Origin of the sequence: Pseudomonas sp. NPDC098740 (assembly GCF_044760065.1) — a bacterium.
Taxonomy (GTDB): domain Bacteria; phylum Pseudomonadota; class Gammaproteobacteria; order Pseudomonadales; family Pseudomonadaceae; genus Aquipseudomonas; species Aquipseudomonas rossensis.
Map to the genome: position 1 here is coordinate 55,873 of NZ_JBIWAM010000007.1, position 113,951 is coordinate 169,823.

100 protein-coding genes, 4 pseudogenes and 1 riboswitch (2 of these 105 only partly in view) are annotated in these 113,951 nt (G+C 59.9%); of the genes and pseudogenes, 46 read left to right on the forward strand and 58 right to left on the reverse strand.

What is annotated here, in order from left to right; genetic code table 11:
* The 8 genes from hemW to ACIQU2_RS10975 form a co-directional block, all read right to left on the reverse strand.
* Positions 1–524, reverse strand: the beginning of a protein-coding gene (gene hemW / locus ACIQU2_RS10940) for a radical SAM family heme chaperone HemW (RefSeq protein ID WP_403140456.1). The gene continues 682 nt to the left of window position 1, outside the view; the window shows 524 of its 1,206 coding nt (coding positions 1–524); its start codon is at positions 522–524; the stop codon falls past the left edge of the window.
* On the reverse strand, positions 521–1,117 hold the full coding sequence (gene rdgB, locus ACIQU2_RS10945; RefSeq protein WP_403140457.1) for an RdgB/HAM1 family non-canonical purine NTP pyrophosphatase: 597 nt from the start codon (positions 1,115–1,117) through the stop codon (positions 521–523). Before rdgB ends, hemW begins: the two co-directional genes overlap by 4 nt.
* Positions 1,114–1,548, reverse strand: coding sequence for a DUF4426 domain-containing protein (locus ACIQU2_RS10950; protein WP_403140460.1), 435 nt, complete (start codon positions 1,546–1,548; stop codon positions 1,114–1,116). Before ACIQU2_RS10950 ends, rdgB begins: the two co-directional genes overlap by 4 nt.
* A 26-nt stretch (positions 1,549–1,574) precedes the next feature.
* The gene (gene metW, locus ACIQU2_RS10955) at positions 1,575–2,195 is read right to left on the reverse strand and encodes a methionine biosynthesis protein MetW (protein ID WP_403140462.1); all 621 of its coding nucleotides are present in this window, start codon (positions 2,193–2,195) and stop codon (positions 1,575–1,577) included.
* A gap of 40 nt (positions 2,196–2,235) precedes the next feature.
* Positions 2,236–3,378 carry a homoserine O-acetyltransferase gene (locus ACIQU2_RS10960; RefSeq protein WP_403140464.1) on the reverse strand — a complete coding sequence of 381 codons (1,143 nt, stop codon included), beginning with the start codon at positions 3,376–3,378 and terminating at the stop codon, positions 2,236–2,238.
* Positions 3,379–3,572: 194 nt separating this feature from the next.
* Positions 3,573–4,163, reverse strand: a complete 591-nt coding sequence (locus tag ACIQU2_RS10965; protein ID WP_403140467.1) for a YggT family protein — start codon at positions 4,161–4,163, stop codon at positions 3,573–3,575.
* A gap of 10 nt (positions 4,164–4,173) precedes the next feature.
* Positions 4,174–4,992 (reverse strand): pyrroline-5-carboxylate reductase, encoded by an 819-nt coding sequence (gene proC / locus ACIQU2_RS10970; protein WP_403140468.1) that lies wholly within the window; start codon positions 4,990–4,992, stop codon positions 4,174–4,176.
* A 33-nt stretch (positions 4,993–5,025) separates the two neighbouring features.
* Positions 5,026–5,724, reverse strand: coding sequence for a YggS family pyridoxal phosphate-dependent enzyme (locus ACIQU2_RS10975; RefSeq protein ID WP_403140470.1), 699 nt, complete (start codon positions 5,722–5,724; stop codon positions 5,026–5,028).
* Positions 5,725–5,779: 55 nt separating this feature from the next.
* On the opposite strand from ACIQU2_RS10975, the gene ACIQU2_RS10980 reads away from it, so the two are divergent.
* Positions 5,780–6,814: a type IV pilus twitching motility protein PilT gene (locus ACIQU2_RS10980; RefSeq protein WP_347802095.1), complete on the forward strand. Its 1,035-nt coding sequence runs from the start codon at positions 5,780–5,782 to the stop codon at positions 6,812–6,814.
* A gap of 130 nt (positions 6,815–6,944) precedes the next feature.
* Here the strand turns inward: ACIQU2_RS10980 and ACIQU2_RS10985 are convergent, their stop codons facing one another.
* Positions 6,945–7,562, reverse strand: a complete 618-nt coding sequence (locus ACIQU2_RS10985) for a C40 family peptidase (RefSeq protein WP_403140471.1) — start codon at positions 7,560–7,562, stop codon at positions 6,945–6,947.
* A gap of 250 nt (positions 7,563–7,812) precedes the next feature.
* On the opposite strand from ACIQU2_RS10985, the gene ACIQU2_RS10990 reads away from it, so the two are divergent.
* Positions 7,813–8,244, forward strand: a complete 432-nt coding sequence (locus tag ACIQU2_RS10990) for an NINE protein (protein WP_403140473.1) — start codon at positions 7,813–7,815, stop codon at positions 8,242–8,244.
* 115 nt (positions 8,245–8,359) lie between these two features.
* Here ACIQU2_RS10990 and ACIQU2_RS10995 read toward each other — a convergent pair whose 3' ends face one another.
* The 7 genes from ACIQU2_RS10995 to gshB form a co-directional block, all read right to left on the reverse strand.
* A complete protein-coding gene (locus ACIQU2_RS10995) occupies positions 8,360–9,631 on the reverse strand; it encodes a dihydroorotase (RefSeq protein ID WP_403140475.1) in 1,272 nt (423 codons plus the stop codon).
* Positions 9,628–10,632, reverse strand: coding sequence for an aspartate carbamoyltransferase catalytic subunit (locus tag ACIQU2_RS11000; protein ID WP_007897943.1), 1,005 nt, complete (start codon positions 10,630–10,632; stop codon positions 9,628–9,630). The genes ACIQU2_RS10995 and ACIQU2_RS11000 overlap by 4 nt, the downstream gene beginning before the upstream one ends.
* 27 nt (positions 10,633–10,659) lie before the next feature.
* The gene (gene pyrR / locus ACIQU2_RS11005) at positions 10,660–11,163 is read right to left on the reverse strand and encodes a bifunctional pyr operon transcriptional regulator/uracil phosphoribosyltransferase PyrR (RefSeq protein WP_033060467.1); all 504 of its coding nucleotides are present in this window, start codon (positions 11,161–11,163) and stop codon (positions 10,660–10,662) included.
* Between the two features lie 84 nt (positions 11,164–11,247).
* Positions 11,248–11,685 (reverse strand): Holliday junction resolvase RuvX, encoded by a 438-nt coding sequence (ruvX, locus tag ACIQU2_RS11010; RefSeq protein ID WP_005792259.1) that lies wholly within the window; start codon positions 11,683–11,685, stop codon positions 11,248–11,250.
* Entirely contained in the window at positions 11,685–12,257 is a 573-nt protein-coding gene (locus ACIQU2_RS11015) for a YqgE/AlgH family protein (RefSeq protein WP_046045231.1), read from the reverse strand. The genes ruvX and ACIQU2_RS11015 overlap by 1 nt, the downstream gene beginning before the upstream one ends.
* A gap of 134 nt (positions 12,258–12,391) precedes the next feature.
* Complete coding sequence (locus tag ACIQU2_RS11020) at positions 12,392–13,291, reverse strand: TonB family protein (protein ID WP_403140478.1); 900 nt, start codon at positions 13,289–13,291, stop codon at positions 12,392–12,394.
* Between the two features lie 77 nt (positions 13,292–13,368).
* A complete protein-coding gene (gshB, locus tag ACIQU2_RS11025; protein WP_008152603.1) occupies positions 13,369–14,322 on the reverse strand; it encodes a glutathione synthase in 954 nt (317 codons plus the stop codon).
* Positions 14,323–14,555: 233 nt separating this feature from the next.
* On the opposite strand from gshB, the gene pilG reads away from it, so the two are divergent.
* From pilG to ACIQU2_RS11055, 6 genes are all read left to right on the forward strand, one after another.
* Positions 14,556–14,960 carry a twitching motility response regulator PilG gene (gene pilG, locus ACIQU2_RS11030; RefSeq protein ID WP_282382370.1) on the forward strand — a complete coding sequence of 135 codons (405 nt, stop codon included), beginning with the start codon at positions 14,556–14,558 and terminating at the stop codon, positions 14,958–14,960.
* 57 nt (positions 14,961–15,017) lie between these two features.
* Positions 15,018–15,383: a twitching motility response regulator PilH gene (gene pilH / locus ACIQU2_RS11035; RefSeq protein ID WP_008068134.1), complete on the forward strand. Its 366-nt coding sequence runs from the start codon at positions 15,018–15,020 to the stop codon at positions 15,381–15,383.
* A gap of 10 nt (positions 15,384–15,393) precedes the next feature.
* Positions 15,394–15,942 (forward strand): chemotaxis protein CheW, encoded by a 549-nt coding sequence (locus ACIQU2_RS11040; protein ID WP_403140481.1) that lies wholly within the window; start codon positions 15,394–15,396, stop codon positions 15,940–15,942.
* 129 nt (positions 15,943–16,071) lie between these two features.
* A complete protein-coding gene (locus ACIQU2_RS11045) occupies positions 16,072–18,129 on the forward strand; it encodes a methyl-accepting chemotaxis protein (RefSeq protein ID WP_403140483.1) in 2,058 nt (685 codons plus the stop codon).
* 53 nt (positions 18,130–18,182) lie between these two features.
* The gene (locus tag ACIQU2_RS11050) at positions 18,183–24,089 is read left to right on the forward strand and encodes an Hpt domain-containing protein (RefSeq protein ID WP_403140484.1); all 5,907 of its coding nucleotides are present in this window, start codon (positions 18,183–18,185) and stop codon (positions 24,087–24,089) included.
* Positions 24,082–24,537, forward strand: coding sequence for a chemotaxis protein CheW (locus tag ACIQU2_RS11055; RefSeq protein WP_403140487.1), 456 nt, complete (start codon positions 24,082–24,084; stop codon positions 24,535–24,537). The genes ACIQU2_RS11050 and ACIQU2_RS11055 overlap by 8 nt, the downstream gene beginning before the upstream one ends.
* A 114-nt stretch (positions 24,538–24,651) precedes the next feature.
* Here the strand turns inward: ACIQU2_RS11055 and ACIQU2_RS11060 are convergent, their stop codons facing one another.
* Positions 24,652–25,032, reverse strand: coding sequence for a DUF6124 family protein (locus ACIQU2_RS11060; protein ID WP_403140490.1), 381 nt, complete (start codon positions 25,030–25,032; stop codon positions 24,652–24,654).
* 741 nt (positions 25,033–25,773) lie between these two features.
* Between ACIQU2_RS11060 and ACIQU2_RS11065 the strand changes: the two are divergent.
* The 3 genes and pseudogenes from ACIQU2_RS11065 to ACIQU2_RS11075 all read left to right on the forward strand — a co-directional run.
* A pseudogene (locus ACIQU2_RS11065) lies at positions 25,774–25,992 on the forward strand (malonate decarboxylase subunit alpha); the annotation flags it as partial.
* 11 nt (positions 25,993–26,003) lie between these two features.
* Positions 26,004–26,081: pseudogene (locus tag ACIQU2_RS11070) on the forward strand (malonate decarboxylase acyl carrier protein); the annotation flags it as partial.
* A 95-nt stretch (positions 26,082–26,176) separates the two neighbouring features.
* Positions 26,177–26,794, forward strand: a complete 618-nt coding sequence (locus tag ACIQU2_RS11075) for a hemolysin III family protein (RefSeq protein ID WP_403140492.1) — start codon at positions 26,177–26,179, stop codon at positions 26,792–26,794.
* 5 nt (positions 26,795–26,799) lie between these two features.
* Here ACIQU2_RS11075 and ACIQU2_RS11080 read toward each other — a convergent pair whose 3' ends face one another.
* Complete coding sequence (locus ACIQU2_RS11080; protein WP_403140495.1) at positions 26,800–27,708, reverse strand: LysR family transcriptional regulator; 909 nt, start codon at positions 27,706–27,708, stop codon at positions 26,800–26,802.
* A 107-nt stretch (positions 27,709–27,815) separates the two neighbouring features.
* On the opposite strand from ACIQU2_RS11080, the gene ACIQU2_RS11085 reads away from it, so the two are divergent.
* The 3 genes from ACIQU2_RS11085 to ACIQU2_RS11095 are packed head-to-tail and all read left to right on the forward strand — an operon-like array spanning position 27,816 to position 30,356.
* Positions 27,816–29,057, forward strand: a complete 1,242-nt coding sequence (locus ACIQU2_RS11085; protein ID WP_403140497.1) for a D-amino acid dehydrogenase — start codon at positions 27,816–27,818, stop codon at positions 29,055–29,057.
* Positions 29,058–29,075: 18 nt separating this feature from the next.
* Entirely contained in the window at positions 29,076–29,426 is a 351-nt protein-coding gene (locus ACIQU2_RS11090) for a RidA family protein (protein WP_074871612.1), read from the forward strand.
* Positions 29,427–29,453: 27 nt separating this feature from the next.
* A complete protein-coding gene (locus ACIQU2_RS11095; protein WP_403140498.1) occupies positions 29,454–30,356 on the forward strand; it encodes a transporter substrate-binding domain-containing protein in 903 nt (300 codons plus the stop codon).
* 84 nt (positions 30,357–30,440) lie between these two features.
* On the opposite strand, the gene ACIQU2_RS11100 is transcribed toward ACIQU2_RS11095, so the two are convergent.
* Both ACIQU2_RS11100 and ACIQU2_RS11105 read right to left on the reverse strand, forming a co-directional pair.
* Positions 30,441–31,160 carry a 16S rRNA (uracil(1498)-N(3))-methyltransferase gene (locus ACIQU2_RS11100; RefSeq protein ID WP_347802082.1) on the reverse strand — a complete coding sequence of 240 codons (720 nt, stop codon included), beginning with the start codon at positions 31,158–31,160 and terminating at the stop codon, positions 30,441–30,443.
* Between the two features lie 178 nt (positions 31,161–31,338).
* A complete protein-coding gene (locus ACIQU2_RS11105; RefSeq protein ID WP_046045254.1) occupies positions 31,339–32,745 on the reverse strand; it encodes an adenosylmethionine--8-amino-7-oxononanoate transaminase in 1,407 nt (468 codons plus the stop codon).
* Between the two features lie 223 nt (positions 32,746–32,968).
* Between ACIQU2_RS11105 and ACIQU2_RS11110 the strand changes: the two genes are divergently transcribed.
* The 3 genes from ACIQU2_RS11110 (at position 32,969) to ACIQU2_RS11120 (ending at position 36,167) form a co-directional block, all read left to right on the forward strand.
* Positions 32,969–34,726 carry a flavin monoamine oxidase family protein gene (locus ACIQU2_RS11110; protein ID WP_403140503.1) on the forward strand — a complete coding sequence of 586 codons (1,758 nt, stop codon included), beginning with the start codon at positions 32,969–32,971 and terminating at the stop codon, positions 34,724–34,726.
* A gap of 263 nt (positions 34,727–34,989) precedes the next feature.
* Positions 34,990–35,541 (forward strand): cytochrome b, encoded by a 552-nt coding sequence (locus ACIQU2_RS11115; RefSeq protein ID WP_403140505.1) that lies wholly within the window; start codon positions 34,990–34,992, stop codon positions 35,539–35,541.
* A 32-nt stretch (positions 35,542–35,573) separates the two neighbouring features.
* Positions 35,574–36,167 carry a YceI family protein gene (locus tag ACIQU2_RS11120; RefSeq protein ID WP_133835621.1) on the forward strand — a complete coding sequence of 198 codons (594 nt, stop codon included), beginning with the start codon at positions 35,574–35,576 and terminating at the stop codon, positions 36,165–36,167.
* 252 nt (positions 36,168–36,419) lie between these two features.
* On the opposite strand, the gene ACIQU2_RS11125 is transcribed toward ACIQU2_RS11120, so the two are convergent.
* The 4 genes from ACIQU2_RS11125 to ahcY all read right to left on the reverse strand — a co-directional run bounded on the left by ACIQU2_RS11125 (position 36,420) and on the right by ahcY (position 41,878).
* Complete coding sequence (locus tag ACIQU2_RS11125) at positions 36,420–38,303, reverse strand: DEAD/DEAH box helicase (RefSeq protein ID WP_403140507.1); 1,884 nt, start codon at positions 38,301–38,303, stop codon at positions 36,420–36,422.
* A 223-nt stretch (positions 38,304–38,526) separates the two neighbouring features.
* The gene (locus ACIQU2_RS11130) at positions 38,527–39,342 is read right to left on the reverse strand and encodes a substrate-binding periplasmic protein (protein WP_403140510.1); all 816 of its coding nucleotides are present in this window, start codon (positions 39,340–39,342) and stop codon (positions 38,527–38,529) included.
* A 191-nt stretch (positions 39,343–39,533) separates the two neighbouring features.
* Positions 39,534–40,379: a methylenetetrahydrofolate reductase [NAD(P)H] gene (metF, locus tag ACIQU2_RS11135; protein WP_403140512.1), complete on the reverse strand. Its 846-nt coding sequence runs from the start codon at positions 40,377–40,379 to the stop codon at positions 39,534–39,536.
* Between the two features lie 89 nt (positions 40,380–40,468).
* Positions 40,469–41,878 (reverse strand): adenosylhomocysteinase, encoded by a 1,410-nt coding sequence (gene ahcY / locus ACIQU2_RS11140; RefSeq protein WP_077747242.1) that lies wholly within the window; start codon positions 41,876–41,878, stop codon positions 40,469–40,471.
* A gap of 23 nt (positions 41,879–41,901) precedes the next feature.
* Positions 41,902–42,004, reverse strand: a riboswitch (S-adenosyl-L-homocysteine riboswitch).
* Positions 42,005–42,202: 198 nt separating this feature from the next.
* Between ahcY and ACIQU2_RS11145 the strand changes: the two genes are divergently transcribed.
* Together ACIQU2_RS11145 and ACIQU2_RS11150 are read left to right on the forward strand one after the other, a co-directional pair.
* Entirely contained in the window at positions 42,203–42,607 is a 405-nt protein-coding gene (locus ACIQU2_RS11145; RefSeq protein ID WP_347802075.1) for a hotdog domain-containing protein, read from the forward strand.
* Positions 42,608–42,778: 171 nt separating this feature from the next.
* Complete coding sequence (locus tag ACIQU2_RS11150) at positions 42,779–43,666, forward strand: formate/nitrite transporter family protein (protein ID WP_347802074.1); 888 nt, start codon at positions 42,779–42,781, stop codon at positions 43,664–43,666.
* A 40-nt stretch (positions 43,667–43,706) separates the two neighbouring features.
* On the opposite strand, the gene ACIQU2_RS11155 is transcribed toward ACIQU2_RS11150, so the two are convergent.
* Positions 43,707–44,894 (reverse strand): MFS transporter, encoded by a 1,188-nt coding sequence (locus ACIQU2_RS11155; RefSeq protein WP_403140516.1) that lies wholly within the window; start codon positions 44,892–44,894, stop codon positions 43,707–43,709.
* 219 nt (positions 44,895–45,113) lie between these two features.
* Here ACIQU2_RS11155 and ACIQU2_RS11160 point away from each other — a divergent pair, with 219 nt between their 5' ends.
* Positions 45,114–45,947, forward strand: a complete 834-nt coding sequence (locus ACIQU2_RS11160; RefSeq protein ID WP_008152002.1) for an EamA family transporter — start codon at positions 45,114–45,116, stop codon at positions 45,945–45,947.
* Between the two features lie 40 nt (positions 45,948–45,987).
* Positions 45,988–46,371, forward strand: a complete 384-nt coding sequence (locus ACIQU2_RS11165; RefSeq protein WP_347802071.1) for an MAPEG family protein — start codon at positions 45,988–45,990, stop codon at positions 46,369–46,371.
* Between the two features lie 80 nt (positions 46,372–46,451).
* On the opposite strand, the gene ACIQU2_RS11170 is transcribed toward ACIQU2_RS11165, so the two are convergent.
* The gene (locus ACIQU2_RS11170; protein ID WP_150658408.1) at positions 46,452–47,624 is read right to left on the reverse strand and encodes a murein transglycosylase A; all 1,173 of its coding nucleotides are present in this window, start codon (positions 47,622–47,624) and stop codon (positions 46,452–46,454) included.
* Between the two features lie 128 nt (positions 47,625–47,752).
* Here ACIQU2_RS11170 and ACIQU2_RS11175 point away from each other — a divergent pair, with 128 nt between their 5' ends.
* Positions 47,753–48,202, forward strand: coding sequence for a cytochrome c (locus ACIQU2_RS11175; RefSeq protein WP_347802069.1), 450 nt, complete (start codon positions 47,753–47,755; stop codon positions 48,200–48,202).
* A 3-nt stretch (positions 48,203–48,205) separates the two neighbouring features.
* Here ACIQU2_RS11175 and ACIQU2_RS11180 read toward each other — a convergent pair whose 3' ends face one another.
* From ACIQU2_RS11180 to ACIQU2_RS11195, 4 genes and pseudogenes are all read right to left on the reverse strand, one after another.
* Positions 48,206–48,601, reverse strand: coding sequence for a DUF1090 domain-containing protein (locus ACIQU2_RS11180; RefSeq protein ID WP_403140519.1), 396 nt, complete (start codon positions 48,599–48,601; stop codon positions 48,206–48,208).
* A 99-nt stretch (positions 48,602–48,700) separates the two neighbouring features.
* Positions 48,701–50,374 carry an NAD-dependent DNA ligase LigB gene (gene ligB / locus ACIQU2_RS11185; RefSeq protein WP_403140521.1) on the reverse strand — a complete coding sequence of 558 codons (1,674 nt, stop codon included), beginning with the start codon at positions 50,372–50,374 and terminating at the stop codon, positions 48,701–48,703.
* A gap of 251 nt (positions 50,375–50,625) precedes the next feature.
* Positions 50,626–51,816 carry a methionine adenosyltransferase gene (gene metK, locus ACIQU2_RS11190; RefSeq protein WP_403140523.1) on the reverse strand — a complete coding sequence of 397 codons (1,191 nt, stop codon included), beginning with the start codon at positions 51,814–51,816 and terminating at the stop codon, positions 50,626–50,628.
* Between the two features lie 18 nt (positions 51,817–51,834).
* Positions 51,835–52,830: pseudogene (locus ACIQU2_RS11195) on the reverse strand (ArsR/SmtB family transcription factor).
* Positions 52,831–53,103: 273 nt separating this feature from the next.
* On the opposite strand from ACIQU2_RS11195, the gene tkt reads away from it, so the two are divergent.
* From tkt to fba, 6 genes and pseudogenes are all read left to right on the forward strand, one after another.
* The gene (gene tkt, locus ACIQU2_RS11200) at positions 53,104–55,101 is read left to right on the forward strand and encodes a transketolase (protein WP_403140525.1); all 1,998 of its coding nucleotides are present in this window, start codon (positions 53,104–53,106) and stop codon (positions 55,099–55,101) included.
* Positions 55,102–55,253: 152 nt separating this feature from the next.
* The gene (gene epd / locus ACIQU2_RS11205) at positions 55,254–56,321 is read left to right on the forward strand and encodes an erythrose-4-phosphate dehydrogenase (RefSeq protein ID WP_403140527.1); all 1,068 of its coding nucleotides are present in this window, start codon (positions 55,254–55,256) and stop codon (positions 56,319–56,321) included.
* Between the two features lie 12 nt (positions 56,322–56,333).
* A complete protein-coding gene (locus ACIQU2_RS11210) occupies positions 56,334–57,497 on the forward strand; it encodes a phosphoglycerate kinase (protein ID WP_403140528.1) in 1,164 nt (387 codons plus the stop codon).
* A 34-nt stretch (positions 57,498–57,531) separates the two neighbouring features.
* The gene (locus ACIQU2_RS11215; protein ID WP_046045274.1) at positions 57,532–57,753 is read left to right on the forward strand and encodes a hypothetical protein; all 222 of its coding nucleotides are present in this window, start codon (positions 57,532–57,534) and stop codon (positions 57,751–57,753) included.
* Between the two features lie 56 nt (positions 57,754–57,809).
* Positions 57,810–58,142 carry an MliC family protein gene (locus ACIQU2_RS11220; RefSeq protein ID WP_403140531.1) on the forward strand — a complete coding sequence of 111 codons (333 nt, stop codon included), beginning with the start codon at positions 57,810–57,812 and terminating at the stop codon, positions 58,140–58,142.
* A gap of 242 nt (positions 58,143–58,384) precedes the next feature.
* A pseudogene (fba, locus tag ACIQU2_RS11225) lies at positions 58,385–59,449 on the forward strand (class II fructose-bisphosphate aldolase).
* Between the two features lie 68 nt (positions 59,450–59,517).
* Here the strand turns inward: fba and ACIQU2_RS11230 are convergent.
* Both ACIQU2_RS11230 and ACIQU2_RS11235 read right to left on the reverse strand, forming a co-directional pair.
* Entirely contained in the window at positions 59,518–59,775 is a 258-nt protein-coding gene (locus ACIQU2_RS11230; protein WP_403140532.1) for a fructose-bisphosphate aldolase, read from the reverse strand.
* A gap of 574 nt (positions 59,776–60,349) precedes the next feature.
* Entirely contained in the window at positions 60,350–61,018 is a 669-nt protein-coding gene (locus ACIQU2_RS11235; protein WP_403140533.1) for a polysaccharide lyase family 7 protein, read from the reverse strand.
* A 323-nt stretch (positions 61,019–61,341) separates the two neighbouring features.
* Here ACIQU2_RS11235 and ACIQU2_RS11240 point away from each other — a divergent pair, with 323 nt between their 5' ends.
* The 3 genes from ACIQU2_RS11240 (at position 61,342) to ACIQU2_RS11250 (ending at position 64,407) form a co-directional block, all read left to right on the forward strand.
* The gene (locus ACIQU2_RS11240) at positions 61,342–63,465 is read left to right on the forward strand and encodes a putative bifunctional diguanylate cyclase/phosphodiesterase (RefSeq protein WP_403140536.1); all 2,124 of its coding nucleotides are present in this window, start codon (positions 61,342–61,344) and stop codon (positions 63,463–63,465) included.
* A gap of 45 nt (positions 63,466–63,510) precedes the next feature.
* Entirely contained in the window at positions 63,511–64,002 is a 492-nt protein-coding gene (locus tag ACIQU2_RS11245; RefSeq protein ID WP_347802120.1) for a M48 family metallopeptidase, read from the forward strand.
* Positions 64,003–64,116: 114 nt separating this feature from the next.
* Entirely contained in the window at positions 64,117–64,407 is a 291-nt protein-coding gene (locus ACIQU2_RS11250) for a helix-turn-helix domain-containing protein (protein WP_218440357.1), read from the forward strand.
* A gap of 96 nt (positions 64,408–64,503) precedes the next feature.
* On the opposite strand, the gene ACIQU2_RS11255 is transcribed toward ACIQU2_RS11250, so the two are convergent.
* The gene (locus tag ACIQU2_RS11255; protein WP_347802058.1) at positions 64,504–64,956 is read right to left on the reverse strand and encodes a GNAT family N-acetyltransferase; all 453 of its coding nucleotides are present in this window, start codon (positions 64,954–64,956) and stop codon (positions 64,504–64,506) included.
* Positions 64,957–65,213: 257 nt separating this feature from the next.
* Between ACIQU2_RS11255 and ACIQU2_RS11260 the strand changes: the two genes are divergently transcribed.
* Positions 65,214–65,951, forward strand: a complete 738-nt coding sequence (locus ACIQU2_RS11260) for a transporter substrate-binding domain-containing protein (protein ID WP_347802057.1) — start codon at positions 65,214–65,216, stop codon at positions 65,949–65,951.
* Positions 65,952–66,014: 63 nt separating this feature from the next.
* Here ACIQU2_RS11260 and yccS read toward each other — a convergent pair whose 3' ends face one another.
* The 9 genes from yccS to betI all read right to left on the reverse strand — a co-directional run bounded on the left by yccS (position 66,015) and on the right by betI (position 79,900).
* Positions 66,015–68,198 carry a YccS family putative transporter gene (gene yccS, locus ACIQU2_RS11265; protein WP_347802056.1) on the reverse strand — a complete coding sequence of 728 codons (2,184 nt, stop codon included), beginning with the start codon at positions 68,196–68,198 and terminating at the stop codon, positions 66,015–66,017.
* Positions 68,199–68,383: 185 nt separating this feature from the next.
* Positions 68,384–69,562, reverse strand: coding sequence for an NAD(P)/FAD-dependent oxidoreductase (locus ACIQU2_RS11270; RefSeq protein ID WP_403140540.1), 1,179 nt, complete (start codon positions 69,560–69,562; stop codon positions 68,384–68,386).
* Between the two features lie 136 nt (positions 69,563–69,698).
* Positions 69,699–71,084: an ATP-dependent RNA helicase DbpA gene (gene dbpA, locus ACIQU2_RS11275; RefSeq protein ID WP_403140542.1), complete on the reverse strand. Its 1,386-nt coding sequence runs from the start codon at positions 71,082–71,084 to the stop codon at positions 69,699–69,701.
* Between the two features lie 101 nt (positions 71,085–71,185).
* Complete coding sequence (mdtD, locus tag ACIQU2_RS11280) at positions 71,186–72,613, reverse strand: multidrug transporter subunit MdtD (RefSeq protein ID WP_403140545.1); 1,428 nt, start codon at positions 72,611–72,613, stop codon at positions 71,186–71,188.
* A 189-nt stretch (positions 72,614–72,802) separates the two neighbouring features.
* Complete coding sequence (locus ACIQU2_RS11285) at positions 72,803–74,140, reverse strand: TldD/PmbA family protein (RefSeq protein ID WP_403140546.1); 1,338 nt, start codon at positions 74,138–74,140, stop codon at positions 72,803–72,805.
* Entirely contained in the window at positions 74,140–75,582 is a 1,443-nt protein-coding gene (locus tag ACIQU2_RS11290) for a TldD/PmbA family protein (protein ID WP_403140548.1), read from the reverse strand. Before ACIQU2_RS11290 ends, ACIQU2_RS11285 begins: the two co-directional genes overlap by 1 nt.
* A 285-nt stretch (positions 75,583–75,867) precedes the next feature.
* Complete coding sequence (gene betA, locus ACIQU2_RS11295; protein WP_403140551.1) at positions 75,868–77,571, reverse strand: choline dehydrogenase; 1,704 nt, start codon at positions 77,569–77,571, stop codon at positions 75,868–75,870.
* Between the two features lie 155 nt (positions 77,572–77,726).
* Complete coding sequence (gene betB / locus ACIQU2_RS11300) at positions 77,727–79,199, reverse strand: betaine-aldehyde dehydrogenase (protein ID WP_403140553.1); 1,473 nt, start codon at positions 79,197–79,199, stop codon at positions 77,727–77,729.
* A 107-nt stretch (positions 79,200–79,306) separates the two neighbouring features.
* The gene (gene betI / locus ACIQU2_RS11305) at positions 79,307–79,900 is read right to left on the reverse strand and encodes a transcriptional regulator BetI (protein ID WP_403140556.1); all 594 of its coding nucleotides are present in this window, start codon (positions 79,898–79,900) and stop codon (positions 79,307–79,309) included.
* Between the two features lie 379 nt (positions 79,901–80,279).
* Here betI and ACIQU2_RS11310 point away from each other — a divergent pair, with 379 nt between their 5' ends.
* The gene (locus tag ACIQU2_RS11310) at positions 80,280–82,229 is read left to right on the forward strand and encodes a BCCT family transporter (protein ID WP_403140798.1); all 1,950 of its coding nucleotides are present in this window, start codon (positions 80,280–80,282) and stop codon (positions 82,227–82,229) included.
* A 129-nt stretch (positions 82,230–82,358) separates the two neighbouring features.
* On the opposite strand, the gene choV is transcribed toward ACIQU2_RS11310, so the two are convergent.
* The 3 genes from choV to ACIQU2_RS11325 all read right to left on the reverse strand — a co-directional run bounded on the left by choV (position 82,359) and on the right by ACIQU2_RS11325 (position 85,407).
* Complete coding sequence (gene choV, locus ACIQU2_RS11315; protein WP_283181978.1) at positions 82,359–83,537, reverse strand: choline ABC transporter ATP-binding protein; 1,179 nt, start codon at positions 83,535–83,537, stop codon at positions 82,359–82,361.
* Positions 83,534–84,379: a choline ABC transporter permease subunit gene (gene choW / locus ACIQU2_RS11320; protein WP_282380591.1), complete on the reverse strand. Its 846-nt coding sequence runs from the start codon at positions 84,377–84,379 to the stop codon at positions 83,534–83,536. The genes choV and choW overlap by 4 nt, the downstream gene beginning before the upstream one ends.
* Positions 84,380–84,456: 77 nt before the next feature.
* The gene (locus tag ACIQU2_RS11325; RefSeq protein WP_403140560.1) at positions 84,457–85,407 is read right to left on the reverse strand and encodes a choline ABC transporter substrate-binding protein; all 951 of its coding nucleotides are present in this window, start codon (positions 85,405–85,407) and stop codon (positions 84,457–84,459) included.
* Positions 85,408–85,843: 436 nt separating this feature from the next.
* Between ACIQU2_RS11325 and ACIQU2_RS11330 the strand changes: the two genes are divergently transcribed.
* Positions 85,844–87,220: an L-serine ammonia-lyase gene (locus ACIQU2_RS11330; RefSeq protein WP_347802048.1), complete on the forward strand. Its 1,377-nt coding sequence runs from the start codon at positions 85,844–85,846 to the stop codon at positions 87,218–87,220.
* A gap of 539 nt (positions 87,221–87,759) precedes the next feature.
* Positions 87,760–88,863 carry a GlxA family transcriptional regulator gene (locus ACIQU2_RS11335; protein ID WP_201198415.1) on the forward strand — a complete coding sequence of 368 codons (1,104 nt, stop codon included), beginning with the start codon at positions 87,760–87,762 and terminating at the stop codon, positions 88,861–88,863.
* A 118-nt stretch (positions 88,864–88,981) separates the two neighbouring features.
* Here the strand turns inward: ACIQU2_RS11335 and ACIQU2_RS11340 are convergent, their stop codons facing one another.
* The 6 genes from ACIQU2_RS11340 to ACIQU2_RS11365 form a co-directional block, all read right to left on the reverse strand.
* Positions 88,982–89,245 (reverse strand): hypothetical protein, encoded by a 264-nt coding sequence (locus ACIQU2_RS11340; RefSeq protein ID WP_347802047.1) that lies wholly within the window; start codon positions 89,243–89,245, stop codon positions 88,982–88,984.
* A gap of 398 nt (positions 89,246–89,643) precedes the next feature.
* On the reverse strand, positions 89,644–90,807 hold the full coding sequence (locus tag ACIQU2_RS11345) for a gamma-butyrobetaine dioxygenase (RefSeq protein ID WP_403140564.1): 1,164 nt from the start codon (positions 90,805–90,807) through the stop codon (positions 89,644–89,646).
* Positions 90,808–90,821: 14 nt separating this feature from the next.
* Positions 90,822–91,298: a thioesterase family protein gene (locus ACIQU2_RS11350; protein ID WP_403140567.1), complete on the reverse strand. Its 477-nt coding sequence runs from the start codon at positions 91,296–91,298 to the stop codon at positions 90,822–90,824.
* A gap of 161 nt (positions 91,299–91,459) precedes the next feature.
* Entirely contained in the window at positions 91,460–92,425 is a 966-nt protein-coding gene (locus tag ACIQU2_RS11355; protein ID WP_403140570.1) for an L-carnitine dehydrogenase, read from the reverse strand.
* Positions 92,426–92,452: 27 nt separating this feature from the next.
* Positions 92,453–93,340 carry a 3-keto-5-aminohexanoate cleavage protein gene (locus ACIQU2_RS11360; protein WP_046045300.1) on the reverse strand — a complete coding sequence of 296 codons (888 nt, stop codon included), beginning with the start codon at positions 93,338–93,340 and terminating at the stop codon, positions 92,453–92,455.
* A 74-nt stretch (positions 93,341–93,414) separates the two neighbouring features.
* Entirely contained in the window at positions 93,415–94,359 is a 945-nt protein-coding gene (locus tag ACIQU2_RS11365) for a choline ABC transporter substrate-binding protein (RefSeq protein WP_403140574.1), read from the reverse strand.
* A 208-nt stretch (positions 94,360–94,567) separates the two neighbouring features.
* On the opposite strand from ACIQU2_RS11365, the gene ACIQU2_RS11370 reads away from it, so the two are divergent.
* Positions 94,568–95,512, forward strand: coding sequence for a GlxA family transcriptional regulator (locus tag ACIQU2_RS11370; RefSeq protein ID WP_403140579.1), 945 nt, complete (start codon positions 94,568–94,570; stop codon positions 95,510–95,512).
* A 5-nt stretch (positions 95,513–95,517) separates the two neighbouring features.
* Here the strand turns inward: ACIQU2_RS11370 and ACIQU2_RS11375 are convergent, their stop codons facing one another.
* From ACIQU2_RS11375 to ACIQU2_RS11390, 4 genes are all read right to left on the reverse strand, one after another.
* A complete protein-coding gene (locus tag ACIQU2_RS11375; RefSeq protein ID WP_403140582.1) occupies positions 95,518–95,934 on the reverse strand; it encodes a DUF3010 family protein in 417 nt (138 codons plus the stop codon).
* Positions 95,935–95,966: 32 nt separating this feature from the next.
* Positions 95,967–96,290, reverse strand: coding sequence for a helix-turn-helix domain-containing protein (locus ACIQU2_RS11380; RefSeq protein WP_403140584.1), 324 nt, complete (start codon positions 96,288–96,290; stop codon positions 95,967–95,969).
* Positions 96,274–96,528, reverse strand: a complete 255-nt coding sequence (locus ACIQU2_RS11385) for a type II toxin-antitoxin system RelE/ParE family toxin (RefSeq protein WP_403140586.1) — start codon at positions 96,526–96,528, stop codon at positions 96,274–96,276. The genes ACIQU2_RS11380 and ACIQU2_RS11385 overlap by 17 nt, the downstream gene beginning before the upstream one ends.
* A 213-nt stretch (positions 96,529–96,741) precedes the next feature.
* Positions 96,742–97,143 (reverse strand): lysozyme inhibitor LprI family protein, encoded by a 402-nt coding sequence (locus ACIQU2_RS11390; RefSeq protein ID WP_347802040.1) that lies wholly within the window; start codon positions 97,141–97,143, stop codon positions 96,742–96,744.
* 235 nt (positions 97,144–97,378) lie between these two features.
* On the opposite strand from ACIQU2_RS11390, the gene ACIQU2_RS11395 reads away from it, so the two are divergent.
* The 7 genes from ACIQU2_RS11395 (at position 97,379) to ACIQU2_RS11425 (ending at position 105,947) form a co-directional block, all read left to right on the forward strand.
* Positions 97,379–98,356, forward strand: a complete 978-nt coding sequence (locus ACIQU2_RS11395) for a dipeptidase (protein ID WP_403140589.1) — start codon at positions 97,379–97,381, stop codon at positions 98,354–98,356.
* 163 nt (positions 98,357–98,519) lie between these two features.
* On the forward strand, positions 98,520–99,050 hold the full coding sequence (locus ACIQU2_RS11400) for a DUF5943 domain-containing protein (protein WP_008033249.1): 531 nt from the start codon (positions 98,520–98,522) through the stop codon (positions 99,048–99,050).
* Positions 99,051–99,065: 15 nt separating this feature from the next.
* A complete protein-coding gene (gene dgcA / locus ACIQU2_RS11405) occupies positions 99,066–101,126 on the forward strand; it encodes a dimethylglycine demethylation protein DgcA (RefSeq protein ID WP_347802039.1) in 2,061 nt (686 codons plus the stop codon).
* A gap of 141 nt (positions 101,127–101,267) precedes the next feature.
* Complete coding sequence (gene dgcB, locus ACIQU2_RS11410; RefSeq protein WP_347802038.1) at positions 101,268–103,217, forward strand: dimethylglycine demethylation protein DgcB; 1,950 nt, start codon at positions 101,268–101,270, stop codon at positions 103,215–103,217.
* Entirely contained in the window at positions 103,217–104,437 is a 1,221-nt protein-coding gene (locus ACIQU2_RS11415) for an electron transfer flavoprotein subunit alpha/FixB family protein (RefSeq protein WP_403140591.1), read from the forward strand. Before dgcB ends, ACIQU2_RS11415 begins: the two co-directional genes overlap by 1 nt.
* A gap of 15 nt (positions 104,438–104,452) precedes the next feature.
* Positions 104,453–105,223: an electron transfer flavoprotein subunit beta gene (locus ACIQU2_RS11420; protein WP_123368597.1), complete on the forward strand. Its 771-nt coding sequence runs from the start codon at positions 104,453–104,455 to the stop codon at positions 105,221–105,223.
* 157 nt (positions 105,224–105,380) lie between these two features.
* Complete coding sequence (locus ACIQU2_RS11425; RefSeq protein ID WP_403140595.1) at positions 105,381–105,947, forward strand: GNAT family N-acetyltransferase; 567 nt, start codon at positions 105,381–105,383, stop codon at positions 105,945–105,947.
* 810 nt (positions 105,948–106,757) lie between these two features.
* Here the strand turns inward: ACIQU2_RS11425 and gbcA are convergent.
* Positions 106,758–108,053, reverse strand: coding sequence for a glycine-betaine demethylase subunit GbcA (gene gbcA / locus ACIQU2_RS11430; RefSeq protein ID WP_347802035.1), 1,296 nt, complete (start codon positions 108,051–108,053; stop codon positions 106,758–106,760).
* 282 nt (positions 108,054–108,335) lie between these two features.
* Between gbcA and gbcB the strand changes: the two genes are divergently transcribed.
* On the forward strand, positions 108,336–109,436 hold the full coding sequence (gene gbcB, locus ACIQU2_RS11435) for a glycine-betaine demethylase subunit GbcB (protein WP_347802034.1): 1,101 nt from the start codon (positions 108,336–108,338) through the stop codon (positions 109,434–109,436).
* 127 nt (positions 109,437–109,563) lie between these two features.
* Here gbcB and ACIQU2_RS11440 read toward each other — a convergent pair whose 3' ends face one another.
* Both ACIQU2_RS11440 and ACIQU2_RS11445 read right to left on the reverse strand, forming a co-directional pair.
* A complete protein-coding gene (locus ACIQU2_RS11440; RefSeq protein WP_347802033.1) occupies positions 109,564–110,388 on the reverse strand; it encodes an NAD(P)-dependent oxidoreductase in 825 nt (274 codons plus the stop codon).
* 230 nt (positions 110,389–110,618) lie between these two features.
* Positions 110,619–111,659: a low specificity L-threonine aldolase gene (locus ACIQU2_RS11445; protein WP_347802032.1), complete on the reverse strand. Its 1,041-nt coding sequence runs from the start codon at positions 111,657–111,659 to the stop codon at positions 110,619–110,621.
* Positions 111,660–111,790: 131 nt separating this feature from the next.
* Between ACIQU2_RS11445 and ACIQU2_RS11450 the strand changes: the two genes are divergently transcribed.
* Together ACIQU2_RS11450 and glyA are read left to right on the forward strand one after the other, a co-directional pair.
* Positions 111,791–112,507, forward strand: coding sequence for a TraX family protein (locus ACIQU2_RS11450; protein WP_403140600.1), 717 nt, complete (start codon positions 111,791–111,793; stop codon positions 112,505–112,507).
* A gap of 283 nt (positions 112,508–112,790) precedes the next feature.
* Positions 112,791–113,951: the 5' portion of a serine hydroxymethyltransferase gene (gene glyA / locus ACIQU2_RS11455; protein ID WP_347802030.1), read on the forward strand. The gene runs 93 nt beyond the window's last position; only the first 1,161 of its 1,254 coding nucleotides appear in the window; the start codon lies at positions 112,791–112,793; its stop codon lies off the right edge, out of view.

Consider the following 113,951-nt stretch of genomic DNA (forward strand, 5'->3'; position numbering starts at 1 on the left):
CGGGCCATGCCGGCGGCACGTACCGCTTCGTCACCGTTGTGAATCCGCCCCAGCGCTTTGAGTTTCTCTTCCTGAAAGCTCTGGATGCCGATCGACAGGCGATTGATACCCAGCGCCCGATAGGCGACGAATTTCTCTTGCTCGAACGTTCCCGGATTGGCTTCCAGCGTGATTTCGATGTCGCTGGCAAACGGAATGCGCTGCTCGACGCCTTTGAGCAAGCGCCCCAAAGCCTCGGCGCTAAACAGGCTCGGCGTGCCGCCACCAAAGAAGATCGAACTCAGCTCACGACCATAGACCGCATGCAGGTCCTGATCGAGGTCGGCCAGCAGCGCGTCCACATACTCTTCTTCCGGCAGCACCGGGCTGGCGGTGTGGGAGTTGAAGTCGCAATAAGGGCATTTGCGCACACACCACGGGATGTGGATGTACAACGCCAGGGGCGGCAGCAGGGGGAGCGCGGCCCGAGGCGATTGGGCATCGCCGCCGAAGATCAGCGGCGACGCGGATGAGTCGTGGATCATTTCAGGCCCAGACGCTGGCGCAGCAGATCCATTGCACGGGCGCGGTGGCTGATGAGGTTCTTGTCGCTCGGGCTCAGTTGGGCGCTGGAGCAGTCGCGCTCCGGCACCCAGAACAGCGGATCGTAACCAAAACCGTGTTCGCCGCTGGCCGCTGGCAGGATTCGTCCGTGCCACAGGCCTTCGCAGATAATCGGCAACGGATCGTCGGCATGACGCACCAACGCCAGCACACAGACGAACTGCGCACCGCGCTCGGCTCGCGGCACGTCTTTCAAAGCATCAAGCAGTTTGGCGTTGTTCGCCGCATCGCCCTGACCGTCGGCGTAACGAGCCGAGTAGATTCCCGGCGCACCGCCAAGGAAATCCACCGCCAGCCCAGAATCATCGGCCAGTGCCGGCAGGCCGGAAATGCGCGCGGCATTGCGGGCCTTGAGGATGGCGTTTTCGACGAACGACAGGCCGGTTTCTTCAGGTTCGACGCTGCTGAACTCGCCGATCGAGCGCAGTTGCACCGATTCGCCGAGCATGGCCTGAAGTTCCTTGAGTTTGCCGGCGTTGTGGCTGGCCAGTACGAGTTGCGTGAAATTGATCATTGGCCAGGGAAAAGCTCTTGGTTGAAATTGATGGTGTTGGTTTTATCGCCGCTCTTCACGTTGATCTGGAAGGTACGGGTTTCCTGCTGATCGACCGGATATTGCGCGATGTAGTAGACAGCGCCCTGTTCGGTGATCTGTTTGAATTTCAACGAGACGCTTTGGCTGGTGAGGTCTTTGACCGTACCGTTGACTTCAGCCGTCAGAGGTTTGCCATCCTTGAGCACGGAGACATTGATCACACCCTGGTTCTTGCTTCGCGTCAGCCCGGCCGCTTTGGCGATGTCCGGTGTCAGGAAGGTGGAGTTGAAGGTGTTGTAATGCACCGTCACATCGCCAAATTTTTCCTGACGGTCACCTTTGATGACGTCGGCGGCCATGGCGGTGACGCTCAGGCAGGCAGTAAGTAAAAACAGCGCTAGACGACCCATGTTCGTTCTCCTCGAAGTGTCGCTGTTCAGACCGCGATCTTGTGGTCTTGCAGCCCAGGGCTGCTGACGCGGTAAATACCGATTTCACCTAATAGATTAGGCCATAGCTTACTGGCCCACCCGTGGCGGTGCTGTTGATCTACGGCCAGCCGATCAATGACCTTGGCTTCACGTTCGCGGCACAACGCTTCAAAGTCTTCGAAAGTGCAGAAGTGGATGTTCGGCGTGTTGTACCAGGTGTACGGCAGAAAATCGGACACCGGCATCCGACCCTTGCTCGCCAGGTACCAGCGGCAGCGCCAGTGACCGAAGTTGGGGAAGGTGATGATGCACTGGCGACCGACGCGCAGCATTTCGCCGAGGATCTTGTCCGGGTAGTGCACGGCTTGCAGTGCCTGGGTCATGACCACGACGTCGAAGCTGTTGCTGGCGAAGTTGCCCAAGCCCTTGTCCAAGTCCTGTTCAATGACGCTGATGCCCTTGGCCACGCACTCGGCGATGTTGTCCGGGTCATTTTCCAGGCCATAGCCGGTCACTTGCTTGTTATCGCGCAGCCAGGTCAGCAGCTCACCGTCGCCGCAGCCGAGGTCGAGTACGCGGCTACCGGCGGGGATCCATTCCTGGATGATTTCCAGATCAGCTCTCATGGCTTTCTCCCCAAGTGCTTTCTACCCAAGTGATAGGGGCTCATATAAGCGAAATCCGGTTCATGTAGTTGCGAAACGCCTGCAGGTAGCGCGGGATCGGAATCAGGAAGGCGTCGTGGCCTTGCGGAGCATCGATCTCGAGGTAGCAGACGTCTTTCTTGGCCGCCATCAGCGCGTCCACCAGTTCCCGCGAGCGGGCAGGGGAGAAGCGCCAGTCGGTGGTGAAGGACATCACGCAGAACTTGGCTTGGGCGTTGGCGAAGGTTTTCGCCAGGTCATCGTCGAAGTTCGCCGCCGGATCGAAGTAATCCAGCGCCTTGGTCATCAGCAGGTACGTGTTGGCGTCGAAGCGCCCGGAGAACTCTTCGCCTTGATAACGCAGGTAGCTTTCGACCTGGAATTCGACGCTGTGGAAGTCGTAGTTGAGCTTTTCGCTCTTCAGGCCACGACCGAATTTCTCACCCATCGAGTCGTCGGACAGGTACGTGATGTGCCCGACCATCCGCGCCAGCATCAAGCCACGCTTGGGAATCACGCCCGCTTCCTGGAACGAACCGCCGTGGAACTCGGGGTCGGTGAGGATTGCCTGGCGCGCCACTTCGTTGAAGGCAATGTTCTGTGCCGACAGCTTGGGGGCCGAGGCGATGGCCAGGCAGTGGCGAATGCGATCCGGGTAAGTGATGCTCCACTGCATCGCCTGCATGCCACCGAGACTGCCGCCAATCACGGCGGCCCACTGGCCGATGCCGATGCGGTCTGCCAGGCGCGCCTGGCTGTGAACCCAGTCTTCCACGGTCAACACAGGGAAGTCGGCGCCAAACGGCTTGCCGGTTTCCGGATTGACGCTGCTCGGGCCGGTGGAGCCATTGCAACCACCGAGGTTGTTCAGGCTGACCACGAAGAATTTGTTGGTATCAATCGGCTTGCCAGGCCCGATGCAGCTATCCCACCAACCGGGTTTGCGGTCGTCGGGGCTGTGGAAGCCGGCAGCGTGATGATGACCGGACAAGGCGTGGCAGATCAGCACGGCGTTGCTCGCCGCAGCGTTCAGCGTGCCGTAGGTTTCATAGATCAGGTCATAAGCTGGGAGCGAACGGCCGCAGGCCAAGGCCAGGGGTTCACTGAAGTGCGCCACTTGCGGCGTCACCAGACCAACAGAATCGGGGGGAAAGGCAGCTGGCATCGACCCTGCTCTCGTTGAAATGAGGCGTAAGTCTAAAGACCGCTGCCCCGAGCAGCAAGCAAAGGCCGGGCCTGATTTCATTCAGTTAGACCGAGGTGCGGCTATCGCGGGCAAGCCACGCTCCCACATTGGAATGCATACCCTGTGGGAGCGTGGCTTGCCCGCGAAGAACGATGACGCGGTGAGCCTGCCGGTCAGATCAGTAGACGCAGGATTTCCGGCATCATCGTCATGGCGGCGAGGTTGTTGATCACCAGCATGTCGATCAGCTTGAGCACCATGAACGCCAGGATCGGCGAAATATCCAGGCCGCCCAGGTTCGGTATGATCTTGCGGAACGGCGCCAGGGCTGGCTCGCAGATCTGGTTCACCAGCTCGGCGCCAGGGTTATGGCTGCCCGGTGCGACCCAGGACAGGATCACGCTGATGATCAGGGCAAAGAAGAAAATCTTCAGGAACAGCGCGGTCACGCCAATCAGCGACCAGATCAGCAATTGCAGGGGGTTACCGATGGTGCCGTAAGTCAGCAGCAGGGTCAGGGCCATCAGCGCCAGTTGCACGAGGATCGCCAGCACCAGCGAGGACATGTCCAGGCCGAACATGCTCGGGATGATCCGGCGCAATGGCTTGAGCAGCGGCTGGGTGGCTTTCACGGCGAACTGACAGAGCGGGTTGTAGAAGTTCGCGCGTACCAGTTGCAGCACGAAGCGCAGCAGTACGATCAGCAGGTACAGGCTGCCGAGGGTTTGCAGCACGTAGACCGCTGCAGTGTTCAATCCAATCATGTAAGGCTCCTTATTGACCCAATTGTTCGGCCATCTCGGCCGAGCGGTGCGCAGCGGCGCCGAGTGCTTTTTCTACCAGGGCTTCGAAGCCGCCGGCCTGGAACGACTTGATCGCCGCTTCCGTCGTGCCCGCAGGCGACGTTACGCGGCGACGCAGTTCCGCAGCGTCGACGTCACTGGCCACGGCCATGTGAGCGGCGCCCAAAGCGGTTTGCAGGGTCAGTTGTGCAGCGATGTCTGCTGGCAGACCGAGCTTCACGCCGGCGGCGGTCATGGCTTCGATCAGCAGGAAGAAGTACGCAGGGCCCGAGCCGGAAACGGCGGTGACCGCGTCTAGTTGCTGTTCTTCGCCCAGCCACAGCGCAATGCCGACGGCCGACAACAGCTCTTCAGCTTGTTGCCGTTGTTCGGCGGTGACTTCGCTGGTGGCGAACAAACCGCTCACGCCCTGACGCACCAGCGCCGGGGTATTGGGCATGCAGCGCACGATCGGCTGGGCGCCGAGCCAGTTGTTCATGCTGGCGCAGGTGATGCCGGCCGCAATCGAGACCACCAGTTGATTGGGCTTGAGGCTTGGGCGAAGCGCTTCGCAGACGGCCTTCATCGCTTGAGGTTTGACCGCCAGTACAACGACTTCGGCACCCTGGATGGCTTCGGCGTTGTCGGCGTACACGTCGATACCGTGTTCAGCGTTCACGCGAGCGCGGGTGTCAGCGCCCGGATCGCTGGCGCGGATCTGCGCGGCGTCCAGACCTTTGGCGCGCAGGCCGCCGATCAGGCTGGCGGCCATGTTGCCGGCACCGATAAAGGCAATACGAGTCTTGCTCATGTCAGGTCCTTATAAAGAGAGGAGTCAGCCACGTTATGGCTGGCCATGCATTTGTTGAGAGCCGCGAGCGCCAAACAGGGCTGTGCCGATGCGAACCCAGGTGGCGCCCATGGCGATGGCCGACTCGAGGTCGTGGCTCATGCCCATGGAAAGTGTGTCGAGCGGCAGGTTCAGGCTGGCTTGCAGAAGCTGCACGGCAGCAAAAGCGGCATCCTGGGCGGCGCGATCTTCAGTCGGCTCGGGGATCGCCATCAACCCGCGCAGCTTGATGCGGGGCAGTTTGCTGATGGCATTAGTCAGCGCCGGGAGGTCGGCCGGGGTGCAGCCGGATTTGCTGGCTTCACCACTGACGTTGACCTGGATGCAGATGTTCAGAGGCGGCAAATCGGCAGGACGTTGTTCGGACAGGCGTTGTGCGATTTTCAAACGATCCACGGAATGCACCCAGGCGAAGTGCTCGGCGATAGCGCGAGTCTTGTTCGATTGAATGGGGCCGATGAAGTGCCAGATCAAGGGCAGGTCGGCCAATTCGAGCTGTTTGCTCAGGGCTTCCTGCAGGTAATTCTCGCCAAAGTCGCGCAGCCCGGCGGCATACGCTTCGCGCAGGGCTTCGGCGGGCTTGGTCTTGCTCACAGCCAGCAGCTGGACGCTGTCTTCGTCGCGTTTTGCGGCGACGGCAGCGGCGTGGATGCGTGAACTAACCTGAGCGATGTTGTCTGCTATCGTGGACATCAAGAGGCGCCGGCGGCTGAAGGTTCGCGGCATTCTACTGGAATTGAGGAACGCTATGGATATCACTGAGCTGCTGGCTTTCAGCGCGAAACAGGGCGCGTCCGACTTGCATCTGTCTGCCGGCCTGCCACCGATGATTCGGGTCGACGGCGATGTGCGGCGTATCAACCTGCCGGCCCTGGACCACAAGCAGGTGCAGGCGCTGATCTACGACATCATGAACGACACTCAGCGGGTGGACTTTGAGAAGCACCTGGAGACCGACTTCTCCTTTGATGTGCCCGGGGTGGCGCGTTTTCGGGTTAACGCGTTCAACCACAATCGCGGTGCTGGCGCGGTGTTCAGGACCATTCCGTCCAAGGTCCTGAGCATGGACGATCTCGGTATGGGGGAAGTGTTTCGCAAGATTACCGAAGCGCCGCGGGGGCTGGTGCTGGTGACCGGTCCGACCGGTTCCGGCAAATCCACCACCCTGGCGGCGATGATCGATCACCTGAACACCCATCGTCATCACCACATCCTCACCATCGAAGACCCGATCGAGTTCGTCCACGAGTCGCGCAAATGCTTGATCAACCAGCGTGAAGTCCATCGCGATACACGCAGCTTCGCCACGGCTCTACGCTCGGCCCTGCGGGAGGACCCGGACGTGATTCTGGTGGGGGAGATGCGGGATCTCGAGACCATTCGCCTGGCGTTGACCGCTGCCGAAACCGGTCACCTGGTGTTTGGCACGCTGCACACGACATCAGCGGCGAAAACCATCGATCGGGTGGTGGACGTGTTTCCGGGGGACGAGAAGTCGATGGTTCGTTCGATGCTTTCCGAGTCGTTGCTGGCGGTGGTATCGCAGACGTTGGTCAAGAAGATCGGCGGCGGGCGGATCGCGGCCCACGAAATCATGCTCGGCACGTCAGCGATCCGTAACCTGATCCGCGAAGACAAGGTGGCGCAGATGTACTCGTCGATTCAGACCGGGGGAAACCTGGGGATGCAGACGCTGGATATGTGCTTGAAGGAGCTGGTGACCAAGGGCTTGATCAGCCGCGAGCATGCGCGGGAGAAGGCGCGGACGCCGGATGGTTTTTGAGGCTTAAAGCAAAAGATCGTCCGAACGCGGCCCGAACCTGCGGCAGCTCCTACAGGGAAATGCATAGTCCCGTGTAGGAGCTGCCGCAGGTTCGGGCCGCGTTCGGACGATCTTTTGATCTTGCTTCAAATCAGCGCTGAACAACCTGTAGGGTGTTCTTCTCTTTCGGCATAACCCGCTTGGCAACCACGTAGTGTTTTTGCCAGTAAGGTTTCTTCAGGGTGTCGATGCTCACCGACTTGCCACGACGCGGTGCGTGGATGAAGCGATCGTTGCCCAGGTAGATGGCAACGTGATTGACCCGACGACTCTTGATATTGAAGAAAATCAGGTCGCCCGGTTTCAGGTCGTTGCGAGCGACTTTGTCGCCATGACCGCTAGCCATCGCATTGGACGTGCGCGGCAGGTCGAACGTGGCGTCGTTAAACGCGTATTTCACCAGGCCACTGCAGTCGAACCCTTTACTTGGGCTGCTGCCGCCCCAACGGTATGGGGTACCAAGGACGTTCACGGCACGGCTGAGCACGTCGCTGCTTTCCTTGGTCGCCATTGGCGGAACCAGGCTGCTTTTACTGCTCAGCTGGGGAGCGCGTTTTACGGCTTGTTTGTTTTTACTCGAAGGAGCAGAAACATGGGATTTTTGGGTGTAACCATTAACGTTAGGAAGACGTTGCTCACGATTGGTGGCGTGGGCGGCCAGTGGCATCAAAAGGCAAATGGTTAGCCATGTCTTGAAAAATGGACGCATTAGGCAAGGCTCATATAAGTTAGCGCGCAACTTTATAACAGCTTTTTTGGCCCTTCCGAGGCCGTTGGTCGATTCAACCTTGGGGTCAACGGAACCAAATAAGCGGAAAATGGACGCGATTGTCGGACAGACGCCAGGTGTTATAAGGCTTTGACGGGAGAGACAGTACCATTTGCCATACGTCGGCAACTCGTAAAAAAGTCACAAAGATTTAAAGAATATTTATCTATCGTGTGAATCGAGGTCCTTAATGAACACCTATCAACAGCCCGTTCCTCATCAAGACACGCACAGCAAAGTGATCGGTTACCTGCTGTGGATTTTCGGTTTTACCGGCGCTCACCGCTTCTATTACGGCAAGCCAGTGACGGGGACGATCTGGTTCTTCACCTTCGGTTTGTTGGGTATCGGTTGGCTGATCGACGTGTTTCTGATCCCTGCCATGGATCGTGAAGCGGACCTGCGTTTTACCGCCGGGCCTATCGAGTACAACGTTGCGTGGATTCTGCTGACGTTTCTTGGGGTGTTCGGCGTGCACCGGATGTATCAGGGGAAGTGGATCAGCGGATTGCTGTACCTGGTGACGGGCGGGTTGTTTTTTCTGGGGGTGCTGTATGACTTCTGGACGCTGAATGATCAGGTGTCGATTCGCAATTCGCAGAACAGAGGCGCCTTCCAGTAAGCCTTCGCGAGCAAGTCGAATCGTCGCACCGCCGCTCCCACATTCGACCGCATTCCTCTGGGGGAACTCGGTCAAATGTGGGAGCGAGCTTGCTCGCGATTGCCGCGACGCGGTCTTAAGCCTGGTGGCTAATGCGCCCATCCACCAAGGTGTAACGCACCACGCCCGGCAGGCTGTGGCCAATGAACGGGCAGTTTTCGCCTTTGGACAGCCAGGTCTCACCGGCCACGGTCGAAGCCGCCGGATCGAACAGCACGATGTCCGCCGGTCCACCTACCGCCAGTTTGCCCGCCGGCAGGCGCAATGCCTCGGCAGGTCCGGTACTCAAGCGCGCCAACAGCGTTGGCAGGTCCAGCAAACCGTCTTCCACCAGCGTCATCGCCAACGGCAGCAGCAGTTCAACGCTGCTGATGCCCGGCTCGGTGGCCCCGAACGGCGCCAGTTTGGCGTCCCGCTCGTGGGGTTGGTGATGACTGGAGATGGCCGAGACCACACCCGATTTCACCGCTTCACGCAGGCCATCGCGGTCGGCGCGGGTGCGCAGCGGCGGCTGGACGTGATAGAGGCTGCTGAAGTCGATCAGGGCTTCGTCGGTCAGGATCAACTGATACAGGGCGACATCAGCCGTCACCGGCAGGCCGCGAGCCTGGGCCTGAGCGATCAGGGCCACGCCTCGGGCGCTGGTGAGCTGGCTGAAGTGCGCGCGCACGCCACTTTGCTCGACCAGCAGCAGATCACGGGCCAGAGCCACGGTTTCGGCGGTTTCCGGAATGCCCGGCAAACCGAGGAAGCTGGCGGTCGGGCCTTCGTGAGCCAGGCCACCTTCGGCCAGGTCATGGTCCTGAGAGTTGAAAATCACCGTCAGGTCGAATGTTGCGGCGTATTCCAGCGCCCGGCACAGCGTGCGGGTGTTGCGGAAGCTGTCCAGGCCGTTGCCGAAGGCCACGCAGCCGGCATCGCGCAGGGCGACCAGTTCTGCAAGCTGTTCACCGTCCAGGCCTTTGCTCAGGGCACCGATCGGGAAGACTTTGGTGTTGCCGGCCTCGCGGGCGCGGTCGAGGATCAGTTCGGCCACGGCCGAGGTGTCCAGCACCGGTTTGGTTTTCGGCGGGCAGCACAGGCTGGTGACACCACCGGCTGCGGCGGCACGGGTTTCGCTGGCGATTGAACCTTTGCGGCTGTAGCCCGGTTCGCGCAGGGCGACGTTCAGGTCAACCAGCCCAGGGGCGGCGATCAGACCTTTGGCGTCGAGGGTGTCGACGGCGACAAAACCGGCCGGGGCGGCGCCAAGGGCAATGATCTTGCAGGCTTCAATATGGATATCGGTAACTTGATCCAGGCCGCTGGCCGGATCGATGACGCGGGCGCCGAGAATGCTGAGCTTCACTGGGCGTTCTCCTGCTCGAATTGGCGCTGGGCAGTCTGCCCGCTCATGGCCATGGACAGCACGGCCATACGAATTGCGATGCCGTAGGTGACTTGATTGAGGATCACCGAGTGCGGGCCGTCGGCCACCGCCGACTCAATCTCCACGCCGCGGTTGATCGGCCCCGGGTGCATGACGATGCAATCCGGTTTGGCCCCGGCCAGGCGCGCGGTGGTCAGGCCGAACAGGCGGTAGAACTCACCTTCGCTCGGCAACAGGCCGCCAGTCATGCGTTCACGCTGCAGGCGCAGCATGATCACCACGTCGACGTCTTTCAGGCCTTCGGTCATGTCGGTGTAAACCTTCACGCCGTATTGCTCGATGCCGATCGGCAGCAGGGTTTTCGGCGCGATGACGCGGATGTCTGGGCAGCCGAGAGTTTTCAGCGCCAGCATGTTCGAGCGTGCCACCCGCGAGTGCAGGATGTCGCCGACGATAGCCACCGAGAGATTTTCGAAACCGCCCTTGTGCCGACGGATGGTGAGCATGTCGAGCATGCCCTGGGTCGGGTGGGCGTGACGGCCGTCGCCGCCGTTGATGATCGCCACTTGCGGGCAGACATGTTCGGCGATGAAGTGCGCCGCGCCGGAATCACCGTGGCGCACGACGAACATGTCGGCGGCCATGGCTTCCAGGTTGCGCAGGGTGTCGAGCAGGGTTTCGCCCTTGCTCGCCGACGACGTGGACACGTTCAGGGTGATCACGTCCGCCGACAGCCGCTGGGCGGCCAGTTCGAAGGTGGTGCGGGTGCGGGTGGAGTTCTCGAAGAACACGTTGCACACGGTCTTACCGCGCAGCAACGGGACTTTCTTCACCGCCCGGGCGCCGACTTCGAGGAACGAGTCGGCGGTGTCGAGGATTTCCGTCAACAGCTCGCGGCGCAAACCGTCGAGCGAGAGGAAGTGGCGCAGCTGGCCCTGATCATTGAGCTGCAGCGGGCGCTTGGTTTCTAGAGGCGTCATCGCGAGGGGGACTCTCAATAGGGCGAATTAAAGGGCGAGGTCTTGCAGTTCGAGCTTGAGTTCCGGGCCGGACAGTTTCACCCGTTCGTGGGCGGCCAGCGACAGGGTCGCACCGACCACATTCGGGCGGATCGGCAGCTCGCCGGCGTCCAGGTCCAGCAGGCACACCAATGTCACGCTGGCCGGGCGGCCGTAGTCGAACAGCTCATTCAGGGCGGCGCGGATGGTCCGGCCGCTCATCAGCACGTCGTCGATCAGCACCAGGTGCTGGCCTTCGATCTCGAACGGCAGCGCGGACGGGCGCACTTGTGGGTGCAAGCCGTTCTGGCTGAAGTCGTCGCGGTAGAAGGAGACGTCCAGGGTGCCGAGGGGCGAATCGCTGCCCAGTTCATCGAGCAACGCCTGGGCGACCCAGACGCCACCGGTACGAATGCCGATGTAGCGCGGTTCGCTGATGCCACGTTTGGCCAGATAGGCGTCAAGCCGGGTCGCCATCTGGCTGATCAGTTCAACGGGATTGGGCAGGCTCATGGTTGCTCCTTCTTGGGCCCGAGCCGGGTTCTGCTGGAGAGGTGGCTCGGGTTGTCGCTAAGTAGAGACGCTTGTTGCGGCTCTTCAGGATTCGAACAGTGCGGTGTTTTCGTCGAGCCAGCCTTGCAGCAGCAGGGCGGCGGCGATGGCGTCCACCGGGTTGTCGCGGTAGCTGCCCTTTTGTCCGCCACGATCACGCCGTTCACCCTTGGCTTCGAACGTGGTCAGGCGTTCATCGTGGGTATAGAAGGGCAAGTTATAGCGGCCGTTGAGGCGGCGGGCGAATTTCTCGGCGCGCAGGCACATGTCGCTCGGCGTGCCGTCCATGTTCAAGGGCAGGCCAACCACCACGGCATCGGGTTTCCACTCTTTAATCAGGGCTTCGACCTGATTCCAGTCGGGAATACCGTTTTGTGCCTTCAAGGTGCACAGCTCGCGGGCCTGGCCGGTAATCACCTGGCCGACCGCAACGCCGATCTGTTTGGTGCCGTAGTCGAAACCCAAAATCAGGCGCAGGGCCATCAGGCGTGTCCCGCCTGGCTGGTCAGCAGGCTGAGATTGACGCCCAGGTGCTTGGCCGCTGCTTCCAGGCGCAGTTCGCTGCTGGTGTTGAACAAAATATCGGCATCGAACGGGCAAGTCAGCCAGGCGTTCTGGGCCAATTCGGCTTCCAGCTGCCCGGCTTCCCAGCCAGCGTATCCGAGGGCGATCAGGCTTTTCGCCGGACCGACGCCGTCGGCGATGGCGAACAGCACATCCTGGGAGGTCGACAGGGCCAGTTTCTCATCAAGCTCAACGGTGGCCTGATAACTCTGCCCCGAGGGGTGCAGAACAAAACCGCGATCAGTCTGCACCGGGCCGCCGATGAAGATCGGCACATGCTGGCAGAGCACCGGCGGTTCGATGTCGGGGCGCAGTTGCTCGAGGATATCGGCCAGGTTGAGGTCTTGCGGACGATTGACCACTAGCCCCATGGCACCATTGGCCGTGTGCTCGACGATGTAGGTCAAGGTGTGCGCAAAGTTCGGGTCGACCATGTGAGGCATGGCAATCAGGAACTGATGCTTGAGGTAGCTGGGGCTGACGTTCTTCATGAGCGCTAGTGTGGCGTTGGAGGGGCGAACTGACAAGCTGAAGCAAGTCAAAAGATCGCAGCCTTCGGCAGCTCCTACCTTGGAATGTGGCACCTGTAGGAGCTGCCGAAGGCCGCGATCTTTTGATTCTCCGGCTAATTACTGGACAACCGGTCCCCGCGCGCAAACTTCCAGGTCCGGATGATTTCCAGGCGATCGATATCCGACAAATCCCCGGTAAACGGTGAAAACGGCGCCGCCAGCCGCACGATACGCTGCGCCGCCTGATCCAGCAGTGGTTGCCCGGACGATTCCAATACCAGCACTTCAAAGAGCGAGCCGTCGCGGTTGATCGAAACCAACAGGCGCAGATTGCCGTAGATCTGCTTGCGTCGCGCTTCGTCCGGGTAATTCAGGTTGCCGATGCGCTCGACTTTCTTGCGCCACTCGTCCTTATACCAGGCGCCCTTGTCGCGCATGGTCGACGCGGCGCTCAGGCGGTGGATGCGCGGGCGCTTGGCATACAGCTGTTGTTCGTTGGCCAGTTCCGCTTCCAGGCTGGCGATGTCGCTGGACAGCTGTTCACTGTCGAATGTCGGCGCGGCGACTGCGGGTTTGGTGACGGGTTTGGGTTCTTCGGTTTTGGCCGCGGCCTTTTTCGGCTTGGGCGCGACGGTCGTCACGGCTGCCTTGGGTGCGGCTTCCTGCACTTGAGGCTTGGCCGCCGGCGGTGGCGTGACTTTCTGCACCTTGTTGTCCTGGAAAGGCGCGACCTCGGTGGTCTTGGGAATTGCCTTTTTATCCAGGGTGCCGCTGCCTTCCTGATTCTCTTGAGCGAGGAAATCGGCTTTTTCCGGCTTCTTTTCGCTTTTGAAGGTGGCGAGGGTGATTTCCAGGGTTTTGCTGATTTGCTTGGGTTCGACCATCGTAAAGCCGACGCCCAACAGCAAGGCCAGGTGAATCAGCGCCGCGAGAAACAGGGTAAAACCGAGGCGATCAGCCGGGCGCACGCCACGATGGGCGAGTTCAGCGGGCAGATCGGACGGGAGCGTCATGACAAAAAAACCAACATCGCATTTTTCACAGGCCGCGGATGATAACGCAATGTTGGTCGTTTCTTGGCTGTTCTATATCAACGGGCCTTGAGCTTCTGATCGATGGCATCCATCAACAGGCCGCCGATGTCGGTGCCGAACGCGTTATCAATCTCGCGAATGCAGGTCGGGCTGGTGACGTTGATTTCCGTCAGGTGCTCGCCGATCACATCCAAGCCGACGAACAGCAGGCCTTTTTCGCGCAGGGTCGGGCCGACTTGGGCGGCGATCCAGCGATCTTTCTCGGTCAGCGGTCGGGCTTCGCCACGGCCACCGGCGGCGAGGTTGCCACGGGTTTCACCAGCGGCCGGAATTCGTGCCAGGCAGTAATCCACCGGTTCGCCGTCGATCATCAGGATGCGCTTGTCGCCGTCAACGATTGCCGGGAGGTAGCCCTGGATCATGATCTGCTGTTTGCCATGCAGGGTCAGTGTCTCGAGGATCACCGACAGGTTCGGGTGGCCAGCGGTGTGACGGAAGATCGAAGAGCCACCCATGCCGTCCAGCGGCTTGAGGATCACATCGCCGTGGTGATCGGCGAATTCACGCAGTACGTCCGGGCGACGGCTGACGATGGTCGGCGGCGTGCACTGCGGGAACAGCGTGGCGAACAGCTTTTCGTTGCAGTCACGCAGGCTTTGCGGCTTGTTGACCACCAGCACGCCAGCGCGTTCGGCTTGCTCCAGCAGGTAAGTGGAGTAGACGAATTCCATGTCGAACGGCGGATCCTTGCGCATCAGGATCACGTCCAGATCGCTCAGCAGCGCATCGGTCTCGGCTTCCAGTTCGAACCATTTTTCCGGGTTGGCGAAGACTTTCAGCGGCCGCATCCGCGCCCGCGCTTCGCCTTCGGCCTGGTACAAATCGCCCTGTTCCATATAGAACAGTTCCCAGCCGCGCTTCTGTGCGGCCAGCAGCATGGCCAGCGAGCTATCCTTTTTATAGGAGATGCTGGCAATAGGATCCATGACAATCCCGACGCGAACGCTCATGGGTTTTTCCTCGAATTTGGGGGCCGGAGCGGCTTTGAAAAAGTGGCGTCAGAGTGGCGCTGAGTGTGTTCCCGGTCAAGGAAAAACCACTGCGCCAGTCGCCCGATAGATTGGTTCTAGAGACTGTGCTAAAAAGGCTGCCATATCGTTCTGGCCCTTAAACATCAAGGGTTTCGAGCCTCCGGCTATCGGAAATGGACAATTTGATTCGCAAAGGCGACGGCAGAGCATTTATGGAACAGCATTCCAGCGCCTTGAAGGTCATGGTGATCGACGATTCGAAAACGATTCGCCGCACCGCCGAAACGCTTTTGAAAAACGTGGGTTGTGAAGTGATCACGGCCATCGATGGTTTCGATGCCCTGGCCAAGATTGCCGACAATCACCCCGGCATCATCTTTGTCGACATCATGATGCCGCGTCTGGATGGTTATCAGACCTGCGCTTTAATCAAGAACAACAGTGCGTTCAAGTCCACGCCAGTGATTATGCTGTCGTCCAAGGACGGGCTGTTCGACAAGGCCAAGGGGCGCATCGTCGGCTCCGACCAATTTTTGACCAAGCCTTTCAGTAAGGAAGAACTGCTGAACGCGATCCAGGCCCATGTACCGGGCTTCGCCGCCGTTTTGCCGCACTAGGACACGCACAGTGACGCTCGGCCAGCGGGCCCGGCGTCGACAAAAATGGGGAAGACCATGGCACGTATTCTGATCGTCGATGATTCGCCGACCGAAATGTACAAACTGACCGGCATGCTGGAAAAGCACGGTCATGAAGTGTTGAAAGCCGAAAACGGCGCCGACGGCGTGGCCCTGGCCCGTCAGGAAAAACCCGACGCCGTGCTGATGGACATCGTCATGCCTGGCCTCAATGGTTTCCAGGCAACCCGTCAGCTGACCAAAGACCCGGAAACCGGGCACATCCCGGTGATCATCATCACCACCAAGGATCAGGAAACCGACAAGGTCTGGGGCACGCGCCAGGGCGCCAAGGACTACCTGACCAAACCGGTCGACGAAGAAACCCTGATCAAGACCCTGAACAACGTGCTGGCCGGTTGATCGTCCGGCCATGACCGAGTCGCTGACGGCTTTCGAACTGCTGCTGCAGATCGACCAGCGTTGTCGTCTGCTGGCGGCGGACTTGCCGTCCCAGCCGACCCGACAAGACAGTTGGAGCGGCATCGGCTTCCGTCTGGGCGAACACTGGTACGTCGCGCCCATGGGCGAAGTCAGCGAAGTGTTGCATGAGCCTCGGTTCACCCAGCTGCCGGGGGTCAGACCCTGGGTCAAGGGCGTGGCCAACCTGCGCGGGCGTCTGTTGCCGATCATCGACTTGTGCGGCTTCTTTTCTGGTAATGAGCCTGGGCATGAGCTGTCAGCCGTGCGCAAGCAACGCCGGGTATTGGTGGTGGAGCATAACGAGGTGTTTACCGGGTTGATGGTCGATGAAGTCTTCGGCCTCCAGCACTTTGCCCAGGACAGTCTTGAGCCGGTAGATACCTTGAGCGGCCCGATTGCACCGTTCATCCAAGGCCAGTTTCAGCGCGAGCAGACCTGGCAGGTGTTCAGCCCATTTGCATTGGCGCAGTCACAGAGCTTTATGCACGTGGCGCTGTAAACCCTGTGGGAGCGAGCTTGCTCGCGATAGCGGACTCACAGCCAACATTGATGTCGACTGATACACCGCTATCGCGAGCAAGCTCGCTCCCACAGGTTCTTCGGCAATCTTTAAGGGTGTTGGTTACCGATGATAAAAGCAAAAACAGGCAAGCCAGAAGGGTCGCGCAGCCGGTCACAGATCATCGCGCTGTTCATCGCGCTGATCGTCTTCATCATGCTGCTGTTCGCCAACTTCGCGTACCTCAACACCCAGGCCGCGTACGACAAACAGTACATCGGCCACGCCGGTGAGCTGCGCGTGCTGTCCCAGCGCATTGCCAAGAACGCCACCGAAGCCGCTGCCGGCAAGGCTGCGGCGTTCAAGCTGCTGAGCGATGCGCGCAATGACTTTGCCCAACGCTGGGGCTATCTGAAGAAAGGCGACCCCGCCACCGGCCTGCCGCCAGCGCCGTCCACCGTGCGCCCGGAAATGCGCGCCGTGCAACTGGACTGGGAACGCTTGCTGAAAAACACCGACGCGATCCTCTCCAGCGAACAGACCGTGCTGTCGCTGCATCAAGTCGCTGCGACCCTGGCCGAAACCGTGCCGCAGTTGCAGGTCGAGTACGAAAAAGTCGTCGAAACGCTCCTCCAGCGCGGTGCCCCGGCCGCGCAGGTGGCCATGGCGCAGCGCCAGTCGCTATTGGCTGAACGGATTCTCGGTGCGGTGAACACCGTGCTGTCCGGTGATGAAAACTCGCAGCAGGCCGCCGACGCCTTCGGTCGCGATGCGGCGCGATTCGGCCAGGTGCTCAACGGCATGCTTCAGGGCAATCCGTCACTGAAAGTCAGCCAGGTTGAAGACCGCGATGCTCGCGCGCGGTTGATCGAGATTTCCGAGCTGTTCGAATTCGTCTCGGGTTCGGTGGATGAAATCCTCGAAACCTCGCCGGAGCTGTTCAAGGTCCGTGAATCGGCCACCAATATCTTCACCCTCTCGCAGACCCTGCTCGAGGAAGCCTCGCACCTGGCCGGCGGTTTCGAAAATCTGGCCGGCGGGCGCAACACCGATACCATTGGCGGCTACGTGCTGGGCCTGTTGGCGCTGATGTCGATCATCCTGATTGGCCTGGTGATGGTCCGTGAAACCAATCGTCAGCTACGTGAAACGGCCGAGAAGAACGAGCGTAATCAGAACGCGATCATGCGCCTGCTCGACGAGATCGAAGACCTGGCGGACGGCGACCTGACCGTGACCGCCTCGGTGACTGAAGACTTCACCGGGACCATCGCCGACTCGATCAATTATTCCGTGGACCAATTGCGCGATCTGGTGGCGACCATCAACCTCACCGCTGGCCAGGTCGCTGCCGCCGTGCAGGAAACCCAGGCCACCGCCATGCACCTGGCGCAGGCTTCCGAGCATCAGGCGCAGCAGATTGCCGAAGCCTCCACCGCGATCAACGACATGGCCCAGTCCATCGATCAGGTCTCGGCCAACGCCGCCGAATCATCGGCGGTGGCCGAACGCTCGGTGGAAATCGCCAACAAGGGCAATGAGGTGGTGCACAACACCATCCACGGCATGGACAATATTCGCGAGCAAATTCAGGACACCGCCAAGCGCATCAAGCGCCTCGGCGAGTCTTCTCAGGAAATCGGCGACATTGTCAGCCTGATCGATGACATCGCCGACCAGACCAACATCCTTGCGCTCAACGCGGCGATCCAGGCCTCCATGGCCGGTGATGCCGGGCGCGGTTTTGCGGTGGTCGCCGATGAAGTCCAGCGGCTGGCCGAGCGCTCGTCCGCCGCCACCCGGCAGATCGAAACCCTGGTGCGGGCGATTCAGACTGACACCAACGAAGCGGTGATTTCCATGGAACAGACCACCACCGAAGTGGTGCGCGGCGCGCGTCTGGCGCAGGATGCCGGGGTGGCCCTGGAAGAAATTGAAGGCGTGTCCAAGACCCTCGCCGCGTTGATCCAGAGTATTTCCAACGCAGCGCAGCAACAGACGTCCTCGGCCGGTCAGATTTCCCTGACGATGAACGTGATCCAGCAGATCACCACGCAGACCTCGTCTGGCTCCACCGCCACCGCCGAGAGCATTGGCAACCTGGCGAAAATGGCCAGCCAGTTGCGGCGTTCGGTGTCCGGTTTCACCTTACCGGCCGCCAAGGCTGCGGCTGCGGATAAAGTGTGAAACGCCTGCGGGCGAATGCGTTTTTTTGAGTAGAGCAGTGATTTGGAGTGGCTATGGGTGATCGGCACGACTATGTGGCCCTCGAGTGGGTCAAAGGCGAGATTGCCGAAACGCTGAAAGCGGCTCATCAGGCGATTGAAATGTTGCTTGATGACCCGCAGGCGACGCACGCCCTCAGTGAATGCCTGGCATGCGTCCATCAGGTTCACGGCAGTTTGCAGATGGTCGAGTTCTACGGCGCGGCGCTGCTCGCCGAAGAGATGGAACATCTGACCACCGCCTTGCAACAGAACCGCGTCAGTCATCGCGATGAGACGCTCCACCTGTTGCTGCAAGCCCTTGGGCAGTTGCCTATTTACCTCGACCGGGTGCAAGGTGCGCGACGCGACTTGCCGCTGGTGGTGCTGCCGCTGCTCAACGATCTGCGCAGCGCCCGTGGCGAAAGCCTGTTGTCGGAAACCAGCCTGTTCAGCCCGCAATTGCCGGACATGCCGCCCCTGGACGAAGAGTCGCTGGCGCTGCTGGAGCCGACGGATTTACCGAACGTGCTGCGCAAGTCGCGGCAGATGTTGCAGATGGCCCTGGTCGGATTGCTGCGTGAGCAGGATGGCGAAACCAACCTCGATTATCTGACCAGAGTTTTTACGCGTCTCGAAGGCCTGTGCGGCAATGCGCCCCTGAGCCCGTTGTGGCAAGTTGCCTCGGCGCTGGTCGAAGGCATGCGCGACGGCTCGATTGCCAACAGTCCGGCGTTGCGCAGCCTGTTCAAGGAGGCCGACAAAGAACTGAAGCGCCTGCTCGGACAGGGCATGCCCGGAATCAATCAGCCGGCGCCGCTGGAGTTGCTCAAAAGTTTGCTGTTCTACATTGCCAAGGCCGAACATCCCACCGGGCAGATGCTGACCATGAAAGATCGCTACGGACTGGACGACGCGCTGCCTGACAGCGCGATGGTCGACGAAGAACGTGCACGGCTGGCCGGTCCCGACCGCGATGCCATGCGCTCGGTGTTGGCCGCTTTGTGTGAAGAGCTGGTGCGGGTCAAGGAACGCCTGGACTTGTTCGTGCGCAGCGACCGCCAACACACCTCGGACCTCGAAAGCCTGCTGGCGCCACTGCGGCAAATCGCCGACACCCTGGCGGTGCTCGGTTTCGGCCAGCCACGCAAGGTCATCATCGATCAACTGGCGATGGTGCTGAGCCTGGCCCAGGGCCAGCGTGAGCCCAACGACGCGATCCTGATGGACGTCGCCGGTGCCTTGCTCTACGTCGAAGCGACCCTCGCCGGCATGGTTGGCACCGTCGAGCCGGAAAGCCAGGAAGAAAGCCGCCTGCCGACCACCGACCTGACCCAGATCCATCAGATCGTGATCAAGGAAGCGCGCATCTGCCTGCAACAGGCCAAGGACATGATCGTCGACTACATCGACGCCGACTGGGACCGCCAGCACTTGCAGCCACTGCCGGCCTTGCTGACCCAGGTGCGCGGTGCGCTGGCGATGATTCCGTTGAGCCGTGCGGCGAGCCTGATCGAAACGTGCAACCACTTCATCCGCGAGCACCTGCTGCTGGATCCGGATCATCCCGACTGGCAGGAACTGGACAGCCTGGCCGACGTCATCACCAGCATCGAGTATTATCTGGAGCGCCTCAGCGACGACCCCGAAGCGCCGGGCGAAAAGTTGCTCGACGTCGCGGAAAAAAGCCTGGCCGCGCTCGGCTTTTTCCCCAGCGAGCAGCAGGTGCCGGTGCTTGAAGATGTACTCAGCCCGAGTGAAGCGCAGGTCATGCAGGATTTGCAGGAACTGGACGACCCAGAGACCGTCCAGTCACTGGCCGATGTATTGGCCAGCCCTGTGTCCTCCGTCAATCCGCCCGCCCTGACGACCCCGGGAAGCCTTTTGCCGCCGCCCGCCGGTGAAGAACCGGTGGACGATGAGCTGCGGGAAGTGTTCCTCGAAGAAACCGATGAAGTCCTGGAAATCCTCCGGGAGTACCTGCCGCGCTGGTCGGCCGATCCCGAGAGTAAGTCGGCCCTGAGCGAACTGCGCCGGGCCTTCCATACGCTCAAGGGCAGTGGCCGGATGGTCCGCGCGCTGGTGCTGGGCGAATTGGCCTGGTCCGTGGAAAACCTGCTCAACCGCGTACTGGAACGCAGCGTTCCGCCGGGGCCGGCGGTGCAACAACTGCTGGGCGATGCGCTGAATCTGCTGCCGGAACTGGTGGCCGAGTTTGCCAACCATGCCCAGCGCCAGCGCAACGATGTCGACCAATTGGCCGCACGCGCGCACGCCTTGGCCAAGGGCAATGAGCCGATACCCGACGAGGACGCACAGGACGTCGCAGCCCTCGATCCGCTGCTGCTTGAGATTTTCCGCAACGAAGCCGAAACCCATTTGGGCAGCCTCAACCGTTTCCTCGATCAAGCCGCCGAGCACGTGCCGTTGCAGGCCAGCGACGAGTTGCAGCGGGCGCTGCACACCCTTAAGGGCAGCGCCTCCATGGCTGGCGTATTGCCGATCGCCGAGCTGGCGACGCCGCTGGATCATCTGGCCCGGGAATACAAGGCGCACCTGCTCGCCCTCGACCTGGACGAAGTCGAACTGTTACTCGAAGCCGAAGGACTGTTCCGTCTCGGGTTGCGACAGCTCAAAACCGACCCGATGGCCGAGATTCCCGGCGCCCGCTCATTGATCGAGCGAACCCAGGCGTTGCTGGCCGAGCGTCTGGAAACGCTCCTGAGTTCACCGAACACCGGGTTGCGCATCAAGCGTGATCCGCAACTGATCAACAACTTCCTCGCGCAAGGCATGGACATCCTGCTGGACGCCGAAAGCCTGTTGCAGCGTTGGCAGCAACATCCCGGCGAGCGTCAGGAACTCAGCGCATTGCTGGACGAATTGACCACCCTCGGCGAAGGCGCGCACCTGGCTGATCTGCATCCGGTGGATGGGCTCTGCGAAGCCTTGCTCGATCTCTACGGCGCTGTGGAAGAAAGCAGCCTGGCGGTCAGCGAGGCGTTTTTCCATGAGGCGCAAAGTGCCCATGAAGCGCTGATCAACATGCTCGACGAACTGGCCGCCGGCCAGGAAGTCAGCCCGCAACCGGAACGCATTCGAGCCTTGCGCGGGTTGCTCGATGAGAGCCTGGATCCGTCGGCGATGGGGCTGATTCGCAGCGATGGCAGCCGCACGTTGAGCATCCGGGAACTGGGCAGTGCCACGACTGAGCTGGAACAGACCGCGACCCAGGTTGAGCTGGACGATGAGATCGTTTCGATCTTCCTCGAAGAGGCGGTGGATATCCTCGAAAGCGCCGGCCAGGCTTTGCAGCGCTGGCTGAGCGACCCGGACAACGCTGCGCCGTTGTTGTCGTTGCAGCGAGATTTGCACACCCTCAAGGGTGGCGCGCGGATGGCCGAGGTCGAGCCGGTCGGTGAACTGGCCCATGAACTGGAAAGCCTTTACGAAGGTCTGGTGGACCGCCGCTACGCCTACAGCGAAGCGTTGGCGCAACTGCTGCAACAAAGCCATGAACGGCTCGCAGCGCTGCTTGATCAGTTGCAGAGCCAGCGGCCATTGGGCGATCCGGGTGAGGTGATCGAGGCCATTCGCGAGTTTCGCCAGGGCAACGCCAGCGCTGTTGAAACGGTCGAACCGGCACGGGCCGAGGATTCACCGGGCCATGATCCGGAGCTTCTGGAGATCTTTCTCGAGGAAGGTTTCGACATCATCGAAAACTCCGGCGCGGCGCTGGTGCGCTGGCAGGCCGAGCCGTCGAATCGTCAGGAAGTGGAAACCCTGCTGCGTGATTTGCACACCCTCAAGGGTGGCGCGCGGATGGTGGAAATCGCGCCGATTGGCGACCTCGCTCATGAGCTGGAATTCCTCTACGAAGGCCTGTCTGCTGGCGTGTTGCAACCCACCGCCGCGTTGTTCGGCTTGTTGCAAAGCAGCCACGACCGACTGGCGCAGATGCTCGACGCGACCCGTGCCGGTCAGCCATTGCCGCCCGCCGATCAACTGATCGACGCGATCAAGAATTTCAGTCATCCGGCAGTGCCCGAAACACCGGCACCGGCCGTGGTGTCCGCAACGCCGAAAGTCGAGACGCCCGCAGCGCAACCCGATGCCAGCGCGGACATGGTCAAGGTCTCGGCAGAGTTGCTCGATGATCTGGTCAACCTGGCCGGCGAAACGTCGATTTTCCGTGGCCGGATCGAACAACAGGTCAACGATGCGCGCGTGACCCTGAGCGAGATGGAAACCACCATCGAGCGCATGCGCGACCAATTGCGCCGGCTCGACACGGAAACCCAAGGGCGGATTCTCAGCCGCCAGCAAGTCGAAGCCGAACGCCTGGGCTACGAAGAATTCGATCCACTGGAAATGGACCGCCACTCACAGTTGCAACAGTTGTCGCGTGCGCTGTTCGAATCCGCCTCAGACTTGCTCGACCTCAAGGAAACCCTCGACCGACGCAATCAGGACGCGGAGAACCTGCTGCAACAGCAGGGCCGCATCAACACCGAATTGCAGGAAGGCCTGATGCGTACGCGCATGGTGCCGTTCGAACGGATGCTGCCGCGCTTGAAGCGGATCGTCCGCCAGGTCTCCAGCGAGCTGGGCAAGGACGTGGAATTCATCGTCGGCAATGCCGAAGGCGAGATGGACCGCAACGTCCTCGAACGCATGGTCGCGCCGTTGGAACACATGCTGCGCAACGCCGTGGATCATGGCCTGGAATCCGCCGAGGTGCGTATCGCGGCGGGTAAACCGGCTCAGGGTCGAATCACCCTCGACCTGTCGCGAGAGGGCGGCGACATCATTTTCGACATCCGCGACGACGGTGCCGGCGTGCCGCTGGACGCGGTGCGGCGCAAGGCGATCAAACGCGGATTGCTGGCCCCGGACAGCGACATCAGCGACCGCGACGTGTTGCAATTCATCCTGCAACCGGGGTTCTCCACCGCCGAGAAAATCACCCAGATTTCCGGGCGCGGCGTCGGCATGGACGTGGTGCATGAAGAGGTCCGGCAGCTCGGCGGCAGCATGAGCATCGACTCTGTGCCGGGGCAGGGCGTGCACTTCCGGATTCGCTTGCCGTTCACCGTATCGGTCAACCGGGCGCTGATGGTGCAGTGCTTTGATGATCAGTACGCGATCCCGCTGAACACCATCGACGGCATCGTTCGCGTGCTGCCCAACGAACTTGAAGGGCATTACCGGCTCGATCCGCCGACCTACAAATACGCCGGGCAACACTACGAACTGTGCTACCTCGGCGAACTGTTGAAAACCAGCCATCGCCCGAAACTGCTGGGCCAGAGCTTGCCGTTGCCGGTGTTGCTGGTGCAGTGCAACGAGCGGCACATCGCGGTGCAAGTGGACTCCATGGCAGGTACTCGGGAGATCGTGGTCAAAAGCCTCGGCCCACAATTTGCGGCGGTGCAGGGTTTGTCCGGGGCCACGATTCTCGGCGATGGGCGGGTAGTGCTGATTCTCGATTTGCTGGCGCCGATCCGCGCCATGCAGGCCCGTGTGCCGCAACAGTCAGTGGCTGAGGAGGCGGAGGTCGAGCCGCACAAGCCGCTGCTGGTGCTGGTGGTCGACGACTCGGTGACCGTACGCAAGGTCACCAGCCGTCTGCTGGAACGCCACGGCATGAACGTGCTGACCGCCAAGGATGGTGTCGACGCCATGCTGCTGCTCGAAGAACACATGCCCGACCTGATGCTGCTGGACATCGAAATGCCGCGCATGGACGGTTTTGAAGTCGCGACCCAGGTACGCGCCGACGAACGTCTGCAGCACCTGCCGATCATCATGATCACCTCCCGCACCGGGCAGAAACACCGCGACCGCGCCATGGCCATCGGCGTCAACGACTACCTTGGCAAGCCGTACCAGGAATCGGTGCTGCTCGAAAGCATTGCCCTGTGGAGCAAACCCCATGCGTGAGCACCGCACCAGCAACCTCACCGGCCTGCTGCTGCCCTTGGCCGACCGCAACCTGATCTTGCCCAACGTCGCTGTTGCGGAGCTCATTGATTACCAACCCAGTGCCTTCGACCTCGACACCCCGCCGTGGTACCTCGGGCGGGTAACGTGGCGGAACCGGCAGATTCCGTTGCTAAGTTTTGAGTCGGCGTGTGGGCAGAAAATCGTGATCGGTGAGCGGGCGCGGATCGTCATCCTCAATGCTCTCGGTGGGCGGCCTGAGTTGAAGTTTATTGCGCTGTTGGTGCAGGGGATTCCGCGGTCTTACAAGCTTGATAGCCAATTGAGTTATGTGGATGTGCCGTTGTGTTCACTGGAACAGGCGGCGGTGCAGGTGGGCGAGCAAGTGGCCAAAGTCCCTGACTTGCTGGCGTTGGAGGATTTACTCGTAAGTGCTGGGTTGATCTGACTGGCCCCATCGCGAGCAAGCTCGCTCCCACAGGGGTTTTGTGTACGACGGAGATCCAATGTGGGAGCGAGCTTGCTCGCGATGGCGGCCGTCAATTCACCTCAAACCTGACGGCTAAACCTTGGCTTGATCCCGCAACTGCATCTGCAACGCCTCATAGTGATCCAGCGCCCGCTCCACCAACAACTGCACCCCATCCGCCATGCGGCTGAGCGCCAAGGCTACAGAGCGGCGTGAGCCTTCCACATCGTCCGCCAGATCGGCAGCAATGGCGCTGATGGACAGCAGGTCTTCGGAGGCATTGGTCAGAAGGGCTTCGGTGTCGATATCGGGGGAGACGCTGAAGAGGTGATGTTTGCGACGCTTGCCCGGTTTTTCATGGGGTGGGAAGTAGTAGGAAAAGACGCGGTCGGCGGCTTCCTTGAGTTTTTCGGCTTCGAGGGATGCTTGGGAATCGGTGTCGGTTTCCGGCGGGTTGGGAGTTGGTTTGAACATAGTGAAGCTCCATTTAATGAGTTTCAGCTGCTCCATCGGGTTCCAATCGAAGGGGTGGCAGCTGTACGCGGGCTGGAACCCGGGCAAACGGACAAAACCCGACAGACACTAAGGTCTCCCGCGCACAGCCGCCATAACGGAGTGCACACATTAAAGGTGCGCAAGCATACGTTATGAAAGGTGCTTTTGCCTCGTTAACACCACGGGGGTTCCAATCCCGATCGCTGAGTTTGCAGCGACCCCCAAACGATAAAGATCAACGCAAAACCGCACCAGTCAGCGGGTTCCGGCATTGCTGTAGGCAGCGACGCCAGACTGCGTAGCCTCACACCGTTCCTGCGGACAAACTTTTAAACACAAAACCCCAGGCTGTCGGACCTTCCGACAAGCCCCCTCGCCACAAATGTGGACGCCCGCGCTTAAGTGAACAGCATTGCCCTCGCCACAATGGTTTCTGCTCCAGGTTGAAGATTCCCAAAAAGGGACCGATCGGTCCTATTTTAGGACTTATCGATCATTGCACTCCGGCATTGAAACTGGCGGGGATTGTTCCGGCCCCATCGCGAGCAGGCTCGCTCCCACAGGGGTGACGCGGTCCAATGTGGGAGCGAGCCTGCTCGCGATGGCGTCGGCACGGCCAACCATTACCCTGACCGTAACGATCCGTCTCTCTGCTTGATTGATGCCCTCCACCCAACACTCCTAAGGTGACTCCCACGACAGCAAACCCGTGGAGTGGTCATGACAAAAACAATATCCCCCGACTCGCGATGGACGCGGCGGCGCAGCGAAAAGCAGCGGCGTCTCGAGCTTGTGCGGGGTCTCGCCGACGGTGTGGTCTTACCCTCCGACAAAATCGTTGCAGCGCTGGAGGCATTGATCCTGCCCGGCGACCGCGTGGTGCTGGAGGGCAATAACCAGAAGCAGGCGGATTTCCTGTCCCCGCCGGGCAGCCGCCACGCGGCCGGACGCTGGTGGGCTGTGTCGGCTCGGGCGATCTGGAAGTGCTGATCGAACCAGGCAAGTCCGGCAAGCTGACGATCAAAGTTTGCCCAACGGACCGAAGTGTTCTGAAACATTGCGCTTTTAGTCTCAAGGCCTGAGCCTTGCGCGATGCGGCAACGAATTTTGAGGTGAGCAACACATGTATCACGGGGAAAGATTGAACGCCTGGACGCATCTGGTCGGGGCAGTGGCGGCATTTGTCGGGGTGGTGTGGATGCTGGTGATCGCCAGCATGGACGGCAGCCCGTGGAAGATCGTCAGCGTGGCGATTTACGGGTTTACCTTGCTGGTGCTTTACAGCGCGTCGACCGTTTACCACAGCGTGCGTGGGCGCAAGAAAGCGATCATGCAGAAGGTCGATCACTTTTCGATCTACCTGCTGATTGCCGGCAGCTACACACCATTCTGTCTCGTGACCCTACGCGGGCCGTGGGGCTGGACGCTGTTCGGGATTGTCTGGGGATTGGCGCTGATCGGCATCCTGCAAGAGATCAAACCGCGCTCGGAAGCGCGGATTCTGTCGATCGTGATCTACGCGGTGATGGGCTGGATCGTGCTGGTGGCGGTCAAGCCGTTACTGGCGGCGTTGGGCAGTACAGGTTTCGCCTGGCTGGCGTCGGGCGGCGTGCTGTACACCGTGGGCATTGTCTTTTTTGCGCTGGATAGTCGTTTGCGCCATGCCCACGGGATCTGGCATCTGTTCGTGATCGCCGGAAGTTTGCTGCACTTCGTGGCGATCCTGTTTTATGTCCTTTGAGGCCTCTAAGGGATCAAGCGATCCAGTTGTGCCTGCGCCCGTCGGCTGAACACCTGCAACAAGTCGCTCAGGGTGTGGGGCGGCGGTTCGTCGGCGCGAGTGACCGCATACAACGTGATCGGTAACGCTGGCGCCAGAGGTCGAATCGCCGTGGTGGCGGGGGATGCGCCGAGCGCGGTAAACGGGTCGATCACTGCCAGCCCGGCACCGGATTCAACCATCGCCCGCGCCAGCGAATAGGTCTGCACGGCGATGCGAACCCGTGGCGGCGGATCGACCGCCTCAAGGTAGCTGTCGAGCCTGGCCGCCAGCGGGTCGGCGCTGGATAGACCGATCAGCGGCGCGCCGGCGAGTTCGCTCAGCGGCAACGGTTGGCCCAGGGTGTCGTCGGCCCAGTAACCGGTCGGTGCCAGCGCCACCAGCATCCCGCAGGCCAGGGCTTGCGCATTCAGGCCCGGATGATCCGGCGGCTGCAAGGTCAGAGCGACATCCACTTCGCGCATCAACAAATTCTGCATCAGCTCACGGCTGTGGGCACTGGACAATTCGCAGGCGATGTCCGGGTAACGTTGCGTCCACTCGTTGATGGCCGGCGGCAGCAGCGACAAGGCCAGCGCCGGGATCGCGCCGATCCGTACGCTGTGACCCGGTTCGCGACGCAGGCTCTGGGCTAGGCGTCGTACGCCTTGCAGGCTTTCGGTGACCTTGTCGACTTCGCGCTCAAGCTCCAGCGCTTCGGGCGTGGCCTGCAATTTACCGCGCACCCGCAGGAATAACGGGAAGCCCAGTTGCTGCTCGGCGTGTTGCAGCACTTTGCTCACCGCCGGTTGCGACACGTGCAGCAACTGCGCGGCGCCACTGACCGAACCGGTCTGGCGAATGGCCTGGAAAATCTCGATGTGTCGCAGTCGCATGGCAAGTCCATAACCTTTGTTTATGGGTCAGGCATCTTTATGCATTGTTCAACGCCTGTCACCTGGTCCTAACCTGAGCTCTGTTTCCACAACGGTTAAGGACAGACATGGCTCAGCGGGTTTGCATCATCGGTGGTGGCGTCATCGGGCTGACGACGGCTTACGCACTGGTTCGCGACGGCATAGACGTGACGCTGATCGAGGCCCGGGACTCGCTGGGCAGCGAGACCAGTTTCGCCAACGGTGGCCAGTTGTCCTACCGCTACGTCGCGCCGCTGGCCGATGCCGGCGTACCGTTGCAGGCGCTTGGCTGGATGTTGCGCGGTGACTCGCCGTTGAAGCTGCGCCCGCGCCTGGACCCGGCGCAATGGCGCTGGATGGCGTCCTTCCTGGCGGCCTGCCGTCGTTCGGTGAATCAGCGCAACGGCGCGCACCTGCTGCGTCTGGCGCTGCTGAGCCAGTCCACGCTGCAAGGCTGGCGCGAAGAAGACCGCCTCGAAGGTTTCGACTGGCGGCGCAACGGCAAACTGGTGACGTTTCGTGAAGCCGCGAGTTTCGAACACGCTCGCCATGGCCTCGCCGATCCGCGACAGCAGCACGTGCTGTCGCGGGCCGAATGCGCCCAACTGGAGCCTGCACTCGCCGAGGCGCCGTTTGTGGGCGCGATTTATACCCCCGACGAGGAGGTCGCCGATTGCCATGCTTTCTGCCAGCAACTGCTGGCTCGGCTCCAGGCGTCGGGGCGTTGCGAGTTTTTGCTCGGGCGCAAAGTCACCGGCATTCGCCACGTGGACGGCGCGGTACAGGCCGTCGAAATGGGTTCGCAAGTGCTGCCGGTCGAGCAACTGGTGATTGCCGCCGGACATCGCAGTCCGGCGCTGGCGTTGCCAGGCATGAACCTGCCGCTGTATCCGCTCAAGGGCTACAGCCTGACCTTGCCCATCCGCGCTGAACATCGCGCGCCGGAGCTGAGCATCACCGATTACAACCGCAAGATCGTTTACGCCCGCATCGGTGAACAGCTGCGCGTGGCGGCGATGGTCGACATTGTCGGTTTCGACCCGGCGCTCGACCCCAAACGCCTGGCGTTGATCAAGCGCCAGGCGCAGGAAACCCTGCCCAATGCCGGTGATTACGCCGCCGCCATCGAATGGGCCGGCATGCGCCCGGCCACTCCCAGCGGCGTGCCATTGATCGGGGCCACGGCGTACCGCAACCTGTGGCTCAACCTCGGCCATGGCGCCCTGGGTTTTACCTTGGCCTGTGGCAGCGCCCGGTTGCTCAGCGAATTGATCGCCCGGCGCGCACCTTCAATCGAAATGCAGGGCCTCGCCCCCCGCGTCGCCTGACTTGAAAAGGAAAAACCGATGAGCATCAACCGTATCAACAGCAACAGCCGACTCTCTGGCGCGGTGACCTTTGGCGATCTGGTGTTTCTCTCGGGACAGGTTCCGGGTGACAGCACCGACGTCACCGGCCAAACCGCGGAAGTGCTGGCGAAAATCGATGCGTTGCTGGCCGAAGCTGGCAGCGACAAGGATCATCTGCTCAACGCGACCATTTACCTGAACGACATTGGCCGCGACTTTGCCGCCATGAACGAGGTCTGGTCGCAGTGGCTGTCACCGGGCAAAGCGCCGACCCGCACCACGTTGCAGGCGCAACTGGCCCGTCCAGAGGTGCTGGTGGAAATCACCGTGATCGCCGCCCGCCGCTAATCGTTTAACCCACAACGGAGAATAACAATGCAAAAAATCACGTTGATCGGCTGCACCCTCGGCTTGCTGCTCGCCAGTCAGGTCCAGGCCAACGAAGCGCCGCTGACCGGCACGCTGAACAAGGTCGCCAATGCCAAGAGCATCACGCTGGGCTATCGCGACGCGTCGGTGCCGTTCTCCTACGTGGGTGATCACACGGGGCAGCCGATGGGCTATTCGGTGGATCTGGCGAGCAAGATTGTCGAGCGCATCAAGCAAAAACTTGAACTGCCGGATCTGCAGGTGAAGTACACCCTGGTGACCTCGCAAACGCGCATTCCGCTGGTGCAGAACGGCACGGTCGACCTTGAGTGCGGCTCCACCGGCGTGACCGCTGAGCGCATGCAGCAAGTGGCGTTTTCCTACGGGTTCATCTACGTGAAGGGGCAGTTGCTCACGGCGAAGGACAGCGGCATCAAAAGCTTCGCCGACCTGCGCGGCAAGAACGTCGTGACCACCGCGGGCACCACCAACGAGCGGTTTCTGAAGAGCTACAACATCGATCACAAGATCGATATGTTCGTGATCAGTGCCAAGGACCACGGCGAAGCGTTCCAGATGTTGCAGTCAGGTCGGGCGGCGGCGTTCTATATGGATGACGCGCTGCTTTACGGGGAACGCGCCAAGGCCCGCGATCCGCATAACTGGGTCGTGGTGGGCGAGGAGCAGTCGCGGGAAATCTACAGCTGCATGGTGCGCAAGGGTGATCCGCAGTTTCTTGAGTTGGTGAACTCGACCCTCGCCGATCTGTACAGTTCAGGCGAGATCAATGGCATCTATCAGCGCTGGTTCCAGCAACCGATTCCACCCAAAGGCCTGAACCTGGAATTCCCGATGACCAGCGAACTGAAAGCAATCATCGCCAAGCCAGTGAGTGATCCGGTGCAATAAGATCAAAAGATCGCAGCCTGCGGCAGCTCCTACAGGGGCGCGTTTCAACTGTAGGAGCTGCCGCAGGCTGCGATCTTTTTCGGGTCAGAAGTCGCCCCACAGTTGTTGCGCCACCGCCAATGCCACCACCGGCGCGGTTTCAGTGCGCAATACGCGAGGACCGAGGCGGGCAGCGTGAAAACCGCCAGCCTTGGCCTGATCCACTTCTGCCTCCGACAACCCGCCTTCAGGCCCGATCAAAAACGCCAGCGTCGCCGGTTTCGCATGGCTCACCAACGGCTCGGCCACCGGATGCAGCACCAACTTCAATTCCGCTTGAGTCTGCTTCAACCAGTCCGCCAGCAGCAGCGGCGGGTGAATCACCGGCACCCGTGAGCGTCCGCACTGCTCGCAGGCGCTGATCGCCACTTGGCGCCAGTGCATCAGGCGTTTGTCGGCGCGTTCGTCCTTCAGCCGGACTTCACAGCGGTCGCTGAAGATCGGGGTGATTTCAGTGACCCCCAGTTCGGTAGCTTTCTGAATCGCCCAATCCATCCGCTCGCCACGGGACAAGCCCTGGCCGAGATGGATCTGCAAGGGCGACTCGACCTGCCCGGCGAAGCTTTCATCGATCTGCACGACGACGCGCTTCTTGCCGGCTTCTATCAGTGTGGCGCGAAACTCATGGCCCGAACCGTCGAACAGTTGCAGCGCATCACCTTCGGCCATGCGCAGCACGCGACTGATGTAATGGGCCTGGGCCTCGGGCAACTCGTGTTCGCCAGTGCTCAAGGGGGCGTCGATAAAGAAGCGGGACAGTCTCATGCTGGGTCTCTACTGAATCTGATGTTCGGCATCGTAAGTTGGGACGAACTAGCTTTTGTGGCGAGGGAGCTTGCTCCCGCTGGACTGCGTAGCAGTCCCCTTCTTTCTAGGTATAAGCGGGGCCGCTTCGCGACCCAGCGGGAGCAAGCTCCCTCGCCACAGGGTTTCTCGGTGATTTCTAGCCCGGATCGCGGAAGCCCGGGTGAAAGTCCTTCGGCACCGAAACACTGACGCTATCGCGAGTCGCAATGTCGATCCCTTCGCTGGCCACTTCGGCCAGAAAGTCGATCTGTTCAGGCGTGATCACGTAGGGCGGCAGGAAGTACACCACGCTGCCCAACGGTCGAAGTAAAGCACCACGCTCCAACGCATGCTGGAACACTTTCAAGCCGCGGCGTTCCTGCCACGGATAAGCTTCCTTGGTGGCCTTGTCCTTGACCATCTCGATGGCCAGTACCATGCCGGTCTGACGCACTTCCGAAACGTTCGGGTGATCGGCCAGGTGCGCAGTGGCGCTGGCCATGCGCTGAGACAGGGCCTTGTTGTTCTCGATGACGTTGTCTTCTTCGAAGATATCCAAAGTCGCCAAGGCTGCCGCGCACGCCAGCGGATTGCCGGTGTAGCTGTGGGAATGCAGGAAGGCGCGCAGGGTCGGGTAGTCGTCGTAGAAAGCGCTGTAGACATCTTCGGTGGTCACGCAGGCCGCCAGCGGCAAATAACCGCCGGTCAGGGCCTTGGACAGGCAGAGGAAGTCCGGGCGGATGCCGGCCTGTTCGCAGGCGAACATCGTCCCGGTGCGGCCGAAGCCAACGGCGATTTCGTCGTGGATCAGGTGCACGCCATAGCGGTCGCAGGCTTCGCGCAGCAGTTTCAGATACACCGGGTGGTACATGCGCATGCCGCCGGCGCCCTGAATCAACGGCTCGACGATGACTGCCGCGACGGTGTCATGATTCTCGGCCAGGGTTTGTTCCATGGCAGCGAACATATTGCGCGAATGTTCTTCCCAGCTCATGCCTTCCGGGCGCAGGTAGCAATCGGGGCTCGGCACCTTGATGGTGTCCAGCAGTAGCGCCTTGTAGGTTTCGGTGAACAGCGGCACGTCGCCCACCGACATCGCCGCCATGGTTTCGCCGTGGTAGCTATTGGTCAGGGTGACAAAGCGCTTCTTGTTCGGCTGGCCGCGGTTGAGCCAGTAGTGAAAGCTCATTTTCAGCGCGACTTCGATGCAGGACGACCCGTTATCGGCGTAGAAGCATCGGGTCAGGCCTTCCGGCGTCATTTTCACCAGGCGCTCGGACAACTCGATGACTGGCTGATGACTGAAACCGGCGAGGATCACGTGTTCCAGCTGATCCACCTGATCCTTGATGCGCTGGTTGATCCGTGGGTTGGCGTGACCAAACACGTTGACCCACCAGGAGCTGACGGCATCGAGGTAACGTTTGCCTTCGAAGTCTTCCAGCCAGACGCCTTCACCGCGTTTGATCGGGATCAGCGGCAGCTGTTCGTGGTCTTTCATCTGGGTGCAGGGATGCCACAACACCGCAAGATCGCGTTGCATCCACTGATTATTCAGGCCCATTTTCAGTCTCCTCGAGGCGGCTCGCTTGGTGCGCGGGCAAACAATCGCGCAAGCCTATGCAATGCGTGGCGTGGGGACAACCCATTGTGTCGATTGAGCTACTTTATATAGGTGGATAGACGTCGCTGGCGGCCTTTTGATGGCTGACGTATTCTTCGCGGTTCTTTGAGTCGTCTGACTCGCAAAACCACTTTTTCCTACGTGTATTTCCGGAGTTCGCTGAATGTCTGCTGGTTGGCTGCGCGCCTGTGCGCTGGTGATGTTAGGGCTGTTCAGCGTGTCTGCGCTGGCCAAGGATAAAACGGCGATCGTGATCGGGGGAGGGCTGTCTGGCCTCACCGCTGCTTACGAACTGCAAAACAAAGGCTGGCAGGTCACCCTGCTGGAAGCCAAACCGAGCATGGGCGGTCGCTCCGGCATGGCCACCAGTGAGTGGATCGGCAACGACAAGACTCAACCGGTTCTGAACAAGTACGTATCGACCTTCAAGCTGAGCACCACGCCGGCCCCAGAGTTCGTGCGGACCCCGGGCTACCTGATTGACGGTGAGTATTTCACTGCCGCCGATCTGGCCACCAAGCAGCCGGCCACCAGCGACGCGCTCAAGCGCTACGAAAAGACCCTGGACGATCTGGCGCGCTCGATCGAAGACCCGCAGAACCCGGCGGCCAACAGCACACTGTTCGCCCTGGACCAGATCAACGTGGCCAACTGGCTCGACCGTTTGAATCTGCCAGCCACGGCACGTCAGTTGGTGAATCAGCAGATTCGTACCCGTTATGACGAACCGTCGCGCCTGTCGCTGCTGTACTTCGCACAGCAAAGCCGCGTTTACCGTGGCGTTGCCGACCGTGACCTGCGCGCTTCGCGCCTGCCCGGCGGTAGCCCGGTGCTGGCACAGGCTTTCGTTAAACAATTGAAAACCATCAAGACCAGCTCTCCGGTCTCGGCCATCACCCAGGACAAGGACGGCGTGACCGTCAAAGTCGGCAGCGTTGGCTACCAAGCTGATTACGTCGTTGTGGCCGTGCCACTGCGCGCACTGAACAAGATTCAGATGACTCCTTCGCTGGATGCCCAGCACATGGGCGCGATCAAGGGCACCAACTACGGTTGGCGCGACCAGATCATGCTGAAGTTCAAGACACCCGTGTGGGAAAGCAAGGCGCGGATGACCGGCGAGATCTACAGCAACACCGGTCTGGGCATGCTGTGGGTTGAGCCGGCGCTGAAGGGTGGCGCCAACGTGGTGATCAACCTGTCCGGCGACAACGCGCGCGTGATGCAGGCCTTCGGCGACAAGCAGATGGTCGATCAGGTGCTGATCCGTCTGCACGCCTTTTATCCACAGGCGCGCGGTTCGTTCACCGGTTACGAAATCCGCCGTTACAGCACCGACCCATCGATGGGCGGCGCTTACCTGGCGTTCGGCCCTGGCCAGATCAGCAAGTACTGGCGTCTGTGGGAGCGTCCGATTCAGCGTGTAGCCTTTGCCGGCGAACACACTGACACCTTGTACCCGGGCACGCTGGAAGGCGCATTGCGCACCGGTCAGCGGGCAGCCAGTCAGGTAGAAGACCTGGCGGCCGGCAAGTCGTTTGAACCGGCGAAAGTTGTTCCGGCAGCGACCCTTGCGGCGGCCAGCGCGGTGGCGGCGAAGAAAGGTAACTTCTTCACCAACCTGTTCGGTGGTTCTGACGACAAACCTGCACCGGTCAAGGCGCCAGAGCCAGTGGCTCCAGTTGCTCCGGCACCGGTTCCAACACCTGCGCCGGCCCCAGCGCCAGCGCCGGTAGAAGCACCGAAACCAGCGGCCCCGGTGAAAGCCGAACCCGCCAAAAAAGCCCCGGCCAAAGCTGCAGCGAAAAAACCTGCGGCCAAAGCCGAGGCCAAAAAGGCCCCAGTGAAGAAGGCTGAACCGGCGAAGAAAGTAGCGGTCAAGCCCGCTGCGACTCCGGCGACGGATACCAAAGCGCAGTAAGCTTTGGGACTAAAAAAACGCGGCAGAAATGCCGCGTTTTTTTATGCCCGAAGAAAACCAATATCAAGAATCGAATAAACCTTATGGCGCAGGTGTTCTTTAGTTGGACTTCATTTTTTCTTACATATGGGTCTTTAATCTTTCCTTAACTCACCTATTTCAGACTCTTGATCGTATTTCTCGATATTTCAAAGCGAAATTTTCCGCTTTAACTCGATAGATAACTCGATAGTCTTGGTCGCAGTTCTCACAGGATTTGGGCAATGCAGCTACGTAACTCTTCTTCGCGCTACGGTTGGGTCAGCATTTTCATGCACTGGGGCGTGGCGCTGGCGGTCTTCGTTCTGTTTGCGTTGGGCTTGTGGATGGTCGGTCTCGACTACTACAGCGTCTGGCGCAAAGACGCGCCCGACTTGCACAAGAGCATTGGCCTGGTGTTGTTAGCCGTCATGGTTCTACGGGTGCTGTGGCGTTTCATCAGCCCGCCGCCGCCAGTACTGGAAAGCTATAACCGCATGACGCGCATTGGCGCCAGTTTCGGTCACTCGTTCCTGTATCTCAGTCTGTTCGCTGTGATGATTGCCGGTTACCTGATTTCCACCGCAGATGGTGTCGGGATTCCGGTGTTTGGCCTGTTTGAAGTTCCTGCACTGATATCCGGACTACCGGATCAGGCAGATACAGCCGGTGTGATTCATTTGTACCTGGCCTGGGCGCTGGTAATTTTTTCCGGTCTCCATGCGTTGGCAGCACTGAAACACCACTTTATTGATCGTGATGCGACCCTGACGCGAATGCTGGGGCGCAAAGCCTGATGTTCAACCTCGACTCCAAAGGAATAGAAAGCATGTTGAAAAAGACGCTCGCCGCTCTGGCAATCGGTTCTGCTCTGCTGTCCGCTAACGTGATGGCAGCTGACTACGTTGTCGACAAGGAAGGCCAGCACGCCTTCGTTGACTTCAAGATCAGCCACCTGGGCTACAGCTTCATCACTGGTACCTTCAAGGACATCGACGGCAAGTTCAGCTTCGACGCTGCCAAGCCTGAAGCCAGCAAGATCGAGTTCAACGTGAACACCGCCAGCGTGTTCACCAACCATGCCGAGCGCGACAAGCACATCGCCAGCGGTGATTTCCTGAACGCGAGCAAATTCGCCAAAGCCACGTTTGTTTCCACCAGCGTCAAATCCACCGGCAAAAACGCCGCTGGCAAAGACACTGCTGACGTGACCGGTGACCTGACGCTGCTGGGCGTGACCAAGCCAGTCGTGGTCAAGGCCACTTTCCTGGGTGAAGGCAAGGATCCATGGGGCGGCTACCGTGCCGGCTTCGAAGGCACCACTAGCATCAAGCGTTCCGATTTCGGCAAGCAGAAAGACCTGGGCCCACAGTCCGACGCGGTCGAGCTGTACGTTTCGTTTGAAGGTGTGAAAGCGAAGTAACGTTCGCCGCTAAAACAAAAAACGCCCTCGATCTTGCGATCGGGGGCGTTTTTTATTGCCTGGCATAATCTGCATGGCCACCGCAAATCCACTGTGGGAGCGAGCTTGCTCGCGATGGGGGTTTAACATTCAACATCTCCACTAACTGATCTACCGCTATCGCGAGCAAGCTCGCTCCCACAGGGTTTTACATGAGTTCAAAAAAATGCCCCTGATCTCGCGATCAGAGGCATTTTTTATGGCTGCGTTAAATCAGCGATTGCGAGTCAGCAACGCTGGTTTCTCGCCGCGCGGACGGCCTGGCAGTTGATCAAGTTGCTCAGGAGTCGGGAAACGATCGGTTTTCGACTCCTTGTGAATGATCTTCGGTGCCGGGCCGCGCGGGTTTTGCACGGCCGGTTCCGAACGCGGCTGGTCGTCGGTGCGAGCCGGGCGGCGGTTGCGGGACTCTTCGCGACGGGCCTGACCGTCACGTGGAGCGCCGTTGCGTGGGCCGCTGCGCTTGGCCGGCGGCGTGCCGGTGGTGGCGCCATCGCTGCTGCGTGGGCCGCTTTGACGTCCCTGAGGCTTGCCGCCGCCGGTGCGCGGAGCACCTGCGCCAGCTGTCGTGCCTTGTGCCGGAGCACCCGGACGGCGACCACGGCCTTGAGCGGGTTTGGCCTGTGGCACGTAGTCGACGCGGTTACCGAAGTTATCGACGTCGTCGTCCAGGAACTCGTCCGGAGCACGGTCTGCAGCAGCAGCGCGTGGCGCTGGACGCTGTTGCTCGCGAGCCGGAGTGCCTTCGCGTGGCTTGTGTTCACGCGCCGGGCGATCACCACGGCCAGTGGCTGCAGGTTTTTCCTTGCCGCCCTTGTCCTTGCCTTTGTCTTTACGACCGCCACCACCGCCGGTGCCGTTCGGACCGTCGCCGCGCGGGCCACGTGGGTTGCGCGGGTTACGCACATCCGGACGCTCGCGGACTTCAGGCTTCTCGGCTTCTACAGCGCTGGAATCGAAGCCCATCAGGTTGCCGTCGGCAATCTTCTGCTTGGTCATGCGCTCGATGCTTTTCAGCAGTTTTTCTTCGTCCGGAGCGACCAGCGAGATCGCTTCGCCCGAACGACCGGCACGGCCGGTACGGCCGATACGGTGAACGTAGTCTTCGTCGACGTTTGGTAATTCGAAGTTGACCACGTGTGGCAACTGATCGATGTCCAGGCCGCGAGCGGCGATGTCGGTGGCGACCAGGATGCGCACTTCGCCGGCCTTGAAGTCGGCCAGGGCTTTGGTGCGCGCGTTCTGGCTCTTGTTACCGTGGATTGCAACGGCGCTGAGGCCGTGTTTGTCCAGGTACTCAGCGAGACGGTTGGCGCCGTGCTTGGTGCGGGTGAACACCAGCACCTGTTCCCAGGCGCCAGCGGTAATCAGGTGCGCCAGCAACGAGCGCTTGTGGCTGGCGGCCAGGCGGAATACGCGCTGTTCGATACGCTCGACCGTGGTGTTCGGCGGCGTGACTTCGATGCGTTCAGGGTTGTGCAGCAGCTTGCCGGCGAGGTCGGTGATGTCTTTGGAGAAGGTCGCCGAGAACAGCAGGTTCTGACGTTTGCTCGGCAGACGAGCCAGGACCTTTTTCACGTCATGGACGAAGCCCATGTCGAGCATGCGGTCGGCTTCGTCCAGCACGAGGATTTCCACGTGGGACAAATCGACGCTGCCTTGGCCGGCGAGGTCGAGCAGGCGGCCAGGGCAGGCCACCAGCACGTCAACACCGCGGGACATGGCCTGAACCTGCGGGTTCATGCCGACGCCGCCGAAGATGCAGGCGCTGACGAACTTCAGGTCACGAGCATAGACCTTGAAGCTCTCGTGTACTTGAGCCGCGAGTTCGCGGGTAGGGGTCAGGACCAGTACGCGCGGTTGGCGCGGGCCGTGACGCTGGGATTTGTCCGGGTGACCGTTGGGGAACAACCGCTCCAGAATCGGAAGGGCGAAGCCGCCGGTTTTACCAGTGCCTGTCTGAGCCGCGACCATCAGGTCGCGACCTTGCAACACGGCGGGAATGGCCCGCTGTTGCACCGGAGTAGGCTCGGTATAGCCCGCTGCCTCGATGGCGCGGACTAAAGCCTCGGAGAGACCGAGGGAAGCAAAGGACATGAGTAATCCTGTTTTAGTTAGGGCTTGGCCCAATGGGAGTCTTGCCTGGCGCGAATGGCGTTTAAGAGGAACGCAATCCCGTCCGGTCCTGCTGGGCCAAGAAGGCTCATCTGGAGTGCTCGCGCGGGCTGAAAAGCTGCGCTGTAGCGGGGTCGAGATGCCTTGAACAAGTCCGAGCGTCCGGGCGTGAGCCTGGCGGGAAGGCCGGAGTATAACAGAGCAATCACTGCGCGCCGCTTTCCTGCTGCTCAACGGTTTTTCCGCTGGCGGCGGTGGCTCTGGTGGCTTTGACCTCGGCAGCCGGATGGGCGCCGTAACGGGCGCTCAGTTCAGCGTACGCAGGCTCGCGCTTGAAGCGTTTGAGTTCGGCGCCGAAGCGCTGCACCAACAAGTCCATGCCGGCGTTGCGGCGTACTGCCAGGAACTGGCTCTGGTGACTGATGACGGTCGGGTTCTCGGTAATCTTGTCGCGGATGCCCAATTCATCAAGCAAGTGCTGACCGACCCTGCGATCAGTGATCAGCAGGTCGATCCGCCCGCGCACCAGTTTGCCGAAGTTGGCTTCATGGGTCGGCGCCGGTTCGCGGGTGAACAGGGTCGATTCGCTGAAGTCCTGGCTGTACAGATAGCCCGGGGAAGTGCCTATGGTCAGCCCTTTCAGGTCGGCGAGGGTGCGAAAAGGGTGGGGCCGCTCATTGGCGTAGAACATCACGAACTCCACTTCCGAGAGCGGCTCGCCGGGGTAGAGCAGGGTGGCGTCGCGCTCATCGCTGTGGAAGATGTCCAGCGCGCCGTCTGCCTGGCCCGTTTCGAGCATCGACAGGCAGCGTTTCCACGGCAGGAACTGCCATTCCACTTCGATGCCCAGGCGTTTGAAGACGATGGCGGTGGTTTCGTAGTCCAGCCCCAGGGATTTGCCGTTTTCCTCGTACACGTACGGCGCCCAGGGCTCGGTGACAATGCGCAGTTTCTCGCCCCGAGCGGTAAAGCTCAGGCAAGTAAAAAGAAACACGGTCAGTAACTGCGCGATCAAAGGCATGGCTTGAGATTACGACGAGAAACCGGAAAGAGCCAGAAACGGGATCCAGAAGCTCTAACTCAGAGTGTTGCTGCACAATAAAAGGGCGTTAAAAGCAAAAGATCGCAGGCTGCGGCAGCTCCACAGGGATTAAACACGCCCGATGTAGGAGCTGGCGAAGCCTGCGATCTTTTGACTTGCTTTAACGGCTTTTAGCGCGGCAACTTCAGATTGTTCCACACCGCCAAGCTCGGTTCGGCCTGGTTCAGCGTGTAGAAGTGCAGCCCTGGAGCGCCACCTTGCAGCAGGCGTTCGCACATCTCGGTGATAACTTGCTCACCAAAGCCTTGAATGCTTTGGGTGTCGTCGCCGTAGGCTTCCAACTGCTTGCGGATCCAGCGCGGGATTTCCGCACCGCAGGCATCGGAGAAGCGCGCCAGCTTGCTGTAGTTGGTGATCGGCATGATCCCCGGAACAATCGGGATGTTCACGCCCATCGCCCGTACACGCTCGACGAAGTAGAAGTAGCTGTCGGCGTTGAAGAAGTACTGGGTGATCGCACTGTCGGCGCCAGCGTTGGCCTTGCGCACGAAGTTGGTCAGATCGTCTTCGAAATTGCGCGCTTGCGGGTGCATTTCCGGGTAGGCGGCGACTTCGATGTGGAAATGATCGCCGGTTTCTTCACGAATGAATTCAACCAGGTCATTGGCGTGGCGCATTTCACCACTGGCCATGCCCATGCCGGAAGGCAGGTCACCGCGCAGGGCAACGATACGGGTGATGCCGGCCGCCTTGTATTGGGTCAGCAGGCCGCGCAAGTCGTCCTTGCTGTCGCCAACGCAGGACAAATGCGGTGCGGCAGGTACTTTGACTTCGCTTTCGAGCTGCAACACGGTGTTGAGGGTGCGATCACGGGTCGAACCACCAGCGCCGTAGGTGCAAGAGAAGAAGTCAGGATTGTAGGTCGCCAGATGACGGGCAGTAGCGATCAGTTTTTCATGCCCAGCATCGGTCTTCGTAGGGAAGAACTCGAAGCTGTAGCGACGTTCTTGGGACATGGGAATACCCTTTGCAATCGCAAAAGGCGGGCCGGTGATGGCCGGTCCGCCTGGTCAGGATCGGCGGGCGCAAAGCCCGCCGGGTCCAATCAGTAGCGGTAAGCGTGCGGCTTGAACGGACCTTCAACGGTCACGCCGATGTAGTCGGCCTGGGTCTTGGTCAGTTGAGTCACGACGCCGCCGAAACCGCGGACCATTTCCAGGGCCACTTCTTCGTCGAGTTTCTTCGGCAGTACTTCAACGGTCAGGCGCTCGGCTTTCTGGGCTGGCGACAGGTCGGCGTACTTCTGGCCGAACAGGAAGATCTGAGCCAGAACCTGGTTGGCGAACGAACCGTCCATGATGCGGCTTGGGTGGCCGGTTGCGTTACCCAGGTTAACCAGACGGCCTTCGGCCAGCAGGATCAGGTAGTCGTCGTTCTGGGCGTCGAATGCGCCAGGGCCGGTACGGTGGATTTTGTGAACCTGTGGCTTCACTTCTTCCCATGCCCAGTTCTTGCGCATGAAAGCGGTGTCGATTTCGTTGTCGAAGTGACCGATGTTGCAGACAACGGCACGCTTCTTCAGGGCTTTGAGCATGTTTGCGTCGCAAACGTTGACGTTACCGGTGGTGGTCACGATCAGGTCGATCTTGCCCAGCAGCGCTTTGTCGATGCTTGCTTCAGTGCCGTTGTTGATACCGTCGATGAACGGCGAAACCAGCTCGTAACCGTCCATGCAGGCTTGCATGGCGCAGATCGGGTCAACTTCGGAAACCTTGACGATCATGCCTTCCTGACGAAGGGACTGGGCCGAACCCTTGCCCACGTCACCGTAACCGATGACCAGCGCTTGCTTGCCGGACAGCAGGTGGTCGGTACCGCGCTTGATCGCATCGTTCAGGCTGTGACGGCAGCCGTACTTGTTGTCGTTCTTGCTCTTGGTTACCGAGTCATTGACGTTGATGGCCGGGATTTTCAGCTCGCCCTTGGCCAGCATGTCCAACAGGCGGTGAACGCCAGTGGTGGTTTCTTCGGTGACGCCGTGGACGCGGTCCAGGATCGCCGGGTATTTCTTGTGCAGCAGCTCGGTCAGGTCGCCGCCGTCGTCGAGGATCATGTTGGCATCCCAAGGCGCGCCATCTTTCAGGATGGTTTGCTCAAGGCACCACTCGTACTCTTCTTCGGTTTCGCCTTTCCAGGCGTAAACCGCGATGCCGGCAGCGGCGATAGCAGCAGCGGCCTGGTCCTGAGTCGAGAAAATGTTGCAGGACGACCAACGCACTTCGGCACCCAGGGCAACCAGGGTTTCGATCAGCACGGCAGTCTGAATGGTCATGTGGATGCAGCCGAGGATCTTCGCGCCTTTGAGCGGCTGCTCACCGGCGTACTTGCGGCGCAGACCCATCAGGGCTGGCATTTCGGATTCGGCGATGATGGTTTCGCGACGACCCCAGGCAGCCAGGGACATGTCGGCAACTTTGTAATCGTTAAAATCTGCAGGCGTGATAACAGCGCTCATGATGAGCCTCCATTCGTAATGTATGCGAATGGGCGCCGTTGTGCGTTTAGTGTCTGACCGATAACGGTCAAGCAACGCCCCATCCGAGCCTGACAGGTCGAACCTGCTGCAGCGCCCCTCGGACAGGTGGCGGGAAAACGGTATCAACCGAAGATGACCGTTTTGAAACGGTGGCGATTATAGCCGTGTGAGCGATACTTCCAAAGCGTTTCTGTTGGTCAATGTCTGAACGGTAATCGAGGCCATAGCCGATGCTTGATAGAGCTCTAGGTCGGGCTCTGCCATGATGGCCGGCATCAATCGGCAAGACGGTCAGGAGTGAATATGAATTTCCACACCCGCAAATGGGTAAAACCCGAAGACCTCAACCCCAACGGCACGTTGTTCGGCGGCAGCCTGTTGCGCTGGCTCGACGAAGAAGCGGCGATCTACGCCATCGTCCAGCTGGGCAATCAGCGTGTGGTCACCAAGTACATTTCCGAGATCAACTTCGTCAGTGCCTCGCGCCAGGGCGACATCATCGAACTGGGCATCACCGCCACCGAATTCGGTCGCACCTCCATCACCCTGAAGTGCGAAGTGCGTAACAAAATCACCCGCAAAAGCATCCTGACGGTGGAGAAGATTGTCTTCGTTAATCTGGGTGAAGACGGCTTGCCTGCACCGCACGGCCAAACCGAGATCAAGTACGTCAAAGACCAGTTCAAGGAAGATGGCATCAGCGAGTAATGCGAGCCCGTAGGAGCTGCCGAAGGCTGCGATCTTTTGATCTTGACCCTGGCGTCGTCACTGACCGCTGAAAATCAAGATCAAAAGATCGCAGCCTTCGGCAGCTCCTACAGAACGGACCCTGACCCTGCGTGTCGTACCTACATGACACGCCACTGGTTCCGGAGCTTTATGGACACGCAAAAAGACGGCAAGACCCCGAACCTCTCCCCTGAAGAACAGCACGACGTCGACAAGAGCCAGCCGCCGCGGGCGGCGGTGCTGCACGAAATCATCCGCACCCAGGGCGATCAGGAACTCGAACGCAGTGTCGCCGCCTTGTGGTGGTCGGCGCTGGCCGCCGGCCTGACCATGGGCCTGTCGCTGATGGCCATGGGGCTGCTCAATTCCCGTCTGCCGGACGGCGAAGGCTTCAAGGTGATCGCCAGTTTCGGTTACTGCGCAGGCTTTCTCGCGGTGATTCTCGCCCGTCAGCAATTGTTCACCGAGAACACCCTGACGGCTGTGCTGCCGATCATGACCAAACCCACACTGAACAATTTCGGTCGATTGCTACGCCTGTGGTCGGTGGTGCTGGTGGGCAACCTCTGCGGCACGTTGCTGGTGGCGTATGTGATGCTGAATCTGCCGATTTTCGACAGCAAGACCGACCTGGCTTTCCTCGATATCGGACGCAAGATCATGGAGAACGACGCCAGCCAGATGTTCGCCAAAGGCATTGTGTCGGGCTGGATGATCGCCACCATGGTCTGGATGATTCCGTCCATGGAGAGCGCGAAGATGTGGATCATCATCCTCATCACCTACCTCATGGCGCTGGGGGATTTCACCCACATCGTGGTCGGTTCGGCCGAGGTCTCGTATCTGGTGTTTGCCGGCGAGTTGCCGTGGAAGGATTTCTGGCAGGTGTTCGCCGGGCCGACGCTGGCGGGGAACATCATCGGCGGCAGCTTCATCTTCGCGCTGATCAGCCATGCGCAGATTCGCAGCGAGAGCGGGCCGCCAAAGAAGACTGCGGATCAAGGCCCGGAGCCCGACCCGCAGAAGAGCAAAAAGTAATAAGTTTGAAATCTTTGTTAGATCAAGAGTACCCAGCCCTCTATCCCCCTGGGGTGTTTGTACCGGACACATTGACCACCCCCGCCCCACGGCGTTGCAGATAGATGTAGAAAACCGCCGTCGCCACCGTCAACCCACTGACCAGCGCGCCGGTCCACGGCAAGTCCGCCAGATCCGCACCACTGGCGACAACCAGCCCACCTATCCACGCACCGGCTGCGTTGCCGAGGTTGAACGCGCTCTGGTTCAACGTTGAACCCAGATTCGGTGCTTCATGGGCCTGATCAATGATCAGCAGTTGCAAAATCGGGCACAGGGCAAAGGCGAAGATCCCCCACAACACCAGCGTGATCGCTGCCGGGATCACCGAGTGACTGGTCTGGCTAAAGGCAGCCAATACAACTGCTACGGCCAGCGCCATGCCGACCAGTGAAGGCAGCAAACGACTGTCCGCCAGTCGACCACCGAGCATGCTGCCCGCGGTCAACCCCACACCAAATAACAACAACATGAGGGTCACCCCATGCGGGCTGACGCCAGTGATGTCTTGCAGGATGGGGGCAATGTAAGTGAAGACGCTGAACAGGCTGGTCGACGCCAGCACACTCATGCCCAGCGCCAACAGCACGTTGACCTTGCCCAGCACTTTGAACTCGCTGGCGAGGTTGGCCTTGTCCATGGCGATGTCCTTCGGCAGCCAGACCCACTGCGCGATAGCCGCGATCACACCGATCACCGACACCGCCCAGAATGTCGAGCGCCAGCCGGCGTATTGCCCGAGCGCAGTGCCCAACGGCACGCCCAGCACGTTGGCCAGGGTCAGGCCGGTGAACATCATCGCAATCGCTTGGGCGCGTTTGTTCGGTGCCACCAAGCCGGCGGCAACCACCGAACCGATGCCGAAGAACGCACCGTGGCAGAGCGCGGTGACCACTCGTGCGGCCATCAACGTGGCGTAGTTCGGCGCCAATGCGCAAAGAATGTTGCCGAGGATGAACATCAGCGTCATGCCCAGCAACGTAGCTTTGCGCGGCATGTTGGCGGTGCCGACCGCGAGGATCGGCGCACCGAACACCACGCCCAGTGCGTAGCCGGTGATCAGCAGGCCCGCGTGGGGAATGCTCACGGCGAGGTCGCGGGCGACATCGGGCAGTAAGCCCATGATGACGAATTCAGTGGTGCCGATGCCGAACGCGGCAACAGCGAGGGCAAGCAAGGCGAGTGGCATGCGCAAGGTCTCTGTCGGTAGTCTTGACGCTCTGATCAGGCATACGCATGCCGACGCCCGTTCTCGACGAGAGCGGGCGGTGGCAAAAATTTATTGGAATTAGTCTGTGCGCAACTGAGTGCGGCGTGGTCGCTTGCAGTATAAACAGCTGCTGACATATGGCGAATCAATTATCCAACTGAACTCCGTAGGAGGGCGGGACAAAATAAGGAGTGTGCCGTGCTTGCAACAGCACTGGTGTTAGTAGCGGCGCTGTTGCACGCGGCGTGGAATACCCTGATCAAATTCAGTGCGGAACGGCTGCTGGTGGTGGCCTGCATGGACAGCGTTGCAATGCTGTTTGTCGCGCTGATGCTGCCGTTCGTGGCGTTGCCACCCCTGGACATCTGGCCGTGGATTCTGGCGTCGGCGGCGTTTGAATTGCTCTATCGCTATTTGCTGATCCAGGCCTATAGGGTCGGTGATCTCGGGCTGGTCTATCCGCTGATGCGTGGCCTGTCGCCGCTGGTGGTGCTGGCACTGACGCTGATTTTTGCCGGAGAAGTGCTGACGAACCAGCAGATCTTCGGGATTCTGCTGATCCCGTTCGGCATGCTTTGTTTGCTGTGGCAGGGCGGCGGCGGAGCGCGGTTGCCGTGGTCGATGCTGCCGGTGGTGGCGTTGATAGGCCTGTGCATCGGCTGTTACACCTTCATCGATGGCCAGGCGTTGCGGCGCTGGTCGCATCCGCTGGATTATCTGGTGTGGGTCACGTTGCTCAGTGCCTGGCCGTTCCCCTTACTGGCGCTGGTGCGTAAGCGACCGGCCTTCATGTTGTTCTGGCGTGAGCAGTGGCGACTGGGGTTGGCGGTCGGGTTTTGCGTGTTGTTCAGCTACGCTCTGGTGCTGTGGGCCATGCAACTGGGCTCGATTGCCGAAGCGGCGGCATTGCGCGAGATCAGTGTGATCCTGGTGGTGCTGTTCGGCATGCGTTACTTGAAAGAACCTTTCGGCAGGCCACGGCTCTTAGCCTGTGGACTGGTGCTGATCGGCATGCTGGTGATGAAGTTTTGACTGGAGCTCGACTCTTGAAACTTGAAGAAGGGATTGCGTTATGACGGTTGCTCTGTGGTGCATTTTGATCGCGATTTTCCTGCCCTATATCTGCACGGGCATCGCCAGGGTCAGTGGCGGGTTCAGGCCGAAAGACAATCATGACCCCCGTGACTTTCTCGAGTCACTGAATGGTTTTGGCCGACGCGCGTATGCGGCGCATCTGAACAGTCTTGAAGTGATTCCCGCGTTCGCGGCGGCGGTGATCGTTGCGCACCTGGCCGGCAATGCCGAACTGGTGACGATCAATGTGCTGGCGGTGTTGTTTATCACCAGTCGGCTGCTGTACATCATTTGCTACTTGGCGGACTGGGCGATTTTGCGGTCGCTGGTGTGGTTGGTGGGGATGGGGTTGATCGTCAGTTTCTTTGTGGTTTCTGTTTAAGAGCAAGATCAAGAGATCGCAGGCTTCGCCAGCTCCTACGCTCATCCGCGATTTTGCGGCGAGCCTGCGGTCTTTTGACTTTAAAGCTTGTCGGTCACCTGAGGCACTTGAGGCAGGGCTGCGCCTTTAGGCCAGAGCATCCAGATCTGACCCTGCTGTTTCATGTCGCCGGCCAATTGCCCGGCCGCCTCACCTGTGCCCCAGAACAGGTCCGCACGGACTTCGCCGGCAATTGCGCCGCCGGTGTCCTGAGCGGCAACCGGGCGTACCAGTGCGGTGCCGTCCGGTTTAGTGGTCGATAACCATAACAGACTGCCCAGCGGAATCACTTTGCGATCCACCGCCGCGCTGTAGCCGGCGGTTAGCGGTACGTTCAACGAGCCGCGAGGCCCTTCGTTGCTGTCCGGATTGCGGGTGAAGAATACGTAGCTGGGGTTGCTGCCCAGCAGTTCCGGAATGCGCGTCGGATTGGCCTTGGCCCAATTGCTGATGGCGCCCATGGTCACTTCTTCTTTTTTCAGCTCGCCCTGGTCCACCAGCCAGCGGCCGATCGGTCGATACGGGTGACCGTTCTGGTCGGCATACGCAATGCGCAACTGTCGACCATCATCGAGCTGGATACGACCCGAACCCTGGATTTGCAGGAATTGCAGGTTCATCGGATCGGTAAGCCAGGCAACAACCGGTGCCTTGACCCCTTTGGTTTCAATCGTGGCCGCATCGTCGTAAGGCTTGAGCACGCGACCTTCGAGTCGGCCTCGCAGGCGTTTGCCTTTGAGTTCCGGGTAGATGCTGTCCAGAGAGACGATGATCATGTCCTCGGGCACACCGTACACCGGGATGTTTGCCACTTCGGTCTGGGTCAGGCTGCCGGGGTAGACCGGCTCGTAATAGCCGGTGATCAAGCCGTTGGGATTGTCATTGGCGGCGCGCAGGCCGTAGACGTCGAGGTTCTGCTTGAGGAAGCCACGTATGTCGCTGGCGGTTTGCGGCACGTTGGCGGCAGCCGCACACGTCGAGCCCCACACCGGGTCGGCTTTGAGTCGGGTGCAGGCGCTGCGCCACGAACCGAAGCCGGCGACCAGGTCGTTGTCGGACACCGTCGGAAGTGCTTCCCACGTGGCGCTGGAGTAGGTCGCCAGGGCGTGGGTTTTCGGTGTGTTGTTGTCGCCACCGGTGCAGCCCGCAAGCACGGCCACCATCGGAAGGGTCCAGGCGAGGTTGTGACGCCAGGCCTTGAAACGGCTGTTCATGGAGTAATTCCTTTGTCGGTTGCCTGAGTGCTCCATGCGCTCAAACAACCCGTATTGATAATAGGGCTATTGGTCTTTGCCGATGACGCGAGGATACTGGCCGCCGTTTCCCGTGACCTGAAGCCACCATGACTCTTAAAAGACTTTCTGTTGTATTGCTGGCCTGCCTGACGTTGTCTGCCTGCGGTGGTGTCGACCCCAACTCGCCGCTGGGCCAACGCAAGGCGATCTTCAAGCAAATGCTCAAGACCGGCGAAGACCTGGGCGGCATGTTGCGTGGCCGCATCCCGTTTGACGGTCCGAAATTCGCTGACGGTGCCGTGAAGCTCGATGCGTTGTCCCGTGAACCCTGGAAACATTTTCCGCAAGTGCGCGAAGAAGATCACACCAGCGCCAAGAGCGATGTCTGGCAGAAACAGGAACACTTCCAGGACATGGCCCGCAACCTTGAAGTCGCCACCGGTGAATTGGTGATTGCCAGCAAGGTTCAGCCCTACAAGGCCAGTAACCTGGGGCCGGCCGTGCAGAAGGTCGAAGATGCCTGCAGTGCCTGCCATAAAGAGTTTCGGGATCATTGATCCTTACTTATCCAGTTCATCGAGTGCGTCCTGCAATTCCTTGCGGGCCTCGGCGAGTTTGTCTTTGCGCTTGTTGATCTTCTCGGCGTCGCCTTTCTTCATGGCCTTGTCCAGATCAGCCTGACGCTCGCTGACTTCGTGCTTGGCGTCGAGCACCTTGTTCTCCCGTTCTTTCTTCAGGGAAGCGTCAGTGCAATGAGCAGTGACTTCGCTCAGGGCCGTTTCGAGGCCTGCCTGCTGGTCGGCGTTACCGTGAGACTTGGCCAGTTCAATCTGGTTGATGAGGCCCTGCTTCTTTGCGGCGCAGCCGGTCAGGCCCGGAGCTTCTTCGGCGGCCATCAGCGGAGCGGCCAGCACGCTGCAAAGGGTCAACAGGGCGAGCGGTGAAAGAAGTTTCATAAAAGCTCCATGTGAAAAAGCGATCGGGTCGATGTGGCGATGGGGTGTTTGAGCCCCGCGCCACCATTGGGTTCCCGGGTTGGCGGGCATCGCCGGCCGCTAAAAACCGTCAATCCCCGCAAGACGTAATGTTTCACTCAAGGCCAGGACCTGCGGGTCACGGAAAAATGCGCTCAATTGCGCTGCGCGTCCCGGGCCGATGCCGGCTTCTGCCTGCCATTGTTCGATATTTCGTTGTGCCAGTTCCTGCCATGAATCGGCAAGCCGCGCCTGGCCGGTCGGCGGTAAACCCAGGGCTTTGAGCCAGCGAGCGAAAGGGCGTTGTCGGGCACTGTTGAAACTGTTCAAAAGACGAGCGCTGCTGCGTTCGCCGAAGCCGTTAATGTTAGCAAGCTCTTGAGCATCGAGGGTCAACCAATCCAGCAGGCCATTCAGACGGCCTGTTTCGAAAAGTTTCTCCCAAGTGCCAGGACCGACATGCGGCAACGCCAGTCCCTGCTTGCCGCTGAGCCAGGTCAGTCGGGCGAGGAATTGGCTTTCGCACCCCGGTGTCGGCTGCCAGCAACTCAAATGATGAAAGTCGTCCGCCAGCGGTACGCTCAATTCAGTGCGTTGGGTGCTGCGCAGCATGACACCGTCTAACCTTGGAATGGTCAGGCCTGCCAGGCTGATGGACACCTGATCGCCGGGGCGGATGTCCAGTTCTTCCCAGCGTCGCAGGGAGCTGACGCTCACGCGCTTGATTTGTCGGTCATCGAGTTTCACAGGTGTCAGTTCAAGTACCGGGGTGATCCGCCCGGTTCGCCCAATCTTGAAGTTGACCTTGCGCACTTCGGCCAGCGCTTGAGCAAACGGATACTTCCAGGCAACGCTCCAGTGGGGAGGCCGGGCCTGTCGGCGCTCGGCCGGTGGACGTTGGCTCTGACGCAAAACGATGCCATCGCTGGCGAAAGGCAAGGGCGCGCGATACCAGTGATCGCGCCAGCGTTCAGCGTCGGCAAATGCCTTGATCGGCTGGCTGTACGGTGCGGTGCTCGGGAAACCCAGTTCGTCCAGGGCCGCCACGCGAGCGGGCAAAGTAGCCGGGCCCTGAGGCCAGTCCCAGACAAACAACCCTATACCACCGGCCTGATCGGCGTTCAGCTCTTTGCGTGCCATTAATCCGGCCACCGTGGCGCGGGCATTGAGGCTGCCAGCCCGGGCTTGTATGTGGTCAGTCAGGCGCCAGTAGAGTTCGCCTTGCACCAGCAGCTCCAGCGGTTGTGGCAGCGCTTGAGGAATGGCGGCGATCTGGCGCGCCGAGGTGGTCCAGTCCTGGCCGTTGACACCGTCACCGCGACTGATCGCCTGATGCAGCAAGCCATTGCGATAGATCAGCGTCACCGCTACACCGTCGACCTTGGGTTGTACCCAGATATCGTTTCGATCGCGCAGCCAGTCCTCTACCGCGCGACCATCACGGAGTTTTTCCAGGCCAGTGTGGGCGATGGGGTGGGGGATCGTGCCGCCGGCGGTGCGCAAAGGTTCGGGCGCCAAACCCAGGTCAAAACATTTCCGCCATTCGATCAGTCTCGCACGGGATTGATCATAGATTTCGTCGGGGACCAGTGAGCGTCCGTTGCGGTGATAGTGGTCGTCCCAGAGGTCGATTTGTTTCTGCAGTGACGTGATTTCGTCCAGGGCGCGTGCGGGTGGCCAGTCGGGGCACTCGGTAGCGTGGGTGGTCAGGCAGAAAATCATCAGTAGAAAACTGAAAAACACGCGCAGAAGCATCGTGAGCGTCCTTGCTCAGGGAGAATGCTTTCAAGGTTAGTCAGCTTTCGGGCGTCGTTAGCGAGGATGTTTTTCGGTGTGTTTCGAGAGACAGGAAGATCAAGAGATCGCAGCCTCGTTTTACTCGACAGCTCCTACACAAATCCCGGTAGGAGCTGTCGAGTGAAACGAGGCTGCGATCTTTCGATTTTTCGCAATAAAAAGCCCCGCACGGCGAACCGTGCAGGGCTTTTGGTACCGCCGGGAAAGTCTTACAGGCCGGCAGCAGCGCGCAAGGAATCGGCGCGGTCGGTCTTTTCCCAGGTGAAGGTGGTGAAAGTGTCATCGCCCACAGTCTTGGTTGCCGGGGTGCGACCGAAGTGGCCGTACGCGGCGGTTTCCTGGTACATCGGGTGCAGCAGGTCGAGCATGGTGGTGATTGCGTATGGACGCAGGTCGAACACTTCGCGAACCAGTTTGACGATTTTGTCGTCGCTGATCTTGCCGGTGCCGAAGGTGTTCAACGAGATCGACGTCGGCTGAGCAACGCCGATCGCGTAGGAAACCTGAATCTCGCAACGCTCAGCCAGGCCGGCCGCCACGATGTTTTTAGCCACGTAACGACCCGCGTAGGCGGCCGAACGGTCAACCTTCGATGGATCTTTACCGGAGAACGCGCCGCCACCGTGACGGGCCATGCCGCCGTAGCTGTCAACGATGATCTTGCGACCGGTCAGACCGCAGTCGCCTACCGGGCCACCGATGATGAACTGGCCAGTCGGGTTGATGTGGAACTGGGTGTCTTTGGTCAGCAGTTCGGCAGGCAGTACGTGCTTGACGATCAGCTCCATCACGCCTTCGCGCAGGTCTTTGTAGGACACGTCAGGGTTGTGCTGAGTCGACAGTACAACGGCGTCGATACCGACAACTTTGCCGCCTTCGTAACGGCAAGTCACTTGCGACTTGGCGTCCGGGCGCAGCCAAGGCAGCAGGCCGGATTTACGGGCTTCGGCCTGACGCTGAACCAGTTGGTGCGAGAAGGTGATCGGTGCTGGCATCAGCACGTCGGTTTCGTTGCTGGCGTAGCCGAACATCAGGCCCTGGTCGCCGGCGCCTTGATCTTCAGGCTTGGCACGGTCGACACCCTGGTTGATGTCAGGAGACTGCTTGCCAATGATGTTCATCACGCCGCAAGTGGCGCCGTCGAAGCCGACATCGGAGCTGTTGTAGCCGATGTCCAGAATCACGTTACGTACGATCTCTTCCAGGTCGACCCAGGCCGACGTGGTGACTTCACCTGCGATGATTGCAACGCCGGTTTTTACCAGTGTCTCGACCGCTACACGGGCGAATTTGTCTTCAGCAATGATGGCGTCCAGCACAGCATCGGAAATCTGGTCGGCGATTTTGTCCGGATGTCCTTCGGACACGGACTCGGAGGTGAAGAGGGAGTATTCGCTCATCTCGATTTTTTCCTGAATTTACCGATGGTGAGTGTCGCCAGCCGGTCGCTGAAAATTGCGGACCTTGATCTTGAAACCAATACCTAACCCTAAATAGAGGCTTTACCAGGGAACGAGTCCCGCAGCGGTGGCCCAACCGGCCAAAACGTCCAGATCAAACCCCAACCAGAGATCACCGCAGGCCTCCCTGGCCCAACTCTGGTTGTGGCTACATAACTCTGTCACGAGCAGGCTACCGCCCGGTTGCAGCAAGTTGGCCATGTGCTTGAGTGCTTCGGCCGGCGCGGCGAAATGGTGCAGCACCATGTTCAGTACAACGCAGTCAGCCTTGAGGCGGACACCGTTTAATGCATCGGCCAATTGCAGGCTGACGTTAGCCAGCGTTTCACGTTCGCAAACCTGGCGCGCCAGTTCGAGCATCGCCGGGCTGTTGTCCAGCGCCGTGACCTGTGTGAAGCGGCGCGCCAGTTCCGGCAGAAATGCGCCATCTCCGGGGCCGACTTCGATGGCCGTGGCGCCTTCGCTGAAACTTAGTTTGTCGAGCAATGCCACCACGCTTTCGCGGTATTGCGGCAGACCGGCGATCAAGTCTTGCTGGGCGCGAAACTTCTCCGCGACCCGTGAGAAAAAGTCCTGGCTGGCCGCCGCTCGTTGCCCATGGACCTGACCGATCCGCGACTGCACATCGGCAGGCAGGGTCAGGTTGTCCACTTCTTCCAGTAGCGCGGCATGCAGCTTGCCACCCAACAGGTCGGTGTGAGGCAGGGCGCGACGGTAGAAAATCGCGTTGCCTTCACGGCGCGTCGCCACCAAACCTGCCTGGGCCAATACCTTGAGGTGATGACTCATACCGGACTGGCCGATGCCAAAGATCTGCGCCAGCTCCAGTACGCCAAACGAATCGTTGGCCAGCGCGCGCAATACATTCAACCGCAGAGGATCGCCGCCGGCCTTGCACAGGGCCGCCAGCTCATCGCAATCGTCATGTCGAATGGAAGGCACACGTAAATTCATAAGGCCAGCAGTCTAGTGACGGTCAGAAAACACCGCAAGAGCAATATCAAAAAGTTTTGATATTGCTCGATAGATGGCACTTCTCGGGGAAAGGGTCACTCTACAAATCGTCAGCGGAAAGGTTTCATCAGGCGAATACGACTTTATCCACCGGAAAAACGCCTTCAGATGACTATCTGTCATTGCCCCGAGGCGGGTGGGTGAGGGAAAATGCTCGCCTTTTTTCCGTTTCGTTTTATTCACTCTCGATTCAATATCCGCAGGAGAACAGCGATGCCCAGCCGTCGTGAGCGTGCCAACGCCATTCGTGCCCTCAGCATGGATGCCGTGCAAAAAGCCAACAGCGGCCATCCCGGTGCCCCTATGGGTATGGCGGATATCGCCGAAGTACTTTGGCGTGACTACCTGAAGCACAACCCGAGCAATCCATCGTTCGCCGACCGTGACCGCTTCGTGCTGTCCAACGGTCACGGCTCGATGTTGATCTACTCGCTGCTGCACCTGACCGGCTATGACCTGTCGATCGATGACCTGAAGAACTTCCGCCAACTGCACAGCCGCACCCCGGGTCACCCGGAATTGGGCTACACCCCAGGCGTTGAAACCACCACCGGTCCACTGGGCCAAGGCCTGGCCAACGCCGTTGGTTTTGCCCTGGCAGAAAAAGTCCTGGCGGCGCAGTTCAACCGTCCGGGCCACAACGTTGTTGATCACCACACCTACGTGTTCCTGGGTGATGGCTGCATGATGGAAGGCATTTCCCACGAAGTCGGCTCCCTGGCCGGTACGTTGGGCCTGGGTAAACTGATCGCCTTCTACGATGACAACGGCATCTCCATCGACGGCGAAGTCGAAGGCTGGTTCACCGACGACACGCCGAAGCGTTTCGAAGCCTACAACTGGCAGGTGATCCGCAACGTCGACGGTCACGATCCTGAAGAGATCAAGATCGCGATCGAAACTGCACGTAAAAGCGATCAGCCAACCCTGATCTGCTGCAAGACCACCATCGGTTTCGGTTCACCGAACAAGCAAGGTAAAGAAGACTGCCACGGCGCCCCATTGGGTGACGCGGAAATCGCTCTGACCCGTGCTGCGCTGAAATGGAATCACGGTCCGTTCGAAATCCCGGCCGACATCTACGCCGAGTGGGACGCCAAGGAAACCGGTCGCGCGGCCGAAGCTGAATGGGATCAGCGTTTCGCTGCCTATTCTGCTGCTTTCCCTGAGTTGGCCAACGAGCTGATTCGTCGTCTGAGCGGCGAACTGCCGGAAGACTTCGCTGAAAAAGCCTCTGCTTATATTGCTGAAGTCGCTGCCAAAGGCGAAACCATCGCCAGCCGTAAAGCCAGCCAGAACGCATTGAATGCCTACGGCCCTCTGTTGCCTGAACTGCTGGGCGGCTCCGCTGACCTGGCCGGTTCCAACCTGACCCTGTGGAAAGGTTGCAAAGGTGTTTCGGCTGAAGACGCCAGCGGCAACTACATGTACTACGGCGTTCGCGAGTTCGGCATGAGCGCGATCATGAACGGCGTGGCCTTGCATGGCGGTCTGGTGCCTTACGGTGCGACCTTCCTGATGTTCATGGAATATGCCCGCAACGCCGTGCGCATGGCCTCGCTGATGAAGCAGCGTGTCGTGTTCGTCTACACCCACGACTCCATCGGTCTGGGCGAAGACGGTCCGACTCACCAGCCGATCGAGCAACTGACCAGCTTGCGCAGCACGCCGAACCTTGACACCTGGCGCCCAGCCGATGCCGTTGAATCGGCGGTGTGCTGGAAACTGGCTCTGGAACGCAAGGACGGCCCTTCGGCGCTGATCTTCTCGCGTCAGAACCTGCAGCACCAAACCCGCAATGCGTTTCAGATCGCCGACATCGCCCGTGGCGGTTACGTGTTGAAGGACTGCGACGGCGAGCCTGAGTTGATCCTGATCTCCACCGGTTCCGAAGTCGGCCTGGCGGTTCAGGCCTACGACAAGCTGACCGAACAGGGTCGTAAAGTGCGTGTTGTTTCGATGCCTTGCACCAGCGTGTTCGATGCTCAGGACGCCGGTTACAAGCAAGCCGTTCTGCCGTTGCAGGTCAGCGCCCGTATCGCCATCGAAGCCGCGCACGCGGACTATTGGTACAAGTACGTGGGCCTGGAAGGCCGCGTGATCGGCATGACCACCTACGGCGAGTCGGCGCCTGCGCCTGCCTTGTTCGAAGAGTTCGGCTTCACCCTGGAAAACATCCTGGGTCAGGCTGAAGAGCTGCTGGAAGACTAAGTCCGACAGTTGTGTTGTCCGGGCTGACGCCATCGCGAGCAAGCTCGCTCCCACAAGGATTTTCACCGACCCTGTGGGAGCGAGCTTGCTCGCGATAGCGTTGGTCCAGGCAGCGCAACACTGACGGATTCACCCCGGTAATCGAGAACCCCATGCCTCAACCGCGTCCTTACAAAGTTGCACTCAACGGCTACGGCCGGATTGGTCGTTGCGTCTTGCGTGCGTTGTTTGAGCGAGGCGATAAGGCCGGGTTTGAAATTGTTGCGATCAACGATCTGGCTGACATGGCCAGCATCGAATACCTGACACGCTTCGACTCCACTCACGGGCGTTTTCCCGGGGAAGTGAAGGTCGACGGCGATTGTCTGCATATTAATGGCGACTGCGTGAAGGTCCTGCGCAGTGCCACCCCCGAAGGCATCGATTGGGCGTCGTTGGGCGTCGATCTGGTGCTGGAGTGCTCCGGCGCTTACCACACTCGGGTCGACGGCCAACGCTTTTTGGACGCCGGCGCACCACGCGTGCTGTTTTCCCAGCCGATGGCCAGCGAGGCGGATGTCGACGCCACCATCGTCTACGGCGTGAACCAGGATTGCCTGACCGGCGACGAGCTGCTGGTGTCCAACGCGTCCTGCACCACCAACTGCGGCGTGCCGCTGTTGCGCCTGCTGGATCAGGCCATTGGCCTGGAATACGTGTCGATCACCACCATTCACTCGGCGATGAACGATCAGCCAGTGATCGACGCCTATCATCACGAAGACTTGCGCCGCACCCGTTCGGCGTTTCAGTCGGTGATTCCGGTGTCCACTGGTCTGGCGCGTGGCATCGAACGGCTGTTACCGGAACTTGCCGGGAGAATTCAGGCCAAAGCCGTGCGGGTGCCGACGGTTAACGTGTCTTGCCTCGACATTACAATGCAGACCGTGAGCGACACCGACGCCACCGAGGTCAACCGGATTTTGCGCGAGGCCGCCACCAGCGGCCCGCTCAAAGGCCTTCTGGCCTACACCGAGTTGCCTCACGCCAGTTGTGATTTTAATCATGACCCACATTCGGCCATCGTCGATGCCAGTCAGACCCGAGTTTCCGGCCCACGGCTGGTGAACATCCTGGCCTGGTTCGACAACGAATGGGGTTTTGCCAACCGAATGCTGGATGTTGCGGAACACTATCTGCAATCAGCTGGCTCTCCAAAACACTGCTCTCCAAAACAGTAGGAAATGCGACCCATGACCGTGTTGAAGATGACCGACCTCGATCTGCAAGGTAAGCGCGTACTGATCCGCGAAGACCTCAACGTCCCAGTCAAGGACGGTGTTGTCACCAGCGATGCGCGAATCCTGGCCTCGCTGCCGACCATCAAGCTGGCCCTGGAAAAAGGCGCGGCCGTGATGGTCTGCTCGCACCTTGGCCGTCCGACCGAAGGCGAGTTCTCGGCCGAGAACAGCCTCAAGCCAGTCGCTGACTACCTGAGCAAGGCTCTGGGCCGCGAAGTGCCGCTGGTGGCTGATTACCTGGCCGGCGTTGACGTGAAGGCCGGCGACATCGTGCTGTTCGAAAACGTGCGCTTCAACAAAGGCGAGAAAAAGAACGCTGACGAACTGGCCCAGCAATACGCCGCACTGTGCGACGTGTTCGTGATGGACGCCTTCGGCACCGCTCACCGCGCCGAGGGTTCGACCCATGGCGTGGCCAAGTTCGCCAAAGTCGCCGCCGCTGGTCCGTTGCTGGCTGCCGAACTGGACGCACTGGGCAAGGCCCTCGGCGCCCCGGCCCAGCCAATGGCTGCGATTGTTGCTGGTTCCAAGGTCTCGACCAAGCTCGACGTACTCAACAGCCTGAGCCAGATCTGCAACCAGCTGATCGTCGGCGGCGGCATTGCCAACACCTTCCTGGCCGCTGCCGGTCACCCGGTGGGCAAGTCCTTGTACGAGCCGGATCTGCTGGACACCGCTCGCGCCATCGCCGCCAAGGTCAGCGTGCCGCTGCCGGTCGACGTCGTGGTTGCCAAGGAATTCGCTGAAAGCGCCACCGCTACCGTCAAGCTGATCGCTGATGTGGCTGCGGACGACATGATTCTGGATATCGGCCCACAGACCGCGGCGAATTTCGCCGAGCTGCTGAAGTCGTCCAAGACCATCCTGTGGAACGGCCCGGTGGGCGTGTTCGAATTCGACCAGTTCGGTAACGGCACCAAAGTCCTGGCCCAGGCCATCGCAGACAGCTCGGCATTCTCCATCGCTGGCGGCGGCGACACCCTGGCCGCCATCGATAAATATGGCGTTGCCGATCAGATCTCCTACATTTCTACCGGTGGCGGCGCGTTCCTCGAGTTCGTCGAAGGCAAGGTGCTGCCGGCCGTTGAAGTCCTGGAAAGCCGGGCCAAGGCCTGAGGCCGCCCATTTGACCAGGCAAAGGAGTGTTCAGATGGTCAAAACGTTAGCGCTGTTGATTATCGCGGGGTCGTTGGCAGCTTGCGGGAGTAACCCGAAAGCTCCGAAGGTACCCGAGACGCCTGAACAGGACAAAGGCTGCTACCAGGCCGACTGGCAGGCCGAAACCAACCCGGTGATCAACAAGCGTTCCGGGCCTGATGGCCTGGACAAATATGAGACACAGACCCCGGCCAAGGAACATGGTTGCCCTTGACGGGTCTGACACTTTACTCAGGGCTGGCGGCGTGCGTCGTCAGTCGAGGAACATGGATGAAAGGTTTTATCGCCGTTGCGGCGCTGGCTCTACTGGCAGGTTGCGCTAATTTGAACCTGTTCAAGCCTGCCGAATCGACGGATAGCTGGATCACCTGGACCTGCGACAGTCAGGCCAAAGTGCTCTGGCGCTACACCGACGAAAGCCGCAAGGAAGTCGACGTTCGCCTGGGCGGTGCCGATCAGGTCTACCGCTTGAAACATGAGCCGGGCGCCGAAGGTTCGCTGTACAGCAATGACATGCTGGCGTTTCACATAAAAGGTGAGGAAGGCCTGGTGTACTGGGTCGCCACCAATGATTTGATCGGCCGCGGTTGCAAAGCCGAGTAAGACGATTGATTTGATTCACAGAGATCCAATGTGGGAGCGAGCTTGCTCGCGATGAGGTCATCACATCCAACAATGATGTGGCTGTTGCACCGCTATCGCGAGCAAGCTCGCTCCCACAGGGTTTCTGCGTACTACCGAATGAGCGGGCCGGGGCAACCCCCGATCTGCAATAACTTGAATAGCCGCCGCCGCTACGGCAGGCTGGCACGATTAACGACCCTCAACCGGGAGAGACACACACAATGGCACTTATCAGCATGCGCCAGATGCTGGACCACGCAGCCGAGTTCGGCTACGGCGTTCCAGCCTTCAACGTCAACAACCTTGAGCAGATGCGCGCCATCATGGAAGCCGCTGACAAGACTGACTCCCAGGTGATCGTCAAGGCTTAGGCCTGTGCTCGCAAATACGCCGGCGCACCGTTCCTGCGTCACCTGATCCTGGCGGCAATCGAAGAATTCCCGCACATCCCGGTGTGCATGCACCAGGACCACGGCACCAGCCCTGACGTCTGCCAGCGCTCCATCCAACTGGGCTTCAGCTCGGTGATGATGGACGGTTCCCTGGGCGAAGACGGCAAGACCCCGACCGACTACGACTACAACATCCGCGTCACCCAGCAAACTGTAGCCCTGGCTCACGCCTGCGGCGTATCGGTAGAAGGCGAGCTGGGCTGCCTGGGTTCGCTGGAAACCGGCATGGCCGGTGAAGAAGACGGCATCGGCGCCGAAGGCGTTCTGGATCACAGCCAAATGCTGACCGACCCGGAAGAAGCCGCTGACTTCGTCAAACGCACCCAGGTCGACGCCCTGGCCATCGCCATCGGCACCAGCCACGGCGCGTACAAGTTCACCAAGCCGCCTACCGGCGACGTGCTGGCCATCGACCGCATCAAAGAGATCCACAAACGCATCCCGAACACCCACTTGGTGATGCACGGCTCGTCTTCGGTTCCGCAAGACTGGTTGGCGATCATCAACCAGTACGGCGGCGACATCAAAGAAACCTACGGCGTACCGGTTGAAGAAATCGTCGAAGGCATCAAGCACGGCGTGCGTAAGGTCAACATTGATACCGACCTGCGCCTGGCGTCCACCGGTGCGATGCGTCGCCTGATGGCTACCAACCCGAGTGAATTCGATCCGCGTAAGTTCTTCGGCGCGACCGTGACGGCGATGCGTGATGTGTGTATCGCACGTTATGAAGCGTTTGGTACGGCGGGTAATGCTTCGAAGATCAAGCCGATCTCGTTGGAAGCGATGTACCAGCGGTATTTGAAGGGTGAGTTGAACGCTAAGGTTAACTAAGCCTTCGGCGTTCTTACCGATATTAAAAAACCCGCAGCGATGCGGGTTTTTTATTGCCTGAAAATTGACTACTGACTCTTGGGCGTTTCAAACCCACGCTGCTCAATCACCCGAAACACATCGCTCACATCCTGGACCATGATCCGGGCGATGTTGGTGACGGTGTTGATGTCGTTCTCGGCATAGTCCGGCAGGCTGGTGCAGGCCATGAGGTGCAGGTATTTGAGGACGGCGTTGAGGCGTTCGCTGACGCAGTTGTGGAGTTCGCGCAGCGGGGCGTCGCTGTCGATGAGCAGGACGGGGTAGTCGGGGGCGAATTGGGACATGGGGTGAAGCGGCGAGGCGGTTGTTGATTGTTCATGGAAAATCCTTAACTCAAGAAAAGAATTTGCCACCGTTTGCTGCGAAACAAATTGGGTGGCAGCTGTGCGCGGGTTCGCAGACCGAGGAGTTAAGACCCGGCAGACCCGAGGGTCTCCCACGCACAGCCGCCATAAAAAACGAGTACGGGCAAACGCTGCCCGTGTCGTATTTTGACGGTTGTGGTTCTAACTCGGTAGGGCTGCGAAACCCTATCGCCGACTGCTGTCAGCGACGGGGCGAACTATAAGCGGCGACTTTGGCGGCTGCAACCGGGGTGTAGGACCTCCCACGGGCATTGTGGCGAGGGAGTCCCACGAATTTTGCGGATGCCAGGATTTTGTAGCAGCTGTCGAGCCTGCGAGGCTGCGTTCGGCTCGGGCCGCATTCGGACGCAGCAGTCGTAAATCAGACAACGCATTTATTCAGGTAGACCGGGTTCCTCGGGCTTGCGAGGACTTCGTCCTCGGACGCAGCCTCGCAGGCTCGGCAGCTGCTACAGAGATCGAGTTGTTCTTGGGAGGGTTGGGACGCGGAGGGTTATTTATCGTGATCAATATCGAGTTTGCTGAACGTCACTTTTCCGCCTTCGCTGGTGTACCCGGTGTTGTCCTGCACATACGCCCCGGCCTTGAAGTACAGCGGCTTGACGCTCCAGGTCTTGCTGATTTCGGTGTCCCACTGGTAGCCCGCCGCACTGATGCCCAGCGCGCCGCCTGGGCTCAGGTGGATGAGGTAGTTGAACTCCCGATCCAGTTTCACCCCGGTAGCAAGGGTGATTATCCGTGCTGCATCGTCATCAGGGCGCATACGCACCTTGGCGACGATGTTGCCTGACTGCGTGCTGGTCGAGTACTGATACTCGAGCTTCACCATGGGTTTCTGGCTTTCATAGGCGTGGATCTGTCCGATGACGATCTTGCCCGAGGTCGGTACCTGGTTCACCGCCAGGGTGGCACGCAGGGAGTTGTCGGCGTCCGGGTAGAGCCAGTTTTTCAGGGTGCCATTGCTGTAGGTTTCGCGAAGTTCGGTGCGGGGATACTTTGCGTTTTCAGTTGTAGCACCGGTGACCGGGGCCCAGAAAAACAAGGTGCCGGTGTCGGAGTGGAAGTATTGATCCTTGAAGCCATCCACCAGTTTTGACGTTTCAACGGTGTACGGCGGATTGCCGACGGGAACGCTGAGGTTCCAGGTTGCGAGATCAATCATAGACAAAAGCTTCCACGTTTTTTTTACTGCACGGACGTGCCAGAAGCTCTGGCACGCGCCTTGGGGGCAATCCTTATAATCGCAGAAGTTCAATTTGTTAATGTGTAAATGACAAACGGGTGACGTCAAAATCCTGTTAAAAGGCCATCTTTCCCGGTTTCAGGGGCCTGTGGCGCCGACCGTTAGTCGGCAAATGGACGCTTTGGTTAAATGATGGCGTACTGATAGCTTCTGCTTTGGCGGAACCCGGTCTAGAGTGAAGGCTTAGTATTTGTCCGATTTTCACGAGAAACCGGCCTGACGTCCCGCATAAGAGAAGCAGCATGGAATGCGCGCAACCCACGCCAGCTGAAGGCAGTTCAATTCTTTTAATCGTCGATGATTACCCTGAAAACCTGATCAGCATGCGCGCGTTGTTGCAGCGCCAGGACTGGCAGGTCATGACCGCCGCCTCGGGCTTCGAGGCGCTCAGTCTGTTACTCGAACACGATGTCGACCTGGTGCTGCTGGATGTGCAGATGCCGGGCATGGACGGTTTTGAAGTGGCACGCCTGATGCGCGGAAGCCAGCGAACCCGCCTCACGCCGATCATTTTCCTTACCGCCAACGAACAGTCCCAGGACGCCGTGATCAAGGGCTATGCCAGCGGCGCGGTGGATTACCTGTTCAAACCGTTCGACCCACAAATTCTCAAGCCCAAAGTCCAGGCGCTGCTCGAGCATCAGCGCAATCGCCGTGCGTTGCAGCGCCTGAGCCACGATCTGGAGGTCGCACGCGCGTTTAATGCCTCGGTGCTCGACAATGCCGCCGAAGGCATCCTGGTGGTCGGTGAGGACGGTCTGATCCGCTTTGCCAATCCGGCGATGTCGCGGTTGCTCAATGCCACGGTGCAAGACCTGCAAGGCAAAGAGTTCCTGGATTTCCTGCAAAATCCGCACATCCCGATCTGGGCCGACTCCGAGCTGTTCGCCGGTTACAAACGCGGCGAAACCCTACGCCTGCATGATGCATTGCTGCGTACGGCCACCGGCCAGCAGGTGCCGGTGGCTCTGTCTTGCGCACCGTTGCCCAGCGAACAACAGGCGATGGTGGTGACGGTGCTGGACATGTCGGTGGTGCGCCATCTGCATCAGCAACTGGAGTTCCAGGCGGTCACTGACCCATTGACCGGGCTGCTCAATCGTCGCGGTTTTTACCAGACGGCGGAAAACCTGCTGCTGCGTGGCGATCGTTCCGACAGTGCCTGGGTGCTGCTGTATCTGGACCTCGACGGCTTCAAACGGGTTAATGATTCCCTCGGTCACGATGCTGGCGACCGGGTGCTGCGTTGGGTGTCCGAGCAGTTGAAGGCCTGTTTGCGGCCATTCGACATTCTGGCGCGCATGGGCGGTGATGAGTTCACCGCATTGCTGGATCTGGAATTCCCCGAGCAAGCGGCAAAGATTGCCGAGAAGCTGATTGAGCGGGTGTCGATCTGTCAGCAGATCGATGGTCTGGATATCGCGTTGGGCGCCAGCATCGGCATTGCGACGTACCCGGATTGCGGTGCCAATCTCGACGGCTTGTTACGTGCGTCAGACATCGCCATGTACGAAGCCAAGCGCGCCGGCCGTCAGCAATATCGTTTCTACGATCACGAAATGAACGGCCGGGCGCGCTCGCGACTGATGCTCGAAGAAAGTGTGCGCGCGGCCATCGAGAACCGTGATTTCAATTTGGTATATCAACCTCAGGTGGCCATTGCCAGCGGGCAGATTCGCGGGTTCGAAGCGCTGATCCGCTGGCAGCACCCGAGCGTCGGCGATGTTCCGCCGGGACTGTTTTTGCCATTGCTGGAAGAGGCTCGGTTGATCAGTCGCCTGGGCAGCTGGATCTATCGACAAGGGGCGAGCCAGCGAAAAGCCTGGGAAACCTTGTTTGCCGACGACCTGGTGCTGGGCGTCAGTTTGAGCAGTACGCAGTTCGGCATGCCCAATCTCGTCACTGAGTTGCGTCAGGTGCTGGAACGCCATGGTTTGCAGGCGCGCCATCTGGAAATCGAGGTCACTGAAGAGGCCTTGATGCAAAACCCCGAGGAAACCCGCAAACAGCTGCGCCTGCTGCGTAACCTGGGTGTGCGGGTGGCCCTGGATGACTTTGGTTCCGGGCCGTGTTCGCTGTCTCATCTGAGGGATCTGGAGTTGGACACGCTCAAGTTCGACCGGCATTTGATTGCCCGGCTACTGGAGTCCTCACGCGATGCGGCGCTGGTGCGCAATGTGATCGAACTGTGCAAGGAGTACGGGATGCTGGTGATTGCCGAGGGGGTGGAAACCGTTGCGCAATATCGGTGGCTGCAAGCCAATGGTTGCGAGTACGTGCAAGGGTTTCTGGTCGCACGGCCGATGATGGCCGAGGACGTCGGCGACTTTGTGCGGCCGTTCGACTGGAACACGCTGACCGGCTGAATTCGCTACACTGGCGACCTTTTCGTGAATCGTGTTGCCGCCCCAATGACCGCGTTGAAATACCTCCAGGCCTATCCCGCCGCGCTGCAGGACCAAGTGCGCCAGCTGATCGCCGACGGTCGGCTGGGCGAGTACCTGAGCCAGCGTTACCCGGAAAAACACCGGGTACAGAGCGACAAGGCGTTGTACACCTATACGCTGGACCTTAAGCAGGAATACCTGCGTAACGCCCCGGCCATCGATAAGGTGTTGTTCGACAACCGCCTGGACCTGACCCACCGCGCCCTCGGATTGCACACCGCGATATCCCGGGTGCAGGGCGGCAAGCTCAAGGCCAAGAAAGAAATTCGTGTTGCTTCATTGTTCAAGGATGCACCTGCCGAGTTTCTGAAAATGATCGTGGTGCATGAACTGGCGCACTTCAAAGAATCGGATCACAACAAGGCGTTCTACAAGCTTTGCGAACACATGTTGCCGGGGTATCACCAGGTGGAGTTCGATGTGCGGGTGTACCTGACGTGGCGGGATATGCAATAGAAGATCAAGATCAAACGATCGCAGCCTTCGGCAGCTCCTACATTGGAAGGCGTACACCCTGTAGGAGCTGCCGAAGGCTGCGATCTTTTGATCTTCTAATAACAAGGAGGGGACGTGAGCAAGACCAAGAGCAGCTTCTATCGTCGGTTGTACGTGGCGTACCTGATTGATAGCGGGTTGGCCAGTAGCGTCCCGGCGCTGACCGAAGTGACCGGAATGCCCCGGCGCACGGCTCAGGACACCATCGCGGCATTGGCGGATCTGGACATTGTTTGCGAGTTCGAGCAGGAAGACGGGGCGCGCAATCATGCCGGGCGTTATCGGATTCGCGAGTGGGGGGCGATAGATCGGGGGTGGATCGAACGCAATCTTCGGCAGATCAAAGCGGTGCTCGAATATCCCTGAGTTCTGCGGTGATATCGCTGACGCCTTCGCGAGCAGGCTCGCTCCCACAAGTACGATGAAATACCTGTGGGAGCGAGCCTGCTCGCGAAGAGGCCTTTAAGAGCGACGCATCCCGATATGCGGAATGTCATCCTCGAGAAATTCCTCGCCCGCCACCACAAACCCGTATCGCCCGTAATACCCTTGTAAATGCGCTTGGGCCGAGAGATAGATCGGTACTTCAGGCCAGCGCTTTTCAGCCTGTTTCAGCGCCTGTGCCATCAACTCATGCCCAAGCCCTGTACCGCGCGCTTGAGGGGCAATGATCACTCGCCCGATGACCACGTCGCCCCCCTGTAACTCCGGGTCGAGCAACCGTAGGTACGCCACCAGCCGATCCCCGTCCCAAGCCATTAAATGGCAGGTGTCACCTTCCAGATCCTGGCCATCGACGTCCTGATAGACGCATTTCTGCTCAACGACAAACACCTCTGCACGTAGCTGCAGAATGGCGTACAACTGCTCTTTGCCCAGATCGCTGTGGTGTTTGCAGACCCAATCGATTGTCATCTTCACACTCCTTGAACATCGTCACTCCGATACTAAGCGCCCAGGCGAAAGATGTCTTTATGGCAGAGAAATCTGTGACAAAGGCCAAAATGCCATCATTCATTTCGCGCGGCCTTGTCTTGTTTGTGTAATCTGAGATGAAGCGCTGTGCAGTGGCTTCGATGAGCTAATGTCAGTACCTGGGTTTGGCAGTACGGGGGCCTTGGAGTTTTGGCTGAAAACACGTCGGGCGTCCCGCCCGCTAAGGATTTTCTAGCATGCCGCGATTGCATCGAGCCTTTGCTTTGATTGGATTGCTGTTGCTGACTCAAAGCGTGGCAGCGGAAAAGCTGCGATTGGTAGCCGATGCCTGGCCGCCCTTTACCGATGCCACGCTGGTCAACGGTGGGTTGGCCACGGACATCGTCAGCACAGCGCTGGCCCGGGCCGGTTATGCCAGTGAATTTGAACAAGTGCCTTGGGCACGGGCCTTGCTGGGGGTTGGCGAGGGTCGATACGACGTGTTGGTCAACGCCTGGTACACCGACGATCGCACGAAGCTTGGCCAGTTTTCCGGCGAATACCTGCTCAACCGGGTGCGCTTTCTCAAGCGCAAAGACACGCCGATCGAATACAACAACCTGCAACAACTGCACACCTACCCGATAGCGGTGGTGCGCGGTTACGCCTATTCGCCAGAGTTCGATGACGACGTATCGCTGCAGAAAGTCCCGGTGCACAGCTTTTCCATGGCTGTGCGCATGGTCGCCGCCAACCGGGTCAAATTGACGCTGGAAGACGAATACGTCGCGCGTTACTACCTGGCCCGGGAATCAACCAAGGTGCGCAATGCCGTGGAGTTTTTGCCCAAGCCATTGAGCGAGAACAGCCTGCACATCCTGGTCAGCCTGAAGAACCCCAGGCATGAACAGATCGTCGCCGGTTTCGACCGCGAGATCGCGGCGATGAAAGTGGATGGCAGTTATCAGCGATTGATGAAGCTACATGGGATGTAAGGTGTGGCTGATGGCCCCTTCGCGAGCCTGCTCGCGAAGAGGCCCGCCCAGTTACCGCAGATCTCAATCCTCACTCGTTTCCTTGATGAGGTGCGCTGCCAACGTCCGCAATGGCCCAAGCTGACGGCAGATCAACGCCAACTGCGTCTGCACCAACCGTTGGCCTTCATCAATTTCGTCCGGCATCTGTTCAAGCGTATTGGCCAGAGCCTCTTCCTCATCGCTTTGAATCGCAATCGGCAGTTTGCTCGCCAACCCTTGGGCAATTTCATCGATGCTGGCGGCCAGTCTCACGCCGGCACCGTCGATCAAATGCTCGCGCACGTCGGACGGTAGCTGGGCTTCCCGGTGTGCGCCCAGTCCAGACAAATAACTGAGCAAGGTGTGCGACAGCACCAGAAAGCGGAAACCGACGTCCGCCTCCTTACGGAAATGCCCCGGTTCCATCAGCATGTTGGCGAGCGTCGTCGACAATGCTGCGTCAGCGTTGTGGGCGTTGCGCCGGGCCAGGCGATACGCCAGGTCGTCGCTTTTGCCGGCGGCGTATTGCTGCATGATCTGGCGCAGGTAAATGCTGTTGCACGTCAGGGTGTTGGCCAGCACTTTATTCAGGCGTCGGCCCTGCCAGTCTGGCAGGAACAGGAACACCGCCAGCCCGGCGATCAGGCTGCCGAGCAAGGTATCGAACAACCGCGGCAGGAACAGCCCGTAACCATCCCCGACCTGGTTGAAGCAGAAGAGCACCATCAAAGTGATCGCGGCCGTCGCCAAGGTGTAGCGGGTGGTGCGGTTGATAAAGAACACCACCCCGGCGGCGATTGCGAAGCACGATTGGACCAAGGGATTCGGAAACAGATCGAAAAGCGCCCAGGCCACGGTCAGGCCGATGGCGGTGCCGATGATCCGCTGGCCGAGTTTGCGGCGGGTGGCGCCGTAGTTCGGTTGGCAGACAAACAGCGTGGTAAGGATGATCCAGTAACCCTGAGACGGGTGGATCAAATGCACCATCCCGTAGCCGATACTCAAGGCCAAGGGCAAACGCAGTGCGTGACGGAACAGCAATGACGTCGGCGTCAGCTGGGTGCGTAACCGAATCCACACATCTTTGAGGCTGCGGGGCGAACGGTCGAGCAGGCTGCTGTCGGTGGCGTCCGCCAGGGCATCGGGGTTGCTGGCGTCGCTGAGCAAACGATCGAGCGTGCCGAGGTTGGCCGCCAGTGCCCGCAACGACCGCAGCAATCCGCGCCACGCCGGGTTGCTCTGAATGCGCAGGTGTTCGAGGGAGGCGTGCAGATCGCTCAGGGCTTCGGCGAAGCTGGCGTCATAGATGAACGGCTGGCGCATCTGGATCGACTCGGCCAGCGCTCGGCAGGCCTTGCCTTGCTGGCGCAGCAGGCGCTGGCAGCGGAACATCACGTCGCTGTGAAAGAAGGCGTCGGCGAGGGCGTTGTAAGGGTAGTGCGAGGAACTGGCCCGCTCGTGGATGTCCTGGGCGAGGAAGTACAGCTTCAGGTAACGGCTGACTTTCGAGCCCGGCCGACCGTTGCCAACCCGGTGCAGGATGATTTCCTTGGCGGCGTTCAGTGCTGCCACGACACGACCGTTTTGCTGCGCCAGTTCCAGTCGACGCGCTTCCACGTCCATCTGCCGGATCGGCTCGAACAACGACGATTTCAGCTTCAGGTAAAAACCCAGTTCACGGAACAATCGCGCCAGGCTTTGCTGCACCGGCTGATTGGAAAACATCGCCTGCCACAGTACCGAAAGCAAACCGTACCACGCTGCACCGGCCACCAGCAGCACCGGCTCGTGCCAGAAATCGGTGACTGCACCGCCGCGCTGGTCCACGCCGATCATGGTGTAGACCGACAGAATCAACGTCGCGGAGGCAATCGCGCCATAGCGTTCACCCAAGGCGCCGAGCATGGTCAGGCCGAAACTGGCCAGGGCCAGGGCGATGACAAAAACGACGGGGTAGGGGAAGAGCAGTTCGACGGAGAGGGCGGCGACGCTGAAGCACACCAGCGTCACGGCCAGTGCGTTAAGGCGGCCCTGCCAACTGTCGTCGGTCTCGGCCAGGGCGCTGGCGATGATTCCGAGGAACAGCGGGATCAGCAGCCCCATTTCATCCTTGTACCAACACAGCGCCATGCTGCCGGTCAGGGCGATGAATACCCGCACGCTGTAGCTGAATTTATCCAGCGCCCAGAGGCGCCGCAGAGACTGACTTAAGGGGGTCGATGACATGAAGTGCGAAGGCCTTCCGAGGCAATGACGCTAAATTGAGCCAGTAATGACGCCGACGCAATGGCGCCGATCACATCTGACAGCAAAATCTGTTCCTTCCTTGGCGAACATCACCTTGAAATGAAATCCCCTGTAGGAGCTGCCTCGTTTCACTCGACAGCTCCTACAGGCGGGGGCGGTGCGGGTCAGACGTATTGCGCGGCGGCGTAACCCGAGGCCCAGGCCCACTGGAAATTGAATCCGCCCAGATGCCCGGTGACGTCGAGCACTTCGCCGATGAAATACAGGCCGGGGCTTTTCAGCGATTCCATGGTCTTGGACGACACCTCGTTGGTATCGACGCCGCCCAATGTCACTTCAGCGGTGCGATAACCTTCAGTGCCGGCCGGAACCACTTTCCAGCTCGCCAGTTTTTCGGCGATGTCGGCAATTTCCGCGTGGGTGTACTGCTTCATCGGTTTGGAGACGAACCAGTTATCCGCCAGCAGGTTGGCCATCTTCTTGGTGAAGATTTCCCCCAGCAGGGTTTTCAGCTCGCTGTTCGGACGTTCGACTTGCTGCTGTTGCAGCCAGCTCGGAACGTCGTGGTCCGGCAGCAGGTTGATCTCTACCGTGTCGCCCGATTCCCAGAACGATGAAATCTGCAAAATCGCCGGACCACTGAGGCCGCGGTGAGTGAACAGGATGTTCTCGCGGAAACTCTGGTCGTTGCAGCTCACCAGGCAATCCACCGACGTACCGGACAGCTCGGTGCAAAGCTCTTTGAGCTGATCGGTGATGGTGAACGGCACCAGCCCGGCGCGGGTCGGCAGCAAGTCGTGGCCGAACTGTTTGGCCACCTGATAGCCGAAACCGGTCGCACCCAGGGTTGGAATCGACAGACCACCAGTGGCGATCACCAGCGATTCGCAGGTTAACTGACCGAGTGTGGTATCCAGCAGGTAACCGCTTTCGAGTTTCTCGATGGTCTGGATCGAGGTGTCCAGGTGCAGGCTGACGCCAACCTGATCGCACTCGTAGAGCAGCATGTCGAGGATGTCGCTGGATTTGTTATCGCAGAACAGCTGGCCGAGTTTCTTCTCGTGGTACGGCACGCCGTGTTTGGCGACCATGCCGATGAAATCCCACTGGGTGTAGCGCGCCAGGGCGGATTTGCAGAAGTGTTCGTTCTGCGAGAGGAAATTGCCAGGTTCGGTGTACATGTTGGTGAAATTACAGCGGCCACCGCCCGACATCAGGATTTTCTTGCCGGCCTTGTTCGCATGGTCGAGCAACATCACCTTGCGCCCGCGCCCGGCGGCAGTCAGCGCACACATCAAACCTGCGGCGCCAGCGCCAATGATCACGACTTCGGTAGAGCGCAAAACGGTGTCCTCGGAATAGAAAAACCTGTAGGAGCTGCCGAGTGAAGCGAGGCTGCGATCTTTTGATTTTGTTTTTTAAAAGCAAAGTCAAAAGATCGCAGCCTGCGGCAGCTCCTACAAGGGAAGTGCGTTGTTCTTACAGGATACGAACGCGCAGCGAACGGCCTTTGATCTTGCCGTCATTCAGGCGCTGCAACGCTTGCTTGGCGATTCCGCGTTCCACAGCCACATAGGCCTGGAAGTCGAAAATCGCGATCTTGCCAACCTGAGCGCCCGGAATGCCAGCATCACCGGTCAATGCGCCAAGAATGTCGCCCGGACGCACCTTGTCTTTACGGCCAGCGCCGATGACCAGCGTGCTCATCACCGGCAGCAGCGGTGCGCCGCCCTGGGACTTGAGGCTGTCCAGCTGATCCCAGCTCAACGGCGACTTCTGCAGTTGCTCGATGGCTTGGGCGCGGTGGGCTTCGGACGGTGCGACCAGGCTGATCGCAATCCCTTTCTCACCAGCACGACCGGTACGGCCAACACGGTGGATGTGGATTTCCGAATCCCGGGCCAGTTCGACGTTGATCACCATGTCCAGCGCATCGATGTCCAGACCGCGAGCGGCGACGTCAGTGGCGACCAGCACCGAGGTGCTGCGGTTGGCGAACATGGCCAGTACCTGGTCGCGGTCACGCTGTTCCAGATCGCCATGCAGGCCGACGGCGGAGATGCCTTTGGAGGTCAGGTGATCGACGGTTTCCTGAACCTGCTGCTTGGTGAAGCAGAAGGCGACACAGGATGCCGGACGATGATGCGCGAGGACTTTGACCACGGCGTCCATGCGCTCTTCCGGGGAAATCTCGTAGAAACGCTGCTCGATCTGCGTGTCGTCGTGGAACGCCTCGGCCTTCACGATCTGAGGGTTGCGCATGAACTTCGCGGCCAACTGCTTGATGCCCGTCGGGTACGTGGCGGAGAACAGCAGGGTCTGGCGACGCTCCGGGCACTGGGCGATGATTTCTTCGATGGAATCGTAGAAACCCATGTCGAGCATGCGGTCGGCTTCGTCGAGGATCAGGGTATTCAGGCCATGGAGAATCAGCGAACCCTTGCGCAGGTGCTGCTGAATACGACCCGGGGTGCCGACGATGATGTGCGCGCCGTGCTCCAGAGAGCCGATCTGTGGGCCGAAGGACACGCCGCCGCACAGGGTCAGGATCTTGATGTTGTCTTCGGCGCGGGCCAGACGACGGAGTTCCTTGGCAACCTGATCCGCCAGCTCGCGAGTCGGGCAAATGACCAGCGCCTGGCAACCGAAGAAGCGCGGATTGATCGGGTTCAGCAGGCCGATACCGAAGGCGGCAGTCTTGCCGCTGCCGGTCTTGGCCTGGGCGATCAGGTCCATCCCCTTGAGGATCACAGGCAAGCTGTGCGCCTGGATCGGCGTCATCTGGGCATAACCGAGGGAGTCGAGGTTAGCCAGCATGGCGGCGGACAGCGGCAAAGTATTAAAAGCGGTGGCGATGGTGGTCACGGGACTGGCCTGCAAAACAAAATGTCGCGCAGTGTACCAGTCTCGCTCTCTTCACCTGCAAATTCTGGACGAATAGTCGTAGCCGCTGCCGAGGCACGAGGCTAGTGCTCTATATCGTGTTCGCGGCTGACCATCCGTCGGCCATCCTTTGGTGAAAGCTGAGAAAAGATCGTTGCGGCGAGCATCGCCATGATCCCGACTGTTACAAAAGTCAGCTGGAACGCGCCCAAAACCGTGTCCACGCCGTCGTTGCCAATCTCCGCTGTGAAGCCGCCGAGCAGCGCGCCGGCACAGGCCACACCCAGGCTCAGGGACAATTGCGCAACTACCGACAGCAGGCTGTTGCCGCTGCTGGCGCTGGCGTCGTCAAGGTCGATCAGGGTTACGGTGTTCATTGCGGTGAACTGCAGCGAGTTGATCGCCCCCAGAATCGATAGCATCACCAACAGCAGCCAGTACGGCGTTTGCTCGCTGACCAGCCCCATGCTCGCCAGCATTAGCCCCAGCGCCACCGTGTTGCCGGTGAGCACGATGCGATAGCCCAAACGTTCGATCAGCGGTCGCGCCACCGACTTGGCGACCATCGCTGCCGCCGCCAGCGGCAGCATGCTCATCCCGGCCTGGGACGGCGAGTAACCCAGCGCCACCTGCAGCAGCAATGGAACGAGAAACGGCAGGGCGCCGCTGCCCAGACGGGCGAACAGGTTGCCGAGGATGCCCACGGCAAACGTCCGGGTCTTGAACAACGATGGCGCGAACAGCGGATTATCGATGTGCCCGGCCCGCAACCAGTACGCCGCCAGACACGCCATGCCGCCGAACAGCAGCAACATCACGCGCAAGTGCGGCAGGTGCAATTCGCCGAGACCTTCCATGGCGACGGTGATCAGCACCATCGCCGCGCCGAACAGTAAAAAGCCCAGGCTATCGAAGCGGGTGCGTTCAGTGCCGCGCAGGTCGGGGATGAATTTCCACACGGCATAGCAACCGACAGCGCCCACCGGCAGGTTGATCAGGAAGATCCAGTGCCAGGTCAGGTATTCCACCATCCAGCCGCCCATGGTCGGGCCGATCAACGGGCCGAGCAATCCGGGAATGGTGATGAAGCCCATGATCCGCACCAACTCCGAGCGCGGGTAGGCTCGCAGCACCACCAACCGTCCGACCGGCAGCATCAACGCACCACCCAGGCCCTGGATCACCCGCGCGCCAATCAGCAGGCTCAGGGTGCTCGACAGTGCGCAGAGCAACGAGCCGAGGCTGAACAGCAGAATTGCGCCGAAGAAGATTTTCTTGGTGCCGAAACGGTCGGCGATCCAGCCTGAGGCAGGGATCAGCAAGGCGACGGTGAGCATGTAGGCGATGATCACGCCCTGCATGCGCAAAGGGTCTTCGGCCAAGTCTCGGGCCATGGCGGGCAGGGCGGTGTTGAGGATGGTCCCGTCGAGGGATTGCATGAAGAACGCGATGGCGACAACCCACGGCACCCAGCGGGCGGTGACAGCGTCGAGAGGCGGGCGGTTGGGCATGGGACCTCTTGTGGGGGTGAGATGAAGCAGTCCGCAAGTCGATGAAATCCTGTAGCAGCTTGCGAAGCCTGCGTTCGAGGACGAAGTCCTCGCGAGTTCAGCGAGCGCGTTACTACAGAAGTAACTCGGTTGCCGGTTTGGCGAGGACTGCGTCCTCGAACGCAGGCTTCGCCAGCTGCTACAAAGTGTTTACAGCGTTAACGTGAGTTTGCTGACCAGCGCCCCCGGCAACAATGCCGAAGCGGTGGCCCGCTGGCTGTAGGTACTGGCCGACAACATCAGCTCGCGCTCCTCGGTCAACGCTTCCAGCTGCGATCCAAGCAAACTGTAGGCGCTGTCATCAAACCGCATGGTGCTCACCGGCGCCTGAATCTCGCCGTTCTCGACCCAGAAGGTCGCAAACCGCGTCATGCCGGTCAGGCGTGCCGCCGGCTGATCGGAATAGTTCAGGTACCACAGGTTGCTGATGTACAAGCCCGTGCCCAATTGCTTGAGAATCTCTGCATCAGGCAACGTACCGGCCGCCATGTTCACTGCGCTTGGCATTTCACCACCGCTGGCGCCATTGGCGGTCAGGCCGTACTCGGCCGCACTGCGTGAACTGACCATCTGCGCACCGGCCTTGCCATTGACGATCAACCCCAGATCGCTGCGCGGATAACCTTCGCCGGAGAATGCCGGGCTCAACGAACCACTGACCTTTTCATCCACCGACACCAACGGGCTGAACGCACTGTCGCCCGCATAAAGCTTCTGCAGCGGACTGTTTTTGCTGGCAATCGACTGCGCCGAGAAACCGCCCCAGCCCAGCATGTCCATGATTTCTCCCAGGGCTGCCGGCGCCAGATAGGCGCGGTACTGACCCGGCGCCAGGGTGTGTTGCGGTCTGCCGAGAAACGCCAACTGCTCGCGCGCCTGCGCAAAGCGCTTGGCAAACCCTTCGCTGATCCAGTCGTGCCCGGCGTAGCTGGCTTTCACTGCCTGGCCATTCTCATGAAACAGGCTGAAATCGAAGTTGAAGCTGTTGGCCTGATGCCAACCGAACGCACCCGAAGAACTGGCGAAACCGCGACTGATCGGGCCGGCGGCGTAGAAACCGACCAGGTCCAGCCCTTCGGCCGCCTGGGTGATTTCAGCGACCACTTGCTCGGTATCCGGTAGCGGATGCGCCTGAACATTCTTGCTCTGCCAGCCGTTGTGGTTAAGCAGCAGGTACGGATCCTGCGGCAGCAGCGGCAAGGTTTCGCGCAACTGTTGCAGACCTTCGGCCAGACGCTGAACGTCGCCTTCAGCATCACCGGAAAGAGTAATGTTCAGGTCGGCATGCCGACCATCGTTGATCAGTTTGAAACCGACGCTCGCCTGCTGCACCTGGCCCGCCTGACGAACCTTGGCGTGGTTGAAACGCACGAAAGCCGAGGATTCGGCGGCGTAACTTAGAGTGAATTGCTCCGGCTCGCGAATCGCATCGCGCAGCCAATTGACCAAGGCCTTGAACGCATCGGCCTGACTTTTTGAAGTACTCATCAGGCATCCCCCCCAAACACATCAACGTTGCTGAACACGCAGGCCGGCGAGGCATGGCCGACGCGGATCACCTGGTTCGGCTCGCCTTTGCCGCAGTTCGGCGTGCCCAGGACCTTGACGGAGTTGGCATCGCCAACGGCGCTGAGGCTTTTCCAGAACTGCGCGGAAATCGCGCGGTAGTTCGGGTTCTTGACCACGCCTTTGAGTTCGCCGTTTTCGATCAACTGAGCCCATTCGCAACCGAACTGGAATTTGTTGCGCGCATCGTCGATGGACCACGAGCGATTGGTCGACATCATGATGCCGTGTTCGATGTTGCCGATCAGTTGCTCCAGCGGTTGATCGCCGGGCTCGATGTTCAGGTTGGCCATGCGGTCGATCGGCGGACGGTTCCAGCCGCAGGCGCGGCTGTTGGCGACGCCGTCCATGCCGGCACGGAATTGCGACAGCGCGCCGCCCAGTGGACGCAGCAGCAAACCTTCGCGGATCAGGAATTGTTTGTTCGCGGCCGTGCCGTCGTCGTCATGGCCGTAGCTGGCGAGCTGCTCAGGGATGTCCGGGTCGAAGGTCACATTGAGCAATCTGGAGCCGTATTGCAGGCTGCCGAAGTCTTCTGCCTTGACGAAACTGGTGCCGGCGTAATTGCGTTCATCGCCCAAGATACGGTCCAGCTCCAACGGGTGGCCGATGGATTCGTGGATCTGCAGCATCATTTGGTCCGGCATCAACAGCAGGTCGCGTGGGCCTTGCGGGGTGTTCGGTGCCAGCAGCAATTGCAGCGCTTGATCAGCGACTAGCGGGCCGGCGCCGACCAGACCGCAACGGCTGATGACATCGGCACTGCCTTGCTGGCCGAAGTTCTCGCGGCCCAGGCTGCGGGTCTGGCTGTCGCTGCCGTCATAGGCGGTGACTTCCAGGCTCGGGTAAACGAAACGCTGGGCCTGACGCAGTTCGGCGCCGACGCTGTTGAGGTAGATCTGTTCGACATGGGTGATGCCGATGCTCACCTGCCAGTTCACCAGTCGCTCGTCCTTGGGCACGGATGCGGATTCGGCGCCGAGCAGTTGGTAGCAATCGCTCAGGGACGGGAAGGGCTGGTCCAGGTTCGGCGAAAAGTAGTCGGCGCGGTCGCTGGAAACGGCTTGCTCGCGCAGGTCGAGCAGGGCGTGGGGCTTGAGTCGGCGGGCTTGTTGCTCGGCTCGCTCCAGCGCGGCTTGCAGGCCGGACTGGGACAGGTCGTTGGTCGCGGCGTAGGCTTCGACGCCGTTGACCCGAACGGTCAGCATCGCGCCTTCGTCACGGCTCAGGCTGGGAGGTTCAGCGACGTTTTTGCGCACCGACAGGTACTGGCCGGATTCGCGCACATAACGCAGCGAAAAGAATTCAGCGCCCGTGCGCAAGGCAGCGAAGCGCTGCTTGAGCTGGGGGTGGAAATCGAACATTCGGGAACCTCCTTGGTATGGAGTGGCGGTGTATCGATGTTGCGAGGGGGGGTGAAACGTTTGCGTGGCGCTAGATTAGGCCGGTGCGGGGGGTAGGATCAAGGGCGGTGCGGTGTAGGAAGGGATTACCGGGGTGTGTCAGGAAATTATGTGGCGTTAGGCCGGGCCCCATCGCGGGCAAGCCCGCTCCCACAGTGATCGCGGGTGAATCACAAATATGTAATCCAACCCAAAACCTGTGGGAGCGAGCTTGCTCGCGATTGGCCGTGACGCGGTGTAACGGTCTTACTGAGCCGTCAGGCTCACATCCCGCAACGGCTTGCCACGCACCGGCGCATCGCCGGCCACGAAGTAGTCAGCCTTGCTACGTGACAATGGCTTGCGACCACGGATCTTGTCGGCGATTTTCTCGGCGATCATGATCGTCGGCGCGTTCAGGTTGCCGGTGGTGATGATCGGCATGATCGAGGCATCGACCACACGCAGGCTCTGCATGCCGTGCACACGACCTTCAGCGTCAACCACCGCCATTTCGTCGGTGCCCATCTTGCACGAGCAGGACGGGTGGAACGCGGTTTCGGCGTGTTCGCGGATGAACTTGTCGAGCTGCTCGTCGGTTTGCACGTCGATGCCCGGGCTGATTTCGCGGCCACGGAAAGCGTCCAGTGCAGGCTGTTGCATGATTTCACGGGTCAGGCGGATGCCGTCGCGGAATTCCTGCCAGTCCTGCTCGGTGGCCATGTAGTTGAACAGGATGCTCGGGTACTCGCGCGGATCCTTGGACTTGGCCTGGATGCGACCACGGCTCGGCGAACGCATGGAACCCATGTGCGCCTGGAAACCGTGCTCTTTCACACCGTTGCTGCCGTTGTAGTTAATCGCGACCGGCAGGAAGTGGTACTGGATGTTCGGCCAATCGAATTCCGGACGGGTACGGATGAAACCGCCGGCTTCGAACTGGTTGCTGGCGCCGATGCCGGTGCCGTTGAACAGCCACTCGGCACCGATGGCCGGCTGGTTGTACCAGAGCAGCGACGGGTACAGCGAGACCGGTTGGGTGCACGCGTATTGCAGGTACAACTCGAGGTGATCCTGCAGGTTTTCACCCACGCCCGGCAGGTCATGGACCACCGGGATGTCGAGTTTTTTCAGCAGATCGGCCGGGCCGACGCCGGAACGCTGCAGAATCTGCGGCGAAGCGATGGCGCCGGAGCACAGCAGCACTTCTTTGCGGGCGCGGGCTTCAACGCGTTCTTCAGCGGCGCCGATCAAGTAACGCACGCCGACCGCACGCTTGCCTTCGAACAGAATCTTGTCGGTCAGGGCGTGGGTGACGATGGTCAGGGTCGAGCGCTTCTTGGCGATGTCCAGGTAACCGCGAGCGGTGCTGGCGCGACGGCCGTTCGGCGTCACGGTGCGGTCCATCGGACCGAAACCTTCCTGCTGGTAACCGTTCAGGTCTTCGGTACGCGGGTAACCGGCTTGCACGCCGGCTTCAACCATCGCGTGGAACAGCGGGTTATTGCCGGCTTTCGGCGTGGTCACGCTGACCGGACCTTCGCCACCGTGGTAGTCGTTCGGGCCGATGTCGCGGGTTTCAGCCTTGCGGAAATACGGCAGGCAGTTCAGGTAGTCCCAGTCTTCAAGACCTGGCAGTTTGGCCCAGTTGTCGTAGTCCATCGCGTTGCCGCGGATGTAGCACATGCCGTTGATCAGCGAAGAACCACCCAGGCCCTTGCCGCGACCGCATTCCATCCGGCGACCGTCCATGTGTGGTTCTGGATCGGTTTCGTAGCCCCAGTTGTAGCGACGACCTTGCAGCGGGAACGCCAAAGCGGCCGGCATTTGCGTGCGGAAGTCTAAACGGTAGTCCGGGCCGCCTGCTTCGAGCAGCAGAACGGTGACGCCTTCGTCTTCAGTCAGACGGGTCGCCAGGGTGTTACCGGCCGAGCCGGCACCGATGATGATGTAATCGAATTCTTGGGACATTAAATGCACCCTCTTTGAAGTTGGTCAGGTCGCCTGTAGCAGCTGCCGAGGCACGAGGCTGCGTTGGGTCGCGCAGCGGCCCTCTGAGGGCGGTCCTGCGGACGCGCAACGCAGCCTCGTGCCTCGGCAGCTGCTACAGGGTTTTCAGCCGGGGCTTAGAACACCGAGGCGTAATCGCCCAGTTCGACCTGTACCGATTTGATGCGTGTGAAGTTGTTCAGCGAGCTGATGCCGTTCTCACGACCCACGCCCGACTGCTTGTAGCCGCCGACCGGCATCTTCGCGTCGGACTCGCCCCAGGCGTTGATCCAGCAGATACCGGCTTCCAGTTGATGAATCACGCGGTGAGCGCGGTTCAGGTCTTTGGTGACAACGCCAGCGGCCAGGCCGAAGTCGGTGTCGTTGGCACGACGGATCACTTCTTCTTCGGTTTCGTAGGTCAGGATCGCCATCACCGGGCCGAAGATTTCTTCGCGAACGATGGTCATCTCGTCGGTGCAGTCGGTGAACACGGTCGGGGCCACGAACGCGCCTTTGGCGAATTCGCCTTCGGTCAGACGGCTGCCGCCGCACAGCACGCGAGCGCCTTCTTCCTTACCTTTGGCGATGTAACCCAGCACGCTTTCCATGTGGGCGAAGCTGACCAGCGGACCGAAGTTGGTGTTCTCGTCTTCCGGGTTGCCGACGCGGATGCGCGCAACGCGCTCAACGATCTTGGCTTCGAAAGCGGCTTTCAGGTGGCTCGGCACGAACACGCGAGTGCCGTTGGTGCAGACCTGACCGTAGCAGAAGAAGTAGGCCATCATGGCGGTGTCGGCGGCGCGATCGAGGTCGGCGTCGTCGAAGATGATCAGCGGGGATTTGCCGCCCAGTTCCATGGTCACGTCTTTGAGCGACGAGGCGGAAGCGCTGGCCATGACCTTCTTGCCGGTGTCGGTGCCGCCGGTGAAGGAGATTTTTTCGATGCGTGGGTGTTCGGTCAGCCAGGTGCCGACTTCACGGCCGCTGCCGGTCAGTACGTTGAACACGCCAGCCGGAACGCCGGCTTCGGTGTAGATCTCGGCCAGTTTCAGGGTCGTCAGGGAAGTGACTTCGCTTGGCTTGAAGATCATCGCGTTACCGGCCGCCAGGGCTGGTGCGGATTTCCACAGGGCGATCTGGATCGGGTAGTTCCACGCGCCGATACCGGCCACGACGCCCAGCGGCTCGCGACGGGTGTAGACGAAAGAAGTGGTGCGCAGCGGGATTTGCTCGCCTTCGATGGCCGGAACCAGACCTGCGTAGTACTCCAGCACGTCAGCGCCGGTGACGATGTCGACGTACTTGGTTTCGGAGAACGACTTGCCGGTGTCCAGCGTTTCCAGAGCAGCCAGTTCATCGTTGCGCTCGCGCAGGATGTCAACGGCACGACGCAGGATGCGCGAACGCTCCATGGCGGTCATCGCGGCCCAGATTTTCTGACCCTTTTCGGCGCTGACGACGGCGCGCTCAACGTCTTCCTTGGTCGCACGCTGTACGGTTGCGAGGACTTCACCGTTAGCCGGGTTGATGGCTTCGAAGGTGGCGTCGCTGCTGGCGTCGGAGTAACCGCCATCGATGTAAAGTTTTTGCAGTTCGAAACGGGCCATAGTGTCCTCGCAAGTGCATAAGTGGTTGGCGTTGACCACTGGGCGTGCCTTATAGCTTGGGCGACGCTGGTCAGTGGCGGTTCAGGTGCTGAGCGGTTCTGTGTGCTCTAACTCACCTGCTTGGCCAGTTGGAAATCCATGTATTCGTAAGCGATCTGGTGCGCCTGCCCGGTGTCGAAAGCATCTCCCGACAGCGCGCCGCGCAACCACAAACCGTCAATGAGGGCTGCCAGGCCCCGGGCTGCACTGCGCGCGTTCTCGAGCGGCAATACGCGGCGGAACTGGCAGCACAGGTTGGAATACAGACGGTGATCGTTGATCCGCTGCAACCTGTGCAAAGACGGGTGGTGCATGCTGGTGGCCCAGAAGGCCAGCCAGGTTTTCATTGCCGGGCCATTGACCTGGCTGGCGTCGAAGTTGCCTTCGATAATCACCTGGAGGTGCGCCCGCGGGCTGCTGTCCTCCAGCGCCTGACGGCGCGCGGTGACGTTCTCGCTGAGGACACTCATCAGATACTGCGCCGTGGCAGCGATCAGGCCGTTCTTGTCCTGAAAATAGTGACTGATGATGCCATTCGAGACACCGGCCAAACGGGCGATCAGCGCAATGCTGGCGTCCCCCATTCCGACCTGATCGACCGCCTGCAATGTGGCTTCGATCAACTGCTGGCGACGGATGGGTTGCATACCGACCTTGGGCATCTTGCACATCTCCTTAGGCCTTCCGGCGGACGTGAAACGTCTATCGGATTGAAGGCCAGTCTATTTTGTTTTGATTGAACGTTCAATCAACAAAGAATAAGATCTGCGACAATTCGTCGCTGCCTACAGGTTTTTCCTACACGTAGTTGGCGGAAAAACGACATCCGAAAACGCTCGAAACCCGCGCGCACTGGCGCTCCCGGGTTTCGGGCTTTTTTCGGGGTGTCTTTATATCACCCGCCTGTCGGCTGCCAACTAACCGATTGGTCGGGTAACGCGTTGCCTTGTGTTCTTCTCTCGCACTGCCTGGAGCATCTGTGCCATGAGTTCTGCCTCTCTTATAAAGACCCCACCCGAGAAGGTGACGGTCAACGGTTGGGTGTTCTACACCTCTACCGCGTTGATCCTGTTGTTGACCGCCATTCTGATCATCGCCCCGCAAGAGGCCGGCAGATTGCTCGGTATTGCCCAGGCCTGGTTGTCCCGCAGCTTCGGCTGGTACTACATGGTGGTGATCGCCGCTTACCTGGTGTTCGTGGTCGGCCTGGCGTTTTCGTCCTACGGCAAGCTCAAACTGGGCAGCAAGGACGACACCCCGGACTTCAGCTACGGCGCCTGGGCGGGGATGCTGTTCTCGTCGGGTATCGGCATTTCGCTGCTGTACTTCGGCGCTTCCGAGCCGCTGGACCACTACTTCAATCCGCCCGAAGGCGTGGCTGCCAGCAACATGGCCGCCCGTCAGGCCGTTCAGCTGACGTTCCTGCACTGGGGCCTGCATGGCTGGGCGATCTACGCATTGGTTGGTCTGGCCGTGGCCTATTTTGCTTACCGTCATAACCAGCCGCTGGCGTTGCGTTCGGCGCTGTATCCGCTGGTGGGCGAGCGTTGGGTCAAAGGCGCGGCCGGTCATGCGGTGGACGGCTTCGGCATGTTCGTGACCCTGCTGGGGCTGGTGACGAACCTGGGGATTGGTTCGCTGCAAGTGTCGTCGGGCCTGGAAAACCTGTTCGGTATGGAGCACAACAACACCAACCTGCTGATCGTGATCATCGTGATGAGCACCGTGGCGACCATCGCTGCGGTGTCCGGCGTGGAAAACGGTATTCGCCGTCTGTCCAACCTGAACATCGTGCTGTTCAGTGGTTTGCTGATTTTCGTGCTGTTGTTCGGCCCGACTTTGCACCTGCTCAATGCCTTTGTGCAGAACATTGGCGACTACCTGAACGGCGCTGTGCTGAAAACCTTCGACCTCTATGTGTATGAAGGCGACAGTGAGAAGTCCGACCGCTGGTTGGGCCTGTGGACCCTGTTCTACTGGGCCTGGTGGATTTCCTGGGCCCCATTCGTCGGCATGTTCATCGCGCGTATTTCCCGTGGTCGCACGGTACGTGAACTGGTGGCCGGCGTGCTGCTGATCCCGCTGGGTTTCACCTTGGCGTGGCTGTCGATCTTCGGTAACTCGGCCCTGGACCTGGTGATGAACCATGGGGCGGTGGAGCTCGGCAAGACGGCGCTGGAACAGCCGTCGATGGCGATCTACCAACTGCTTGAACACTACCCAGCATCGAAAATCGTGATCGGCGTGTCGATCTTTGTCGGTTTCGTGCTGTTCCTGACCCCGGCGGATTCCGGCGCGGTGATGATGGCCAACCTTTCGTGCAAGGGCGGTAACGTCGACGAAGACGCCCCGCACTGGCTGCGAATCTTCTGGTCGGCGGTGATCACGCTGGTGACCATCGGCCTGCTGTTCGCCGGTAACTTCGAAGCCATGCAAACCATGGTGGTGCTGGCCGGTCTGCCGTTCTCGGTGGTGCTGGTGCTCTTTATGTTCGGTTTGCACAAGGCCATGCGCCAGGACGTGCAGATCGAACAGGAGCAAGCGGAACTCGCAGCGCGCGGTCGTCGTGGTTTCAGCGAGCGTTTGACCCCGCTGGACTTGCAGCCGAATCAGTCGATCGTTCAACGTTTCATGGACAAGCAAGTCAGCCCGGCGCTGGAAGAGGCTGCGGTGCAACTGCGTACTCAAGGCCTGGACGTGCAAACGTTGCTGGGCAAGGCCAAGCGTTGCATGGGCCTGCGGATCGAGATGGAAGAGGGCAACCCTTTTGTCTACGAAGTAAGCCTGGACGGTTATCTGGCTGCGGCGAGTGACACGGTTTCGGCTGAGAGTGCTGATGAACCACGTGCACGTTACTACCGCGCCGAGGTGTACTTGCACAACGGCAGTCAGGACTACGACTTGATGGGCTTCACTCAGGATCAGATCACCCGTGACGTGCTCGATCAGTTTGAAAGCCATCGGCAGCTCCTTGGCCGTGTCTATAGCTAAATGTTGAGGGCGCGGTGCATCAGATGCACCGCGTTGTATTTCAAAAAGATCGCAGCCTTCGGACGATCTTTTGATCTTCTACAAACAAAAACGCCGCGATCCTCTCGCGGCGTTTTTGTGTGTATTGCCTTAACCCAGATTCTTGCCGAGCAGTGCGTGATACAGCTCGCTGTCACCGAGAATCCCGACCACCTTGTTGTTGTCGTGCAGCACCAGCTTATTACCCGTCTGATAACGAATCTGCAGCGCGTCGCGCATGCCGATGTTCGAATCCACCAGTGTTGGCCGACGACCCAAGCCTTCAACCGCTTGCCCGGGAATCCAGTTCTGCAGGTCTAGGCTCGCGCCGTTCTGGCGTGCGCCTTTGATGGTGTTGCCTTCGGCCAGGTCCAGCCAGGAGTCACCGCCCGGATCGAGGCATACCGACCCGTTGATGCGTTTGCAGTTGTCCAGGGTGCGCATCAGGCTGCGACCGCACAGAACGTTGAGCGGGTTGGTGTGGGCGACGAAGGTCCGCACGTAATCGTCCGCAGGGTTCAACACGATCTCTTCCGGCTTGCTGTACTGGACGATCCGACCGTCTTTCATGATCGCGATACGGCTGCCGAGCTTCAGGGCTTCATCGAGGTCGTGGCTCACGAACACGATGGTTTTGTTCAGCTTGCTTTGCAGTTCCAGCAGTTCGTCTTGCAGGCCTTGGCGGATCAGCGGGTCGAGGGCCGAGAACGGTTCGTCCATCAGCAGAATGTCGGCATCCATCGCCAGCGCGCGGGCCAGGCCCACACGTTGCTGCATACCACCGGAGAGCTCGTCCGGCTTCTTGTTGCGCCACTGGGTCAGGCCCACCAGCTCAAGTTTTTCATCGACCAGTTTTTTCCGTTCCTTCTCCGGACGACCCTGCATTTCCAGACCGAAGCTGATGTTCTCGCGAACGGTCAGCCAAGGCATCAGGGCGAACTTCTGGAACACCATAGCAATGCGCTTGGTGCGCATCATTTTCAGTTCCGCCGGGGTGCAGGAAGCGATGTCGATCTGCTTGCCTTCGTGCTCGACGAACAGTTTGCCGCGGCTGACGGTATTGAGGCCGTTGATGCAGCGCAGCAAGCTGGACTTGCCGGAGCCGGACAGGCCCATCAGTACGCAGATTTCACCTTTTTCGACGTCCAGGCTGGCCTTTTCGACGCCGACAATCTGCCCAGTCTTTTTCAGGATCTGGTCGCGGGTCATGCCCTGGTCGAGGAGTTTCAAGGCCTCGCGCGGGTCTTTGGAGAAGATTACGTCGACGTCTTCGAAGCGAATAATGCTCATGCGTCACCCCCTACTTTGGCTTCGGGTTGTTTGCAGATACGGTCGAGCATGATCGCCAGCAATACGATCGCCAGGCCGGCTTCGAAGCCCAGGGCGATATCAGCAGTGTTCAGTGCGTTGACCACGGGTTTGCCCAGACCGTCGGCGCCCACCAGTGCCGCGATCACCACCATCGACAGCGACAGCATGATGCACTGGGTGATACCGGCCGCGATGCTTGGCATGGCGTAGGGCAGTTCGATGCGTGCGAGCAGTTGACGGCGCGAGCAGCCGAAGGCTTTGCCAGCGTCCATCAATTCTGCGGGAACATCACGGATACCCAGGTAGGTCAGGCGGATAGGCGCGGCAATTGCGAACACCACCGTAGAAATCAGGCCTGGGACCACACCCAGACCGAAGAGGGTCAGGGTAGGAATGAGGTACACGAAGGTCGGTACGGTCTGCATCAGATCGAGCACCGGACGCATCAGTGTGTAGAACATCGGTTTGTGCGCGGCGACGATGCCCAACGGCACGCCGATGACCACGCAGACCAAGGTGGCGAACAACACCTGGGCAAGGGTTTCCATGGTTTCCTGCCAATACCCCAGATTGAGGATCAGCAGGAAGGAGGCGATAACAAAAACGGTCAGGCCCCACTTTCGTTGAATGAAGTGTGCCAGTAGCGCGATGAGGCCGATCAATGCCAGCGGGTTGAACCAGGTCAGCGCAAAAGTCACGCCGTGGATCATCGTTTCCAGTGACACGGCGATCGCGTCGAAGGTGTTGGCGCCGTGTTGCGTCAACCATTCAACGAAGCCCGCGATGTACTGGCCTAGAGGTATTTTCTGATCAATCAGCATGGTAGTGAACGTCCGCATGCAAGGAAATAAACAGCCCGGGCGAGCGAACCCGCCCGGCGTAAGCGATGCTTCCTAATTCAAGGCTGCGCGAGCTTGGCTTTCACGGCCTCCAGGCCTGGTTTACCGTCAATGGTGGTCACGCCAGCGAGCCAGGTATCGAGCACCTGTGGATTCTTTTTCAGCCAGGCCTTGGCGGCCGCGTCAGGCTTCATTTTGTCGTCCAGGACGTTGCCCATCAGCGTGCTTTCCATGTCGAGGGTGAACGCCAGGTTTTTCAGCAACTGTCCAACGTTGCTGCATTCCTGGGCGTAGCCCTTGCGGGTGTTGGTGAAGATGGTCGCCTGGCCGAAGTTCGGGCCGAAGTAGTCGTCGCCGCCCGTCAGGTACTTCATCTTGAAACGCGTGTTCATCGGGTGCGGTTCCCAGCCCAGGAACACCACGGCGGTGTTGCGACGCTGAGCGCGATCGACTTGCGAGAGCATGCCTGCCTCGCTGGACTCGACCACCTTGAAGCCGGCGGCTTTCAAGCCGAAGGCGTCCTTGTCGATCATGCTCTGGATCAGACGGTTGCCGTCGTTACCCGGCTCGATGCCGTAGATCTTGCCGTCGAGTTCTTTCTTGAACTTGGCGATATCGGCGAAATCCTTCAGACCCTTGTTATACAACTCTTCGGGGACGGCGAGTGTGTATTTTGCGTTTTCCAGGTTGGCGCGCAGGGTCTCCACAGTGCCGGCTTCGCGGTAGGCTTTGATGTCGTTTTCCATGGTCGGCATCCAGTTACCGAGGAATACGTCCATGTTCTTGCCGTCGGCCAGGGACTTATAGGTCACCGGCACGGAAATCATCGTGGTTTTGGTTTTGTAGCCCAGGGCTTCGAGTACGACGCTGGTGGTGGCGGTGGTGACAGTAATGTCAGTCCAGCCGACATCGGAGAAGTTTACGGTGCTGCATTGAGCCGGTTCTGCGGCTTGCGCCAGAACCGGCAGACTTAGCATGGCGGCCAACAACAACGACGGGGAACCTTTCATGGGTGGACTCCTTGGTGTTTTTTTTTGGCAGTGTTCCGACTGGACCACCGCACTTATGTGTTGCGGTTGGATGGCGTTTTGGAGACAGCTTTACCACGGCGCCTTGCAATCGAGTCGATACGATCATGTACCAGTGAAAATCTGACGCCTACAGGGTGCGTCGTAACCAGTACAGGGATGGTCGCATCCAGTGTTGGTGAGGTCGTTTACAGCTATTTTCAGCCCTTTCTGCTCCTTTGAGCCGTAAAAAAACCGTGAAAACGTAGCGCTGATGGCTCGCGGCGTTGGTGGGCATGAGTGGGTCGGTGTGAGACGTCGAACGACACGGTAAAAGCCTGATGATGCGGCCATCCCGGCGGATTGCAGCTTGAGCGTAGCAGCTCCGTCACTGGGCGCTTTTGCGTCTGGAGTTGGCACATCCAGGAGTTCGGCAGTAATGGCTATCAGTGTTTTCGACCTGTTCAAAATCGGCATCGGCCCTTCCAGTTCGCACACCGTGGGACCCATGCGGGCCGCGGCGCTGTTCGTGCAAGGTTTGCGTGAGCAGGGTCTTTTGGAACAAGTACGGCGCGTCGAAGTTCAGCTTTATGGTTCGTTGTCGGCCACCGGCATCGGTCACGGCAGCGACAACGCGGTGATCATGGGGCTGATGGGCGAGTGGCCGGACGCGATCGATCCGTCGCAAATCGGCCTCCGCATCGAAACCCTGCGCGAAACCCACACGCTGTTGCTCGACGGTTGTTTGTCGGTCCCGTTCATCTGGGCCCGGGACATGCGCCTGATCGACGAGAACCTGCCGTTCCACCCTAACGCCATGACGCTGATCGTCGAAGGTGATGACGGCGAGCTGCATCGCGACACCTACTATTCCATCGGCGGCGGTTTTGTCGTGGACGAAGCCCAGGCTTCCAGCGGCGTGGTCGATCTGGATCGCACCGTGTTGCCGTACGACTTCTCCAGCGCCGTCGAACTGCTCAGCCTCTGTAAGCAGCACAACCTGCGCGTCGCCGAATTGATGATGGCCAACGAGAAGGTCTGGCGCAGCGAAGAGGAAATTCGCGCTGGCCTGATGACACTCTGGCGCGCCATGCAGGATTGCGTCGAACAAGGCCTCAAGCACGAAGGCATCTTGCCCGGCGGCCTGAATGTGCGCCGTCGCGCGGCCAGGTTGCACCGCAGCCTGCAAGAGTTGGGAAAACCCAATGTGATCGGCTCGACGCTGAGCGCAATGGAGTGGGTCAACCTGTTCGCCCTGGCGGTCAACGAAGAAAACGCCGCTGGCGGGCGCATGGTGACTGCACCGACCAATGGCGCGGCGGGGATCATTCCGGCGGTGCTGCATTACTTTATGAAGTTCAGCGAGGTGGTGACTGACGCCAACGTAGTCGACTATTTCCTCAGTGCGGCGGCGGTAGGGATTCTGTGCAAGAAAAACGCTTCGATTTCCGGTGCGGAAGTCGGTTGCCAGGGCGAAGTCGGTTCGGCTTGCGCCATGGCGGCGGCCGGGCTGGCGGAGATTCTGGGTGCGACACCGGAGCAGCTGTGTAACGCGGCGGAAATCGGTCTGGAACATAACCTCGGCCTGACCTGCGACCCGGTGGGCGGGCTGGTGCAAGTACCGTGCATCGAGCGCAATGCGATTGCCGCGGTGAAGGCGATCAACGCAGCGCAGATGGCGCTGCGTGGCGACGGTCAGCACTTTATCTCGCTGGATCGGGTGATCCGCACGATGCGTGATACCGGCGCGGACATGCATGACAAATATAAAGAGACATCGCGCGGTGGGTTGGCGGTTAGCGCCGTCGAGTGCTGAAACCGAGTTGAAACCATCGCGGGCAAGCCCGCTCCCACAGGATTTGTTGTGTAGTCGAGAACTGAGTCACGCCACAAATCCCTGTGGGAGCGGGCTTGCCCGCGATGGGCCAGACCAGTCAAAACTGCGCGCTAAGTGAACACCCAATCCAAAACGCGCCACGTTTTGGCGCGTCGCTTACAGATAAGCCACTTGCCGGAGATCCGGGATCCAAGCTGGCCATTACCGCCTGTCACCTGTGCTTGCGGTGACACTCTTTACCAGGTCGCTGTAGCCCTGTTCCCACAAGTGCTACCGATTTGCTCACGCCCAACTGGGCAGAGCGCCTCCCGCCGATAATGGCACTTATAACCCCCACTCGCGGCGCGGCTTATATAGACGCGGCGCGACGTCGTTTTCAGGAGTTATTGAACGGCCATTCAACTTTAGGCATGGCATTTGCTCTGTCATTACAAAGCCCGTCTCCCACGCGAGAACGATGGCAATAACAAGAGCCTCCGCCTGAGGCCATCACCCGCTTTGTGTGAGGAGATACCGCGATGACGACGTTCAACTCCGGGGCCCAACCCCAGAACCGTGCGCCTCAATCCATCGGCTTTTTGCTGCTGGACAATTTCACGCTTATTTCTCTGGCCTCCGCAGTAGAACCCCTGCGCATGGCCAACCAACTGTCCGGCCGCGAGCTGTATCGCTGGACCACACTCACCGTCGACGGTGGTCAGGTCTGGGCCAGTGACGGTCTGCAAATCACTCCCGACTGCTCCATGCACAAAGCACCTGCCCTGGACACCATCATTGTCTGCGGCGGTATCGGCATCCAGCGCACTGTTACCCGTGAACACGTTTCGTGGCTGCAAAGCCAGGCGCGTCAGTCCCGTCGTCTCGGTGCGGTCTGCACCGGCAGCTGGGCCCTGGCGTGCGCCGGCCTGCTGGATGGTTTCGATTGCAGTGTGCACTGGGAGTGCCTGGCCTCGATGCAGGAAGCGTTCCCGCGTGTGGCCATGAGTACCCGTCTGTTCACCCTCGACCGTAACCGTTTCACCAGCTCCGGCGGCACCGCGCCGCTGGACATGATGCTGCACCTGATCAGCCGCGATCACGGTCGTGAACTGTCGGCCGCGATTTCGGAAATGTTCGTCTACGAGCGCATCCGCAACGAGCAGGATCACCAGCGTGTGCCGCTCAAGCACATGCTCGGCACCAACCAGCCGAAGTTGCAGGAAATCGTCGCGCTGATGGAGGCCAACCTCGAAGAGCCGATCGACCTCGACGAACTGGCGGTGTACGTCGCCGTGTCGCGTCGTCAGCTGGAGCGGCTGTTCCAGAAATACCTGCACTGCTCGCCATCGCGTTATTACCTGAAACTGCGCTTGATCCGCGCCCGGCAGCTGCTCAAGCAAACGCCGATGTCGATCATCGAAGTGGCATCGGTGTGTGGCTTCGTGTCCACGCCACACTTCTCCAAGTGCTACCGCGAATACTTCGGCATCCCGCCGCGTGACGAGCGCGTAGGGTCCAACACCACGCAACAAGTGGCGATGATGCCACTGCCGCAGGCACTGGTGCTGTCGCCATTGTCGGGGCCGTTGTCGGCGTTGAGTCAGGCGCGTAATGAGTCGACTTTCGCTAGCGTAAGGCTCTAAGACCGGGTTGGCTTCATCGTCGGAACGCCGCCCGGAGCAAGCTCGCTCCCACATTGACCGAGTTCTCTCAGGGGAATGCGGTCAACTGTAGGAGCGAGCTTGCTCGCGATGGGTTCTATCAGGCGCTACGACTCTGCTGATACTCCGCCAACGCGGGCAGCAATTGCTTGTCGATGGCCTGGCGCACGGCCGGCAGGATGGTCGCGCTGCTGGTGTACATCTGCTTGACCATTGTCCGCAGTTCCGTTGCCCGTTCGTTGTTCAAACCCCGTACCGCGCATTCGCAGGCCTGCTCAGCGGTTGCACCAGGGGGTATTGCAAATCCTAACGCCTTGAGCTGGCCCAACAGGTCTTCCTGGTCAATCAAATCGGCGTACATCATGACGCAATCCTTCTTCAGGGAACGGTGTCGTGGCTCGATTCTCGTAGGGGTACGGAGTGGCGGCAAGGACGATTTGTCGCAATGGCCGCAATACCTATGAACAGGTCGTTTTCGGCTAACTTGCGCAGGAGGAGAGTGGGCACACTGGGATCAGCTGGCTTCACGAAGGTTTGGTCACCCTCGCGCAACGGCTCCTCAACAGTACCCACCTCTGCCCCGATCCTGTCACGGCTTGATCGGGGTTTTTTTTGCCTGTGAATCAGGTGTGGAAGTGTTGATTGGACTGACGCCATCGCGAGCAAGCTCGCTCCCACATTGGAACTGTGTCGTACACAAATACTGTGTCCGCTGCAGATCCCTGTGGGAGCGAGCTTGCTCGCGATGAACGATGACGCGGTTTAACGCTGCAGCACGAGAATGCGCGACAACAATTCATCACGGTCGACATAGCAACCCTGAAAATGCCGGGCGCCGGTGGCGGGGTCGAAGGCGTTGCGGGCGTGGAGGGTGCGGCGGTTGTCGAAACACCACATTTCGCCGGCATTTAACCGCGTCATCACGCGGAATCGCGTTTCCCGGGTCATCGCAATAAAGCGGCGGTAGGCGTGATAGAGAGCGGGCATCTGCTCGACCGACGCATCGAACGGACCACGCAGAAAATTCGCCATGCGGATTTCCGAAACCTGCCCAAAGGCATCCAGCGCGATGATCGGCGCGAGACAGCGGTAGTCGCTGTGGCGGTCTTTGTTGCGGAATTCCACAGGGATTTCGCAGAGGCTTTTAAACGCCTCGGGATCTTCCTGACGCAAGGCTTCGGCAATGGCAAAACCGTCGACGAAAATACTCTCGCCACCCTCGGCGTCATTCACCAGGCAATGCAGAAATTGCAGCCCCGGTTGTAACTCCCGGGTTGGCAGGTCGCTGTGCAGCGGCAGGTTGAAAGCGGTGTAAGCATTGCTGTCGGCATCGGCCTTGGATTGCACGTTGAACAGCACGCCAAAATTGCTCTCGCGGATGAAGGAAATCCGCTGGGCAATCAGCTTCAACGAGCCCGGCTCGGTGGGCATTCCGCGGACCCGAGTCAGGCCGGTATCGCGCACGGCCAGCAGCCATTGCAGCAAGGCGTCGTTGTCGTTCATCAACGCCTGGTATTCGAACACCGGCAGCGTCAGGTGGCTGTTCCAGAGCTGGCTTATTGGCTTGGATGCCCGGCGTTCGGCGCGGGACTCATCGTCGTAGGCGTGGGCCCGTAACCAGCCAGGATCGAAGCGGCTGAGATGGCCGTCCTGCCAATCGACACGCAGGCAGCCTTCGGCATCAATGCTGACGTCCGAGGGCTTCAGGTTTTCGGCGACGTCGACGATTTCCAGCACTTGCTCGCGGGTCACGGTGTAGACGCACAGCGGGCACGGACAGTTGTCCCGCAGCCACTGATGATGAAAGGGGCTGACACGGTCATCGGCCCACTTCACTTGAATTCGGTCCGCCAGGGTGTGTACGGCGGTCAACGCGCTGATCAACGGGTAGATACGGAAGTCGGCAAAAGCGGCGGCGGTGTTCAATGGCGATCTCCTTGTTATTTTTTAGGGGGTAACGCGATCACTCGGCCAATGTAGTCGGGGGCGGGAAGGTCGGTTTGCTCGGCGACGAGGGCTTGCAGCTTGCTCAAGGTGTCTTCGCTGAACGGTGCGGAGCGCGGCCCGGCAAGATCGACGTGCAGCAACATTTGCTCGTTGCCCGCCAATTCCTTCTCATCCCCCGCCAGATGCAGGCTGTGATAGAGGTGCAGGCGTTTGCTGTCGTGGCCGATGATTTGGGTGTGCACTTCGACGTCGGCGTCGAGCTTCACTTCGTGCAGGTAATTGAGGTGCAGTTCGAGGGTAAACAGCGAATTGCCGCTGGCTTCGCGGTTGCTGCTGTCCATGCCCAGACGATCCATCAGCGCGTCGGTGGCGTAGCTGAAGATGAGCAGGTAGAAGGCATCGCGCAGGTGGCCGTTGTAATCGACCCAGTCGGGGATGATTTTGGTTTGGTAGGTGGTTAGGGTGGGCATGGTGAGTGATCCAGCGTTGGTGGTGTCTGGGCTGTCGCTATCGCGGGCAAGCCCGCTCCCACAGTGATTTGAGGTGGATATACAATCTATGCCACTCAGTAGATCCCTGTGGGAGCGGGCTTGCCCGCGATGAGGCCAGACCTGCTGGCCCCTGACTTGGTTTATTCGCTAAACGCCATGCCATGTTTGGCCTTGGTGGTCTTCACCGCCTCCAGCACCGCCAGCAAGCAATCATCACGATAGCGCTCCAGCGCCGAAATGCTGTGTGTGCCCAACTGATCACTGGTGCCATCCACTACATCATCGATCAACTTGTCCGTCAGCTCCGGCGCCGGCAGATACGTCCACGGCAACTGCAACGCCGGCCCGAATTGCGCCATGAAGTGCCGCATGCCCGCATCGCCACCCGCCAGGGTGTACGTCAAGAACGTGCCCATGAACGACCAGCGCAGGCCCGCACCAAAGCGGATCGCATCATCGATTTCACCGGTGGTCGCCACACCGTCGTTAACCAGGTGCAGCGCCTCACGCCACAGCGCTTCGAGCAAGCGGTCGGCGATAAAACCGGGTACTTCCTTGCGCACATGCAGCGGACGCATGCCCAGGGATTCATAGACTTTCATTGCCGCTTGAACGGCTTGCGGGGCGGTGTTTTTGCCGCCAACCACTTCCACCAGCGGCAGCAGATAAACCGGGTTGAACGGGTGCCCGACGACGCAGCGTTCCGGGTGCGTCGAACTCTCGTAGAACTCGCTCGGCAACAGGCCGGAAGTACTGGAACCGATCAAGGCATTGGGTTTGGCCGCTGCGCTGATTTTGGCGTGTAGTTCCAGTTTCAGGTCCAGACGCTCAGGGGCGCTTTCCTGAATGAAATCCGCGTCGCGAACGCATTCTTCAATGGTTGCGACAAAGCGCAGCCGATCCTGCGATGCACCCGGCGCAAGGCCCTGTTTCTCCAAAGCACCCCAGGCATTGGCGACGCGTTTGCGCAGCGCGGCTTCGGCACCGGGCGCCGGGTCCCAGGCCACCACGTCGAGGCCGTGGGCGAGGGCGCGAGACACCCAACCGCTGCCGATGACACCGCTGCCCAGGGCGGCGAAGGTTTTGATTTCGGTGATAAAAGTCATGGCAATTCCAGAATTTGAAAAGGTCGATTAACCGCGCTTGGTCAGGCCCATTTTTGCCCGGCCTTCCGCCGGCGTCAGAACACGGGCGCCGAGACGGCTGAGGATTTCCGAGGCGCGTTCGACCAGTTGGCCGTTGGTCGCCAGTACGCCCTTGTCCAGCCAGATGTTGTCTTCCAGGCCGACCCGCACGTTGCCGCCAAGCAGCACCGCTTGCGCAGCCATCGGCATTTGCATGCGACCGATGCCGAAACCGGCCCAGACCGCATTGGCAGGCAGGTTGTCGACCATGGCCTTCATGGTGGTGGTGTCGGCCGGCGCGCCCCACGGGATGCCCAGGCAAAGTTGGAACAGCGGGTCATCGAGCAACCCTTCCTTGATCATCTGCTTGGCGAACCACAGGTGACCAGTGTCGAAAATTTCCAGCTCGGCTTTCACGCCCAGCTCTTGAATTCGCTTCGCGCCGGAACGGAGTTGCGCCGGGGTGGACACGTAAATGGTGTCCCCGTCGCCAAAGTTCAGGGTGCCGCAATCGAGGGTGCAGATTTCCGGTAGCAGCTCTTCAACGTGGGCCAGACGGGTCAGCGGACCGACCAGGTCGGTGTTCGGGCCGAACTCCATCGGGTTCTCGCCCGCGCCGATTTCCAGGTCGCCACCCATGCCAGCGGTGAGGTTGACGATGATGTCGACGTCCGCCTCGCGGATGCGCTCCATCACTTCGCGATACAGCGCTACATCACGGCTGAATTTGCCGGTTTCGGGGTTACGCACGTGGCAGTGGACCACGGTGGCGCCGGCCTTGGCGGCTTCCACGGCGGCCGCGGCGATTTGTTTCGGGGTGACCGGCACGTGTGGGCTCTTGCTGGTCGTGTCGCCAGCACCGGTGAGTGCGCAGGTGATGATGACGTCGTGGTTCATGAGGCGGGTTCCTTGCAGGCGTGATGATTCCGTTCGCAGCCCGGTCGGGCTGCGAGTCGGTGGTTCAATCGGGTTTATTTGGTCGTCAGTTGCAGGTTTTCAGCAGCGGGTTTGCCATCGAAGGTGGTCACGCCTTCGAGCCAGCGTTGCTTGTCTTGCGGGTGATCTTTCAGCCATTGCTTGGCCGACTCGAAGGCGTCCTTGTGATCCAGCAATGGCTGCATCATCCGGCTCTCGTCTTCGGCGGTGTAGGTCAGGTTGCTCAGCAAACGACCGATGTTCGGGCACTGCTGCGCGTAATTCGGCGAGGTGACGGTCCAGACCGTGGCCATGCCTTCGTTCGGGCCCAGGGCGTCTTCGCTGCCGGTGAGGTACGTCATCTTCACGTTGACGTTCATCGGATGCGGCGCCCAGCCGAAGAACACCACGGCCTCTTTGCGTCGCACGGCGCGATCCACCGCCGCGAGCATGCCAGCCTCACTGGACTCGACCAACTGGAACTTGCCGAGGCCAAACTGGTTCTTGGCGATCATCGCCTTGATCTGGGTGTTGGCGCCCGAACCTGGCTCGATGCCGTAGATCTTGCCGCCCAATTCTTTCTCGAACTTGGCGATGTCGGCGAAGGTTTTCAGGCCCTTGTCGGCGAGGTAAGTCGGTACGGCGAGGGTGGCACGGGCGTCTTTCAGGCTTGGCGCCTCAAGCACCTTGACCTGATTGGCCGCGACGAACGGCGTGATGGTCTGGGTCATCAGCGGGTTCCAGTAGCCCAGGAACAAGTCCAGGCGCTGGTCGCGGATCCCGGCGAAGATGATTTGCTGGGAAGCGCTGGTTTGTTTGGTGTTGTAGCCGAGGCCATCGAGCAGGACTTGGGTCATGGCACTGGTGGCGATCACGTCGGTCCAGTTCACAACGCCCATGCGCACGTTCTGGCATGAAGCAGGTTCGGCCGCCATGACGCTGGCGCTCAAGAAAGCGGTACCGCTGAGTGCAAGAACACAGCTGCTGATCAGTCGTTTCATGTCGGGTTCCTCGGCAGGTCGTTATTGTGGGTCCGGTCGTCTTCGTGCGCCGGTGATGCCAAGTTACGCAGCTCAAGCCCTGCTGAAACGCACTGCGGCGACCAGCTCTTGCACTGCAGCGACCTGCGCTCTTGAATGCCGCCGGCAAGTGGCGTATCAACGTCCACACGCTTCCCGCCTTCTCGCTACCTGCCATCGAGTGCGCTCCATGTCCCAGGATTTCTACTTCTTGTTGATGCCGGGTTTCTCGGCCATCGGTTTCATCTCGGCCATCGAGCCGTTGCGGGTCGCCAATCGCTTTCGTGGCGAGCTTTACCGCTGGCATGTGCTCAGTGCGGACGGCGGGGCGGTGCTGGCCAGCAACGGCATGTCGGTCAACGCCGATGCGGCGCTGGAACCGCTGAAGAAAGGCGCAACGCTATTGGTGGTCGCCGGCTTCGAACCCCTGAAATTCGCAACCCCGGCGCTGGAACACTGGTTGCGCCGTCTGGACAACGAAGGCGTGACCCTCGGTGCCATCGACACCGGCAGTTTCGTCCTCGCCGAAGCCGGCCTGCTCGACGGCCATCGCCTGACCCTGCACTGGGAAGCCATCGACGCGTTCAAGGAGTCCTATCCACAGCTCAGCGTCACTCAGGAGCTGTTCGAGATCGACCGCCGGCGCATTACCTCCGCCGGCGGCACCGCTTCCATCGACCTGATGCTCGACCTCATCAGCCAGGCCCACGGCCCGGAACTGGCGATCCAGGTCAGCGAGCAATTTGTGCTCGGCCGCATCCGCCCACGCAAAGACCACCAGCGCATGGAAGTCGCCACGCGTTATGGCATCAGCAACAAGAAACTGGTGCAGGTGATCGGTGAGATGGAGCAGCACAGCGAACCACCGTTGAGCACATTGGCGTTAGCCGAATCGATCAAGGTGACGCGGCGGCAGTTGGAGCGATTGTTTCGCCTGCACCTGAACGACACGCCGAGCAATTTCTACCTGCGCTTACGGCTGGAGAAAGCGCGGCAGTTGCTGCGGCAGACGGACATGAGCGTGCTGGAGGTGAGTATTGCCTGCGGGTTTGAATCACCGTCGTATTTCACCCGTAGTTATCGGGCGCGTTTTGCGCGGTGCCCGCGGGAAGATCGCCGCACCGCCCAAGCATGAATGAGTTATTTTTTCATCAGCGCCGAGCACGCTGCTTTGTAAGCCTCATGCTGATACTTGTTCAGTGTGCCCGGCAGTTCAAAGTTGAACTTCTTGTTCTGCGCGTTGATGGTCTGTGGCGACAGCAGCGTGACCTCGCAATTTTCCAGCATCTGGAAAACACCCTCGATCTTGAACGTGGTCGGCCCACCGGCGAACTCACCTTTCTTGCTGCGCTTCTTGATCGCGATCCGGTCGATGGAGTTCTCGCGCACAAACGACGCCACCTGAGCGGCAAAAACTTTGACGTTCGGCGCTTCGTCGTCATCGTCGAGGGCGATTTTCTTGGTGGCTAAAGCGACGTGGCTCAGCGCCTGACCGTCGAGAGAGGCCACGGCAATGATTGCTTCGCTGCCTTTGATTTCGATGCCGCAGATTTTCATTTGAGTCCCTTTCCTCGTTAGTGGAGTGCAGCTTACAGCTCGAGTTGATTGGCTTTGATGCCAAAAGCTGCGGCGATTTTTTCACGAGTGGCCTTGCGCGGCTTGGCGACAGTCTCCTGCTGGGCGAAGGCCGGTTGGGAGATACCCATGCGTTTGGCCACTTCATCCTGAGTAAGGTTCAGATGTTCGCGCCAGGCGCGAATTGGTGTTGCGCCGTCGACGATACGGCTGACCACCTCATGAGGGATCAGGTCGGGCTCGATTTTATGCGCCACGTATTGCGCGTATGGGATAACCACGAAGGCGGGGTTTCCGTCAGCGTCATTAATAATTTGAATGTCAGTAGGTGCGCTCATCGCGTTTTTTGACCTCTTGAATACTGATCACTTTAATTGCGCCATCCCAGTCGAACATGATCCGATAATTGCCGACTCGCAGACGGTAGGCGTAATCATGACCAACCAGTGCTTTGACGTTGCCCACATCAGGCATGTCAGCCAGCACCGTGACGGCATCACGAACCTGGATCTGATGAGCGGAATGCAATTTCAGAAGCTGCTTAACGGCCTTTCGAGTCCAGTGGATGCTGTTCATAGGAGAATATAAGTCTTTTATAAGATTTGCTAATCTTTACTTATATTTTACAGGTCGCAAACAAACGAAACGTGTCGGCATGTTGCCCGACTGAAACGGTCGTTTAGTGAGCTAAAGGGCGGTTGTAGGCGTGATGAAAACTGCTTGTGGGAAAGGTCATTTCTTGCGGTTAGAAAGCTGGCGACAGCACCAGCTTCCGACGGACGATAAGGTTCACTCCTGCCCAATCGACTCCAAAAACTCCGACCGCTCATCACTCATTCGCGCCACGCAATCATTCTGCGCGATGGTGAATGCCTTGCTACCGGTCGTCGCCGGAAACGCCTCAACCGCGCAATCCGCATCACGCGTCTTCAGCCATTGCTGTTGCGCCGCCTTGAGCTTGGCGGTGATGTCGGTCAGTTGCGCAGGGTTTTTGCCGTAGAGCGTCTGCATGCGCTCGGTCAGGCTTTTGTAGTTTTCGCTCAGCAGGTCTTCGGCGGTGGTTCTGCCGTAGACCGAGCATTCCAGGGTCTGGACCTCGTTTTCGACTTTGTCGCAGGGATTGTCGTCGGACTCTTCCGCCGCGTGTACGCCGGTGGCTATCAGTGCTAACGCCAGGAAGATCGATTTCATTACGTCGCCGCCCCTTATTCAGTGAAATATCCAGTAATGGAGCGAATTCTGGCCCATGCGCAAGCCCTTGAACAGGTGGCCCATGACGTCCGGCGACGACCCTTTGTCGCGGATTGACGCTTTCGGCAAACCCCCTGTCGTTTTTGCACCCGGCTGCCCCCTCCCTCAGGCATATGCTGGCCCCAAAGCGCCGACACACGATTCGGCGCATGAATCGCTAATAGGGGACAGCCTGATGAGCCCAGCCGAATTGCACGCCGACAGCATCGTTATCGACGGGCTGATTATTGCCAAGTGGAACCGTGAGCTGTTCGAAGACATGCGCAAGGGCGGTCTGACCGCGGCCAACTGCACCGTGTCGGTGTGGGAGGGCTTCCAGGCCACCGTCAACAATATCGCCGCCAGCCAGAAGCTGATCCGCGAGAACAGCGACCTGGTGATTCCAGTGCGCACCACCGCCGATATTCGCAAGGCCAAGGAGCAGGGCAAAACCGGCATCCTCTTCGGCTTCCAGAATGCTCACGCCTTTGAAGACCAGATCGGCTACGTCGAGGTTTTCAAGCAGCTCGGCGTCGGTATCGTGCAGATGTGCTACAACACCCAAAACCTGGTCGGTACCGGCTGCTACGAGCGCGATGGCGGCCTGTCGGGTTTCGGTCGTGAAATCGTCGCCGAGATGAACCGCGTCGGGGTCATGTGCGACCTGTCCCACGTGGGTTCCAAGACTTCCGAAGAAGTCATCCTCGAATCGAAGAAACCGGTTTGCTACTCCCACTGCCTGCCGTCGGGTCTGAAAATTCACCCGCGCAACAAGTCCGATGAAGAACTGAAGTTCATCGCCGACCACGGCGGTTTCGTCGGCGTGACCATGTTCGCGCCGTTCCTGGCCAAGGGCATCGATTCGACCATCGACGATTACGCCGAAGCCATCGAATACACCATGAACATCGTCGGCGAAGACGCCATCGGCATCGGCACCGACTTCACCCAGGGCCATGGCCAGGACTTCTTCGAGTACCTGACCCATGACAAGGGCTACGCCCGCCGTCTGACCAGCTTCGGCAAGATCATCAACCCGCTGGGCATCCGCACCGTCGGCGAGTTCCCGAACCTGACCGAAACCCTGCTCAAGCGCAGCCATTCCGAGCGCGTGGTCCGCAAGATCATGGGCGAGAACTGGGTCAACGTCCTCAAGGACGTCTGGGGCGAGTAACCCCACTTTGAACAACGATCCCTTGTAGCAGCTGCCGAGGTACGAGGCTGCGTCGGGCTGCGAAGCGGCCCCCGAGGGCGGTCCTACGGACACGCAACGCAGCCTCGTACCTCGGCAGCTGCTACGCAAAACACACAACGAATTTTTCTGGAGTTAAGTTTCCATGGCCAAGATCGCCCCGCAATTGCCAATCGAAGTCGACAGCGAAACCGGTGTCTGGACCTCCGACGCCCTGCCAATGCTGTACGTACCGCGTCACTTCTTTGTCAACAACCACATGGGCATCGAGGAAGTGCTGGGCGCCGACGCCTACGCCGAAATCCTCTACAAGGCCGGCTACAAATCCGCCTGGCACTGGTGTGAGAAAGAAGCTGAATGCCACGGCCTGGAAGGCGTTGCGGTGTTCGAGCACTACATGAAGCGTCTGTCGCAGCGCGGCTGGGGCCTGTTCAAGATCCAGGACATCGACCTCGACAAAGGCACTGCCAGCGTCAAGCTTGAACACTCGGCGTTCGTCTACGTGTACGGCAAGGTCGGTCGCAAGGTCGACTACATGTTCACTGGCTGGTTTGCCGGTGCCATGGACCAGATTCTGCAAGCCCGCGGCAGCAAGATCCGCACCGTTGCCGAACAGGTTTACGGTGGCTCCGAAGAAGGCCACGACGACGGCCTGTTCACCGTCAAGCCGTTGTAAGTCGAGGAACCCGCCATGGCTTTCGAAGCAATGTTCCAGCCGATCCAGATCGGCAAACTGACCATCCGCAACCGCGTGCTCAGCACCGCGCACGCCGAGGTCTATGCCACCGACGGCGGCATGACCACCGACCGGTACGTCAAGTATTACGAAGAGAAAGCCAAGGGCGGGATCGGCCTGGCGATTTGCGGCGGTTCCTCCAGTGTGGCCATCGACAGCCCGCAAGGCTGGTGGAAGTCGGTCAACCTGGCCGACGACCGGATCATTCCGCACTTCCAGAACCTGGCCGATGCCATGCACAAGCATGGCGCCAAGATCATGATCCAGATTACCCACATGGGCCGTCGTTCCCGTTGGGACGGCGAGCATTGGCCAACCCTGCTGTCGCCGTCGGGCATCCGTGAGCCGGTGCACCGTGCGACCTGCAAAACCATCGAGCCTGAAGAAATCTGGCGGGTAATCGGCAACTACGCCACTGCGGCTGGCCGCGCCAAGGCCGGTGGCCTGGACGGCGTCGAATTGTCCGCCGTGCACCAACACATGATCGACCAGTTCTGGAGTCCGCGGGTCAACAAACGCACCGACGAGTGGGGCGGCAGTTTCGAGAACCGCATGCGTTTCGGCCTGGAAGTGATCAAGGCTGTGCGGGCTGAAGTCGGCCCGGATTTCTGCGTCGGCATTCGTCTGTGCGGTGACGAATTCCACCCGGACGGCTTGTCCCACGAGGACATGAAGCAGATCGCCAAGTACTACGATGACACCGGCATGATCGACTTCATCGGCGTGGTGGGTTCGGGTTGCGACACCCATAACACCCTGGCCAACGTTATCCCGAACATGAGTTATCCACCGGAGCCGTTCCTGCACCTGGCTGCCGGTATCAAAGAAGTGGTCAAGGCCCCTGTTTTGCACGCGCAGAACATCAAGGACCCGAACCAGGCGACCCGTATTCTGGAAGGCGGCTACGTGGATATGGTCGGTATGACCCGCGCTCACATCGCCGACCCGCACCTGATCGCCAAGATCAAAATGGGCCAGGTCGACCAGATCAGGCAATGCGTCGGCGCCAACTACTGCATCGACCGTCAATATCAGGGTCTGGACGTGTTGTGCATCCAGAACGCTGCGACCTCCCGTGAATACATGGGCGTGCCGCACATCATCGAGAAGTCGACCGGTGTGAAGCGCAAGGTAGTCGTCGTCGGTGCCGGTCCTGCCGGGATGGAAGCCGCGCGAGTGTCGGCCGAACGTGGCCACGACGTGACCCTGTTCGAGAAGAAAGAATTCATCGGTGGCCAGATCACCACCGCCTCGAAAGCCCCGCAACGGGACCAGATTGCCGGTATTACGCGCTGGTTCCAGCTTGAGCTGGCGCGTTTGAAAGTCGACCTGCGCCTCGGCGTGGCGGCCGATGCGGCAACCATTCTCGACCTGCGTCCGGACGTGGTGGTACTCGCCGTCGGCGGCCATCCATTCCTGGAGCAGAACGAGCACTGGGGCGCGGCTGAAGGCCTGGTGGTCAGCAGCTGGGACATCCTCGATGGCAAGGTTGCACCGGGCAAGAACGTGCTGGTCTACGACACCATTTGCGAATTCACCGGGATGTCGACGGCCGACTTCCTCGCCGACAAGGGCAGCCAGGTCGAGATCGTCACCGACGACATCAAACCGGGCGTGGCGATTGGCGGCACCTCGTTCCCGACGTACTACCGCAGCATGTACCCCAAAGAAGTGATCATGACCGGGGACATGATGCTGGAGAAGGTCTACCGCGAAGGCGACAAGCTGGTGGCGGTGCTTGAAAACGAATACACCGGCGCCAAAGAGGAGCGGGTGGTGGACCAGGTGGTCGTCGAAAACGGTGTGCGTCCGGACGAAGAAATCTACTACGCCCTGAAGGAAGCGTCGCGCAACAAGGGCCAGATGGACATCGACGCCTTGTTCGCGATCAAACCGCAGCCATCGTTGAGCCAATCGGGAGACGGCTACTTGCTGTTCCGCATCGGCGACTGCGTGGCGCAGCGCAACACCCACGCGGCGATCTACGACGCGCTGCGGTTGTGCAAGGATTTCTAAGCCAGCCTAACCCCCTGTAGGAGCTGCCGCAGGCTGCGATCTTTTGACGTTGTTTTTTAAGATCCAGATCAAAAGATCGCAGCCTGCGGCAGCTCCTACGCCGACCGCGTTTCTCCAAGATGTACTGGTGGGAGCTTCACCATGTTGAACACCCTTCTTCCAATCCTGTTGTTCGCTGCCCTGGGCCTTGCGGTTCTGGGCGCGTTACGGCGGGTGGCTATGTGGCGCCGGGGCCGAGCCTCCAAGGTCGACCTGATCGGCGGCCTGTTCGCCATGCCCAAGCGCTACATGGTCGACTTGCACCACGTGGTAGCGCGGGACAAATACATCGCCAACACCCACGTCGCGACTGCGGGTGGGGCGGTGGCGTCCATCGTGCTGGCGATTTTGGTGCACGGCTTTGGCCTGCATAACCGCATCCTCGGCTATGCACTGCTGCTGATGTCGGCGGTGATGTTCGTTGGCGCGATTTTCATGTACTTGCGCCGTCGCAATCCCCCGGCGCGCTTGTCCAAAGGCCCGTGGATGCGTCTGCCGAAAAGCCTGTTGGCGTTCTCGGCGAGCTTCTTCCTGTTGACCCTGCCGGTCGCCGGCATCCTCCCGGAAAACTTCGGCGGTTGGGTGGTGGCTGCGATCCTCGGCGTCGGTGTGCTGTGGGGCGTTAGCGAACTGTTCTTCGGCATGACCTGGGGCGGGCCGATGAAGCACGCCTTCGCCGGTGCCTTGCATTTGGCCTGGCACCGTCGCGCCGAACGCTTTGGTGGCGGCCGTTCCACCGGTTTGAAACCGCTGGACCTGAACGATCCAAACGCGCCACTGGGCGTGGAAAAACCCAAGGATTTCACCTGGAACCAACTGCTCGGCTTCGACGCCTGCGTGCAGTGCGGTAAGTGCGAAGCTGCGTGCCCGGCATTCGCCGCCGGCCAGCCGCTGAACCCGAAAAAACTGATTCAGGACATGGTCGTCGGCCTTGCCGGTGGCACTGATGCCAAATTCGCCGGCAGCCCGTATCCAGGCAAGGCAATCGGTGAACACGCCGGTAATCCGCATCAACCGATCGTCAACGGTCTGGTAGACGCTGAAACCTTGTGGTCCTGCACCACCTGCCGCGCCTGCGTCGAGGAGTGCCCGATGATGATCGAGCACGTCGACGCCATCGTCGACATGCGCCGCCATCTGACCCTGGAAAAAGGCGCGACCCCGAACAAGGGCGCAGAAGTCCTGGAAAACCTGATTGCCACCGACAACCCAGGCGGCTTCGCCCCGGGCGGGCGGATGAACTGGGCGGCGGATTTGAACCTCAATCTGATGAGCGAGAAGAAGTCGGTCGACGTGCTGTTCTGGGTCGGCGACGGTGCCTTCGACATGCGCAACCAGCGCACCTTGCGCGCCTTCGTCAAAGTACTGAAAGCGGCCAAGGTCGACTTCGCGGTATTGGGTCTCGAAGAGCGCGACAGCGGTGACGTGGCCCGACGTCTGGGCGACGAAGCCACCTTCCAGTTGTTGGCCAAACGCAACATCCAGACCCTGGCCAAATACAGCTTCAACCGCATCGTTACCTGCGACCCGCACAGCTTCCACGTGCTGAAAAACGAGTACGGCGCCTTCGACGGCAACTACCTCGTGCAGCACCACAGCACCTACATGGCGGAAATCATCGGCGCTGGCGCCCTGAACCTCGGCCAGCACAAAGGCAGCAGCGTGACGTATCACGATCCGTGCTACCTCGGCCGCTACAACGGCGAATACGAGGCGCCGCGTGAAGTGCTGCGCGCCCTGGGTATCGAGATCAAGGAAATGCAACGCTCCGGTTTCCGCTCGCGCTGCTGCGGCGGTGGCGGCGGTGCGCCGATCACCGACATCCCGGGCAAGCAACGGATCCCCGACATGCGCATGGAAGACATCCGCGAAACCGGCGCCGAGTTGGTGGCTGTGGGTTGTCCACAATGCACTGCGATGCTCGAAGGCGTGGTCGAACCGAGACCGTTGATCAAGGACATCGCCGAACTGGTGGCGGACGCGTTGCTCGAAGACGCTGCCCCGAGCAAGCCGACCAAACCGGCCCAACGTGAACCTGCGGAGGCCCACTGATGAGCGACATAATCCGCCGCGACCCACGCGCCGAATGGATCGCCCGCAACCGCCTGCACCCGCTGCACGCGGCCATGCAACCGGCGCAGCACAGCTGGATGGGGCCTAACGGCGTCATCCGCAAGAATCCCCATGGCATCGGTTTTATCGGTCCCAACGGGATCAAACGAATCGATCGCAGCGGCGCTCAACAGGGCGGGGCGAGCAAACGCGCGGCCGCGGTTGAAGTCCAATTGCCGCTGCATCAAGTGCCTGCACCTGCGTTTTACATCAGCGTGGTGCCGGACATGGTCGGCGGCCGCTTGAGCAGCCACGACCGCGACTTGCTGGGTCTGGCTCACCAGTTGGCCGGCAAGGACGGCGCGGTATTGGCCGTGGTCTTCGGTGAACATAAAGAAAACGCCTTCGCCACCGCTGGCGTTGATCGCTTGCTGGTGCTGGAAGGCGACGAATTCAGCGGTTATGCACCGGAACAACGGGTCCAGGGCCTGCGGGCTGTGGATAACCAGTTCAACCCTCGTCACTGGCTGCTGCCGGACAGCCGCAGCGGCGGCGGTGAATTGGGTCGACGCTTTGCCGCAGCACTGGGCGAACGCCCGGCCACGCGGGTCTGGCAGGTCAAGGATCAGGAGTGCATCGGCCGCGCCGGTGCGGGTTTGCAAGACCTAGCGCGCCCGGTCGCTCGCTTGATTCTGGCCGCCGTCGAATGCGCAGAACCGGTCAGTGAAACCCGTCACGAAGCCTTGCCGGTGGAGTTATCCACAACGGTGGCGCGCAGTCTCTCGCGCATCGAGGATTTGGGCGCAGTGGCAGTGGACCCGGCGGCGATTCCGATGGCCGAAGCCGAATTCATCTTCTCCGGCGGCAACGGGGTCAAGGACTGGGGACTTTTCCACAGGACGGCCGAAGCGTTGGGCGCTACCGAAGGCGCGTCCCGTGTGGCAGTGGACGATGGCTTCATGGCGCGCGACCGTCAGGTCGGTGCGTCCGGCACCTGGGTTACCGCAAGGGTTTACGTGGCGGTGGGGATTTCCGGGGCGATCCAGCACCTGCAAGGCATCGGTGCCTGCGACAAGGTGGTGGCGATCAACCTCGACCCAGGCTGCGACATGATCAAACGGGCCGACCTGTCGGTGATCGGTGAGAGCGCCGAGATTCTTCAAGCCTTGATCGATGCGGTAGAGGCTTACCGCAATGAAGCCAAGCGCGATGCGGCTTAAGGAAAGGAAAGGGTTATGAGCACGAAAATCATCAGCCTGGTGTCCATTGGTGCCCACCCGACCTCCGGTCGGCCGCGCCGCGCCGAGCAGGATGCGCGGGCGGTGGAACTGGGCCTGCAACTGGCTGGGGATAACCTGCAAGTGCTGCATGCCGGCGATGTTGCGGAACCAGCGCTGCGTGCCTATCTGGGTATGGGCCTGGAACAGTTGCACGTGCTTGAACAACCTTCAGGCGCCGATGCGCTGCCGGCATTGACCGCGTATTTGCGTGACGCCGGGGCTCAGGTCGTGCTGACCGGTAGCCAGGCGGAAACCGGTGAAGGCTCGGGCATGTTGCCGTTCCTGCTGGCGGAAAGTCTTGGCTGGCCGCTGGTAGTCGGGCTGGCTCAAGTTGAATCCATCGATGGTAATTCAGCACTGGTGCTGCAAGCTTTGCCGCGAGGTCAGCGCCGTCGCCTGAAAGTGCGACTGCCGTTTCTCGCGACTGTGGATAACGCCGCGCCGAAGCCTCGGCAGAGTGCCTACGGCCCGGCCCGACGCGGGGTGTTGCAGGCGGATGAAGTCGAAGTGATCGACGATGAACTGCTGGCGGTCGCCACGCTGCAACCGGCCAAGCCACGGCCTAAACGCTTGAAGGTGATCAAGGCCAAGAGCGGCGCGGACCGAATGAAAGCTGCGACGGCCAAGGCCAGTGGCGGTGGCGGGCAGGTGCTAAAAGGGTTGAGTGCCGAGGCGGGCGCCGAGGCGATTCTCAAGTTATTGATCGAAGAAGGCGTGGTCCGCTAGCGCAAATCCGCTCTTTGTAGGAGCTGCCGCAGGCTGCGATCTTTTGATCCTAAAGCTCCAGATCAAAAGATCGCAGCCTGCGGCAGCTCCTACAGAGGGCAGGGCCGTTTTCGTCGGATCGCCGCCCGGAGCAAGCCCGCTCCCACAAGGAAAAATCATGACCGTTGAGTTTCGTTCGGCCCTGCGTGCGGATGCGCGGGAGATTGCTCGTTTGTTTCAGATTTCATCAGAAGGTGCTGCGGATTACATCTGGAGCCAACTGGCGCAACCCGGTCAGGATTTACTGGACGTGGGCGCCAGTCGGTATGCCCGTGAAGACGTGGATTTTTCCTGGCAGAACTGCCTCATTGCCGAGGTACAGGGAAAGGTCATTGGCATGATGCACAGCTACGTGATGCGTCACGATCCGCTGGCGGCTCCCGTGACCGATCCGGTCCTGGCGCCGTACGCCAGGATGGAAATCCCCGATACCCTCTATATTTCCAGCCTGGCGCTGCATGAAGGCTGGCGAAACCAGGGCCTGGGCAAGCAATTCCTCGCCTACGCTTACGACCGTGCCAACCAGCTGGGGCTCAATGGCTTGAGCCTGATCGACTATGCCGTGAACACCGGTGCCCGTCGGTTTTATGAGCGACATGGGTTTCGTATCGTTGACACCTGCCAGATCACTCCCCATCCGATGATTCGGGTCACGGGTGAGGCCTATCTGATGTATCGGCCCTAGTGAGCTACATTTCTCTATGAGCTGCTCAGGGTTGCCACAGCGCTAGTTCACAAGGTGTTTGTCAGCGACCGGGACTTTGAGTTGAATCTGGATATCGACTCAGGCCTATCGTGTTTCAACAGGACCTGATCGTGGTTACCCACAATCCCTGTTAGCGCTTCTGTGGATAACATGTTCGCCCTTCGCTACACCCCATACAAATCAAGCCCTGCAACCCTTCGTACAAAAAACAACCAGCCTAACTCGCGGTTTTTTCGGGCTTTTTCCAGAGGATAACTTTGTACGCGAGCCAATACTTGCCCCCAATCTCTGTTAGCGCATCTGTGGATAAGATGTTCGCTGTCCTCTACAGGCCATATAAAACGGGCTTATCAGGCGACTGATCAAAAAACGACCAAATCATCGTTTTAAGCTGATAAACCTCGCGCAAACCCCGATTTATTGCGGCTTCCAACGGTTTTCCACAGATATGCTCAAGTTGCCCCCAAAGTCTGTTGGCGCTTCTGTGGATAAGGTGTTCGCCATCCTCTGCAAGCCACGTATAACGTGCCTTACAAGCTTTAGATCAAAAAACAACCAATCGTTGTTCAAAACCCTGCTTCTGGATAAGTCACGGATTTTCTTCAGTTTCTGTGGAGAAAATTTGCGCGGTAAACCGAGTTGTCCCCATTTGCTGTGGGCGAAGGTGTGGATAACTTGTTCGCGAACCTCTACAGCCCCATGCCAGTGGCAGCTCTAAAGCGATTGATCAAAATTCGAACAATAAAAAACCGCGAAACATGTTCGCGGTTTTTTGTCTCAGCGAATCGGTCAGCCCTGAACCGGAACCCCTTTGAGGTAAGGCGCAGGTTCCGCGCCCAGGTTGTTCAGCAAACGCTCGCTGTACCAGTCCACGAAGTTCACCACGCCAAACTCATAGGTCTTGGAGTAAGGGCCTGGCTGGTAAGCCGTGGAGTTGATGCCGCGCTGGTTCTCTTCGGCCAGGCGACGGTCCTGGTCGTTGGTCGCATCCCAGACCTTTCGCATGCGTTCCACGTCGTAATCCACGCCTTCGACTGCATCCTTGTGCACGATCCACTTGGTGGTGACCATGGTTTCCTGGGCGCTGATCGGCCACACGGTGAACACGATGATGTGGTCGCCCATGCAGTGGTTCCAGGAGTGCGGCAAGTGCAGAATGCGCATCGAGCCCAGGTCTGGGTTTTTGATCCGGCCCATGAGTTTGGCGCAGCCCTGTTTGCCGTCCAGGGTCATCGACACGGTGCCTTTGAGCAGCGGCATGCGCACGATACGGTTACGCAGGCCGAAGCTGGCGTGGGCGTACGGAATCTTCTCGGCTTCCCAGGCTGCGGCGGAGGCAGCAACGTGGTCCTTGAAGGCCTGGTCGGCACGCGGGTCGGTGACGTCGTCCCATTCCAGCAGGGTTTTCAGCAGTTCCGGGTGCGACGCATTGCAGTGGTAGCACTCGCGGTTGTTTTCCAGCACCAGTTTCCAGTTGGCTTTTTCGAACAAGGTGGTCTGGATCGCCACCTTGGTGTTCTCCATGTCGTACGGTTCCATGTAATGGTTCAGCGTCGACAGGAAGTCATCAATGGCTGGCGGATTTTCCGACAGGCTGATGAAGATGTAGCCGCCAGCGGTCTTCACGTTCACCGGTTTGAGGCCGTACTGCTTCATGTCGAAGTCGGCGCCCATTTCGGTACCGGCGAACAGCAGGCGGCCGTCCAGTTCGTACGTCCACTGGTGGTAGTGGCAGACCAGTTTGGCGACCTTGCCTTTTTCGCTGGTGCACAGCCGTGAACCACGGTGGCGGCAAACGTTGTGGAACGCGTGAATCACGCCTTCGGCGCCGCGAATCACGATGATCGGGTTCTTGCCGACTTGCAGGGTCAGGTAGTTGCCCTTGGTCGGGATTTCGCAGGCCATGCCGGCGATCAACCACTCTTTCTGGAAGATTTCCTGCATGTCGATATCAAACAGCCGCTCGTCAGAGTAAAACGGCTGCGGCAGCGAGAAAGTGCGCTCGCGCTCTTGCAGCATCTGCGCGGTGGCCTTGCGTGCGGGTTCCAGCGGATCGCCCAGGCTGATTTTTGCGGTGACGTCCATCGATTTGATCCTCAAGGCCATTCTGTGTGGCCGGCGAAAGTGGCTGATACGGTTACATCGCAAGGCGTAAAGAAACTGTAGTTGTGTGGAGCGAGTGTGGGGCCGGCGCACGCCAGAACCTTATCCATGGGCGACATGGCCCAATCTGTTCCCGACGCGCAACCCCCGGTAGATGCGGGCTGGTCGCGATAAGTATGTGAATGTCGCAGATAGGTAAATGGGTGGTTCGCTCGTTACGCAGAATCGCCAACATAAGGCCGACCATCGGCGGTGGAGAACAGCATGTCCAACAGCTTCCTGAATCCGGTAACCACCCAGACCTGGGCCAATGGTCGACACATCGTCCGTTGCGTCAAAGTCATCCAGGAAACCTGGGATGTGCGCACCTTCTGCTTTATGGCTGACCAGCCGATTTTGTTCTTCTTTAAACCGGGGCAGTTTGTCACCCTGGAGCTGGAGATCGAAGGCGTGCCGATCATGCGCTCCTACACCATTTCCAGCTCGCCATCGGTGCCGTACAGCTTTTCGGTGACGATCAAGCGCGTACCGGGCGGCAAGGTTTCGAACTGGCTGCACGACACCCTGCATGAAGGCCAGGAGCTGGCCGTGCACGGGCCGGTCGGGTTGTTCAACGCCATGGACTTCACCGCGCCGAAGGTGCTGTACCTCAGCGGCGGCGTGGGCATCACGCCGGTCATGTCGATGGCGCGCTGGTTCTACGACACCAACGGCAACGTCGATATGGTGTTTATCCACAGCGCCCGTTCGCCGAAAGACATCATTTACCACCGCGAACTGGAACATATGGCGTCGCGGATCGATAACTTCAGCCTGCACCTGATCTGCGAGAAACATGGTCTGGGCGAGCCGTGGGCCGGTTATCGCGGTTACCTGAACCACAAGATGCTCGAATTGATGGCGCCGGACTTCCTTGAACGGGAAGTTTTCTGCTGTGGCCCCACGCCGTACATGAATGCGGTCAAGCGCATGCTCGAGGCGGTCGGCTTCGACATGTCGCGTTATCACGAGGAATCCTTCGGCGCGACGCCACCGGAAGCCCGTGCTGATGCGGTGGAGCAAGCCGAAATCGCCGCAGACGCACCGGACATCGATGTGGCGGACCTGCACCAGGTGGAATTCACCGCGTCCGGGAAAAGCATTCGTGTGGCGCCGGGGGAAACCGTTCACGCCGCCGCTGCCAAGCTGGGTCTGTTGATTCCGAAGGCCTGCGGGATGGGGATTTGCGGGACGTGTAAGGTGATGAAGCTGGGTGGCGAGGTCGAAATGGAACACAACGGCGGGATTACCGAAGAAGACGAGGCGGAAGGGTTCATTCTTTCGTGCTGCAGCGTGCCGAAGGGCGACGTGCGCATCGAGTTCTAATGGTTGCGGAATAACCCTGTAGGAGCTGTCGAGTGAAACGAGGCTGCGATCTTTTGATTTCAACGATCAAGATCAAAAGATCGCAGCCTCGTTTCACTCGACAGCTCCTACATGGGTTGTGGATATCTCAATCGATAAACAGGTCCGGCATCAGCTTGTCACTGGTGTCGGGGGCGAACCGATAGTGTTCGAACTCGGCTATGCCGTTCTCCCGAAGTATTTCCTCATCAATCAGCAACCGCCCAGTAATGCTGCGACCGCTGCTGCTCAGAATCACATGGGCGGCATCGGCCATGATCGCGGGCGTACGCGCATGCTTGAACGACTCGCGTGACCCCAGCTGAAACTCGATCGCTGCGGTCGCAATCATCGTCTGCGGCCACAACGAATTGACGCTGATGCCATAGGCCGAAAACTCCTCGCTCATGCCCAATGTCAGCATGCTCATGCCGTATTTGGTCACCGTGTAAGGGCTGTATTGGGCAAACCATTTGCTCGCCAGATTCAGTGGCGGGGAAAGGCTGAGGATATGTCCTCCGCTTTTCTTCAGATAGGGCAGGGCGGCCTGGCTGCACAGGAGCACGGCGCGTGTGTTGATCTGATGCATCAGGTCGAAGCGCTTGAGTTCGATGTGTTGAACCCCGGTCAGCTTGATCGCGCCGGCATTGTTGATCAGCGCATCAATCCCGCCAAAATGCTCGTTGGCCTTGGCCAGAGCCTCACGCACCGCGACTTCATCACGCACATCCACCTGCAAGGCCAACGCCTTGCCGCCCGCGGCTTCGACTTCCTTGGCCACGCTGAAAATCGTGCCCGGCAACTTGGGGTGCGGCTCGGCGCTTTTCGCGGCAATCACAATGTTGGCCCCATCCCGCGCAGCCCGCAGCGCGATCTCACGACCAATCCCGCGGCTCGCGCCGGTAATGAACAGGGTTTTGCCTTTCAATGACATGCGTGCGCTCCTGATTGTTGTTGTCTGAGCGGAGGCTCGACAAACAATGTAGACCATGTCTTTCAGGGCAAACGATCTGGGGCAGCAGGACTGTTGGACTGTTGGACTGTAGGAGCTGTCGAGTGAAACGAGGCTGCGATCTTTTGATCTTAAAAAACCAACATCAAAAGATCGCAGCCTCGTTTCACTCGACAGCTCCTACCAGCTCCTGCAGTCCTACAGGGGGGGGCTTAGCGGGACATGACTTCGCGAATATCCGTCGCCAATTCCCGCACGCGTTCTTCTTCGGTGTCCCACGAGCACATGAAGCGTGCGCCGCCGTTGCCGATGAAGGTGTAGAAGCGCCAGCCCTTGGCGGTCAGTGCGGCGATCGCCGGTTCCGAGAGTTGCAGGAACACGCCGTTGGCCTGCACCGGGAACATAAGTTCCACGCCAGGAATATCGCTCACCAGTTCTGCCAACAGCTGCGCACAGTGGTTGGCGTGGCGGGCGTATTTGAGCCAGGCGTCGTTTTCCAGAATCCCGACCCACGGTGCCGACAGGAAACGCATCTTTGACGCAAGCTGCCCGGCCTGTTTGCAGCGGTAGTCGAAGTCTTCAGCCAGCTTGTGGTTGAAGAACAGAATCGCTTCCCCCACCGCCATGCCGTTTTTCGTGCCGCCGAAGCACAACACGTCGACACCGGCCTTCCAGGTCAGGTCGGCCGGCGAGCAGCCAAGGAAAGCGCAGGCGTTGGAGAAGCGCGCGCCGTCCATGTGCAGGTTCAGGCCCAGTTCTTTGCACGTGGCGCTGATGGCGCGGATTTCTTCCGGGGTGTAGACGCTGCCGACTTCGGTGGCCTGGGTCAGGGTGACTACGCGCGGTTTCGGGTAGTGGATGTCCTGGCGCTTGAGCGCAATTTCGCGGATCGATTCCGGGGTCAGCTTGCCGTTTTCGGTGCGGGCGACGAGAAGCTTGGAACCGTTGGAAAAGAATTCAGGTGCGCCGCATTCGTCGGTTTCGACGTGGGCGGTTTCCGAGCAGATCACGCTGTGGTAACTCTGGCACAGCGACGACAGGGCCAGGGAGTTGGCCGCGGTGCCGTTGAAGGCGAAGAATACTTCGCAGTCGGTTTCGAACAGTTTGCGGAAATCGTCGGACGCGCGAGCGGTCCATTCGTCGTCGCCATAGGCGCGTTGGTGGCCGTGGTTGGCCTGTTCCATGGCAGCCCAGGCTTCAGGGCAGATACCGGAATAGTTGTCGCTGGCGAATTGTTGGCTCTTATCGGTCATGGCCGGCTTCCGTGGTCGAGACTCTTATGGTGAAGGGCGTCGTGGTCAATGATGGTGCGCACTTTACCGAAGATCGTCCGGGGAGCACACGCGATGATGCTGTCAGAAAAATACAAAGACGACGGGCAATTATGCACATGACGCAAAGGGATGGGGCACTGGATCTGCTCAAGTGGCTGGCGCTGCTCTGCATGGTGCTCGATCACCTGCGATATGTCGGTTATTCCGTCGATATTCTGTATGTGCCGGGGCGGTTGGCGTTCCCGTGGTTCTGTTTGGCGATGGCCGCAAACCTGGCGCGGGCCCGCGCGGTGACGACCGACGGCCAGTGGCGTTATCTGGGGTGGTTGCTGCTGTTTAGCGCCATCAGCGAAATGCCCTACCGGATGTACATTCCTGATCCCGGCACCTTGAACGTGCTGCCCACGTTGGTGCTGGGATTACTGGTGGCCCGTGGCTGGCAGGACCGAACCCTGCCAGCGCGACTGTTGGCGGCAGGCGCCTTGCTGCTGGCGGCGCTGTTCCCGGAACGCCTGATGTTCGGCTTCTTCGGTGTGTTGTTGCCACTGGCGATGTTGCTGGTGATCAAGCGTCCCTGGTACTTCAGCCTGTTGCCGGGATTGGTCTGTCTGGCAGCCAATCAGTGGACAGTGCTGTATTCCTCCGCGCGGTTCGGCAACAGTGCAGCCATCTTCGGCATCGCCACTTGTCTGATTGCGCCATTGCTGGGGCTGTTGTTGTTGCGATACGCCCGAGGCGTCCAGCCACCGCCGATGCGGCGTTGGGCTTATGGCTTGTATCCACTGCATTTTCTACTGCTGTTACTTGTCCGTCAGATCACCGCCTGACCCTGTGGGAGCGGGCTTGCCCGCGATAGCGGTGGGTCAGCTGACATCAATGTTGGATGTGATGCCGCCATCGCGGGCAAGCCCGCTCCCACAGGGTTCTCTGCTGAATTGGAGAGTGTGTTCGGCATGCCATTTCCCGCCATGTCGTAAACGCACCTTTGCGTGGCGTCCGTAGGCATTTGGCCTGTCTGCGCCGGTCATACCATCGCATCCAAAGGGCACTGCCGAAAGGTACGTGCCTCACCGAGACGAATGGCGCACCGCCGCCGCTGGGAGAGACGCGATGTTCAGCAAGCAAGACCAGATCCAGGGTTACGACGATGCACTGCTGGCGGCGATGAATGCCGAGGAGCAACGCCAGGAAGATCACATCGAGCTGATCGCGTCAGAGAACTACACCAGCAAACGCGTCATGGAAGCGCAAGGCAGTGGCCTGACCAACAAATACGCCGAAGGCTATCCGGGCAAGCGCTACTACGGCGGCTGCGAGCACGTCGATAAAGTTGAAGCGCTGGCCATCGAACGCGCCAAGCAGCTGTTCGGTGCCGACTACGCCAACGTGCAGCCGCACTCCGGCAGCCAGGCCAACGCTGCGGTATTCCTTGCGCTGCTGCAGGCAGGCGACACCGTGCTGGGCATGAGCCTGGCCCACGGCGGTCACTTGACCCACGGCGCTAAAGTCAGCTTCTCCGGCAAGCTCTATAACGCTGTGCAGTACGGCATCGACACCGCCACCGGCCTGATCGATTACGACGAAGTCGAGCGCATGGCGGTCGAGCACAAGCCAAAAATGATCATCGCCGGGTTCTCTGCTTACTCGAAGACCCTGGACTTCCCGCGCTTCCGTCAGATCGCTGACAAAGTCGGCGCTTACCTGTTTGTCGACATGGCTCACGTAGCCGGTCTGGTCGCTGCCGGTCTGTACCCGAATCCGCTGCCGTACGCCGACGTGGTCACCACCACCACCCACAAAACCCTGCGGGGTCCACGTGGTGGCCTGATCCTGGCCAAGGCCAACGAAGAGCTGGAAAAGAAATTCAACGCTGCCGTATTCCCCGGTGGTCAGGGCGGCCCGTTGATGCACGTGATCGCCGGTAAGGCGGTGTGCTTCAAGGAAGCGCTGGAGCCCGGTTTCAAGGCTTACCAACAGCAAGTGATCGACAACGCCCAGGCCATGGCCGGCGTATTTATCAAACGCGGCTACGATGTAGTGTCCGGCGGTACCGACAACCACCTGTTCCTGGTCAGCCTGATCCGTCAGGGCCTCACCGGCAAAGAGGCGGATGCAGCACTCGGTCGCGCCCACATCACCGTGAACAAGAACGCTGTCCCGAACGATCCACAGTCGCCGTTCGTGACCTCCGGCCTGCGCATTGGCACCCCGGCGGTGACCACACGCGGCTTCAAGGTTACCCAGTGCGTCACGCTTGCCGGCTGGATCTGC

Coding starts and splice junctions, on each gene's coding strand:
- dgcB (WP_347802038.1), top strand. CDS start 101,268: ATGTTGAACACCCTTCTTCCAATCCTGTTGTTCGCTGCCCTGGGCCTT.
- dgcA (WP_347802039.1), top strand. CDS start 99,066: ATGGCTTTCGAAGCAATGTTCCAGCCGATCCAGATCGGCAAACTGACC.
- ACIQU2_RS11210 (WP_403140528.1), top strand. CDS start 56,334: ATGACCGTGTTGAAGATGACCGACCTCGATCTGCAAGGTAAGCGCGTA.
- ACIQU2_RS11040 (WP_403140481.1), top strand. CDS start 15,394: ATGACCGAGTCGCTGACGGCTTTCGAACTGCTGCTGCAGATCGACCAG.
- ACIQU2_RS11450 (WP_403140600.1), top strand. CDS start 111,791: ATGCACATGACGCAAAGGGATGGGGCACTGGATCTGCTCAAGTGGCTG.
- ACIQU2_RS11235 (WP_403140533.1), bottom strand. CDS start 61,018: ATGATTGATCTCGCAACCTGGAACCTCAGCGTTCCCGTCGGCAATCCG.
- ACIQU2_RS11150 (WP_347802074.1), top strand. CDS start 42,779: ATGGACACGCAAAAAGACGGCAAGACCCCGAACCTCTCCCCTGAAGAA.
- ACIQU2_RS11120 (WP_133835621.1), top strand. CDS start 35,574: ATGTTGAAAAAGACGCTCGCCGCTCTGGCAATCGGTTCTGCTCTGCTG.
- ruvX (WP_005792259.1), bottom strand. CDS start 11,685: ATGGCCCTGCGCCTGATTTTGGGTTTCGACTACGGCACCAAACAGATC.
- gbcA (WP_347802035.1), bottom strand. CDS start 108,053: ATGGACGTCACCGCAAAAATCAGCCTGGGCGATCCGCTGGAACCCGCA.
- ACIQU2_RS11245 (WP_347802120.1), top strand. CDS start 63,511: ATGACCGCGTTGAAATACCTCCAGGCCTATCCCGCCGCGCTGCAGGAC.
- ACIQU2_RS11050 (WP_403140484.1), top strand. CDS start 18,183: ATGGGTGATCGGCACGACTATGTGGCCCTCGAGTGGGTCAAAGGCGAG.
- ACIQU2_RS11165 (WP_347802071.1), top strand. CDS start 45,988: ATGACGGTTGCTCTGTGGTGCATTTTGATCGCGATTTTCCTGCCCTAT.
- ACIQU2_RS11115 (WP_403140505.1), top strand. CDS start 34,990: ATGCAGCTACGTAACTCTTCTTCGCGCTACGGTTGGGTCAGCATTTTC.
- betB (WP_403140553.1), bottom strand. CDS start 79,199: ATGGCCCGTTTCGAACTGCAAAAACTTTACATCGATGGCGGTTACTCC.
- ACIQU2_RS10975 (WP_403140470.1), bottom strand. CDS start 5,724: ATGTCCACGATAGCAGACAACATCGCTCAGGTTAGTTCACGCATCCAC.
- ACIQU2_RS11415 (WP_403140591.1), top strand. CDS start 103,217: ATGAGCGACATAATCCGCCGCGACCCACGCGCCGAATGGATCGCCCGC.
- ACIQU2_RS10985 (WP_403140471.1), bottom strand. CDS start 7,562: ATGCGTCCATTTTTCAAGACATGGCTAACCATTTGCCTTTTGATGCCA.
- ACIQU2_RS11045 (WP_403140483.1), top strand. CDS start 16,072: ATGATAAAAGCAAAAACAGGCAAGCCAGAAGGGTCGCGCAGCCGGTCA.
- ACIQU2_RS11420 (WP_123368597.1), top strand. CDS start 104,453: ATGAGCACGAAAATCATCAGCCTGGTGTCCATTGGTGCCCACCCGACC.
- ACIQU2_RS11365 (WP_403140574.1), bottom strand. CDS start 94,359: ATGAAACGACTGATCAGCAGCTGTGTTCTTGCACTCAGCGGTACCGCT.
- ACIQU2_RS10980 (WP_347802095.1), top strand. CDS start 5,780: ATGGATATCACTGAGCTGCTGGCTTTCAGCGCGAAACAGGGCGCGTCC.
- ACIQU2_RS11090 (WP_074871612.1), top strand. CDS start 29,076: ATGAGCATCAACCGTATCAACAGCAACAGCCGACTCTCTGGCGCGGTG.
- pyrR (WP_033060467.1), bottom strand. CDS start 11,163: ATGAGCCTGCCCAATCCCGTTGAACTGATCAGCCAGATGGCGACCCGG.
- ACIQU2_RS11130 (WP_403140510.1), bottom strand. CDS start 39,342: ATGCCTTTGATCGCGCAGTTACTGACCGTGTTTCTTTTTACTTGCCTG.
- ACIQU2_RS10950 (WP_403140460.1), bottom strand. CDS start 1,548: ATGGGTCGTCTAGCGCTGTTTTTACTTACTGCCTGCCTGAGCGTCACC.
- ACIQU2_RS11350 (WP_403140567.1), bottom strand. CDS start 91,298: ATGCCCACCCTAACCACCTACCAAACCAAAATCATCCCCGACTGGGTC.
- ACIQU2_RS11105 (WP_046045254.1), bottom strand. CDS start 32,745: ATGGGCCTGAATAATCAGTGGATGCAACGCGATCTTGCGGTGTTGTGG.
- ACIQU2_RS11290 (WP_403140548.1), bottom strand. CDS start 75,582: ATGTTCGATTTCCACCCCCAGCTCAAGCAGCGCTTCGCTGCCTTGCGC.
- ACIQU2_RS11015 (WP_046045231.1), bottom strand. CDS start 12,257: ATGAAGAACGTCAGCCCCAGCTACCTCAAGCATCAGTTCCTGATTGCC.
- mdtD (WP_403140545.1), bottom strand. CDS start 72,613: ATGCCCAACCGCCCGCCTCTCGACGCTGTCACCGCCCGCTGGGTGCCG.
- ACIQU2_RS11325 (WP_403140560.1), bottom strand. CDS start 85,407: ATGAAAGGTTCCCCGTCGTTGTTGTTGGCCGCCATGCTAAGTCTGCCG.
- yccS (WP_347802056.1), bottom strand. CDS start 68,198: ATGTCATCGACCCCCTTAAGTCAGTCTCTGCGGCGCCTCTGGGCGCTG.
- metK (WP_403140523.1), bottom strand. CDS start 51,816: ATGAGCGAATACTCCCTCTTCACCTCCGAGTCCGTGTCCGAAGGACAT.
- ACIQU2_RS11385 (WP_403140586.1), bottom strand. CDS start 96,528: ATGAACAGCATCCACTGGACTCGAAAGGCCGTTAAGCAGCTTCTGAAA.
- ligB (WP_403140521.1), bottom strand. CDS start 50,374: ATGCTTCTGCGCGTGTTTTTCAGTTTTCTACTGATGATTTTCTGCCTG.
- ACIQU2_RS11335 (WP_201198415.1), top strand. CDS start 87,760: ATGACGACGTTCAACTCCGGGGCCCAACCCCAGAACCGTGCGCCTCAA.
- ACIQU2_RS11445 (WP_347802032.1), bottom strand. CDS start 111,659: ATGACCGATAAGAGCCAACAATTCGCCAGCGACAACTATTCCGGTATC.
- epd (WP_403140527.1), top strand. CDS start 55,254: ATGCCTCAACCGCGTCCTTACAAAGTTGCACTCAACGGCTACGGCCGG.
- ACIQU2_RS10990 (WP_403140473.1), top strand. CDS start 7,813: ATGAACACCTATCAACAGCCCGTTCCTCATCAAGACACGCACAGCAAA.
- tkt (WP_403140525.1), top strand. CDS start 53,104: ATGCCCAGCCGTCGTGAGCGTGCCAACGCCATTCGTGCCCTCAGCATG.
- ACIQU2_RS11145 (WP_347802075.1), top strand. CDS start 42,203: ATGAATTTCCACACCCGCAAATGGGTAAAACCCGAAGACCTCAACCCC.
- ACIQU2_RS11110 (WP_403140503.1), top strand. CDS start 32,969: ATGTCTGCTGGTTGGCTGCGCGCCTGTGCGCTGGTGATGTTAGGGCTG.
- ACIQU2_RS11370 (WP_403140579.1), top strand. CDS start 94,568: ATGTCCCAGGATTTCTACTTCTTGTTGATGCCGGGTTTCTCGGCCATC.
- ACIQU2_RS11095 (WP_403140498.1), top strand. CDS start 29,454: ATGCAAAAAATCACGTTGATCGGCTGCACCCTCGGCTTGCTGCTCGCC.
- betI (WP_403140556.1), bottom strand. CDS start 79,900: ATGCCCAAGGTCGGTATGCAACCCATCCGTCGCCAGCAGTTGATCGAA.
- ACIQU2_RS11170 (WP_150658408.1), bottom strand. CDS start 47,624: ATGAACAGCCGTTTCAAGGCCTGGCGTCACAACCTCGCCTGGACCCTT.
- rdgB (WP_403140457.1), bottom strand. CDS start 1,117: ATGATCAATTTCACGCAACTCGTACTGGCCAGCCACAACGCCGGCAAA.
- ACIQU2_RS11390 (WP_347802040.1), bottom strand. CDS start 97,143: ATGAAATCGATCTTCCTGGCGTTAGCACTGATAGCCACCGGCGTACAC.
- ACIQU2_RS10960 (WP_403140464.1), bottom strand. CDS start 3,378: ATGCCAGCTGCCTTTCCCCCCGATTCTGTTGGTCTGGTGACGCCGCAA.
- ACIQU2_RS11020 (WP_403140478.1), bottom strand. CDS start 13,291: ATGACGCTCCCGTCCGATCTGCCCGCTGAACTCGCCCATCGTGGCGTG.
- ACIQU2_RS11340 (WP_347802047.1), bottom strand. CDS start 89,245: ATGATGTACGCCGATTTGATTGACCAGGAAGACCTGTTGGGCCAGCTC.
- metW (WP_403140462.1), bottom strand. CDS start 2,195: ATGAGAGCTGATCTGGAAATCATCCAGGAATGGATCCCCGCCGGTAGC.
- ACIQU2_RS11330 (WP_347802048.1), top strand. CDS start 85,844: ATGGCTATCAGTGTTTTCGACCTGTTCAAAATCGGCATCGGCCCTTCC.
- ACIQU2_RS11085 (WP_403140497.1), top strand. CDS start 27,816: ATGGCTCAGCGGGTTTGCATCATCGGTGGTGGCGTCATCGGGCTGACG.
- ACIQU2_RS11155 (WP_403140516.1), bottom strand. CDS start 44,894: ATGCCACTCGCCTTGCTTGCCCTCGCTGTTGCCGCGTTCGGCATCGGC.
- ACIQU2_RS11255 (WP_347802058.1), bottom strand. CDS start 64,956: ATGACAATCGATTGGGTCTGCAAACACCACAGCGATCTGGGCAAAGAG.
- betA (WP_403140551.1), bottom strand. CDS start 77,571: ATGTCCCAAGAATTCGATTACATCATCATCGGTGCCGGCTCGGCCGGT.
- ACIQU2_RS11215 (WP_046045274.1), top strand. CDS start 57,532: ATGGTCAAAACGTTAGCGCTGTTGATTATCGCGGGGTCGTTGGCAGCT.
- ahcY (WP_077747242.1), bottom strand. CDS start 41,878: ATGAGCGCTGTTATCACGCCTGCAGATTTTAACGATTACAAAGTTGCC.
- ACIQU2_RS11230 (WP_403140532.1), bottom strand. CDS start 59,775: ATGTCCCAATTCGCCCCCGACTACCCCGTCCTGCTCATCGACAGCGAC.
- choW (WP_282380591.1), bottom strand. CDS start 84,379: ATGCTGATTGATCAGAAAATACCTCTAGGCCAGTACATCGCGGGCTTC.
- ACIQU2_RS11080 (WP_403140495.1), bottom strand. CDS start 27,708: ATGCGACTGCGACACATCGAGATTTTCCAGGCCATTCGCCAGACCGGT.
- ACIQU2_RS11060 (WP_403140490.1), bottom strand. CDS start 25,032: ATGTTCAAACCAACTCCCAACCCGCCGGAAACCGACACCGATTCCCAA.
- gshB (WP_008152603.1), bottom strand. CDS start 14,322: ATGAGCGTTCGCGTCGGGATTGTCATGGATCCTATTGCCAGCATCTCC.
- ACIQU2_RS11425 (WP_403140595.1), top strand. CDS start 105,381: ATGACCGTTGAGTTTCGTTCGGCCCTGCGTGCGGATGCGCGGGAGATT.
- proC (WP_403140468.1), bottom strand. CDS start 4,992: ATGAGCAAGACTCGTATTGCCTTTATCGGTGCCGGCAACATGGCCGCC.
- ACIQU2_RS11355 (WP_403140570.1), bottom strand. CDS start 92,425: ATGACTTTTATCACCGAAATCAAAACCTTCGCCGCCCTGGGCAGCGGT.
- ACIQU2_RS11240 (WP_403140536.1), top strand. CDS start 61,342: ATGGAATGCGCGCAACCCACGCCAGCTGAAGGCAGTTCAATTCTTTTA.
- metF (WP_403140512.1), bottom strand. CDS start 40,379: ATGTCCCAAGAACGTCGCTACAGCTTCGAGTTCTTCCCTACGAAGACC.
- gbcB (WP_347802034.1), top strand. CDS start 108,336: ATGTCCAACAGCTTCCTGAATCCGGTAACCACCCAGACCTGGGCCAAT.
- ACIQU2_RS11055 (WP_403140487.1), top strand. CDS start 24,082: ATGCGTGAGCACCGCACCAGCAACCTCACCGGCCTGCTGCTGCCCTTG.
- ACIQU2_RS11100 (WP_347802082.1), bottom strand. CDS start 31,160: ATGAGACTGTCCCGCTTCTTTATCGACGCCCCCTTGAGCACTGGCGAA.
- ACIQU2_RS11360 (WP_046045300.1), bottom strand. CDS start 93,340: ATGAACCACGACGTCATCATCACCTGCGCACTCACCGGTGCTGGCGAC.
- ACIQU2_RS11075 (WP_403140492.1), top strand. CDS start 26,177: ATGTATCACGGGGAAAGATTGAACGCCTGGACGCATCTGGTCGGGGCA.
- choV (WP_283181978.1), bottom strand. CDS start 83,537: ATGAGCATTATTCGCTTCGAAGACGTCGACGTAATCTTCTCCAAAGAC.
- ACIQU2_RS11175 (WP_347802069.1), top strand. CDS start 47,753: ATGACTCTTAAAAGACTTTCTGTTGTATTGCTGGCCTGCCTGACGTTG.
- ACIQU2_RS11125 (WP_403140507.1), bottom strand. CDS start 38,303: ATGTCCTTTGCTTCCCTCGGTCTCTCCGAGGCTTTAGTCCGCGCCATC.
- ACIQU2_RS11380 (WP_403140584.1), bottom strand. CDS start 96,290: ATGAGCGCACCTACTGACATTCAAATTATTAATGACGCTGACGGAAAC.
- ACIQU2_RS11000 (WP_007897943.1), bottom strand. CDS start 10,632: ATGACGCCTCTAGAAACCAAGCGCCCGCTGCAGCTCAATGATCAGGGC.
- ACIQU2_RS11400 (WP_008033249.1), top strand. CDS start 98,520: ATGGCCAAGATCGCCCCGCAATTGCCAATCGAAGTCGACAGCGAAACC.
- pilH (WP_008068134.1), top strand. CDS start 15,018: ATGGCACGTATTCTGATCGTCGATGATTCGCCGACCGAAATGTACAAA.
- ACIQU2_RS11440 (WP_347802033.1), bottom strand. CDS start 110,388: ATGTCATTGAAAGGCAAAACCCTGTTCATTACCGGCGCGAGCCGCGGG.
- ACIQU2_RS11260 (WP_347802057.1), top strand. CDS start 65,214: ATGCCGCGATTGCATCGAGCCTTTGCTTTGATTGGATTGCTGTTGCTG.
- ACIQU2_RS11375 (WP_403140582.1), bottom strand. CDS start 95,934: ATGAAAATCTGCGGCATCGAAATCAAAGGCAGCGAAGCAATCATTGCC.
- ACIQU2_RS11220 (WP_403140531.1), top strand. CDS start 57,810: ATGAAAGGTTTTATCGCCGTTGCGGCGCTGGCTCTACTGGCAGGTTGC.
- pilG (WP_282382370.1), top strand. CDS start 14,556: ATGGAACAGCATTCCAGCGCCTTGAAGGTCATGGTGATCGACGATTCG.
- ACIQU2_RS11180 (WP_403140519.1), bottom strand. CDS start 48,601: ATGAAACTTCTTTCACCGCTCGCCCTGTTGACCCTTTGCAGCGTGCTG.
- ACIQU2_RS10965 (WP_403140467.1), bottom strand. CDS start 4,163: ATGATTGGATTGAACACTGCAGCGGTCTACGTGCTGCAAACCCTCGGC.
- ACIQU2_RS11285 (WP_403140546.1), bottom strand. CDS start 74,140: ATGAGTACTTCAAAAAGTCAGGCCGATGCGTTCAAGGCCTTGGTCAAT.
- ACIQU2_RS11395 (WP_403140589.1), top strand. CDS start 97,379: ATGAGCCCAGCCGAATTGCACGCCGACAGCATCGTTATCGACGGGCTG.